Source organism: Massilia luteola (assembly GCF_034420155.1).
In the GTDB taxonomy this organism is placed as follows: domain Bacteria; phylum Pseudomonadota; class Gammaproteobacteria; order Burkholderiales; family Burkholderiaceae_D; genus Telluria; species Telluria luteola.
In genome coordinates this window covers 57,672-171,124 of sequence record NZ_JAXOFN010000009.1, presented here as the reverse complement: position 1 = coordinate 171,124, position 113,453 = coordinate 57,672, and the positions used below count along the sequence as shown (strand labels likewise).

Here is a 113,453-nt window from a genome sequence, read left to right as displayed (position 1 = left end):
GACGTTCGCTTTCCTGAACATCGCTTCGATGCCGTCCATGTACGTCGCGTTGTTGTTCAGGCCTTCCTCGACTTCGTTCACGTACGGGCCGATCAGCGCCTTGTTCGCCAGGCGTTCCTCGCCGCGGGCGCGCACGAGCGTCGCGATCGGCGTATATCCCGCTTCCTTGCCGGCGTAACGCTTCAGGCGGACCAATGCCAGCTTCTGGCGCTCGGGCTTGTTGCGCGGGTCGAGCAGGGCGCGCAGGCCGCCGTACACCAGTTCGCCCACGTTCGTGTAGTCGAGCAGGTACTGGTGCTCCAGCTTCATGGTGGCGACGACCTTTTCGCGCGAGTCGATCAGGATGTCGAGGTCCTGGCGCACCTTGACGTCGTTCTCTTGCGCGCGCTCGCGGCGGAGTATGGCCAGGCGTTTTTCGGTGTCGTCCAGCGCACGCTCGTAGACATGCGGCCTGAAGTCGGCGACCTGGGTGTCGACGCTTTCGTCGCCCAGCGCGGTGGAGTCCTCCGGCTGGTATTTACCGGTGTCCTTCAATACCGGCTGCGTGTAGGCGTCGCTGCGCGCGACCCAGGCGGGTGCGGCGGGTGCGGCTTGCGCTGCGGCGCCGAAAGCGAACAGCAGGGCGAGACCGAGTGGTGTGCGGCCGATGCGGGGCATGGTGAACCTTTCCTGGTTGGCGAAGCAAGGATTCTAAATCGGCTTGGCCACCATGAACCAGAAAATGAAGACGAATGCGATGAAGGCGGGCACGCCCAGTGCGGCCCAGGTGAAGAAGTAGCGCCAATACAGCGGCGGCAGGTCGGTGCCTTCGCGCATGGCGGCCGCCGCGAGGTCGCGCAGGCGCATCTGCAGCCACACCACCGGCAGCCAGCATGCGCCCGCCAGCACGTACAGCGTGACGGACCACACGATCCACCGGCTGTGCAGCGGATAGCCGGCCAGGTGGGCCATATAAAAACCCGTGGCGGGCTGGATGACGGCCGTCGTGGCCGTGAACAGCCAGTCGGCGATCACGACGTATTTGCTGACGATGGCGATCGCGCGCACGTCGCGGCTCACGTTCGCGAACAGCATGTACCAGGCCGACCCGATGCCCGTGCCGAACAAGAAGGTCGACGACAGGATATGCAGCCATTTCACGACGAGGTAATCCATCAGGTGTCCTCTTTTTCGAGTTCGTGGAGCAGCCAGATCGCGGCCAGCATCGGCAGGTTCTTCGTCAGCGGGCCGTATGGGTGGACGAGGAATTCGGGCAGCCGCAACGCGATCACGATCGTATAAAAGCCGATCAGCGCGAGCTGCGTCCGCCACAGCCAGCGGCGCCGGCGCAGGAACAGTGTACCGAGTCCGAGCAGCAGGTCGAACAGCGCCGCGCCGTACAACATCAGCGGCCGCAGGTGCGCGGGGATGCCGGTGCGGGCCAGCAGGTCATCGCTGTCGGCGGCCGGATAAATAAACGCCGAGACGATCGCCGTGGCGATCCACACGGCCGCGATGGCCAGCCGCAGCACGGGCAGCAGCCAGTCCAGTTTTGCGCGCGCGCGCTCGGCGCCGGGATCGACGATGAACGAGGATATCGGCCGCGGCGGGCGCCCCAGCAGGCGCGCCGTCGGGCCGGGATCGGCCGTGCTGCCGCGATCGAGCATGCGCAGCGCATCCTGGTCGAGCAGGGCGCCGGGCAGCCAGCCGCCCACGCGCGCGAGCACCCGCGCGACGCCGCCCGGCAGCGGCAGCACGCGCAGCCTGGTCATCCCCAGCGCGCGGCGCAAGGCGGCCAGGTAGTCGATGAACGGCAGCGCCTGCGGCCCGACGAGGGCGACGCGGCGCACGGTGGCGCCGCCGACCCTGTCCAGATACAGCCGCTGGCGCAGCAGGGTCACGATGGCGGCCACGGCGTCGTCGACGTGGATCGGCTGCACCAGCTGCGGCGCATCGCCCAGGCGCGCCGCGAACGGCAGCGACGCCATCGCCTTGAACACGCGCGCGCTGGCGCCGTCGGTCCCGTACACGAGCGAGGGCTGCACGATCACGGCGCGCAGCGGCAGCGTGGCCAGATAGTCGTCGGCGGCCTTCTTGGACAGGTGGTACGCGGTGTCGGCCTGGTCGTCGGCGCCCAGCGCGGACAGTTGCACGACCATGTGCACGTCGTCCGATTCGGCGCACGCCGCGAACAGGGCGCGCGGGGTGCGCGTGTGCAGGTTGGCGAACGTTTGCGTGCCGCGCTCGCGGAAGATGCCGACCGTGTTGACCACGGCTTCCACGCCGCTAAGGCGCGCCAGCCAGGCGGATTTGTCGGTATCGTGGGCGAAGTCGGCGTGGATCGCGGTCAGGCGCGGATGCCCGCCCGGCACGGCCTGGCGTTCCGGGTGCCGCACCGCGCACACGACGTCGTGGCCTTCCGCCAGCAGCGCGTGCAGCAGGTGCCGTCCAATGAATCCACCGGCGCCCGTGAGCAGGATGCGCATTGTGTCCCTTTCTTCAATGACAGCTTCGTATCCGGGAGGATCGCATGGAATCGTGGAACACGGCATTCAGGCGCGGCTTCGTCGGCGGCGCCGTCTCCAGCCTGCTGTCGACCGCGGCGCTGGCCCTGCTCGGCCGGCGCGCGACCGGCAGCCCGTACGCGGCCACCAACGCCATCAGCCACTGGATCTGGGGCGACGAGGCGCTGCGCGCGAACGCGCCGACCTTGCGCCATACGGTCCCCGGCTATGTGATCCACCACGGCAGCGCGATGTTCTGGTCGGTGCTGTTCGAGCGCGTATGCGGCCGCCTGCTCGACCGCAATGCGCCCGTCCTGACGCTGGGCGCGGCGAGCGCCGCATCGGTCGTGGCCTGTTTCGTCGATTACCGGCTCACGCCCGCGCGCCTGCAGCCCGGCTTCGAACACCATTTGTCGCGGCCGTCGCTGGCCGTCGTCTATGGCGCGTTCGGGGTCGGGCTGGCGCTCGGGGCCGTGTTGAGCCGCCGTCAAGGCGGCGTCAGGGATGGGGCGCGTTGACGGCCAGTTGCGCCTCGAACGCGCGCTGGTAGGCGGGCCGCGCTTCGCCGCGCGCGACGTAGGCCGCCAGGACCGGGAACTCGTCCAGGATGCCGGACGGCCGCAGCCGGAGGAGCACCGACACCATCATGAGGTCGCCCGCGCTGAATTCGCCGTCGAGCCAGTCGGCATCGCCCAGGCGCGCCGACAGCCGTTTCATGCGGTCGCGGACACGCTCCTCGACGAGCGGGAGGCGTTCCTTGGTCCAGGGCTTGTCGCCCTCGAAGATCCGGGCCGTGACGAGTTCCAGGATGGGCGGTTCCACCGTGTTGACGGCGGCGAACATCCACGTGATCGCGCGCGCCCGGGCGTGGCCGTCGGCCGGCAGCAGGTGGCCGTGGTGCTGGGCGATATGAAAGACGATCGCGCCCGTCTCGAACAGCGCGAGCCCGTCTTCTTCATAGGTCGGGATCTGGCCGAACGGGTGCAGGGCGAGGTGCGCGGGTTCCTTCATCGCGCGGAACGACACGAGGCGGACGTCGTACGGCAGGCCCGCTTCTTCCAGCGCCCAGCGCACGCGCGTGTCGCGCGCGAGGCCCTTGCCGCCGTCCGGTGAACGTTCGAATGCGGTGATCGTGATGGTCATGGCGTCCCCAAAAGAAAACGGCGTACCGCGAAGTGTCGCGATACGCCGTCGTTCAGTCAAGCTGAATTAAAAGCTGTAGTTCGCACGCGCATACACGTAGCGGCCGTTGTTGCCGAACGGCGTGTAGTTCGAGAACGGCGTGTTGCTGGTCGTGTTCAGCGCCGGCGGCAGCGTTTCCGAGTACTGGTCGAACAGGTTGTCCGCGCCCAGCGCGAGACTCATCTGGCGAGTCAGGGCGTAGCGGGCTTCCAGGTCGACGATCGTCCTGGCCTTCAGCGTGTAGTCGAAGGCGGCCGTCGTGCCCGGCGCCAGCACGTCGCCGTAGCGGGTGGCGCGCGCCGTCACGCCCCACTGGTTCAGCTTCCAGTTGGCGCTCGCCGTGATCTTGTTCTTCGGCTGGCCCTTTTCCAGGGTCAGCACGTTCACGCGGTCGAACAGCACGGGCGCCGGATTCAGCGCGGCCAGCTGGGCGGTGGTCGGGACCTTGGTCACGTGCGTATGGTTGACGTTGCCGGCCAGGGTGAAGTCGAAGTGGCCGGCGGCGCCCGCGTTGTAGGGCAGGCTGGCCACGACGTCGACACCTTGGGTGTTGGTGTTGACGCCGTTGATGAAGAAGCGGCCGCCGCCGACGCCCGAGAAGCCCTGCGACACGATGTAGTTGCGCACCGCGGTCGACGTCAGGTTTTCCGACAGCACGATGCGGTCGCGTACGTTGATGCGGTAGGCGTCCACCGTCAGGCTGATGGGGGCGAGGCGCATCACGGCACCGAGCGAGAAGCTGGTCGACTTCTCGGCCTTCAGGGGCTTGGCGCCCAGCGCGACGGCGACCGGGTCGTTCGGCGTGAACGTCGTGATCTCGTACGGGATGCCGTTGATGAAGTTGGTCGACGTCGACGTGAAGCGCTGCTGCTGCAGCGACGGTGCGCGGAAGCCGTTCTGCACCGAACCGCGCAGCGCGAAACTCTTCGTGAAGTCGAAGCGGCCCGCCAGCTTGCCCGAGACGTTGTTGCCGAAGTCGTTGTAGTGCTCTTCGCGGATGGCGGCGGACGCGAGCAGCTTGTCGGTGACGTTCGCCTCGACGTCGACGAACACGCCGACCGCGGTGCGCGACGTGTGCGACGCGTTGGCCGGACGGAAGCCCGGGAACACCTGCGCGCCCGAGGCGGCCGGGACGCCGCCCGGCAGGATCACGCCGCCGTTGCGCCAGGAATCCGGCTCGCCGGCGTGCATCTCGTAGCCTTCGCGGCGCGCCTCGGTGCCGACCGCCACGTTCAGCGGCGACGCGAGGCCGGCCACGTCGTACTTGCGCACGCCGGTGAGGTTGTACACGAGCTGGTTGTACGAGAAGCCGCCCGCGTCGAACACCGTCTTGCTGGTCGGGCCGATCGATGCGTTCAGCGTGTTCTGGATGTCGTAGTTCATGCCGTTCTGGCCGTACACGAGCGACGTGTCCAGGTCCCATTCGCCCATGGTCCAGCTCATGCCGACGGCGGCGCTGAAGTCTTCGACGGTCGGGGCGATGATCGGCAGGAAGCCGTTCGGGTAGATCGATTGCACGTTGCGCGAGTCCTGCGGCATGCGGAAGTAGCCGGCCGAGCGCGCGTCGCGCAGCTGGTAGCTGCTCCAGCCGTAGACTTTCACCTCGGGGGTCAGGTTGTCGCCGACGTTGACGAACACGGTCTTCTGCTGCATCTCCGGATCGCCGTACCAGGCGTCGAAGCGGTTGATGGTCAGCTCGCGCGGATCATAGGCGCCGTTCACTTTCGAGTACAGCTGGCGCATGTCGTAGCCGCTGCGCTCCGTGTGTTCCTGGTTCTTGTATTCGGCCGCGATGGTGATGAAGCCCGAGTCGCCCAGCGGCAGGCCTTTCCAAGCGCTGACGGTGGTCGTCTGGCCGTCGGTGCGCTTGCGCGAGTTCGGGCCGGTCCAGGTGGCGCCGGCCGGGGCCACGTCGTTCAGCAGGTCGTATTCGGTGACGTGGGCGCCGTAGGTGATCGTGCCTTCGCCGCCGCTGCGGTCGGTGCGCAGGCGGACGTTGACGACGCCCGAGATCGCGTCCGAGCCGTATTGCGCGGCCGCGCCGTCGCGCAGCACCTCGATGTTCTTCACGATCGCCGACGGGATCGTGTTCAGGTCGACGGCGGCCGAGCCGCGGCCGATCGAGCCGTTCAGGTTCACCAGCGCCGACGTGTGGCGGCGCTTGGAGTTCACGAGCACGAGGCTCTGGTCCGGCGCCATGCCGCGCAGGGTGGCCGGGCGGATCGTGTCGGTGCCGTCCGTCAGCGCGGGACGCGGGAAGTTCAGCGACGGCAGCGCCACCGACAGGGCCTGGTTCAGTTCCGTCGAACCGGTGGTCTTGAGCGTGTCGGCCGAGATGATGTCGACGGGGGACGCGGTGTCGAGCGCCGTGCGGTTGGCGACACGGGTACCGGTCACGACGACGGTGGCGGTGGCGCCGTCGGTCGACGTGTCCTGGGCCTGGGCCAGGGCAGGGCCGGCGAACAGCGCGGCGATGGAAAGGGCGAGTACGGTTTTTTCCGGCACAAATCGATGTTGCATTCTCTTTATCCTTATTCTTGGTCCACGGCCCGCGTGGCGGGTTGAGAGATACCGCAATCCTGTCGGGCTTGATTGACGACAAGCCCGTATTGATAGTGGGGCGTGCTTGTTATCGTTGTCAATTCAATCAGGTCGCATAGATGTACGGACGCAACAGTTGTACATGCGCGGTGCATGGGCGCACCACGGCGGATCGTTCAGTTCGTCTTGCCGCGCAGCTTCCGCACCAGCGTGACCCCCACCAGCACGGCCGCGCCGACGAGCACGCCGGCCACGGCATCGACCACGCTCGGCGCGACGGCCGCCAGCACGCGGCCCGCGACCGGCACGCCGGCCACGAACGCGGCGGCGCTCGTGGCCAGGTGGTGCAGCGGTGCGAACGCGTGGCCGATGATGCCGCCGCCGACCATGAACATGGCCACCGTGCCGATCACGGACAGCGCCTTCATCAGGCGCGGCGCCGCCGCCAGCAGCAGGTTCCCGACCGCGCGCGCGGCCGCGCTGGCGCGGCGGCTCAGGTACAGGCCGAGGTCGTCGATCTTGACGATGCCCGCCACGATGCCGTAGACGCCGATCGTCATGGCGACCGCCACCGCGACGAGGGCCGCCACCTGCGCGCCGAACGACGCGCCCCGTTCGTTGACGACGCCCAGCGCGATCACGATGATCTCCGCCGACAAGATGAAATCGGTGCGGATCGCGCCCTTGATCTTGTCTTTCTCGACCGTGAGCATGTCGGCGTCGGTCGCCAGCGCAGTGGCCAGTTCTTCTTCGTGCGCGGCATCCTCGGCGGCGCTGTGCAGCAGTTTATGCGCGACCTTTTCGAAACCCTCGAAGCATAGATAGGCGCCGCCCACCATCAGCATGGGCGTGATCGCCTGCGGCACGAACGCGGAAATCGCGAGCGCGGCCGGCACGAGGATCGCCTTGTTGCGCAGCGAGCCCAGCGCCACCGCCCACACGACGGGCAGTTCGCGGTCGGCATGCACGCCCGTCACCTGCTGGGCGTTGAGGGCGAGGTCGTCGCCCAGCACGCCGGCCGTCTTCTTGGCCGCGACCTTGCTCATCAGGGCCACGTCATCGAGCACGCTGGCAATGTCGTCGATGAGAGCCAACAAACTTCCTGCAGCCATGGACCGCTCCTCAGTATCAATGTCGCCACATCTTAACCGAGCCGGCCATCTGTTCAGGATCGCGGTTCAGGCGCGTTTTCTGCATTTCAAACCCGAAAATCTGCATCTCGTCGCTTTCCCATGCAGACGGCACCGGACGATACGTATAGTGACAACATTGGCTGCGGTGCAGCAGCCTTTCCGACCTGAAGGAGATGCCCATGAATCCGAACCTCGATCTGCCGACCGTTCCGCGTCGCCGTGCCCGTCCCCCCAAGCGCAAGACCCGCATCACCATCTATCTCGACGACGAAGTCCTGGACGAATTCCGCTCGCGCGCGGAGCGTACCGGCACCGGTTACCAGACGCTGATCAACGCCGCGCTGCGGCTGCGCCTGGCCAACGGCGACGCGAATCCGGCCGCGGCTTGAGCGATTAAATCGCATAAACCCCGCCAATACAGGGTTTATGGGGTGTAAGAAGATTACACAGAGCAATTAATTATGCTAATCTTCCGGCTCTTTCAACCCGGAGGATTTATGAAAAAAGGCGAACTGATCGCTGAATTTGCGAAGCGTACCGAGATGTCGGGCGCCGCTGCGAACGAAGCAGTGAACACCATCATCGACATCATCACCGAGCGTCTGAAAAAAGGCGACACGGTCGGCATCACCGGCTTCGGCACGTTCTCGGTCACCAAGCGCGCAGCCCGCAAGGGTCGCAACCCGGCAACCGGCGAAGTCATCAAGATCGCCGCATCGAAGACCCCGCGCTTCGCTGCCGGTGCGACCCTGAAGGCCGCCGTCAACCCGAAGAAGAAGTAAGCAGTACCCCGCGGCTGGCCGCGGCCGTCCGGCAATCGCCGGCGCCGTGCGCCATGCCCGCGTTCCTTTCCCGCCTCTCCCGAATTCCCCATGAGCTTCATCACCTGGATCGGCTTCGTCGTCGCCGCCACCCTGATCGCCATCTCGCCCGGCTCCGGCGCCATCCTGTCGATGTCGCACGGCCTCGCATACGGGCTCAAAAAGGCCAGCGCCACCGTGCTGGGCCTGCAATTGGGTCTTGTGCTCGTCCTGGTGATCGCCGGCGCCGGCGTCGGTTCGCTGCTGATCGCGTCGGCGCTCGCATTCACCGTCGTCAAGGTCGTCGGCGCGCTGTACCTGATCTGGCTCGGCATCGGCCAGTGGCGTTCGAAAGCCGCGGCGAGCGGCGTGCCGACGGCGGGCCTGGCCGCGCATCCGGCGTTCGGCCGCCGCGTGCTGACCGGTTTTCTCACCAATGCGACGAACCCGAAAGGGATCCTCTTCATGGTCGCCGTGCTGCCGCAATTCATCTCGCAGAACGCGCCGGTGCTGCCGCAGCTGGCGATCCTCGGCGCGACGATGGTCGCCATCGACACCACCGTGATGCACGGCTATGCCCTGCTGGCGTCGACCATGCAGCGCTGGTTCCGCGATCCGCGCGCCGTCAGGATGCAGAACCGTTTCTTCGGCGGCGTGCTGGTCGCCGTCGGTGCCCTGCTGTTCTTCGTCAAGCCCGGTCACGGCTGACGTTCGTATCCGGCAGATACATTTCGCAACCATTTGTAATTCGTGTCGCCGTGTACGATGTCCGTGCGTTGTAATGCAGTAGACGCGGTGTGCCTGCGCCCATAACAAAAAATACCTTATCCCCTGGAGACATCATGCCGAACCGCGTCGTGAAAACAGCCGTCCTCCTCGCATTCTCTACCCTGACGGCGCTGGCCGCGGCGGCCGATCCGCCCGCGCGCGTGGGCCGCGTCGCGCTGGCCCAGGGCCAGGTCACCATCGGCAGCGACATCGGCGCCGAGATGATGGCGGCGCAGGTCAACTGGCCGGTCACGTCCGGCAACACGATCACGACGGCGGACGGGGCGCGCACCGAGCTGCGCATCGGTTCGACGTCGATCCGCCTGGACGGCGATTCCGCGCTGGAAGTGCAGCAGCTGGACGACGACGCGCTGCACCTGCGCCTGCACTACGGCAGCGCCAGCGTGCGCGTGGTCAACGCCGATGTGCTGGCCGGCTTCGAGCTCGAGACCCCGCAGGCGCGCATCCGCCTGCAGCAGCCGGGCCGCGTGCGCATCGACGCCGAGCGCGTGCGCGACACCAGTGCCGTCACCGTGTTCGACGGCGTGGCGCTCGTCGAGGACGGCGATTCGCAGCTGACCCTGCGCGCCGGCCGGCGCGCCGAGGTGGGCGACGACGACGTGCGCACCTCGGCCGCCGTGCGCGACGCCTTCGACGAGTGGGCCCTCGCGCGCGACCGCTACGACGACAATGCTGTATCGAGCCGTTACGTGACGAGCGAGATGACCGGCTACGAAGACCTCGACCGCTATGGCAGCTGGCGCGAGGACGCCGACTACGGCCCGCTGTGGATCCCGACCGTGGCATCCACGTGGGTGCCGTACCGCGACGGCAGCTGGACGTGGCTCGACCCGTGGGGCTGGACCTGGGTCGACAACGCGCCGTGGGGCTATGCGCCGTTCCACTACGGCCGCTGGGTGCACGTGCACAACCGCTGGGCCTGGGCACCCGGCCGCCGCCACGAGCACCTGGTCTGGGCACCGGCGCTCGTCGGCTGGGTCGGCGGGAACGGCTGGAACCTCACGTTCCGCGACCGTCATCATCCGCTGCCCGCCACCGGCTGGTATCCGCTGACGCCGCACGACCGCTACGTCCCGACCTGGCACGCGCCGGACAATCACCTGCGCTGGCTGAACGAGCACGTGCGCGACAATCCGCACCGGCCGCGCGACTACCGTCCGCAGGGCCTGACTGTCGTGCCGCAGGACCGTTTCGGCCGGCCGGGCCGGGTGAACGTGCCGCGCACGCCGATCACGACGGTGTCGCCCCTGCTCGTGCGCAACGCCCCGACGGGCGCGCCGCCCGCCGCGCCGGCGCGGCCGAACTGGCCGAACCGCGACCGCGACCGCGACCGTGATCGCGACCACGACCACGACCACGACGCCAACCGCGGCCCGGTCGGCATCGCCCGCATGGATGGCCGCCACGTGGATCCGGGCCGCGAACGCCGCATCGGGACCGAGCGCGGCGAGCGCGACGGCTTCGTGCGCCAGCGTGCGCCGGGACAGGTGCTGACGGTGCCGCAGGCGGCGCCGGCGCAGGGGCTGCTGGTCACGAGCCCGACGCCGCATCTGCCGCCGCAGCCCCTGAGCACGGTGACGAGCCCGACGCCGCACCTGCCGTCGCAACCCTTGAGCACCGTGACGAGCCCGACGCCGCATCAAGCGCCGCAGCCGCTGTCGACGGTCAGCCCGACGATCCAGCAACCGCAGGCAATGCCGCCCGCGGGCGTGCCCGGCGGCTGGCGCCGCGAACGCGACGAGCGCCGTGAACAGCTGGAAGAAATGCGCCGCAACCGGCAGCCGATGCAATCGGCCCAGCCGCAGCCGCAGCCGCAGCCGCAGCCGGTGATGGCGCCGGCCGCACCGGCGCCGCAGCCGCGCGTCGAACGTCCGCAGCCGCGCTTCGAGCGTCCGCAGCCGCGCTTCGAGCGTCCGCAGCCGCGCTTCGAACGGCCGGAGCCGAGGATCGAACGCACGGAGGCACGCGTCGAACGGCCGGCACCGCCGCCCGTGCAGATGGCCCCGCGCCCGGCGCCCGTCGCGGCACCGGCGCCGCCACCGCCGCCACCACCCGTGCAGATGGCCCCGCGCCCGGCACCCGCGCCGGCTCCCGCGCCGGCAAAGGCCGAGGCGCACCACCAGCACGTCGACGAGCGTGGGCGGAACCAGAGGGAGCGCTGATCCGGCGGAGTCGGACCGGTTTGGCTACAATGCTGTTTTAGAATAGGAGTGGCCATGGACCCGAAAGATTCCCTCATCGAATACCCGAGCGATTTCCCGATCAAGGTCATGGGCCCGACGCACGACGATTTCGCCACCGCCATCGTCGAAGTGGTCACCATCCACGATCCGACTTTCCATGTTGGCAAGATGGAAGTGCGGCCGTCGGCCAAGGGCGCCTATACGGGCCTGACCGTGATCGTGCGCGCCACCAGCCGCGAGATGCTCGACAACCTGTACCGCGAGCTGTCGGCGCACCCGATGGTGAAGATCGTCCTGTAAAACCTGTTGCTTCCGGCCCCGCCTTCGGGCGGGGTTTGCAGCGCCCGCCATCAGGCTGGCTTATAATGACGGGGTATCCCTTCAAAGATCCTATCCATGCAAGCGAACCGTCCGGTCGTTCGCGACCCGGTCATCCGTGAGCTTGGCCGCGCCGACTACGAACCCGTCTTTGCCGCGATGCGCGCCTTCACGGATGCGCGCACGCCCGACACGCCCGACGAGTTGTGGATCGTCGAGCATCCGCCCGTGTTCACGCTCGGGCTGGGCGCCGACCGCGGCCACCTCCTGAGCACCCTGGAGCACGACGTCCCCGTGGTGCAGACGGACCGCGGCGGCGAAGTCACGTACCACGGCCCCGGCCAGGTCGTGATCTACCTGCTGATGGACCTGCGCCGCAACAAACCGGGCGGCAAGCTGTATGCGCGCCAGTTCGTCAACAAGATCGAGCAGGCGGTCATCGATGTGCTGGCGGCGTATAATCTGGCGGGTGAGCGCGTCGAAGGCGCGCCCGGCATCTATATCGCCGACGGTCCGCGCCGCGGCGCCAAGATCGCCGCGCTGGGCCTGAAGGTGCGCGGCAACGGCTGCACCTACCACGGCGTGTCGCTGAACGTGGCGATGGATCTGGCGCCGTTCACCTGGATCAATCCGTGCGGCTATTCCGGCCTCGCCACGGTGGACATGAAGACGATGGGCATCGACGCGCCGCTGGCCGACGTGCAGCAGGCCCTCGCCAGCGCCCTCGTGCAGCATCTGTCCACGGCACCCTCTTCAACCGCAGCGGTCGCGCAGGCCGCCACGATCAACTGAAAGCCCGACCAGGGTTATTACGCACATGACTTCCGAAATCGACAACGGCACCGCAGCAGCAGCTTCCTACAACGCCAGCGAAAAACAGAAAGGCGCGAGCAAGACGTCGCGCATCCCGATCAAGATCGTGCCGCTCGAACAACACGAGCGCCTGAAAAAGCCGGACTGGATCCGCGTGAAGGCGGCCAGCCCGTCGACGCGCTTCTACGAGATCAAGGACATCCTGCGCGCCAACAACCTCGTCACCGTGTGCGAGGAAGCCAGCTGCCCGAACATCGGCGAATGCTTCGGCAAGGGCACCGCGACCTTCATGATCATGGGCGACAAGTGCACGCGCCGCTGCCCGTTCTGCGACGTCGGCCACGGCCGCCCGGACCCGCTCGACGTCAACGAGCCGGGTAACCTCGCCAAGACCATCGCCGACCTGCGCCTGTCGTACGTCGTGATCACCTCCGTCGACCGCGACGACCTGCGCGACGGCGGCGCCGGCCACTTCGTCGAGTGCATCCAGAAGACGCGCGCGCTGTCGCCGAACACCAAGATCGAAGTGCTCGTGCCGGACTTCCGCGGCCGTCTCGAAAAAGCGCTGGACATCTTCGCCGACGGCCTGCCGGACGTGATGAACCACAACCTGGAAACCGTGCCGCGCCTGTACAAGGAAGCGCGTCCGGGCGCCGACTACCAGCACTCGCTGGTGCTGCTGCGCGACTTCAAGGCCAAGTACCCGAGCGCCGTGACGAAATCCGGCCTGATGGTGGGCCTGGGCGAGACCGACGAGGAAATCCTGGACGTGATGCGCGACATGCGCGCGCACGACATCGACATGCTGACCATCGGCCAGTACCTCGCCCCGTCGAACTCGCACCTGCCGGTGCGCCGCTACGTGCATCCGGACACCTTCAAAATGTTCGAGGAGAAGGCGTACGAGATGGGCTTCGTGCACGCGGCCGTGGGCGCGATGGTGCGTTCGTCGTATCACGCCGACCAGCAGGCGCACGAAGCGGGCGTCGCCGCGTAAGCCGCAACCAGCACCCCCCCCGTCGCCCCCGCGCCGGGGGGGCCCCTAGTTGCGCGCGTATCGTCAGCGCTGGCAAAATTGGGTCCCCCGCCTGCGCGGGGACGACGCTTTTACGCTACCGATTTTTTCATTGCGCGTGGCTTGCCGAACGGTGCCCCCGCGTCACCGACGTTATATTGATCCCATCGATCAGCCCGTGCATCCAAGAACATGAGCGAACACCACCCCCATTTTTCCCCCGCCGACGACACCCAGGACGACGATGCCGTCCTCGAACGTGAACTGAACCTGGCCGCGCGCGGCGTCGAACTGGTCAAGATGGAAGGCCGCGTCTTCCTGCGCTTTGCCGGCGCCGTGCGCGTGGACGGGCTGCACGTCGACTACCGCCTCGTGCCGGCCCGCGGCGTGCTGGCCAAGCCGAGCAAGTGGCGCAAGATGGAGGTGACGGCGCGGCGCGCACTCGTCGAGGAACGCGCCACGCGCGACGCCGTCGACGACCTGAACCAGGAGGTCGAGGAATTCGTGCGCGAGATCGCCGACCAGGCCGACGAATTCGGCGTCGACCCGATGCTGTTCCTGCACGTGCTGGAAGAGCTGGAGACGTCCGAGCCGGCCGAATTCGTGTTCGACCGCATCCGCCAGCGCCTGCTGCACGCCATCGAGCGCGAGCAGGAAGAACGCCACGCCGCGCGCACCAAGGAAAGCATCAACCTGGCCGAATATCCGGCGTCGTTCGACGTGGCCGGCAAGATGGCGCGCCGTTTCATCGCGTTGCTCGGACCGACCAATTCCGGCAAGACGCACCGCGCGATGGAACATCTGGCGCAGGCCGAAAGCGGCGTCTACCTGGCCCCGCTGCGCCTGCTGGCGCTGGAAAACTACGAACGCCTGCAACACGCGGTGCGCGCCGACGGCGGCAAGGTCAAGGTCAGCCTGATCACGGGCGAGGAGCGCCGCCTGGCCGAAGGTGCGACGCACGTGGCCAGCACCGTCGAGATGCTGGACACGAAGACGCCCGTGCAAGTGGCGGTGATCGACGAGATCCAGATGCTGGCCGACCGCGACCGCGGCGCCGCGTGGACGGCGGCCGTGTGCGGCGCGCCGGCGTCGACCGTGTACCTCGTCGGGGCGCCGGAAGCGCGGCGCGCGATCGAGGCGCTGGCCGAGCGCCTGGAATGCCCGCTCGACGTGCACGTTTTAAAACGCAAGGCGCCGCTGTCGATGGAACCGGGCGCCGTGCGCAAGCTGAGGAATCTGAAGCGCGGCGACGCCGTCATCGCGTTCTCGCGGCGCGAGGTGCTGATGTGGCGCGACATGATCACGGAAATGGGTCTATCGGTCGCCACCGTCTACGGCAATCTGTCGCCGGAAGTGCGGCGCGCCCAGGCCGAGCGGTTCCGCGAGGGGCAGGCCGACATCGTCGTCGGCACGGACGCCCTCGCGATGGGCCTGAACATGCCGATCCAGCGCATCGTCATGACGACGGCCGTCAAGTACAACGGTGTCGAGGAAGAAGAAATCTCGGCCGCGCTCGCCAAGCAGATCGCCGGCCGCGCCGGGCGCTACGGCGTGCACGAGGAAGGTTTCGTTGCCGGCTACGACGACGATACGCACGACGTCATGCGCGCCTTGATGAAGGAAAAGATCCCGCCCGTGCCGGCCACCGGCTTTGCCGTGGCACCGTCGCTGGAGCAATTGCACCGCATCTCGTCGGTGACGGGCGAGACGTCGCTGGTCAAACTATTAAAACGCTTCGTGCACAATATCGACGTGCCGGACGGCTTTTTTTATCCGCGCATCACGGAAGAACAGAACGGGCGCGCGGAATGGCTCGATACGCTCGACCTGAGCGTGGCCGAAAAATTCACGCTGTCGCTCGTGCCGATCTCGACCAAGGTGCCGACCCTGGAAAGCGCGTGGACGCACTGGGCGCAGTCGCTGGCGAAAAGAAAGGTGTGCAAGCTCCAACCCCATCCGCAGGAATTGTTTTGGCAAAACCTGCAGGAAGTCGAGGACACGTGCCGCATGTACTCGGCCTATGCCTGGCTCGGCTACCGCATGCCGGAATTCTTTCCCAGCATCGAGGAAGCGCAGACCCTGGCGCGCGAAGCGTCCGAGCGCGTCGATGCGCTGTTGCAGCAGCAGAACGCGGCGACGCGCAAGCGCCAGTCGAAGAAGGAAAGAGGCCGCTGGTAAGCCGGCGCGGCGGTGTCAGTCGGGTTGGGCTGTTCGCACTGTCCCGACGGCTGCCAGCCACTCGTCCCACAGGGCCGGATCGCTCGTCCGGCCGTCTTCACCCAGCCGGTAGCCGGCCAGCAGGTCGGCCAGGTCGCTGCATTCCGTCAACTCGACTTCGCGCGCGAGGAAGGCCAGCATGGCACGGTAGGCCTGCTCGACCGTCAATGTTTCGGTGCTTGCGTTCATGATCGCCTCCGTGTCGATGGCGTCAGCTTACGCCACTGCGCGCGGCGTCAGCGCATGCGCCGGTCGGGGCGGATCTTCGCGTCGACCTTTAATACGCCCGGGATCGCGCGCAGGCGGTCGAGCAGTGCGGTGAATTCCGATTCGGACATGCGCGAAAAGGCGATGATCACGTCGTCCGTCGGCGCCCCTTCTTCGTTTTGCTGGACGATGAATGTGCCGATGCGGTTGGTCACCGGGCCGAGTTCCTTTTCCAGCACATGCAGCGTGAGCCGGCCATGTTCGGCCGACAGCACCAGCTCGCGTCGTTGCCGGGACGAGAAATAGCGTTGTTCCAGCGGCTTCATGGCGGCCAGGATGAACAGCATGATGGCCGTGCCCGCCGCCGCCGCCACATACATCCCGCCGCCCACTGCCAGGCCGACGGCCGCCACCGACCACAGGCTGGCCGCCGTCGTGAGGCCGCGCACGACGTCGCCGCGCAGCAGGATCGACCCCGCGCCGAGGAAGCCGATGCCGGACACGACCTGGGCCGCCACGCGCGACGGGTCGAGCGAAACGTGGTCGTGGGCCAGCACGTCGTTGAAGCCATAGGCCGAGACGATCATGATCAGGCAGGCACTGACGCAGACGAGCATGTGGGTTCGCAGCCCTGCCGCCCAGGACAGGCGTTCGCGTTCGAATCCGATCGCCCCGCCCAGCAGGGCCGCCAGGCACAGGCGCGCGACAACTTCGGCATCTGGCAGCATGGTGATTGTCTTGATGAGCCCCAAAGGGCCATGTTAGCACCGGGCCCGGCGGGGCGGCGCACCGTCACGGCCGGCAGTGCGCGGCGACGCCTGATCCATGCGGGCCGGCGGAGGTGACGTCGGCGGGCGAATAATCGTTGCCCAGCGCCAGCGTCTGGCCGCCTTCATAGCGCAGGCTCAATTGGTCGCCGGAATAGTCGGGCAGCGCGCGCGGGATGTAGATGGCGAAGCGGTAATCCAGGTGCCCGTAATAGCCGTGCCGGAAGACCTGGCTGGCGGGTCCGCGCTGGATCTCGGCCGCGATCGCGTCGGCGAGCGTCGGCGTGTCGAAGCGGCTGTTGATGTCGGCCGTATCGTCCAGTCGCAGCGTGTATGGCCGCAGCGGTCCGTAGCGGCGGTCGCCGTACTGGACGCGGACGTGGTCGACGTCGAAATAGAAGCTCGGGATGTTGGCGCCGGTGACGTCCAGGGCGCACAGCACGAACACGGCCCAGAAGCCGTGCGAATCCAGCGGCAGCGCGGCCTCCACGGGCGCGCGGTGCGGCAGCGCGACGGGGTTCGTGAAATCGATCCGGTGGACGTTGGCAACATGCTGGTAATGCAACACCACGGTGTTGCGCAGACCGGTATCGACAGTGCTGCAGCCTGCCGCCGTCAGCAGGCCCGGAATGAGGGCGTACGTGATCAGCTTGCGCATGGTTCCTCCTTTGCCGGCGTCAAGCTTGGGCCGAACAGCGGATCGAGGCTTGCGGGAGGTCAGCGGTGTGCGGGGAGCCAGCGTCGTGGGCGGAGGGCCGCCCACCCTACGATTTCAACGATTTCTGCAGCAACGCGTGCAGCGATGCGAAATCGGGCTCACCCAGATACCGCTTGAGAATCTTGCCATCCTTGCCGATGACAAAGGTGGTCGGCGTCATATTGACGTCGCCGAACTGCTTGGCGAGGTCGCCGCCGGAATCGAGGGCCACCTTGAACGGCAGCTTGCGCGTCTCGGTATAGTTCAGGACATAGTCCGGCCGATCGTAGCTCATCGCCACGGCGACGAATTCCAGGCCGTCCTTCTTGAACTCGTTGTACGTCTCGACCATCTGCGGCATTTCCTTCACGCAGGTGGCGCAGGACGTCGCCCAGAAATTGACCATCACGACCTTGCCGCGCAGATCGTGCGAGCTGATCTTCTGGCCGTCGATGGAAATGAAGGTGACGTCGGGCGCCTGCTGCTGCTGGCTGAACGTGGCGAAGCCGATGCCGGCGATCGCCAGCACGGCCGCGCCGATGGCGGCCGGCTTGATCCAGGCGCGTTGTGAAGTGGTCATGGTGTCTTCATCCTGCAATGCCCATCAGGCGACGTCACGATTATAAGCCTGCGCCTTACGACGTGCCGCGGGGCTCGGGTTGCTGCTGTTGCGGCGGTTGCATCGAGCGCAGGTCTTCCTCACTGATGTACTCGAACATTTTTACCACGCGCATGACGCCGGACACGCCCTGGGCCACTTCGGCGGCGATATTGCCTTCGCGCTGAGTCACAAGGCCCATCAGGTAGACGGTGCCGCTCTCGGTCACGACCTGGAACGAGGTGGCCGAGACGGTCTTCTTGTCCGCCAGGCTGAGCTTGACCTTGCTCGTGATGAGGGAATCGCTGGCGCGCGACGTATAGCTCGACGGGCCGGCGATCTGCAGTTCGTTGATCACGGAATCGACATTGGTGATGCCGCGCACTTCGTTCTCGACCGCGCGCTTCATCGCCTCGTCGCGCACCTCGCCGGTCAGCAGCACCTTGCGGTTGTAGCTGTTGACGTTGACGTGGCCGGCGTCGCCGACGATGTCGCCCATGTGGGTCGCGGCCTTCAGTTCGATGCCCTTGTCTTCGGTTTGCGCGCCCAGCGTGCGGCGGTCGGCCGTCGCGACGGCGCCGCTGACGGCGGCACCGGCCACGAGCGCGACGCAGCCTTGCAGGGAAGACAGCAGGGCCACGCACAGCACGGCCTTCGACAGGGGACGCAGCAGGGCGCCGGCATTAATTTGCATCTTCTTCTCCGAACAGGGCGACGTCGAGGCCGTCGCAGATACTGTGGATCGCTACCAGATGCACTTCCTGGATGCGGGCGGTGCGCGCGTGCGGCACGTTGATGTGGACGTCGGCGTCGGTCAGCATCTTCCCCAGCTGGCCGCCATCCTTGCCGGTCATGGCGACGATGCGCATTTCGCGTTCCAGCGCGGCTTCGACGGCCGCCAGCACGTTGGCCGAATTACCGGACGTGGAAATCGCCAGCAGGATGTCGCCGGCCTGGCCGAACGCCTGCACCTGCTTGCTGAAGATTTCCTTGAAACTGTAGTCGTTGCCGACGGCCGTGATGATCGACGTGTCGGTGGTCAGCGCGATGCCCGGCAGCGGGAAGCGCTCGCGCTCGAAGCGGCCGACCAGTTCGGCGGCGAAGTGCTGGGCATCGCCGGCCGAGCCGCCGTTGCCGCAGGCGAGAACCTTGTTGCCGTTGGAAAGCGCATTGAACATCAGCTCAATCGCTTGGGAAATCGGTTGTGCGAGGAGAGCCGCCGACTTCATCTTGAGTTCGGCGCTTTCCTGGAAGTGGGCGAGGATGCGTTGAGTATTCATGGTCGAAGATTATAGTGCAGTGGCAATGCCCGGCGATCAAGGCCAGCAAAAAATGCTTACACTTCCAGGCCTTCAAGAACCGTCGCGAGCGGCAGCGGTGTTGACTGGGAAGCGCAGCTGTACGCACAGTACAGCGAGCATCGCAAGTCAAAAATGCAACGCGCAGCAGGTTTTTAAACGCCTGCTTCAATGGCGTTCCTTATCCATTCGATATCTTCCCCATCGATGGCGACCACATCGATGCGGCACGGCGGCAAGCGGTCGAAACGCTGTAAATAGACCTGGGCGGCGCGGATGATGCGGCGGATCTTCGCCGGACCGATGCTGGCCGCCGCGCTGACCTGGGCGTCGGCGGCGCGCTGGCGCACTTCGACGAACACGAGCGTGGCGCCGTCGCGCAGGATCAGGTCGATTTCCCCGAGTTTGCAGCGGAAATTCGCTTCCACCAGGACGAGACCGTGGCGCCCAAGATACGCGAGCGCCACGTCTTCCCATTGCCGCCCCTGTTCCTGCGTGCGCGACAGGCGGGTCGGCCACATGTCAGCGCTCCCTGTCCACGGGCGCGAACGCGCCGTCGCGGACGATGACGGCCGCCTCGCGCCGCCGCAACTCGAGCTGGCCGCCGGGACCGGGCGCCACGTCGAGCCGGCCCGTGACGCCGTCGATACCGAACGGCGCGCCGCCGCGCAGCGCCAGCTCGCGCGCCACCCGGAAGGCGTCGATGCCGAGCGCGTACAGACGGTCCATGTCGGGCGCCTGTTCCGTATGCAGCGGGCGCGGATAGACCATCACGACCGGGTGATCCGGCAGCACCATCCACGGCAGGTCGAGGATGCGCACGCCGTCGAGGCCGGACAGGCCGGACGAGCCGGACAGGTCTTCTTGCGCCGACCGCCCCGGATTGGCCGCGCCGCCGCCGTAGCAGGGGATCGCGGCGCCGGCCAGGGCGCGCACGGGACGCAGCCCGGCGCCGTCGAGCGCCGCGAACAGCAGGTCGGGCGGGTCGATCTCCAGTTTTTGCCGGAGTTCGTCGATGGCGGCCTTGCCGCCTTCCCCGGACGGCACGGCGAAGCGCTGGTCCGTGTGCCCCAGCCGGGTCCAGCGCGCCTCGAACGCGCCGGCCGCGCGCTGCGCCCAGGCCGCGCCGCCCGTCAGGATCAGGGCGCGGCCGTGCGGGTGCTCGCGCGCGGCCCATTCCGCCACCTGGCGCGCCTCGTCCTCGATCGACAGGCCGGCCACGAGCATCAGCCGCGGCAGCGCCGGCCGCCCTTCCGGCACGCTCAGCACGACGGTCGGCCGCGTGACGGCATCGCTGTCGGCCAGCGCGGCGACGGCGGCGCGCGCGAGCGGCCCGACGATGATGTCGCTGGCCACCGCCGCGCGTGCATAGGCGTCGAGCACGTCGCGCGGCGCGTCGCCCGTCGGGACGACCTCGGCCTTGAAGCCGGTACCGTCGCGTTCCATGCCGGCCATGAAGCCGGCGCGCACGGCCTCCGCGGCTGGCGCGAGGGTGCTGGATCGCAGCGGCAGCAGCAGGGCGATGCGGATGGGCGTGTCGGATGGCGGGGGCGGTGGGGACGGCTCGTTCGCTTGCGGTTTGATCGGCCGCGGCTGGATGGCGGGATCGTCCAGCATGGCGAGCGTGACGGCGTGCGCACTTGTGTTTGTGTCCACGGACGCGCACAATCGCTGCGGCCCGGCGCATGGCGCGCCGGCCATGGCATGGCCGCCCATGCTCATCGCGACGAGCAGCCAGGCCAGCCCGGCACGGCGCGCCTCGAGAATGTTCATCCGCATCCGATTCCCCAACATGACAGAAACCCAGTCCAGCCAGATCGCCCAACTGCCCGTCATGGGCGAGGCCGCCCAGCAGTCCTATCCTAGCGCAACGCTTTACGTGGTGGCCACACCCATCGGCAACGTCACCGACATCACGCTGCGCGCGCTGCACCTGCTGCTGCTGGCCGACGTCGTCGCCTGCGAGGACACGCGCAAGACCGGCGCCCTGCTGACGCGCTTCGGCCTGAACAAACCGATGATCGCCGCGCACCAGCACAACGAACGCGAGGTCGCCGAAAAACTCGTCACGCGCCTGCGCGCGGGCGAGCGCGTGGCGCTCGTGTCGGACGCCGGCACGCCGGCCGTGTCCGACCCGGGCGCGCGCATCGTCGATGCCGTGCGCGCCGCCGGTCTGAACGTCGTGCCGGTGCCCGGTTCATCGGCGGCCGTCGCGGCGCTGTCGGCGAGCGGCCTGGTGAACGACCGCTTCTATTTTGTCGGCTTCCTGCCCGCGAAGGCGAAGCAGCGCGAAGCGGAACTGGCCGCGCTCAAGTCCGTGCCGGCGACGCTCGTGTTGTATGAGGCGCCGCATCGCATCACGGACTGTGTGGAATCTCTCGCGGCCGCATTCGAGCCCACGCGCCAGGTGGTGTTTGCGCGCGAACTCACGAAATTGTTCGAGGAAATCCACCGCTGCCCGCTGGCCGACGCGCTCGCGTGGGTCAAGGCCGACGCCAACCGCGAGCGCGGCGAATTCGTCGTGCTGGTCGAGGGCGCGCGCGCGGACGACGACGAGGGCGACGTGGAGGCCGAGCGCGTGCTGCGTATCCTGCTGGAAGAATGTTCGGTGAAGCAGGCGGCGGCGCTGGCGGCGCAGATCACGGGGAAGAAAAAGAACGCCTTGTATGAAAGGGCGTTGCAGATCAAGGGCGAGGAATAACTCGCAGCGGAAAACACCGTCGTTCCCGCGCAGGCGGGAACCTAATTTACGCTAGCGTACCGCAACCTACTTGGATTCCCGCCTGCGCGGGAACGACGTGGTTGGATGTTCGGGTGCGCTTGCCATATTGGCGCCGGCCGCTACCACTTGCACCCGCTGTCCTTCTTGTCCAGCGCCAGGAAGATCGGCGCCAGCAAGCCCCCGGGCACGCCATCCTTGCAATCCGGACGCTTGGCCGACTTGATCGCCCGTTCGAACTTGTTCTCCGTTTGCAGCGCCGGCTTGGGCAGGCGTTCGAGCGCCGTGCCCACCTTGTCCGGATCGGGTTCGTTGGCCAGCTTCGTCGCCATGCCGCGCGCCATGCTGCGGGCGGCGTCGAGGTCGAAGTGCCGGGTCGTCGTCGCGGGAGCGGACGGCGGCGCGGGCGTTGCCGGTGCCGGCGCGACGGCATAGGTCTCCCCGGTCGACTGGCGTTTTTCGGGGGCCACGGCGATCACGGGCCGGTTTTTTTTGGCGGGACGCCGCGCACGCGGGACCGGCGGCGCCGCGGCCGGCTTCACTTCTGCGGGCGGCGGCGCGGCCTGCAGGCGGATCGTCAGGGGTTCCGGCGGCGATGAAGGCAGCGTCGTCGCGGGCTGGCGGTAGACCGCGAGCAGCAGCGCGTGGGCGGCCAGCGACAGCGCGATGCCGGCCGCGATGCGGGTCGATTGCCTGCGGTCGGGAAGGGCGGACCGCAAGCCGCCATGGTCGAAAGAGTCGAGTGCAAACGTCACGTCTTCACCTGCTGGCCTGTGAGAAAACCACGGACACCCGCGCTTTCCTTGACCGGAAGGGCCTCAAGACGGTATGATGGCTGTCTTCGGAGTGTAGCGCAGCCCGGTAGCGCATCTGGTTTGGGACCAGAGGGTCCAAGGTTCGAATCCTTGTACTCCGACCAGTATATCAAGAAGGCCGACGAGACATCGTCGGCCTTTTTCATTGCCGCCCACCAAGCGCACGCGGTTCGCAAACGTTGTGGCGGGCACGTTTCATTTGAGGCCCCCGGCCTCACATGCCCACCTGCGCGTCAATGTGTCCGTTTGGCCAATAATGCGTTGCCGGCCCGGCTCGCGCCCTTGCGTCCCAGCTGCTGCGAGATGAACTGCCCCGCATCCACGACCAGGTCCAGGTCGATGCCCGTCGCTATCCCCAGGCCATTCAACATGTAGACCACGTCCTCGGTCGCCACATTGCCCGTCGCACCCTTCGCATACGGACAGCCGCCCAGGCCCGACACGGACGAGTGGAAGATCGCGACGCCCAGTTCCAGGCTGGCGTAGATGTTGGCGAGCGCCTGTCCGTAGGTGTCGTGGAAGTGGCCCGAGATGCGCTCCAGTGCGAAGGCGCGCGCCGCCGTTTCCATCACGGCCTGCGTCTTGCGCGGGGTCGATACGCCGATCGTGTCGGCGATGTCGATCTCGTCGCAACCCAGGTCGCGCATGCGGCCCACGACGTCGGCGACGGCATCCAGCGGCACGTCGCCCTGGTATGGGCAGCCGAACGCGCAACTGACGCTGCCGCGCAGGCGCAGGCCGTGCGCCTTGGCCGCCTGCGCGACGGATTCGAAGCGTGCGATCGATTCCGCGATCGAGCAGTTGATGTTCCGTTGCGAGAACGCTTCCGACGCGGAGCCGAAGATCACGACTTCGTCGGCCTTGGCCGCGAGCGCGGCCTCGAAGCCCTGCATGTTCGGCGTCAGCGCGGAATACAGCGTGCCGGGACGGCGTTCGATGCCGGCCATGACCTCGCCGCTGGTCGCCATCTGCGGTACCCATTTCGGCGACACGAACGACGCCGCCTCGATGTTGCGGAAGCCTGCGCGCGACAGGCGGTCGACCAGTTCGATCTTGACGCTTGCTGCCACCGCTTCCTTTTCATTTTGCAGCCCGTCGCGCGGGCCGACTTCGACGATCTTGACTTGTTGCGGCAGTTGTTTGTGCATGATGGTTTCCTAGTAGCCGAGGGCGCGGTCGACGATGTCGTCGATGGCCTCGCCCCGTTCCAGCAGTGCGATCTTGGCCGCGATCTGGCGCACCGCTTCCTCGCGCAGGGTGAGGGCCGAGATGTGCGGCGTGATGGTGATGCGCGGTTCGTTCCAGAACGGATGCGGGGCCGGCAGCGGTTCGTTGCGGAACACGTCCAGCGTGGCGCCCGCGATGTGGCCCGAGCGGATCAGCGCCATCAGGTCCGGCTCGGCCACCTGGGCGCCGCGCGCCACGTTGATCAGGTAAGCGCCTTGCGGCAGTTGCGACAGGCGCGCGCGGTCGAGCAGGTTCGTCGTCTCGGGCGTGAGCGGCAGCGTGCAGACGAGGACTTGCGTGCCGGACAGGAAGTCCTCGAGCGACGTCATGCCCGCGTAGCACGCGACGCCGGGCAGGTCGCGCTCCGAGCGGCTCCAGCCGCGCACGGGAAACCCGAGCTGGCGCATCGTGCGCAGCACGGGCGTCCCGAGCCTGCCGAGGCCCAGCACGCCGACCGTGAAATCGGCCTTGCGGCGGCGTGTTTCGAGCGGGTTCCAGATGCCCTGGCGCGCCTGCTGCTCATAGTCGTCGAAGCGGCGGAAGTAGCGCAGGGTCGCATACGCCACGTACTCCGCCATCTGCTCGGCCATGCCCGCATCGCCCAGGCGGACGATGGGGACCGGCGGCAGCGCGTCGCCGAATTTCAGCAGCGCGTCGACGCCGGCGCCCATCAGGAAGATGGCCTTCACGTGGGCAAGCTGGTCGAGCAGGCGCGGCGTCGGCGCCCACACCACGGCGTAATCGCAAGGCGCCTGCGACGCCAGCGACATGTTCTCGCGCCACACGACGATGTCGGCGTGTGGCAATGCATCTGAAAAATCACGGACCCACGGCTCGATGACGCCGTCGCCCCGGTACAGCAGTATCCGCATTTTGTGTCTCCTGATATTTTTTATGAATGTTTGCGTTTGCTGTCTCGTCGATTGTTTGATGCCGCGGGTTCGGTCACGTGTGGTGGGCGGAGGCCGCCCACCACACGGCATCACGCCGGGCCCGCGAATGCCACAACACCACGTAGGGTGGGCACCCCGTGCCCACCATCACGCCGCGGCCTTGAACGCCAGCAGCGGCGCCCCATCCGCGACCTGGTCGCCGACCTGGTACAAGACTTCCTCGACCAGCCCGTCGCTCGGCGCGGCAATCGTGTGTTCCATCTTCATCGCTTCCATGATCACGAGCGGCTCGCCCTTCCTGACGTGCTGTCCGCTCGCCACGATCACCGCCACCACCTTGCCCGGCATCGGCGCCGTCAGGCGGCCGTCCGCCGTTTCGTGCTCGCCCGCATGCGCGAGCGGGTCGTTCCAGGCAAGCACGTGGTGCAGGCCGCCCGTGAAGACGTGCAGCGCTTCTCCGTCGCGCCGCACCGTGCCCTGGATGGCCTGGCCGTCCAGGCGGATGGCGTAGCGCCCGTCGTGCCGCGCCACGAGCGCCAGCGGATGCGACTTGCCGTCCGCGTCGAGCGTCCACCCGTGCGGATGATAGGCCATGTCGATTGCATAGACCTTGGCCTGGGTCGTGGCCGCGTACTCGTCGCCGAACGCGAGCCGGCGGCGGTAGGTGCCATTCATGCGCCAGCCGTGGGCGCTCGTCCACGGGTCGGCCGGATTGACGCCCGCCGACGTTTCCGCACCGACGAGGGCGACGGCCGCCAGCGCCAGCGCGGCCAGGGGCGCCGGGCCTGCCGGCGGGAACAGGGTCGCCGTGTTCCGCTCGATCAGGCCCGTGTCCAGGTCCGCGTGCGCAAAGGCGTCGCCCTCGACCAGGCGTTTCAGGAACGCGATATTGGTCGCGAGGCCGACGATGTGGAATTCGGACAGGGCGTTCGCCATGCGCGCCAGCGCCTGCGCGCGGTCCGCGCCCCACACGATCAGCTTGGCGATCATCGGATCGTAGAACGGCGAAATCGCATCGCCCGCGCGCACGCCGGAATCGATGCGCACGCCGGCAGGGTCGCCACCGCTGGCGCCCAGTTCGAACGCGACGTGGGCCGGCGTATCCATGCAGCGCAGGGTGCCGATCGACGGCAGGAAACCCTTCTCCGGATTCTCCGCATAGACGCGCGCTTCGATGGCGTGGCCGTGGATCGCGAGTTCGTGCTGCTGCTGCGGCAGCGGCAGGCCGGCCGCCACCCGCAGCTGCCACTCGACGAGGTCCGTACCGGTGATCATCTCGGTGACCGGGTGTTCCACCTGCAGCCGCGTATTCATCTCCATGAAGTAGAACGTGCCGTCCTGGTTGGCGATGAATTCGACGGTGCCGGCGCCCACGTAACCGACGGCGCGCGCGGCCGCCACGGCCGCTTCGCCCATCGCGGCGCGGCGCTCGGGCGGCATGCCCGGCGCCGGCGCTTCTTCCAGCACCTTTTGATGGCGGCGCTGCACGGAGCAGTCGCGCTCGTGCAGGTAGACGCAGTTGCCGAGCGAGTCCGCGAACACCTGGATCTCGATGTGGCGCGGCCGCGTGAGGTATTTTTCGACGAGCACCTTGTCGTCGCCGAAGGATGACATGGCTTCACGCTTGCACGACGCGAGCGCCGCCTGGAAATCCTCGGAGCGCTCGACGACGCGCATGCCCTTGCCGCCGCCGCCGGCGCTGGCCTTCAACAGCACCGGATAGCCGATGCGGTTCGCTTCGGCCTGCAGCAGCTCGGGGTCTTGCGCATCGCCGTGGTAGCCCGGCACGAGCGGCACGCCGGCGCCTTCCATCAGCTGCTTGGCGGCGGACTTCGATCCCATCGCGCGCATCGACGATCCCGGCGGACCGATGAACACGAGGCCCGCGGCTGCGCAGGCTTCGGCGAATTCCGCGTTCTCGGACAGGAAGCCGTAGCCCGGGTGGATCGCCTGCGCGCCGGTGGCTTTCGCGGCGGCGATGATCTTGTCGCCGCGCAGATAGCTGTCCTTGGCGGCGGCGGGGCCGAGCAGGATCGCCTCATCGCAGACCGCCACGTGCTTGGCGCCGGCGTCGGCTTCCGAATAGACGGCAACGGTCTTGATGCCCAGGCGGCGCGCGGTGGCGGCGACCCGGCAGGCGATTTCGCCACGGTTGGCGATGAGGATCTTGGTGAACATGGTGTCTCGTCTGTTTTAGGTTTTGTGAACGTTAGCTTCAATCCGTCGTCCCCGCGGAGGCGGGGATCCAATTTTGCTGGCTGATCGGCTGCTTTTTACTTGGGCCTCCGCCTTCGCGGGGGCGACGTTGTTATGCGTGACGATATTGGTTTAGCGGCGTAGGGTGGGCATTTGAGGCCGGGGGCCTCAAATGAAACGTGCCCACGCGTGACGTATGCGGTCCGTCGACGTTACGCTTAGCAGCCGCAGCTTTCCTTCTGCACCGATTCCAGCATGGCCGAGCGGGTCTTCAGGCCCAGCTTTTCCAGCAGCTTGCGATCGTCGTCCGCTTCCGGATTGTCGGTCGTGAGCAGCTTGTCGCCGTAGAAGATCGAGTTGGCGCCGGCCATGAAGCACATCGCCTGCACGGCCTCGCCCAGCTCGCGCCGGCCGGCCGACAAACGCACGCGCGCCTTCGGCATCGTGAGGCGGGCGACGGCGATCGTGCGCACGAATTCGATCGGGTCCAGCGGCGGCAGGCCGTGCATCGGCGTGCCCTCGACCTGCACCAGGTGGTTGATGGGCACCGATTCAGGATACGGATTCATGTTCGCCAGCTGCGCGATCAGGCCTGCGCGCTGCTCGCGCGTCTCGCCCATGCCGACGATGCCGCCGCAGCAGATTTTCAAGCCGGCCGTGCGCACGCGGCCCAGCGTGTCCAGGCGGTCGCGGTATTCGCGCGTGGAGATCACGTCGCCGTAGAAATCGGGCGACGTGTCGATGTTGTGGTTGTAGTAGTCCAGGCCCGCCTGTTTCAGTTGCTCGGCCTGGCCTTCTTCCAGCATGCCGAGCGTGGCGCAGGTTTCCATGCCCAGCGCCTTCACGCCGCGCACCATGGCTTCCACTTTTTCCATGTCGCGCTCTTTCGGGCTGCGCCACGCGGCGCCCATGCAGAAGCGCGTCGCGCCCTTGGCCTTCGCTTCGCGCGCGGCGTCCAGCACGGTGTCGAGGTCGAGGATTTTCTTGGCCTCGACGCCGGTGTCGTAGCGCGCCGCCTGCGGGCAGTAGCCGCAGTCTTCCTCGCAGCCGCCGGTCTTGATCGACAGGAGGGTCGCGAGTTCGACGTCGCCGTCGGGGAAGTTGGCGCGCTGCGCCTGCTGGGCGCGGAACATCAGCTCCGGCAGCGGCAGCTCGAACAGCGCCAGCACGTCGGCCAGCGGCCAGGTGGCGTCTTGCGGCAGGGCGGCCGGCGTGACCGGCGGGTGAAGGGTGACGACTTGGGTCATTTCGGATTCCTTGTTTTGGTGAGGCGTGTATTCGCTTTAATTCTTCATGGCCGGCCATCCAGGCAGGCCAGCGAGTTCGATGTGGGCGGCAGCGGCAGCGGCCGACGGTTCGGCAAGACGCGGCACGCGGCCGAGCAGCGGCGCGGGCAGGCGGCGTTCGAGCTCGGCGACGTTTTCGTCCGCGAAGCGCATGTCCGGGTCGACCTGGTTGGCGACCCAGCCCGCCAGCACGAGGCCGCGCGTGACGATGGCCTCCGCCGTGAGCAGTGCGTGATTGATGCAGCCCAGGCGCATGCCGACGACGAGGACGACGGGCAGCCCGAATTGTACGGCCAGATCGGCGCTGTCGAAATCGTCGGAGAACGGCACGCAGAAACCGCCCACGCCTTCGACGACGGTCGCGTCGGAGGCGCCCAGGATCTCGGCATACGCCGCCAGGATCGGCACGGGTTCGATGGTCACGCCTTCCAGCGCGGCCGCGACGTGCGGAGCGCATGGTTCGCGCAGCATGTACGGCGTCGTGATCCGCTGCGGCAGCTGCACGTTGCCGGCCGCGCGCAGCATGGCCGCGTCGTCGTTGTGCAGCTCGCCGTCGCGTTCCTCGGCGCCGGCCGCGATGGGCTTCATGCCGCAGGCGCGCACGCCCTGCCGCACGAGTTTATGGAGGATGGCGCTGGAGACCAGCGTCTTGCCGATTTCCGTGTCCGTGCCCGTCACGAAGCAGGCGAAGCGGGTCGGCACGCCTTCCGCGGCCAGGGGCGCGGGAACGGCCGCCGGCGCGACCTGCACGGCCGGCGCGGGTATCGCGGTGCCGATGGATGCGCCGCCTAATTGTTCGGGCTCGTTAAGAGTCATGCCCACGTCCTTTCCAGCTGGTTGAGCGCAGCCGTCAGCTGCGCGACGTCTTGTTCGGTATGCGCGGCGGACAAGGTCACGCGCAGGCGCGCCGTGCCCACCGCCACGGTCGGCGGACGGATCGCCGGCACCCACAGGCCCTGCCCGTGCAGGCGCGCCGCCGCCGCCATCGCCTCGTCGTTGGCGCCGATGATGATGGGCTGGATCGCCGTCGTCGACGCCGGGCGTTGCCAGCGCTCCAGCCGCAAGCCGTCGTCCAGCTGCGCGATCAGCGCGCGCAGATGGGCGCGGCGCTGCCTGCCCTCGTCGCCGTCGATGATGTCGACACTGGCCAGCAGCGCATGCGCGAGCGCGGGCGCGGCGGCCGTCGTGTAGATGTAGGGCCGCGCGCGCTGGATCATCAGTTCGATCACGTCCGCGTGGGCGGCGATGAATGCGCCGCCCACGCCGGCCGCCTTGCCCAGCGTGCCGATGTAGACCAGGTTCGGGGAACGCAGACCGAAATGTTCCAGCGCGCCGCGTCCCTGGTCTCCCAGCACGCCGAAGCCGTGCGCATCGTCGACGACGAGCCAGGCGCCATGCCGTTCGCACAGCGCGAGCAGGGCGGGCAGCGGGGCGAGGTCGCCGTCCATGCTGAACACGCTGTCCGTGGCGACGATTTTTACCGGCGCGGCGCTCGCGGCCAGCTGCGCGTCCAGCGCGGCCACGTCCCCGTGCGGGTACACGGTCACGCCCGCGCGCGCGAGGCGGGCGCCGTCGATCAGGGATGCGTGGTTCAGCGCTTCCGAAAAAATCATCGCATCCGGCGCGCTGCCCAGTCCCGTCAGCACGGCGAGGTTCGCCATATAGCCGGTGCAGAAGTACAGCGCACGGGCGGATTCGAGATGCGGCGCTTCGAACGCGGCCAGTCTCTCTTCCAGCTGCGCGTGGGCGCGGCTGTGGCCCGACACGAGGTGCGCCGCGCCGCTGCCGGCGCCGTACAACGTGGCGCCTTCCCGCAGCGCCTCGACGACGCGCGGATGCGCCGCGAGGCCCAGATAGTCGTTGCTGCAGAACGCGAGCAGGTCGCGGCCGTCGACGACCTGGCGCGGCGCGCAGGGCGTGTCCGCCGTGCGCCGGTGGCGGGTCAGGCTGCGGCTTTCCAGTTCGCCCAGCTGGGTGCGGACCTTGTCGATTAAATCCATGTTCACTCCGCGATCACCGTTTCGAACACCTTGCGCGTGCGCGCGGCCAGGCCCACGAGCTCTTCCTCGTCCAGCACGTACGGCGGCATCAGGTACACGGTGCGGCCGATGGGGCGCAGCAGCAGCTCGTTTTCCACCGCGCTGGTGAAGAAGCGCCGCGCGAACGTCGACGCGCGCGACGCATCGGGTTCCACCGCGTCGAACGCGAGGATCATGCCGCGCTGGCGGAAGTTCGTCACGCGCCGGTGGTCCAGCAGCGGGGCCAGTTCCGTCATCAGGCGCGTGGCCGTCTCGCGGTTCTTGTTCAACACGTCGTCCTCCCGGAAGATCTGCAAGGTGGCGAGCGCCGCGCGGCAGGCCAGCGCATTGCCCGTGTACGAGTGCGAGTGCAAAAAGCCGCGCGTGATGTCTTCGCTGTAGAACGCCTCGTAGACCTTGTCGGTGGTGAGCACCAGCGACAGCGGCAGGTAGCCGCCGCTGATGCCTTTCGACAGGCACATGAAGTCCGGCCAGATGGCAGCCTGTTCGCACGCGAAGAACGTCCCGGTGCGCCCGCATCCGACCGCGATCTCGTCGGCGATCAGGTGCACGTGATACTTGTCGCACAGCTCGCGCAGGCGCTGCAGGTACAGCGGGTCGTGCATCGCCATGCCCGTCGCGCACTGCACGAGCGGCTCGACGATGATGGCGGCGATCTTGTCGCCGCGCTCGGCGAACAGCGCCTCGACATCGTGCGCCGCACGCAGCGCGACGTCCTGTGCGGACTCGCCGTCGACGGCGTTGCGCGCATCCGGCGACGTGACGGTGCGCGCGGCGCGCAGCAGCGGGCCGTAGGCATCCTTGAACAGCGCGACGTCGGTGACGCCCAGGGCGCCGACGGTCTCGCCGTGGTAGGAACCCTGCAGGCAGACGAATTCCTGCTTGTCCGCGAAGCCCGCGTTGCGCCAGTAATGGAAACTCATCTTCAGCGCGATCTCGACGGCCGATGCGCCGTCGGATGCGTAGAACGCGTGGCCCAGCTGCTGGCCCGTCAGCGCGGCCAGCTGCTCGGACAACTCGATCACCGGTTCATGCGTAAAACCGGCGAGCATCGCGTGTTCGAGCTTGTCCAGCTGGTCCTTCAATGCCGCGTTGATGCGCGGGTTGGCGTGGCCGAACAGATTCACCCACCACGAGCTGATGCCGTCCATGTAGCGCCGGCCTTCATGGTCGTACAACCACGGCCCCTTGGCGTGGCTGACGGCGATCAGCGGCACCTCTTCGTGGTGCTGCATTTGCGTGCATGGATGCCAGACGCTGCGCAGGCTGCGTGCGATCCAGTCGTTGGAAGTGGTCTGCTTCAATGTCGATTCCTATCGGGTCGTGCTATTCCAGCCATGACGGCCGGCGTTTTTCGAGGAAGGACGCAACCCCTTCGCGTCCTTCGAGCGATGCGCGGATGCCGGCGATGCGATTCGCCGTGTCTTCCAGCAGCGCTTCGGTCACGGGCTGGCCGACGATCTCGCGCACGAGTTGTTTTGCTTCGCACACCGCGTTCGGGCTGTTGTTGGCCAGCGCCTGCACGATGGCCGCGACCGTCGTGTCCAGTTCTTCGGCCGGCACGGTCTCGTGCACGAAGCCGATGCGATGGGCTTCGTTCGCATCGAAGCGTTCGGCCGTGAGAAAGTAGCGGCGCGCGGCCTGTTCTCCCATCGCCTTGATCACGTACGGCGAGATCGTCGCGGGGATCAGGCCCAGCTTCGCTTCGGACAGGCAGAAGTTCGCCGTGTCGACGGCCACGACGACGTCGCACGCGGCCACGAGGCCCATGCCGCCGGCGTAGCAATCGCCCTGCACCTTCGCCACGACCGGTTTCGGACAGGTATAAATCGTGCGCAGCATGTCGGCGAGGCGCATGGCGTCGGCGCGGTTTTCGCTGTCCGAATAACCCGCCATCTTTTTCATCCAGTTCAGGTCCGCGCCGGCGCAAAATGCCGGGCCGTTCGCGGCCAGCACGATGGCGCGTACGAGTTCGTTGCGTCCCAGTTCGTCGAAGGCGAGTGCCAGTTCGGCGATGCTCGACTCGTTGAATGCGTTGCGCACGTCCGGGCGGTCGAGTGTGACCTGGCCGATGCGGTCCGTGATCGTGACGGTGAGAGTCTGATAGTCCATATTCATTCTCCTCACATGCGGAACACGCCGAACGTCGTGTCCTCGATCGGCGCGTTCAGCGCGGCCGAGAGTCCCAGGCCCAGCACCATGCGCGTGTCGGCCGGATCGATCACGCCGTCGTCCCACAGGCGCGCCGTCGCGTAGTAGGGGTGGCCCTGGTGTTCGTACTGGTCCTTGATCGGCTGTTTAAAGGCGGCTTCTTCGTCCGCGCTCCACTGGCCACCGCGGGCTTCGATGCCGTCGCGCTTGACGGTCGCCAGCACCGACGCCGCCTGGTCGCCGCCCATCACGGAGATGCGGGCATTCGGCCACATCCACAGGAAGCGCGGCGAAAACGCGCGGCCGCACATGCCGTAGTTGCCGGCGCCGAAGCTGCCGCCGATGATCACGGTGAACTTCGGGACCGACGCCGTCGCGACCGCGGTGACCATCTTGGCGCCGTTGCGGGCGATGCCTTCGTTTTCGTACTTGCGGCCGACCATGAAGCCGGTGATGTTCTGCAGGAAGACGAGCGGGATCTTGCGTTGGCAGCACAGCTCGATGAAGTGCGTGCCCTTCAGCGCCGATTCCGAGAACAGGATGCCGTTGTTGGCGATGATCCCGACCTTCATGCCGTAGATGTGGGCGAAGCCGCAGACGAGCGTCGTGCCGTACCTGGCCTTGAATTCGTCGAAGACGCTGTCGTCGACGATGCGGGCGATGACCTCGCGCACGTCGAACGGTTTGCGGGTGTCGACGGGGATGACGCCGTACAGCTCTTCGGCTGCATATTTCGGTTCTTGCGATTCGCGCAACGCGCCCTGTTGCGGCTTGGTGCGGTTCAGGTTCGACACGATCGTGCGCGCCAGCGCCAGCGCGTGCGTGTCGTCCTGCGCCAGGTGGTCGGCGACGCCGGACAATCGCGTGTGCACGTCGCCGCCGCCCAGATCTTCCGCCGTGACGACTTCGCCCGTCGCCGCCTTCACGAGCGGCGGACCGCCCAGGAAGATCGTGCCTTGCTCCTTGACGATGATGGATTCGTCGCTCATCGCCGGCACGTACGCGCCGCCCGCGGTGCAGGAACCCATCACGACGGCGATCTGCGGAATGCCCTTGCTCGACAAATTCGCCTGGTTATAAAAGATGCGGCCGAAGTGGTCGCGGTCGGGGAACACGTCGTCCTGGTTCGGCAGGTTGGCGCCGCCCGAATCGACGAGGTAGATGCAGGGCAGGTTGTTCTGTTCGGCGATCTCCTGCGCGCGCAGGTGTTTTTTCACCGTCATCGGGTAGTACGTGCCGCCCTTGACGGTGGCGTCGTTACAGACGATCACGCACTCCTGGCCCGCCACGCGGCCGATGCCCGTGATGATGCCGGCGCTTGGGGCCGCATCGTCATACATCGCATAGGCGGCCATCTGGGAGAATTCGAGGAACGGGGTGCCTGGATCGAGCAGCATCTGCACGCGCTCGCGCGGCAGCAGCTTGCCGCGCGCGACGTGCTTGGCGCACGCGGCCTCGCCCCCGCCCTTGGCGACCTGCGCCACCTTGGCGCGCAAGTCGTCGACGAGGGTTTGCATGGCGGCGGCGTTGGCTTTGAAATCTTCGCTGCGCGGGTTGAGTTTCGTGTCGATCTGAGGCATCGGGTCCTGTCTCCTGCTGGTCGCGGCTCGTGGCGCGGTTTTATTCAGGGAAACTGCCGTCCACATAGAACCATCGCATCTTGCCGCCCACGGCCGGGTCCGGCTCGCGCACGAACCGGCTGACTTCATGCAACCGGTGGGCGCGGCCGTGGACCTTGAAACGGGCGACGAATTCGACGGTGTCCTCGTTGGGATTGTCCGGCAGGTCTGCTTTACGTTGACGTAAACGTAAAGCAGATTTTATCTCAAGTCCGAGCCACTGAACCTTCTGATTTGGGTCGATGATGGGTTCTGTCGGCAGGGTGCTCGAGTGCCAGGTGGCGCGCAGGTAAGCCTCGTCCCGCATCACGAAGGCCGTGTAGCGGGATCGCATCAGTACTTCGGCCGTCGGCGGCAGTTCCGCGCCGGCGATGAAGGGGCCGCAGCAGCGCATGATCGACGGGCCGCCGCAAGGACAGGGAAGAGGCTTCGCAGGAGTAGACATGGCGGCAATTATCCGCCATTTCCAGCGCCAGGGTGAGCGGGACTGCAATGCGGGATAACGGAAGATGCATGACAATTAATGCATCTGTGCAGATCTTTTGCCGAAAATAAATGAACTGCCCATTAAATGGGCGGAGAAATTTTTTGTATCGTCGTGCTTGGGATGGCTGTTCTACAACTTTTCCGTGTTCTTGCGCCGGAAACTGATGCAAGAATGGCACAAACCGGTTATTTATTATATAAAATACAATATATCGATCGCTGAAGGAGCTCGCCATGACCACATGCCGCAGGATTGTCCTCGTCGCCGCGCTGTTGAGCGCGGCAGTCACGGCCGTAGCGGCCGAAGTCACGGTCGAGAAAGACCCGCCCGAGCACGCGCAGCCGCGCTTTTTCGAGCGCGTGCAGGCGGGAGATTTGGCCGACGCCATCGCGCGGCGCGGTCAGCCGGTGGATGTCAAGCCGGGCCAATACCACTTGCGCGTGCCTTGCGACAGCATGAAGCCGGGCAGTTTTGTCGATATCACGGTCACTGTTGACGAGCACAGCAGGACGCGGCTGCGGTTGGAGGAGTGCGGGGTGCAGGTGGATAGCCGATAACGTTTGGGTGCTAAAGGAATTAAGCCGAAGTAGTAGAACACCCGGGTGAATTTTCGGTCGGTGCGAACAGATGCAGGCATATGGCAAAGAGATGAAGTTGCGACATTGCCTCCTTAAACACAACTGTGCTCGGAGCCGGCTGCAATCAACTTAGTGGTCAACTCATGCTTGGGCAGGAGCGAACCGATTGGGCACATGTGTCCATGTGAATCGCTCACGCGCAACCGTTAGCGGCTCGGGGGCAACCGGGTTCCTGATCACTTCGAGCGCCCTGCCGTTCTGGATCGCTACGATCCGTTCCGCAGCATTGATTGTCTCCGGTCTGTGCGCAACCATAATCCGGGTCAGCGGCAGCATACCAAGCGCCGCGTTGACCTTCTGCTCGTTAGCGACGTCCAGATGGCTGGTCGCCTCGTCAAGCGCGAGAATCCGTGGCCGCTTGTACAGCGCACGCGCCAGCAGTACGCGCTGCTTTTGACCTCCGGACAGGTTGCCACCCATCTCGCCTACTAAGGTCTGGTACCCCATGGGCATAGCCAGGATCTCGTCATGCACCGCTGTCAGGCGCGCGCATTGCTCAGCGAGCTCAATATCAGTCTGGGCATCAAAAAAAGTGATATTTTCCAGGATCGAACCAGCCAATAATGTGTCATCTTGCATCACAGTGCCGACTACCTGGCGGTAGGCACGGTATCCGATCCGTGTAACAGGTACGCCGCCCAGCAGTACTTCGCCTTCGTCAGGCGCGAGCAGCCCAAGGATGATTTTGCACAGTGTGCTCTTGCCGCAGCCGGACGGCCCGATCAGGGCCAGGCTTTGGCCAGCCGGAATGCTTAGGTCGATGCCGTTCAGCACCCACGGCTCACCATCGCCGTAACGGAACTTTACGCCGCGCAGTGTGATTTCCGCATCGAGCCGGGTACAATCAATCTCGGTCTCGACTTCGGGCTCTGCTTCTTCCATTACGATGTCCGCGAGACGTCCCGTGTGCATGCCCAGGAGTCGGATGCTGAAAACCACATCGATCAGGTTGAAAATGCGTCCCGAAAATGTGGCTGCGTAACTGCTAAATGCTGTCAGCATGCCTACCGTTAGCGCATTGCTCATGACTAAGCCAGCCCCCACATAAAAGATCGCCAAGCCTTGTGCAGAGAACAGCGCGGTATTGGTTACCTTGAAGAGGATTCCCAGCTTTTGGGTCTTGATCGCACGGTTGATGACATCCTGTTTCAAATTCAACCAGCGCGTCCGGCGTTCGGCGTCTCGGCCGAATAGCTTTATCGGCGAAACTGCACGGATTGTTTCAAAGAAATGGCTGCTTTCCTTAGCCCCCAAGATCAACTGCTCTTGCGATGCCTCTCGGAACGGCTGATAGAACAGCCAGCGCAGCAGCGCGTACGCCGCAACGCCGGCAATGACGATGATGCTCAGGTAGCTGCTGTAGGCGAACATGATTCCCAGCGCCAGCAGCGCCATGATGCCGTCGAGTACGCTCCCGACACATACGCTGGTTAGTGTGTTCTGGATATCTGCAATACTACCGAAGCGTGAAACGATGTCGCCTAACCGGCGTTTTTCGAAAAACGCGACTGGTAGGCGTGTCATATGGGTAAACACGCGGCTCGCCCATTGGAACCCGATGTCAATACTCCAGTGCATCAGGAACCAACTGCGGACGAGTTCGATCGCGGTCTGCGTAACGGTTAATAATGCGAAGCCCGCAGTTAGGACGATGAGTAATTCACGGTCACCAGCGACGATGACGTCGTCGATTACGTATTGGTTAAATAACGGTGCCGCAATCGCAAACAATTCGAGTACCGCGGCAAGGCAAAAGACGTGTACCAGCGCGGTGCGCAAACCAAGAATTTTTCCTGTCAGCTGACTTACCGATATCTGCTTGGTTTCGTCGGCAGGTTTAAAGTGCTGGTTCGGTGACAGTTCCAGCGCAACGCCAGTAAAGTGCTTTGACATCGTCTCAAGCGTCATCCGGCGCTCACCCACGGCAGGGTCGATCAACGTGACACTGATGTCGCCCTTTAGGCTCTTGTGGACCTTCTTCAATACCACAAAGTGCTTCAGGTCCCAGTGCAGGATACAGGGTAGCTGTAGATCAGGTATTTCCTTAAGTTCCAGACTCAGCGGCCGCCCAGCCAATTCCAGCACGGCGGCATAGCGCACAAGCTGTGTCATCGTCGCGCCCTTGAGGCTGACCGCAAAGCGCCGCCTCAGGTTGCCTAGTTCGCAGCCGTAGCCGAAGTGATCGGCCACCATGGCAAGGCAGGCCAAGCCGCACTCGCTCACTTCGGTCTGTAATATGGTCTTCATAAGCTACCTAGCGCGGCGCGCACGCGGTCGAACCAGGAAGGCGACAGGAACGTCGCGCTGATGTCACCTGCCCCGTCGATGCGGGTGACCGAAAAGCCCTGCTGGCGCAGCAGGCTGATCAAACCTGGCTCGACCCGTTTGCCAACTCGCAGGTCAGGAAGGTGCAGCGCACCGACGATGACGAAGCTCCTGCGGTGTTCTGAAACGGTTTTGGCGATGAGCGGAACCCAGGCACGGGTGCGTTGTTTGATCATGATCTCAAAAGTGCCCGAGCTATAGTGCATCGCCCATCCCTTGTCCTGCAAGATCTGCTCCTCAGGAGAAACTTGATCAATGGCACAGGGCACCGCCTGGTCGACACAGCGGATCGTTTCATTGATAGCCTCCCCGGCGACGCCTGCCAGATTGCCGAGGGAGGTAAACGACGGGTCCGATTGCTTCAGGCGCAGCAGGCGCGAAACCTGCAGGGCTTTATCGGCAACGAAATCCGTCCTGTCGGCGGCACTCGCGTTGCAGAAGTGCGTTCGCCGGTCGACGAGCTTATCGAGGCCAATCGTTTTTTTCGATACTGTGCCCTTGCCGCGCAGGCGGAAGGAAACGCCTGTTGCGAAGGCGATGCCGTATGCGGGCCCGAGGGACTCTGTCGTAAAAGTGTCCAACAAGGTCGAAGCCAGGTATTGCGGAAAAATTTCCCAACCTTCGAGCCAGTTCGGTACGTCAACATGGCTATCCCGTGTCGTCCTGATCAGGGCGTCAAGGGCAAGATGCAAGCGCTGCGTGTGCAAACCCTTCGGATCGTCAAAGCAGGGCGCGCCGAGCGCGAACGATCCGTTCTGGAGCTGGTCCGGGCCGAAATAGGTCTCCATGACGGCGACCTCAGCCACCGCGTAACCCGGTTTGACGACGGTCTCAAAGTAACGGTCGTTCTCGACTGGCGTACTGACGTGAGACTCACCGACCAGCACAGCCTGTGCATTGCCTTTGCTGACTAGCCATGCACGCGGCGTAGTGGCAGCAGCCGCGGCGGCGGCAGTTGAGAGTAACGTGGCGAACACGGCGACACACACCGAATAGCGTCGAATGCAAAAGATCATCATGGTTTCGGACTCGGTGAAATGTTGGCCCCGGAGAAGACCAGGGCCAACTGGCGACAAAGGCCGGCATTGATTACGGGAGATTACTCACCAAACTACTGACGCCGGCTAGTGGGCCCGGTGCACCGTCCGCCTATGCAGGTGATCGTAGTCACCGTATGCCCACCGTTGTAGCTTCCCGAGAAGGCGCCGGGACCATAGCTACCAGAGGCGGTAAAGCCGGGATTTGGTGTCGTGGTGGTCTGGCTGAAATATCCAGGACCTGTGGTAGTCACGGTTGACACGCCACCGGCTCCGCAGGTTTGGGTCGTCGTGCCACTCCCCGAGCTACTGCTACTTGGCACGCAAGAGTTACTACTGGGTGCCGAGCCGCCGCCAAAAAGGCCAGAGATAAAGTTGCCGATTGACCCCAAAAATCCGCCGTCGTCCGCTTTTTTTGCGACTGCATGATGAGTGTCATCGTTTTCACCACCAGAGACCAAGTCCAACTCTTCGCTTGAAATGACTCGCATAATATGTCATCCTTAAAAGACGGTTTGTAAAATGCATTCTTGTCAGAATGCGACGTGATTCGTACGACGTGCTGCAATCACGACGTACGACTCGGCGGCACGGGCACGTCTTGGCCTCCCGTGCCAACGATTCCTGCGCGGCGTCCCGTGTTTACCGGTACGCGACCGCTAGCAGCGGCTCAGCAATCCACTCCCAGATCTTCCTGCGATCCTGAATTACGTCGGCTTCCAGTGTCATGCCCGGCCTTAGGAGGTGTTCTTTTCCGTAGGTCATGATTGTCTGTCGCGCCAACTTCACCTTGATGCGGTACAGCGCTTCGTTGTTGTTGAATCCGTTGATATTCTCCTGCGCGTTACTGAGGATCGTGCTTGCCAAGCTGGGCGGCAGCTCGCCTGGGGCAAACGGCGTGGTGCTGACATCGCTCACAATGCCGCGTTGCAAGCCAAATTTTTGATATGGGAATGCCTGATAACGGATCAGTACTTCCTGCCCCGGCGCGACGAATCCTGCTGCACGGCTGGGGGCATATAGCTGTACCTCCAGTTTCCCTATCCTGGCCTCACTCCTGGAGGATGGTTGTGGGGCCGGAATCATTGCGGCAAGCACTTGACCGATGCTGATCGCTTGGCCAACCTGATAAGTAATCGTCGTGAGGATCCCCGACTCCCGTGCGGTGATCATGAACGATTTGCGCGAACTGTTTTCGGCCATTTCACGGGCCAAGCTAGATTTGGCACGCGACAACTGGGACAGATCACTTGCCATAGTTGTGTCGAGCCCGCTCAACTCGGCTTCAACGTCGCGCCGGCTCGATTGCAGTTGAACAACGTTACGGCCAACATCGCTGACACGCGCTGCTAGGTCGAGCAGGTCTTCCTGCTTTTGCTGTACCTGCGCCGATGACATATAACCGCTTACCTGCAGCGATTCGTACTGTTTAAGACTGCGCTCTGCCAACTGATAGCGCCTTTGCGCCAACGCGAGCTCCTCATTCACATGCTTGGTTTCAGCCGCCAGGCTTTCAAGATGTTGTTGCAAGGCCTGGCGCCGCTCTCGATTTTGGGCGATGCGCAAGCGTTGTTCGTTATCCAGACTACGCTCTTCGGTAGCAAGCTGCCGCGATATGATCTCCGACACTTCTCCAGTGCGAACCTGTCGCTCGGTCGACAATTCGAACAATACTTGGCCGGCATGCACGTATTCCCCTTCGTGAAACATGCTCCTTACCAGTATGCCCGACGAGGGAGCAACTATGCTCAGGCTACCTCCCGTCGGCACAGTGATTCCCACGACGCGCGCCTTCCTAGTGACGCTGCCCTCGATGATAAAGACAACAAACGCCCCGCCGATCAACAGCGCTCCTACCGTAATCCAAAGTGCAGAAATTGGCCGTGCCAGGTGAATGCTTCCGAGATCACCTCTGTTTCTTGCCGAAGATATTTCGGTTCGAAATAACGGCGTTGCGGGCCTTGTGGGTTTCGAATCAGAGTTCAAAATATGTCTCCGTTATTACTTACGTATTAGGTTCTACGAGGCGCTGGCTGTTCGCTCCAAAAGCAGGGTCGCCGAGAAGACATCGGAACCTTCGCATAATCGCTCCAGAAATCTGGTTAAGGGATTATGTGATCTAGTGTAGGGCGCGCGATTATGTCTGCATTGATCGATGGCAATTTAAATTGCCGTTCAGATAGGCTATTCGGTCACTGCTTGGCTGGTCGGGCCGTGTTCGAATGAAAAAAAGAGAGTGTTACTCGCGTGCTCTATAAACCGCCCCGCATTGTTTGTGGATAAGTCGACAAGCCACCCAACACAGTATGAGAATGAACGGTCTCTTTGTGTATTCGGCATGGTCTTCAGTGCGTGCCGCGACGTGTTTGCGGAAATGCCTCCGGCTGCGCCATTTGTTGCAATGACGTGCAACGCTCAAGCGACAGCTAACCCTATCCGACGGTAGTCGGCGAAGAACACCTTTTGTTCATTTCCAGGGATGGCCAACAATTATGGGTGAACGCTTGCGTGAATTCTTCGCCCGATGCCGGAACGCGAAAAACTGGTGGCGCAAATCCGGGCGCAACTGCAAGGGCAAAATGAAGTTGCCAACCACTAGGCCAGCGTCAACCCATCCAACCCAAACGGCAACGCCTTCCCCCGCATCAGATCCGCCAGCAGGCTCGCCGTCCCGCAAGCAAACGTGAACCCCAGCGGCCCATGCCCCACGTTCAGCCAAAGATTGGAATACGGCGTCGCCCCGATGATCGGTGCGCTGTTCGGCGTCGCCGGACGCAGCCCGGCCCACGGCGTGATCTGCGTGTAGTCCGCAGCACGCGGCATCGTCTCACGAACCTGGCGCGTCAAGCTGTCCAGGCGCGTCGGGTTCAGGCTCAGGTCTTCGCCGACCATGTCGACCATCGCCGCCACGCGCAGCTTGTCGCCGATGCGCGCATATAGCACCTTGCGTTCGAAGTCGGTGACGCTGATCTCGGGCGCGACGTCGTCCTGGCGGATCGGCGCCGTCAGGCTGTAGCCTTTCAATGGATAGATCGGCAGGGCGATGCCGGCCGTTTCTCCCAGCGCGCGGCTCTGCATGCCGGCGGCCAGCACGTAGGCGTCGGCGCCGAGCATGCCGGCCGACGTTTGTACGCCCGTCACCCTGCCGCCCGTCGTGACGAAGCGCTGTGCCTCGCCGTGGATAAAAGCGTCGAAGCGCGGATGCGCGGCGAGGCGTTCGGCCAGCGCCACGCAGAAGGCGTAGCAATCGGCCACGGCTTCGCCGCCGTTGTAGATGCCGCCCGCGAGTTTATTCTCCATCGCCGCCAGCGCCGGTTCGCGCGCGACGCATTGAGCTGCGTTCCACACCGCGCCCGCATCCGACTTCGCGGTGGCCGCATCGAAGGCGGCGCGGGTGCGGTAGACGACGAGCTTGCCCGCATCGCGCCATGCGAATGCCTCCAGCGGCACGACGGGCTCCAGAGCGGCCATCGCGCGGCGCGACAGTTCGCCCAGTTCCAGCAGTTTATTCGTCGTCTTGCGGTTCAGGTCGGCGCGGCAGTTGGCGAGGAAGGCGGCCAGCCAGCGCCACTGGTGGGCGTCGAACTGGGGACGGAAGCGCAGCGGGCCGTGTTCCTGGAACAGCCATTTCAAGGCCTTCAGCGGCACGCCCGCGTCCGCCAGCGGCGACACGTAGCGATAGCTCAGCTGCCCGCCGTTGCGGTAGCTCGTCCCGGTGCCCACGTCCGGTGCTCGTTCGACCAGCATGACCCGGTAGCCGGCCTCGACCAGCCACCAGGCCGATGTCAGCCCGACCACGCCGCCGCCGATGACGATTACTTGTTGCATCCGTGCACGCTATTGAACATTGACATGCGAAGAAGCTTAGGGGCTGGCCCCGAGCTCGGCCAATGAATGTAGAGCGGGCGGGCATAACCGGGGTTCATGTTATGGCGCCCCGGTACAGCGCCGTCAGGATGCGTTCCTGGAACCGCGCCAGCGATGAATACCGACCCTTGTTCGCGGGCGCGAACGGATCCGTCGACGTCCCGCCCACCAGCACGATCATCCCGTTGCGACGGGCCGGATCGAACACGAACACGGACATCAGCCCATACGCATCGCCCAGGTGCCCGACGGCCGGGAAGCCGCCGCCGTCGACGACGCGCGTGCCTGGCGCGTCCGGAAATTGCTCGTTGCCGAGGCCCCAGCAATGGAACAGGCCGTCCGCCGTGTCGCCGTTGCGGCCGTCGTATGTCCACTGGCGGCTGAACATCAGGTCCAGCGTTTCTGGTTTCAACAGGCGCGGGCCACGTCCCATCAGCATGCGCATCACGATCCCGAGGTCGCGCGCGCTGATGCGCAGGCCGCCCGTCGGGCTGAACGGCGTGGCGTTCGTGCCGATCACGTAACGGTCGATGGCGGGCGGCGGTTTGACGCTGTAGTCGTCGGCCTGGGCGATCCACGGGCCGTCCGGGTCCCAGACTTCCGTGTCGACCGTGCGCTTGCGGTACAGCGTGGCCAGATTGTCCAGTGCCGCGGGCGGCAGCTCCGCCGGAAGGTAGCCGGCCCGCAGGCCGAGCGGATCGATCAGCAGGCGCCGCATCAGGCGGTCGAAGCGTTCGCCGCTGATTCTCTCCATCACGGTGCCGATGATGCCCCAGCCAAGGTTGCAGTACGTAAAATATGCGCCCGGGCCGGCGTTCGTCGCGAACATCCGGCCGTCGCCGGGCACGAGCACGTCCTTCAGCGCGACCTCCGCACCCCAGGAATAGCCGGCCTCGTCGCGCAGCGAGGACGTGTGCGTGAGCAGGTGGCGCAGGGTGATGGCCTGGCCGGGATAATGCGGATTGCGCAGCGTGAAGCCGAGATAGCCGGAGACGTCGGCGTCGAGGTTGACCTTGCCGTCTTCGTACAAGCGCATCAGCCCGAGCGTCGTCATCATCTTGGAAATCGACGCGATGCGGAACAGCGTGTCGGGCCCGACCGGCTTATCGGGCAAGCCATCGTGGCCGATGAAGCGCCGGCCGCACTGGTAGCGGTAGCCGACCTCGCCGGCGCGGAACGCCAGCACGGACAGGCTCGCCAGCTCGCAGGCCGGATCCGCGGCGATGGCGGCGAGTTCCGCGTCCAGTGCGGCAGTACGGCGCCGCGACGGCGCGGCCAGCAGCGGTCCGGTGGCGCCCAGCAACGCCACGCCCAGCAGATTGCGTCGAACCCTGTTCATCGTCATCCCCGTATCGTCGATATGCAGGCGAGAATACGGACTCGGCCCGCGCCCGGCAAATGCATCGATGTCAATCCCGCATAACTTTTCGGAATGACAACGGCCGATCCTTTCATGACAGACCCGGCGTCATCGGTATTACACTGGTCATGTCCACACATCCGGCCGCACCCCACACAGCGATGCTGAACACCGAAACCCCCGCTCCACAACACGCGTCCCTAGATCAATATCCCACCGCCGAGCTAGTGAACGTGCTCGTCGACGACCAGTTCAAGGCCGTCGACGCCGTGCGGGCCGCCGCGCCGCGCATCGCCGCGGCCGTCACCGCCGCGCTGCCGCGGATGAAGCAGGGCGGACGGCTCGTGTACGTGGGCGCCGGGACCTCGGGCCGGCTGGGCGTGCTGGACAGCGTCGAGCTGTATCCGACGTTTTCCTGGCCGCACGAGCGCGCCGTGGCGCTGCTGGCGGGCGGGATGGAGGCGATGTTCGTCGCCGTCGAAGGCGCCGAGGACAACGTGGAACAAGGCGCGGCCGACGTCGCGGGAGTGAACGTGGGGCCGGACGACGTCGTGCTGGCCATCGCCGCCTCGGGCGCGACGCCGTACGTGCTGGGCGCCCTGCGCGCCGCGCGCGCGGCCGGGGCGCTGACGATCGGCTTCGCCAACAATCCGGGCGCGCCCGTCGCGGACGAGGCCGAGATCGGCATCACGCTGGACACCGGCCCGGAAGCCATCTCCGGCAGTACGAGGCTGAAAGCGGGCACGTCGCAGAAAATCGCGCTGAACACGTTTTCGAGCGCACTGATGGTGCGTTTGAACAAGGTTTATGGCAACCTGATGGTAGACTTGAAGGCGACCAACGCCAAGCTGGTCCGCCGCGCCATCCGCCTGACGTCGTTCGCGACCGGCGCCGGCGAAGATGCGGCCGAGGCGGTGCTGGCGCAGTGCGACTTCCACGTCAAGGTCGCGATCGTGGCCTTGTCCAAGAACATCCCTGTCGAGCAGGCGCGCGCCCTGCTGGAGAGCGCGCGCGGCAGCGTGCGCGCCGCCCTGGCCGGCTGACGCGGCGCGGGCCCTCCGGCAGCGTCGCCTGGCCCGACGACGAAAGAATATGCAGACTACGCAATCCAAGAACCCGTGGCTGTGGGTGCCCTCGTTGTATTTCGGCCAGGCCATTCCCTACATCGTCGCCAACAGCCTGTCCGTCATCATGTACAAGGACATGGGGCTGTCCAACAGCGACATCGCTTTCTACACGAGCCTGTTGTATCTACCGTGGGTGATCAAGCCGCTGTGGTCGCCGGTGGTCGACCTGTTCGGCACCAAGCGCGGCTGGACGGTCTCGCTGCAGCTGGTGCTGGCCGCCGCGCTCGGCGCCGTCGGTGCGACCTTGCACTTGCCGTCATTCTTCATGATCAGCCTGGGCGTCATGTGGATCATGGCGTTCGCCTCCGCCACGCACGACATTTCCGCCGACGGCTTTTATATGCTGGGCCTGCGCCAGCAACAGCAGGCCGCGTTCGTCGGCGTGCGCTCGACCTTCTATCGGCTGGCGACCCTGGCCGCGCAGGGGCCGCTCGTGATCCTGGCCGGCCACCTGTCCCGCTCGCTGGGCGACGTGCACCAGGCTTGGGCCATCGTGTTCTTCGTGCTGTGCGGGATGTTCTTTGCCTTCTGCGCGTGGCACCAGGCCGTGCTGCCGCGGCCGGACGCCGACCACAAGGCCGCGGAGGGGACCAATCCGCTGGCCAGCTTCTTCGCCACCTTCGCCAGCTTCTTCCGCAAGCGCGACATCTGGCTGATCCTCGGTTTTATCCTGACGTTCCGCCTGGGCGAGGCGCAGTTGCTGAAACTCGTCGCGCCGTTCTTGAAAGACCCCGTCGGCGCGGGCGGCCTGGGCCTCACGACCGAGCAGTACGGCACGGCCTACGGCACCATCGGCATCGTCGCCCTGACCATCGGCGGCCTGTTCGGCGGCTGGCTGATCTCGCGCCTCGGATTGAAGCGCTGCCTGTGGCTGATGGTCGTCGCCGTGCACTTGCCCGACCTCGTGTTCGTGTACCTGTCGTCGGTGCAACCGCAGCATCTCGGCGTCATTGCCGGCTTCCTCGCGATCGAGCAGTTCGGCTACGGCTTCGGCTTCACGGCCATGATGATGTACATGATCATGGTGTCGGACGGCCCGTACAAGACGGCGCATTACGCGATTTGCACGGGCCTGATGGCGCTGGGGATGATGGTGCCGGGCATGTGGAGCGGCAAGCTGCAGGAGATGATCGGCTACCAGCATTTCTTCGTCTGGACGTGCCTGGCGACCATCCCCGCGTTCGCGATGGCGGCGCTGGTCAAGATCGATCCGGAATTCGGGAAAAAATGAGCGACGCGCAGAAATTGGGCCCCGCCTGCGCGGGGGCGACGGTTAGAGCTAACGAATAAAAAGAGACCACATGCCCGCTACCTCCAGCCGTCTTGTTTCGCTCGACGCCTTCCGCGGCTTCACGATCGCCGCGATGGTGCTGGTGAATAATCCGGGCGACTGGCATCATTTGTACGGGCCGCTGGAACACGCGACGTGGAACGGCTGGACCTTCACCGACTGCATCTTTCCGTTCTTCCTGTTCATCGGCGGCGTGGCGATGGCCTTGTCGCTGGGCCGCCTGGCCGCGGCCGGCGCCGACCGGCCGCGCCTGCTCGCCAAGCTGGCGAAGCGCGCGCTGCTGATCTTCCTGATCGGTTTCCTGCTGAACTTCATGCCGTATTTTCATGTCGACAAAGTGCGTATTCCCGGCGTGCTGCAGCGGATCGCGCTGTGCACGCTGCTGGCCGCGCCCATCGTCGTGTATTGCGGCTGGCGGCTGCAGCTGGCCGCCATCGCCGGCCTGCTCGCGTTGTACAGCGTGCTGATGCTGTATGTGCCCGTGCCGGGCATCGGCGCCGGCGTCCTGGCCCCCGGGCAGGACTTCGGGGCGTGGGTCGACCGCACGCTGTTGGGCAAACATCTGTGGGTGCAATCGAAGACGTGGGACCCGGAAGGCCTCGTCTCGACCTTGCCCGCGCTGTGCAGCCAGCTGTTCGGCGTGCTGGCCGGACGCTGGCTCGCATCCGGCGTGGAGCGCCGCCGGCAGGTCGCGGGACTGGTCGGCGCGGGCATCGCGTGCGTCGCGATCGGCACGATTCTCGATATCATCCTCATGCCGATCAACAAAAGCCTGTGGACGCCGTCGTACTGCCTGTTGATGACGGGCCTGGCCTGTCTCGCGTACGCCGCGTTCTACTGGCTGCTCGACGTCAGCCCGTCCGCGCGCGTACGTACGTTTGCGGCGCGCTGGACACGTCCGTTCGTTATCTACGGCATGAACGCACTGTCCATCTTTGCGTTTTCCGGATTTATCGCGAAAATGCTGGGCTATGTAAAATTCGCGCAGCCGGACGGCAGCCTGCGCACGCTGGGCCAGGCGCTGTATGCGCCGATCGCCGCGTTGCCCATCGGCGCCGTCAATACGTCATTGCTGCACGCCGTGCTGTTCGACGCGTGCATGTTCCTGATCGCGTGGGGCATGTGGCGCAAACGGTGGTTCGTAAAAGTCTAGGAGTTGGTTTGCAACCTGATCAGAAACGACGCGCATTCGCGTTCGCGGGAGTCGCCGGTGCGCTGGCGGTGGGTGGCCTCATGGCGGGCTGCAGTACGACGACGCCCGTGCCGGCGGACGTGCCCGTGGGGGACCAGCCGCCGCCGGCCCCGCGCGAATTCCGCGCCGCGTGGGTCTCGACCGTCGCCAACATCGACTGGCCTAGCAAGCCGAACCTCTCCGCGGAAAAACAGCAGGCCGAAGCCATCGCGATCCTCGACCGCGCCAAGGCGCTGAACCTGAACGCCATCGTGCTGCAGGTGCGCCCGGCCGCGGACGCCATCTACCCGTCGAAGCTGGAACCGTGGTCGGAATACCTGACGGGCGTGCAGGGCCAGCCGCCGCAGCCGTGGTACGACCCGCTGAAATTCTGGGTCACGCAGGCGCACGCGCGCGGGATCGAGCTGCACGCCTGGTTCAATCCCTACCGCGCGCGCCACAACGGCGCTCGTTCTCCGGCCGCCGCGAACCACATCACGCGCACCAATCCGGCGGCCGTCAAGGCCTACGGCAAATACCTGTGGATGGACCCGGGCGAGGACGCCGCCGTCAAGCAGACGCTGGACGTCGTGCTCGACGTCGTGCGCCGCTACGACATCGACGGCGTCCACATCGACGATTATTTTTATCCTTACCCGATCGAAGCGCCGGTGATGACCGGCGCGGAAGGCGCGGCGCTGGAAGGCCGGACCGCGAAGGCCGAGCTGGACTTTCCGGATGAACCCTCGTGGCAGCGCTATGTGGCCGGCGGTGGGAAGCTCGATCGCGCGTCGTGGCGGCGCCAGAACGTCAACCGCCTGATCGAGGCGCTGTACGACGGCATCCACCGCGAAAAGAGCTGGGTGCGCTTCGGCATCAGCCCGTTCGGCCTGGGCCGCCCGGACCGCCGGCCGCCCGGCATCGTCGGCTTCTCGCAGTACGACAAGCTGTACGCGGACGCCGAGACGTGGCTGCAAAACGGCTGGCTCGACTATTTTTCGCCGCAGCTGTACTGGGCCATCCACCAGCCGGGCCAGGCCTACGACGTGCTGCTCGATTACTGGATCGGCCAGAACACGAAGGGCCGCCACGTCTGGCCGGGCCTGTTCACGAGCCGCATCGGCGCGCCCACCAAACAGTATCCGCCGCAGGAAATCGTCGACCAGATCGACCTCACGCGCACGCGCCCGCGCGCGGGCGGCCACGTCCATTTCAGCATGGCCCCGCTGATGGAAAACCGCAAGGGCATCAGCGACCAGCTGCGCACCGCCGCCTATACCGCGCCCGCACTCGTGCCTGCCACGCCGTGGCTCGGCAACGAAGGTCCCGGCGCGCCGTCCGTCGCCGCCGTGCGCAAGGGGCCGTCCGTCTACCTGAAGCTGGCGGCGGGCAAGGCGAACGCGATGTACGCGATCTGGTCGCGCTTCGGCAACCAGTGGCGCTTCGCCGTGGCGCCGGCGTCGCGCGTGGACTGGGCCGTACCGGACGATGCGAAGCTGGGCGTGGCGGACGCCATCGTCGTCAGCGCGGTCGACCGCCTGGGCAACGAGAGCGCCCGCGTCGAAGCCTGGCGCAAGGCGTGAGGGGAGCCTCGTAAACCTACTGCGCGTTGCAGATTTGCCCTGCGATGCTCGCTGTACCGTAAGTACAGCTGCGCTTCTCGGCCAGCGTGGCCCGGCCAAATCTGCGGCCGCTCGCTACGGTTTCCGAGGCCCCGGTGCGCTAACAATATTCATGATGGAATTACCGGAGTGAGCGCCATAACATTTAGGTATGCAGTTACTTTCAGCATTCATTCGCATCAGGCCGGCCTGACGGCGTACACTGGCGGATGATCATGATCGATTCGCAACCCGAACCTACACTGCCGAGTCCGGCATCCGGCCTCGGACTCGGCATCGACGCCGGCGGCACCGAGACACGCTGGGCGCTCGCCGCGCCCGGCGGCGCCATCGTCGCCGAAGGCCGCGTCGCCGGCCTGTCCGCCCTGCAGATGGGCACGCCGCAAGGACGCGACGCCGTCCGCGCCACGTTCGCGCAACTGGCGGCCGACGCGCTCGTGCATGGCGTGCCGAGCCGCGTCGAGGCCGGCCTGACGGGCTTCGGCGGCGACAGCGAACTGCTGCAGCGCTGGCTCGCCGAAGAACTGCACCTCGATCCGCAAGCCATCCACTTTTGCAGCGACATGGAGATCGCCTACCGCGCCAGCTTCGCACCGGGCGAAGGCTATCTCGTGTACGCGGGCACCGGCTCCATGGGCGCGTTCGTCGATGCGGACGGCCAGTTTCATCGCGCGGGCGGACGCGGCGTCGTGCTGGACGATGGCGGCGGCGGCTTCTGGATCGCCAAGGAGGCGTTGCGCCACATCTGGCGCCAGGAAGACGAGCGGCCCGGCCGCTGGACTCAATCGCCGCTGGCGCAGGCCGTGTTCGACTACGTCGGCGGCGCCGACTGGGCCTGTTCGCGCCAGTTCATCTATGGCCAGGAACGGGGCGCCGTCGGCAAGCTCGCGCTCGCGGTGGCCGCGTGCGCCGGGCGCGATCCGGTTGCCGCCGAGATCCTGCGCGCGGCCGGCCGCGAACTCGCGCGCCTGGCGCTGGCGCTGACGGGGCGCTTCGGGCCGCGTCCCGTGGCCGTGTCCGGACGCGCGGCCGAGCTGCATCCGCTCATCGTCGACACGATGCGGGCAAGCCTGCCCGGCATCGCCCTGACGCAGGCGCCCGGCCACGCCCATCACGCGGCGGCGCGCATGGCGCTCGCATCCGACCCACTCAATCCAATGACACCGCCATGAAGATTCTCGTCGCAACCCTGCTCCTCGCCCTGCTGGCCGGCTGCGCCACGCCGCCCCCGGCCGGACCGCAATACGACCACACGTACACGGCGCGGGGCCAGAGCAGCCGCGCGCGCTTCCTGGTGCTGCACTACACCGTCAGCAACCGCGCGGATTCGATCAAGATCCTGACCCAGCAGGAAGTCAGCGCGCACTACCTCGTCACGGACGACCCCGTCCCCATTATCTACAACCTCGTCGACGAGAAGAACGCGGCCTGGCATGCCGGCAATTCGAGCTGGAAGAATTTCACGCAATTGAACAACAGCTCGATCGGCATCGAGATCGTCAACCCGGGCTGGAAGGACACGCCCAATGGCCGCGTCTACGCGCCGTTCCCGCAGTCGCAGATCGACGCGCTGATCCCGCTCGTGCGCGACATCGTCACGCGCCACCACATCGCGCCGGAAAACGTGCTGGGCCATTCCGACATCGCGCCGCTGCGCAAGCAGGACCCGGGCCCGATGTTCCCGTGGCGCCAGCTGGCAGCCGCCGGCCTCGTCGCGTGGCCGGATGCGAATCGCGTCGCCATGCTCGTGCCGATCTTCCAGGTCCAGCTGCCGGACATCGCGTGGTACCAGAAGAAGCTGGCGGCGTGGGGCTATGGCCTGGTCCAGTCCGGCAACCTGGATGAGCAGACGCGCACCGTGCTGTCCGCGTTCCAGATGAAATATCGGCCGGCGAACATCGACGGCGTGCCGGACGTCGAGACGGCCGCCCTGCTCGAAGCGCTGACGAACCCGACCGGCCCGCTGCCGCAGCCGCTGCCGGCGCCCGTGACGACGTCGCCCGTCATCATTCCCGGCGTGACGCCGATGCCGATGCCGCCGGTGCCGGCGCAGCCACCAGTGCCGCCGAGCGAGCCCCTGCCGCCGACCGAGCCCGTACCGCCCGCGTCGCCCGTGCTGCCCGTGCCGCCGGAGGCCCCGGTTCCACCGGTCCCGCCCGCTTCGGATGTCGTTCCCGCAACACCGCCGCTGCCTGTCCAGCAGTGATGCTACGCCGCGGCGCCGGTTTTCCGATATCCTTGATGGCTCCGCGCCCATGAGGCGCGGAAGTCATTTACACGCCGGGAATTGAAGATGCGTCTGCGCCATATCGAAGTGTTCCACGCCATCATGCAGGTCGGCACCATCAGCGGCGCCGCCCAGGTCCTGCACATCTCGCAGCCGGCCGTGACGAAAGTCCTGCAGCATGCCGAGCTCCAGCTGGGCATGCCGTTGTTCGAGCGCGTGCGCGGCAAGCTGTATCCGAAGCCGGAAGCGCACCGCCTGTTCGCGGAGACGGAAAAACTGAACCGCGACCTGCAGGGCATCCGCCGCCTCGCCGCCAGCCTCAAGAATCGCGCCGAAGAAACCGTGCGGCTGGTCTCCACGCCCACCATCGCCGTCTCCGTCCTGCCCGCCGCACTGACCATGTGGCGGCGCGACTTCGCCCAGACGCGCTGCGAGCTCGCCACCTTCCACACGAGCGAGATCGTGAACGCGCTGCGCCTCGGCGAGGCCGATCTCGCCTTGTCGCTGCAGGACCCGCGCCATCCCGGCATCGAAGCGGAGGCGATCGCCCAGGGCGCGCTGACCGTGATGGCGCCGGCCGGCACGTGGTCCGAGCAGGCGTGCCGGCAACCGATCACGCCGGCCGGCCTCAGCGGAGAATTGATCGGCCTGGCCGACCGCGACCCGCTCGGCGAAATGGTCGTGGCCGCGTGCGAAGCGCAGGACGTGCATCCGGTCTTCCACACCGTCGTGCAGACGTACCAGATCGCCAGGTCGCTGGTCGAGGCGGGCGCCGGCACGGCCGTGCTCGACCCGTTCACGGCCGCGTCCGCCGCGCCGGGCAAGGTGCAGTGCCGCCCGTGGGCGCCGGCGATCCCCGTCCAGCTGTACCTGCTGACGGCCAGCCACGCGCCGCTGTCGCACGGGGCGCGCGAACTGGCCAATTGCATCGGCGCCACTGCGCGCAGTCTTTTAGACAAGGGATGTTCATGAATACCATCGCCAGCGAGGACATCGCCGGCCACCCCGAGTTCCGTCACCTCTCCACGATCGCCGGCATCGCCGTCGACCTGCGCTACGCGACTCCGGCCAATTTTATTGGCCGCGACCTGTATTCCCCGTACGACTGCGCCTGGCTGCACCGCGACGCGGCTGGCGCGCTGGAGCGCGTCGTCGCCTGGCTGCACGAACGACGTCCCGGCTGCACGCCGCTCGTGCTGGATGCCTTGCGCCCGCAGCGCGTGCAGCAGCAACTGTGGGACGCGCTGGCCGGCACCGGTCTGCAGATGTACCTCGCGAATCCAGAGCGCGGTTCGATCCACTCGTTCGGGATGGCGCTGGACATCACGATCCTGGACGAACAGGGCCGCGAACTCGACATGGGCACGGGCTTCGACGACATGACGGCGTTGTCGCATCCCGCGCTGGAAGAGCGTTTCGTCGCGAGCGGCGAACTCACGGCCGTCCAGATCGCCAACCGCCAACTGCTGCGCGGCGCCATGTTCCAGGCCGGCTTCGTCGGCATCAACACCGAGTGGTGGCACTTCGATTGCGGCGACCGCAACGTCGTGCGCGCGACTTTCCGCCGCGTGCTCTGAGCCCGTCGCACGGCGCTGTCGCGCCACGCTGACGGCCCCCGTGCACGCTTGAGCAAGCTCATTCTCCAGTATTCGCCGGCCGGGACAATCGGTCCACTGAACCCCGCCCAAGCGAAGGAGATAGGAGATGAAGAGCTCGTTGCTGTCCTGTTTTGCACTACTGCTGATGACCGTGCTGGCCGGCTGCAGCACCGATAGCGGCAGCCGGTTCGCGTCGCGCGACACCACGGTCGAGTACTACCGCGTATTCGACATCAAGACCGACGCCCCGGCCCCGGCCGTGGCCCGCGCCGCCACCGACGGCATCGGCCGCAACGTGAAGGAGGCCGCCATCGCGACGCCGGCCGTCGAGGTGACCGACCTGCCCGGCCACTTCCGGATGGCCGATCCCGCGAGCGCCGCGCCGGGCACCGCCGTCGACAAGAGCCCCAGCTGCGAAGGCGCCGCCTGGACCGCCAAGGCCGCCCCGCACGTGCGCGGCGGCGACAACATGAACATGGTCGCCTGCCTGTTCCCGTACAAGAACGGCTACCACCTCGACATGTACGCCGTCTTCACGAAACCGGACGGCGGCTGGCTGTCCTGGCCGCGCCGGGTGGGCGGGATGATGTTCGGCACGCCGGAAAAATTTACGGAAAACACGATGCTGGACATCGTGCGCGCGATCCGCACGACGACCCGGGCGCAGGTGTCGCTCGTGGAAGCGAAGCCGAACCTGCCGGGCACGCCGTGGATGGAAGGGGGCGAGGTACCGCTTGCCGCGCGGCCGTAGGGTGGACAGCTACATACGCTGCGGTGGACCTGTCGTGACGTCAGCGCCGTCCACGCGGCGATACGCGACGGCGGTGTCGTTACGGTGTGGCGGACACCGCCGACGGCGTACCATCCAGGCGCGCCACCCAATCGACGAGCGCATCGAGCACGGCCCGCCCACGCCCGTTGCTGACCCGGTCACTGTTGACGTAGGCGACGAGCACGCATTGCCTGCCATCCGCATCCTGCACATAGCCGGCCAGCGCCACGACGTTGGACAGCGTGCCCGTCTTGAGGCGGGCGTGGCTGGCGGCCGGGCTGTCATGCAGGCGGCGGCGCATCGTGCCGTCCACGCCCGCGATCGGGATGCTGGCCAGGAATTCCGGCGCCCAGTTGCTGCGCAGGCCGGCTTGCAGGAGGGCCGCCATCTGGATGGGCGTGACGCGCTCGGTGCGCGACAGGCCCGCGCCGTTTTCCAGCACGAGGCCCGTGTCGTCGATGCCGTGCGCACGCATCCAGGCGCGGACCGTCGCCTCGCTGCGCGCGAGCGTCGGCACCGTCGCGGCGTCGCCCGGTTGCGGACGGCTGCCCAGCACGGGGTCCGGCTCGAGCGCGCCCAGGCTCAGGAAGAGCAGGCGCGCCAGCGTGTTGTCGGAAGGTTTATTGGTGTCGCGGATGATCTCCGGCAGCGCGCGCGAGACGTGCTCGGCCAGCAGGCGCGCATCGGGCGGCGTGGCGCCTTCGACGGCCGTGCCGGCGAGGGTGCCGCCCAGCGTCTTCCAGACGCGGCGCACGAGGCGGGCGACGTATTCCTGGCGGTCGATCACGTTGATCGACTCGCTGGCCACGCAGTTTTTCGGAAAGGTCCCGTGCAGCACGACCTTGATGCCGCCGCCCGCGCGCGGCACCGCTTCCGGCGTCTGCCAGCCGTCTTCCCAGGCCTGGCAGGCACCGTCGACGAGCTTCAGGTCCGATTCGACGGTCACGCCGTCGAGTTCGGGTTGCATCGCCACGCGCACGCGCGTCGCGGCCCGGCCGTCGGTGCGCGGCGTCGAGCGCAGGTCCAGTTGCAGCATGTTGCGGTTGACGAAGACGGCGTCCGGCGCGACGTTGTAATACGCTTCCGGCGATTCGTCGAACGGCGGCACGCCGAGGTCGAGGCGGGCCGGATTGAACAGCTGGCGGTCGATGACGAGGTTGCCGGCGATGGTGCGGATGCCCTGGTAGCGCAGGCTGCGCAGCATGGTCGTCAACGCGTCGGTGGTGAGGTCGGCATCGGCGCCGCCGCGCAGCACGAGGTCGCCTTTCAGCACGCCGCCCTTGAGTTCGCCCGTCGTGCGCATCTCCGTGCGGCCGCGGAACGCGGGGCCCAGCTGCTCGAGGCTGACCAGCGTCGTGACGAGTTTGATGGTCGACGCCGGCTGCATGGGACGGTCGGCCAGGTGGGCCAGCACCGTCTTGTCGCCGCGCAGGACGAGCACGCTCACGGCGTCTTCGGGAATCGCGGCCGTGCGCAGCGCGTCCATGACGGGCAGCGGCAACGGTGTCGTCATCGACGACGGCGGCGACGGTGACGGCGATGGCTGCGACTGGGCCGCGGCCGGATTGCCGATGGCCAGCAGCGCGGCGGAAAGGAGAGAAAGCGCGTGACGACGAAGCATGCCTGTCCTTGAAATAAACGTTAGCCGAAGAACACGTAGGCCACCGCGATCGCCGCGACGATGCCGGCCACGTCGGCGATCAGCCCGCAGGAAATCGCATAGCGGGTCTTGCGCACGCCGACCGAGCCGAAGTACAGCGCGACGATGTAGAACGTGGTGTCGGCCGAGCCCTGGAAGATGCAGGCCAGCCGGCCGACGAACGAATCCACGCCATAGGTCTTCATGGCGTCGATCATCAGCGCGCGCGATCCGCTGCCGGACAGCGGCTTCATCAGCGCGGTGGGCAGGGCGGGCGTGAACGCGGTGTCGAGGCCGGCCAGCCGGATGAGCCATTCGAGGCCCTGCACGATGTAGCCGAGCACGCCGGAATTGCGGATCACGGAAATGGCGACGAGCATGCCGACGAGGTAGGGGATGATCGTGAGGGAGGTCTGGATGCCGCCCTTGGCGCCTTCGATGAAGGCCTCGTACACATTGACGCCCTTGCGCAGGGCGGCGACGATGAACACGACGATGATGCAAAACAGGATCAGGTTGCTCGCGACCTTGGACACCGTTTCGATTTCCGGTTTCGTAAGGTAGTGCGTGAAGTACCAGATCAGCGCGGCGATCGCGGCCGTCATGCCGCCCAGCCAGCCCAGCACGACGCCGTGCAGCAGGTTGATGCGCTGGCGGATGGACACGGCGATGATGCCGGCGACCGTGGCCACATAGGTCGCGATCATGCACGGAATAAAAATATCGGACGGGTCCTTTGCGCCGAGGATGGCGCGCTGGGCCATGATCGCGAGCGGGATCAACGTCAGGCCCGACGTGTGCAGCACGAGGAACATGATCTGGGCGTTGCTGGCCGTGTCCTTGTTCGGATTCAGCGTCTGCAGGCTCTCCATCGCCTTCAGGCCGAATGGCGTCGCGGCATTGTCCAGGCCCAGCAGATTGGCGGAAAAGTTCATCACCATGTGGCCGGTGGCGGGGTGGTCCTTGGGCACGTCCGGGAAGATGCGCGAAAAAAACGGGGAAATGAGCTTCGCCAGCCAGCCGACGACGCCGGCCTTTTCGCCGATGTTCATGATGCCCAGCCACAAGGTCATCACGCCCGCCAGCGGCAGGGCGATGTCCATCACGCCCATCTTGGCGGCGTCGAAGGTGCCGTCGATGATGCGCTTGAAAATCTCGGTATCCCCGAGAAAGATCCATTGGGCCAAGGCCGCAACGAAGCCGACGAGGAAGAAGCCGGTCCAGATGTAATTTAAAGCCATGATGTCGTTGGTTCAGGCCGGCCGGGTCCGGCCTCGGGCCTGAGCTCGATTGTGCAGCGGAGAGTATAGGCGCAGAGCAAGCTGCGCTGATGAAAGAATGCCGTGCGGCTATGTAAAAAAGTTATGTATGGAGGCGCCGGCCGCTCTGCCGCCGGCGCCTCCGCATGTGGCACGGCCGCCCGCGCGTATTGCCTGCGTCTAACGCCTGAGCCTATGATACGCAACGCTTCCAGGACCCCCGCCATGCCGACACGCCGTTCCCTCCTTGCTTCCCTGCTGCTCGCCGCTCTCGTCCCGTTCGCCGTCGCCGCCGCCCAGGGCGCTGCCACGGAACCCAAGGTCCTGCACATGTTCCTGTCGACGAGCGAGACCGGCCTCGACCCGGCCGTCGCCTCTGACATCGCGACCTTGTCCCTGCTGGAAAACCTGTTCGATCCGCTGTTGCGCTACGACTATCTCGCGCGGCCCGTGAAACTGCAGGGCGATGGCGCGCAGGCTCTGCCGGAGGTATCCGCCGACGGCCTCACGTACACGTTCCACATCCGCCGCGGCATGCATTTCACGCCCGATCCGGCGTTCAAGGGACCACCGCGCGAGGTGACGGCGGCAGACTACGTCTACAGCATCAAGCGCCTGTACGACCCGAGCCTGAAGTCGCCGTGGTCGTTCATGTTCGAAGACAAACTGCTGGGCGACGCGGCGCTGAAAACCGCATTCAGCTACGCGACCGACATCCCCGGCCTGCAAGCCATCGATCAATACACGCTGCGCATCCGCCTCGCCGCGCCGGACAACAATTTCCTGTTTTATCTCGCCACGCCGGCCACGGGCGTCGTCGCGCGCGAGGTGATCGAGGCGTATCCGGGCCAGGCCGGCAACCACCCCGTCGGCACGGGGCCGTTCATGCTGGGGGACTGGAAGCGCAGCGACCGCATCGTCCTCGTCGCCAATCCGGCCTCGACGTCCGTGTTCCACTCCAGCGTGACGGCGGACACGGCTACCGATCCGGCCGACCGCGCCATCGCCCGCGCGCTCGAGGGACAGAAGCTGCCGCGCGTGGACCGCGTCGAGGTCAAGATCGCGGAAGAATTCCAGGGCCGCATGCTGGGCTTCCTGAACGGCGAATACGATTACCTGGAGCAGGTGCCGGAGTCGATGACGGATATGGTCATTACGCACGGCAAGCTGAGACCGGACCTCGCCGCGCGCGGCATGCAGTTGTATCGCTTCCCCGTGCTGCAGACCTATTACATGTGGATGAACATGGACGATCCGGTGCTGGGCGGCTATTCGAAACAGAAGGTGGCGCTGCGTCGGGCCATCTCGCTCAGCTACAACAGCGCCGAGGACATCGCCCTGCTGAAACAGGGATTCGCGATCAAGGCCGAGTCGCCGCTGCCGCCGGGCGTGCTCGGCTACGACCCGAATTACCGCAGCCCCGTTCCCTACGACCCGGCCCTCGCGAATGCGTTATTGGACCGCTTCGGCTACGGCAAGCGCGACCCGGATGGGTTTCGCCGCATGCCGATGCTGGGCGGTGGCACGGTACCGTTGACCTTGCAGATGAGCAGCGAAGCGACCGTCGGCGGCCGCCTGCGCGACGAGTTGTGGCGCAAATGCCTGAACGCCGTCGGCCTGCGCGTCGTGTTCAAGTCCGATAAAAAGACGGAAATCATCAAGGCGTCGCGCCTCGGCAAGGTGCAAATGTTCGAGAGCAACTGGATCGCCGACTTCCCCGACGGCGACAATTTTTATCAGCTGCTGTACGGCCCGAACGCGGGCCGCGCCAACTATGCGCGCTTCAACCTCCCGGCCTATAACGAGCGTTACGAGCAGGCGCACAAACTCAAGGATGGTCCCGAGCGACAGAAGCTGTATGTCGAGATGAACCAGCTGATCCACGCCTACAACCCGTGGGTGCCGTTGACGCATGTGTTGTCGGCCGATATCCGCCAACCGTGGCTCAAAAACTACAAACGCCACCCCGTCGAATTCACGCAATGGCGCTATCTGGACGTCGATGTTGCGGAAAGAGCACGTGCCGCAAGAGGGAAGTGATAGTTTTTGCTAGATTAACTTAGTGAAACATTCCCTGTAGTTATACTCAACTCCGGAATTTTCATTGGCTGGGCGCGCGCCAGTGCGCTTACCTTTGAAGACGACATAACGTAATGCAAAGACATTACGCATCGACATAGCGCACCAAGGAGAGGCACGTGAGATTAAAAAAGTTAGCGTACATGATCGCCCTGATCGGCGCCGCCGCACCGGCTGTCGCGCAGCAGGTGCAGTCCGATAAACCGATCGCACGTGTCGAAATCACGGGCTCCAGCATCAAGCGCATCGCCACCGAAGGCGCGTTGCCGGTGCAGACGATCACGCTGGACCAGCTGGACAAGCAGGGCGTCACGAACGCCGAACAGCTGATGCGCCTGATCTCGGCGAACGGCACGGGCGCCGACAATATGACTTCAGGTAATAACGTGTTCGGTGCGGATGCCGACCGCGTCAGCGGCGGCGGGTCGTTCGCGTCGCTGCGCGGCCTCGGTCCGTCGGGCACGCTGGTGCTGATCAACGGCCGCCGTATTTCCGGCTACGGCCTGTCCGGCAAGGCGGTCGACCTGAACACGGTCCCGCTGGCGGCCGTCGCGCGCGTCGAGATCCTCAAGGATGGCGCGTCCGCGATCTACGGCACCGACGCCGTCGGCGGCGTGATCAACTTTATCCTGAAAACCGACTTCGAAGGCGTGCAGGCGAATGCCAGCGGCAACTGGACCCAGCACGGCGGCGGCGCCACGCGCCGCCTGCAGATCGTGGCCGGCCACGGCAACCTGGACACCGACCGCTTCAACATCATGGCCGCCATCGGCTACGACCGCGACAACGAACTCGATTCGCACCAGCGTTCCTTCGCCAACGGCTTCCAGCCGGCGCGCGGCCTGTCGCCGGACACCACCGGCACCCCGGTCGCCAACCAGCTTGCGGGCGCCGGCACGGCGCTGGGCGCGAACTACCAGTTGCCGGGCGATCCGAACAAATACCTGCAGGCGGGCTTGCTGAGCCTGCAAGGCAAGTGCGACAGCGTGCCGGGCATGATGCAGTACGCGACGGCGCTGTGGAAAGACGTGACGTCGCCGCTGCGCTCGACGCATTCCTGCGCCTACGACTACGGCGGCGACTACGTGATGCAATTGCCGACGGAGCGCACCAACGGCGTCGCCCGCGCCACGTTCCAGATCGACCCGAACCACCGCGTGTTCGCCGAAGCCGTCGGCGCGCACACGACGTCGCTGGCGATCCTGACGCCGACGCAGATCTCCACCTCGCTCGCGAACGGCAACGCGTATCCGGCCGGCGGCCCGTACTACCAGGACCTGTCGCCGTACATCGCTTCGTTCGACAAGACGAAACCGATCATCTACAAATGGCGCGCGTGGCCGCTGGGTAACCGCACCCAGAACTACACGACGGATACGGTGCGCCTGATGACGGGCGCCGAGGGCACCTTCGCCGGCAAGTGGGATTACAAGATCGACCTGTCGCACAGCGAGAGCCACACCAAGACCGACCTCGTCGACGGCTACGCCTACACGAGCGCCCTGTACCAGGTGCTGGGCAGCGGCGTCGTGAACCCGTTCGCCGCGCCGTCGCAAGGCCAGAGCGCGGCCGCGATGCAGGCGCTGGAAGCGACCAAGTTCTACGGCCGCCTGCAGCACGGCAAGACGACGCTGACGCAGTTCAACGCGTCGGTCTCGGGCGAGATCTGGCAGCTGCCGGCCGGCCCGCTGCAGGGCGCGATCGGCACCGACCTGCGGCGCGAGGGCTACGGCTTCGCGCAGGACGTCGACGCCACCAAGATCCTGCTGGCGCCGGGCAATGCGAACCAGGACACGGTCAACCGCAACATCAAGGCGATCTACACCGAGCTCGTGGTCCCGGTCATGAAGAACCTGGAACTGCAGCTGGCGCTGCGCCGCGACGATTACAGCCTGATCGGCGCCACGACGAACCCGAAGATCGCGTTCAGCTACCGCCCGACGAACTGGTTGATGCTGCGCGGCTCCGCGAATAAGGGCTTCCTGGCGCCGAGCTTCGCCCAGCTGTATTCGGGCCGCCTGAGCCAGGAATTGCCGAACGGCGTGAACGACCCCGTCGGCTGCGCGACCCACCCGGGCGATCCGCGCTTCTGCGCGATCGAGCGCCTGTCGTATTTCAGCGGCGGCAATCCGGGCCTGCGTCCGGAGACCTCGAAGCAGGGCACGCTGGGCTTCATCGTCGAGCCGAGCAAGAACTTCTCGGCGTCGGTCGACTACTGGGCGATCAACATCAAGGACCGCATCCTGAACCGTACGCCGCAAGTCGTGCTGGCCAACGAGGCGTCGCTGCCCCAGTACATCCACCGCAACGCCGACGGCACCATCGCCTACGTCGACGCCGGCTGGATCAACGCGTCCGGCCTCAAGACGCGCGGCGCCGACGTCGGCCTGCGCGGCCGCGGCGACCTGCCGGACGGCTGGCGCTGGAACGCCACGCTGGACGGCACCTGGACCCAGAGCTATCAATTCGCCGAGTTCGAGGGCCAGCCGTACGTCGAATACGTGGGCAATTTTTATACGCGCGACCTGTACCTGCGCTGGAAGCACAACGCCACGTTCAGCGTGAACAAGGGCCCGTGGGGCTTCCTGTTGAGTAACCTGTACCGCGACGGCTACGCGGACGAGCTGCCGAACGGCGGCAAGGGCACGCCGCCGGCCGGCTTCAACCCCCACGTGGCCAGCTACACGACGTGGGGCCTGTCGACGACGTACACCGGCATCAAGAACACGACGGTCACCGTCGGCATCCAGAACCTGTTCGACCGCGAGCCGCCGTTCACGGCGCACAACGTGGACGAAGTCGTGGGCGCCGGCTGGGATCCGCGCGTGGCCGATCCGCGCGGCCGCTCGCTGAGCTTCGACGTCAAGTACCGCTTCTTCTAACCGTCATCCGGATTGCCAGTATCCTTGGCGTACCGGCGGCCCGCGTCCATGGAAGCCACAAGCTTCCGCGGCGCGGGCCGTTTAACTTTGAACCACATCCCATGAACGGCAGGCGCAGATTCAACGCGACGATGGCGGCGGCGCTGTTGTTACCCTTCGCGTCCGCGCGGTCCGCATCCACCATGACACCACTGATCAAACCTCCTCGCCTCGCCCGCGGCGACGTCGTCGGCCTCGTCGCGCCGGGCGGCTACACGAGCGACGCCGCCATCGAGAAGGCGGTGCGGCACATCGAGTCGCTGGGCTTTCGCGCCAGGCCGGGCACCTATTTGCGCGACGTCTGGGGCAATTACGGCGGCACGGTCGCCGCGCGCATCGCCGACCTGCACGCGATGTTCCGCGATCCTGAAGTGAAAGCCATTTGGGCGATCCGCGGCGGCTCCGGCTGCATTTCCCTGCTGCGCCATCTGGACTACCGCCTGATCCGCATGCATCCGAAAATCCTGCTGGGCTATTCGGACATCACGGCGCTGCATCTCGCCATTCACCGCCACGCGGGCCTCGTGACCTTCCACGGCCCGGTCGCATCGAGCACGCCGTCCGATTATGCGACCGAGCACCTGCTGGCCGTGCTGACGGCGCCGCGGGCGTCGTACACGATCCCGATGTCGGCGGATAACGACCGGCGCGCGCTGGACGCGCCGTGGTACGCCACGCGCACCGTGCACGAGGGCGTCGCCGAGGGGCCGCTCATCGGCGGCAACCTGTCGCTCGTAAGTGCGCTGGCCGGCACACCGTATGCGGCCGATTTCACGGGCAGCCTGCTGTTCCTCGAGGAAGTGAACGAGGAACCGTACCGCATCGACCGCTGGATGACGCAGCTCGATCTGGCGGTCGGTTTCGACAAGGCGGCCGGTGTCATGGTCGGCATCTGCGAGAACTGCGGACCGCAGGGCGACGGGCCGTCGCTGACCCTGGACGAGACCCTCGACGTGCATTTGCAGCCGTTGCGGGTGCCGGCGGTGACCGGGTATTCGTTCGGGCATATCCGCAACCAGTTCACGATTCCGGTCGGCGTGCGGGGCAGGCTGGACACGGAATCGCGGACGGTAACCTTGCTGGAGCCCGGCGTCAGTTGAAATACCGTCGCCCCCGCGCAGGCGGGGGCCCAATGTTGCATGCGTGACCGCACTGCCGGCAACTTGGGTTCCCGCCTGCGCGGGAACGACGGTGACGGTAACGGTCTCGGTGACGGTATCGGTGACGGTGACGGTGACGTTGCCGGAAGCAGCCGTCAGCTGAGAGACCGTCGCCCCCGCGTAGGCGGGGGCCCAATATTGCATGCGTGACCGCACTGCCGGCAACTTGGGTTCCCGCCTGCGCGGAACGACCGTCCAGGGGCGCGGTCGTGTTTTACCAGTGCCACGCCTCCTGCAATTTCTCCTTCAGATACCCCACGAACAAGCGCACCCGCGGCGCGAGATTCCGCTGATGCGGATACACCGCGTGCAGCGGCGCCGCCGCCATCGCGTGGTTCGGCAGCACGCGCAGCAGGCGGCCCGCCGCGAGGTCGTCGCCCACGTCCCAGATCGATTTCAATGCGATGCCGCTGCCGGCCAGCGCCAGTTGCTGCGCGGCGCCGCCGTCGTTCGTGAGGAACGCGGCGTCCACGCGCACGGGCGCGGTGTCGCCGCCGTCGAATTTCCAGTCGGTGCGGCGCTGGTCGCCGATCACGATGAGGCGGTGGCCTGCCAGTTCGGCCGGGGTGCGCGGTTCGCCGTGGCGCTCCAGGTAGGCGGGCGACGCGCACAGCACGCGGTAGTTCGGCGCCAGTTCGCGCGCGACGAGAGATGAGTCGGCCAGCGCGCCGTAGCGGATCGCGAGGTCGTGGCCGCTGTCCAGCAGGTCGACGACGGCGTCGCCCAGTTCCAGCTGGATCGTCACTTGCGGATGCAGGTCGTGGAACGCGGCCGCGATGGGCGCCAGCCAGCGCCGCCCGAACTCGCCCGGCGCGGTGATGCGCAACAGGCCGTGCACGCCGTCGCGGCGCTGCGCGAGCAGGGCTTCGGCCTGTTCGACTTCATCGAGGATGCGCAGCACGCGCGCGTGGAACAGCCGGCCTTCATCCGTGAGCGTCTGGCGCCGCGTCGTGCGCTGCAGGAGGCGCGTGCCCAGGCTCGCTTCCAGCAGGGATAAACGCTTGCTGACGACGGACACGGGCACGTCGAGCTCGCGCGCGGCGGCCGACAGGCTGCCGGCGGAGACGATCCGCGCGAACGCGACGAGGGCAGGGAAGTTGTTGGCGAGCGTGTTCATCTTGCGCTTTTTGGAAACAATGATTTCGTATTCTGCCGCTATTTTTCGCCAGGCGTGAAATCTATGATGGCTCCATCGATCAACGCACGATGGAGCGATCATGAAAACAACCCACATCCTTGCCTGCGCAACCCTGTTGCCGGCGCTGTCGGCGCTGCCGGCCTTCGCGGACGACGGCCTCGTACGACCCGATGAACTCATCGCCGACGCGTCGCTGGCGCCGGCGCAACGGGACGCCGAACTGCTGGCGGCGCGCCGTTACGCGACGTTCTGGCACACTGGCGATGAACGCTATGCCCGCGCCGCGCTGGCCCCCGGGTTCACGGACCGCACCCTGCCGCCCGGCCGCGCGCAAGGCGTGCCGGGGCCGCTCGCGGCATCGCGATTCGTGCGCACGGCGATCCCCGACCTGCAGGCGGACCTGCAACAGATGATCGTCGCCGGCGACCGCGTCACGATGCACTACCGCTTCCACGGCCATTTCACGGGACGGTGGGCGGCTACGCAGGGCCGGGGGCAGGCGGTGGATTTCATCGCCACCGACATTTATCGGATCGCGGACGGCAAGATCGCCGACAACTGGCATATCGAAGACAACCTCACGCTGATGCAACAACTGGGCCTCGTCGCCCGCTGAAAGGAATCACCATGCACATCGATTTGACCGGCAAGACCGCCCTCGTCTCGGCATCGACGGCCGGCATCGGCCTGGCGACGGCCATCGGCCTGGCCCGCGCCGGCGCCACCGTCATCCTGAATGGCCGCGGCAGCGACACCATCGACAGCGCCCGCGCGGCCGTGCTGGCCCAGGTGCCGCATGCACAGCTGCGCGGCGTCGCCGCCGATCTCGCCACTGCCGACGGCGCGGCCGCGTTGATCGCCGCCGAGCCGCATGTCGACATCCTCGTCAACAACGCGGGCACGTACGGGCCGCAGGATTTCTTCGAGATCGACGACGCCACCTGGGAGCATTTTTTTCAACTGAACGTGATGTCGGGCGTGCGCCTGACGCGCCATTATCTGAAAGGGATGCTGGCGCGCGACTGGGGACGGGTCGTGTTCGTGTCGTCGGAATCGGGGCTGAACATCCCGGCCGACATGATCCACTACGGCATGACGAAGACGGCCGAGCTGGCGATTTCGCGCGGACTGGCGAAACTGGCGGCCGGCAGCGGCGTCACCGTCAACGCGGTGCTGCCGGGGCCGACGCTGTCGGAAGGCGTGCGCGCCATGCTGCAAGGCGCGGCCCAGGAGGCGAATACCTCGGTCGAGCAGGCCGCGACGGCGTTCGTGCGCGCGCAGCGTCCCAGCTCGATCCTGCGGCGCGCTGCGAGCACGGAGGAAGTCGCGAACATGATCGTCTACGTGTGCTCGCCGCAGGCGTCGGCCACGACGGGCGCGGCGCTGCGGGTGGATGGCGGCGTCGTGGACACCATCGCGTGAGCCCTCATGCCACGACGTCGTCGATCTGCGTCGTCACTTCCTCGAACGCGGCGCTGACGCGGTCCGGGCCCATGCTCACGCCCTCGGCGTAGATGAACTCGACGTCCGTCATGCCCAGGAGGCCCAGCACGCCCTTCAGGTACGGCACCTGCGAGTCGAGCGGGGTGTCGCGGAAGACGCCGCCGCGGGCCAGGCCCACATAGACTTTCTTGCCGGTGACGAGGCCTTCCGGACCGTTGGCCGTGTAGCGGAAGGTGTGGCCGGCGCGGGCGACGGCGTCGATCCACGACTTGATCTGCACCGACACGCTGAAGTTATACATCGGCACGCCCAGCACGATGACGTCTGCGCGTTTCAGTTGCGCGATCAGGGCGTCGTCCAGCGCGACGCGCGCGCTTTGCTCCGGCGTGCGCTGGTCGGCCGGCGTGAACAGGGCGGACAGCGCGGCTTCGTCCAGCACCGGATGCGGGTCGCGCGCCAGGTCGCGCAGCTCGACCGTCGCTTCCGGATGGCGCGCTGTCAGGCGCGCCGTGATGGCGTCGGCGACGCGGGTGGAATTCGAACCGCTGGCACGGGCGCTACCGTTGATCTGCAGGATGTTCATCGTTGTTCTCCAGAAGGATGGGGTCGATGGAGAACATTGTATTGGTTGTTTCTGGCGGGATTAAGCCGGTTTTTCGGATATCATTGTTCCGCTGATGGGATGAATATCATCGATCGCTTGACTCGTGTGCATACGCACCTATGATGGGCCCATGACCGCATCCGAACGACTCCTGGCCTGCAACTGCTTCGCTTCGCGCAAGGCGGCGCGCCTGATCACGAAGATGTACGAAGACCATCTGGCAGGCGTGGGCCTGACGAGCACGCAGTTCTCGATCCTGGTCTACGTCGAGGAGGTCGAGGCGGCGTCGATGAAAGACCTCGCCGTCACGCTGGCGATGGAGCGCACGAGCGTGATCCGCGCCCTGCAGCCGCTGGCGCGCGACGGCCTCGTGGCCATCGGCCCGCATGAGGAAGACGCGCGCCGCAACGTCGTGCGCCTCGCCGACGCGGGGCGCGCCAGGCTGGCGCGGGCCGTGCCGGTGTGGCAGGCGGCGCAGGCCGAGTTCGAGCGCCGCTTCGGCACCGCGCTGGCCGGGCAACTGCGCGGGGTGGGGTGAGCGATTCAGCGCGCCTCGAACACGAGGCACGTCGTGGTCGCATGCGCATACAACCGTCCCTGCGCGTCGACGATCTTCCCTTCCGCCGTGGCGAGCTGGCGCCCGCAATGGAGCACCGTCCCGATCGCGCGCAGCGGCCCGCCGTCCAGTCGCGCGCCGCGCACGAGGTTCACGCTCAGCTCCGCCGTCGTGTAGGCGTAGCCCGGCTCCAGCGCGGTCTGCACGGCGCAGCCCACGGCCGAGTCGAGCAACGTCGCATACCAGCCGCCGTGCACGGTGCCCATCGGGTTCAGGTGCATGGCCTGCGGCGTGCCCTGGAACGTGGCCGAGCCCTTATCGACTTCGACGAGGAAGAAGTCGAGCGTCTCGGCGATGTGCGCGTACGGAAAGCGGCCGTCGAGCAGCGCCTGCATCACCGCCAGTCCCGTCATCCCGCGCGCTTCCTGCGCCGGCACCACGCCCGGGCGTCCGCCGCCTTGCTCCACCCGCGCGCGCACCGCGCGCAGCTGCGCCTCCCATTGTTCCGCCACCGTCTGCTGCGTGTCCATGCAACTCTCCTCGTCCGTTATTGAGTGTATATGCAGCTATTCGATGCCGATTATGCCCAGGTTTCGGCATACCCGGGGTTATACTCGCTAGAGGGAGGGTACTAACGCCGTCCCGGCAAGGAACACCGGACATGACATCGCGCCCGCAATCGAACGACCCCCTGTGCAACTGCCTCGCCCTGCGCCAGGCGTCGCGTTACATCACCGGCGTGTACGACCAGGTGCTGAGCGAGGCCGGCCTGCGCGTCACCCAGTTTTCGATCCTGTATAAACTGCTGGGGCTGGGGCCGATGACGGTCAACCAGATGTCCGCCGAACTGGTCATGGACCGCACGACCCTCACCCGCAACCTGAAACCCCTCGAGCGCGACGCGCTCGTGACGACCGGTCCCAGTGAACACGACAAGCGCGAGCGCGTCATCGGCCTGACGCCCGCCGGCAAGGCCAAGGTCAAGGCCGTGCTGCCGCTATGGCGCCGCGCCCAGCAGACCTTCGAGCAGAACTTCGGCAGCGAACGCGCGCTCGAACTGCGCATGCTGCTGCGCGCCGTCGTCGAGACGGGCATCCACGACCCCGACGTCAAATAATCCTGATCTCCGGCCGGCCGTGCGCCATGCGGTTTTCAAAATACGTGTATATACTCCTATTTGCGTGATCCCGCCATCCAACCCGAAAGGAGTCATCATGTCTGCCCGCGACATTGTCCTGTGTGCCCCCGTGCGTACCGCCATCGGTACGTTCAACGGTTCCCTGAAATCCATCCCCGCCGTCGAACTGGGCGCGGCCGCCGTGCGCGCCGCCGTCGCGCGCGCGGGCATTGCTCCCGACGCCATCGATGCGGTCCTGATGGGCAACGTGATCCAGGCCGGCAACCGCATGAATCCGGCGCGCCAGGCGGCCATTCACGGCGGCATTCCCGTGAGCGTGCCCGCGATGACGCTGAACCGCGTGTGCGGCTCGGGCGCCCAGGCCATCGCGTCGGCCGCGCACGAGATCCTGGCCGGCGAAGCGAACGTCGTGCTGGCCGGCGGCATGGAGAACATGGACCAGGCGCCGTACCTGATGCCGCAGGCCCGCTGGGGCGCGCGCATGGGCCATGCGCAGATCTACGACAGCCTGCTGCACGACGGCCTGAACGACGCGTTCTCGGCCCAGCATTCGGGCTGGCACACGGAGGATCTGGTGAAGGACGTCGACATCGGCCGGTCCGCGCAGGACCGCTGGGCCGAGCGCTCGCAGCGCCGCTTTGCGGACGCCCAGGCGGCCGGCGCCTTCAAGGATGAAATCGTGGCGATCGAGATCGCGGGCAAGCGCGGCGTGCAACTGTTCGACACGGACGAAGCGAACCGCCCGGACACCACGCTGGAGACACTGGCGAAACTGAAACCCGCGTTCCGCCCGGACGGCACGATCACGGCCGGCAACGCGCCGGGCCTGAACAGCGGCGCGGCCGCCGTCATCGTCGCCGACCGCGCGACGGCCGAGCGCCTCGGCCTGCAGCCGATCGCGCGCCTCGTCGCGTCCGGCGTGGCGGCCGTGGCGCCGGGCATGTTCGGCCTCGGACCCGTACCGGCCGTGCAGAAGGCCCTCGCGCGCGCCGGCTGGAACGTCGCCGACGTCGACCGCTACGAAATCAACGAAGCGTTCGCCGCCGTGCCGCTCGCGGTGGCGCGCAAGTTGTCTCTGGCGGAAGACGTCATCAACGTCGAAGGCGGCGCGGTGGCGCACGGCCACCCGATCGGCGCGACGGGAGCCGTGCTGACGGTGCGCCTGCTGCATGCGATGCGCCGCGGTCTCGCGCGGCGCGGCATCGTCACGCTGTGCATCGGCGGCGGGCAGGGGATCGCGCTGGCGCTGGAACGGATCTGATAAACGGCAGGTTTAATAAACACGCGGCCTTGAAACCGTCACCCGCGCGCAGGCGGCGGCCCGAGTGCTGCGCGCTCCAACGCTGGAACGGATCTGATAAACGGCAGGTTTAATAAGCACGCGGCCTTGAAACCGTCGCCCCCGCGCAGGCGGGGGCCCAAGTACTGGGCGCTCCAACGCTGCGCATGCAAACTGGGTTCCCGCCTGCGCGGGAACGACGAGATGGTGGGTCATTCCGCTACCGCCTCCCGCATTCTCTCCACCAGAAACTCCCGGAGCACCCTGACGGCCGGCGACACCTGCCGCCGGCTCGCCAGCACCATGTACAGCGGCTGGCTGTTGCCCTGCCAGTCCGCGCACACGACGCGCAGCGCGCCGCGCGCGAGGTCGGCCTGCACGTCGATGCGCGAGCGGTAGCACAGGCCCAGGCCGTCCAGCGCCCAGCGCCGCACGATCTCGGAATCGTCGGCCACGCGGTCGCCGCGCACCGTCACCTCGATGTCTTCCCCATCCTTGCTGAAGCGCCAGCGGTCGTTGACCGTCTCGTCCAGCATGAAGCACAGGCAGTTGTGCCCCGCGAGGTCATGCGGCGACGCCGGCACGCCATGGCGCGCCAGATAGGCCGGCGACGCGCACAGCACGCGGTGGTTCTCTTCCAGCAGCGGCAGCGCCACCATGCCGGATGCGCGCGGCTTCCCGAAGCGCAGCGCGATGTCGACCGGTTCCCGATAAATGTCGGCCAGGCGGTCCGTCAACTGCAGGCGCAGCCGCACGCCCGGATGGCGTTCCTGGAATGCGTTCAGCCACGGCAGCACGACGTGGCGGCCGAGGTCGGACGGCATCGAGATGTGCAAAGGGCCTTCGATCGCATTCCCGCCCGCGCGCAGTTCGTCCTCGGCGTCGCGCAGGCCGTCCAGCAGCGGACGGCAGCGCGCCAGCAGGCGTTCGCCGGCCACCGTCAGGCGCATGCTGCGCGTCGTGCGCACGAACAGCGCCGTGCCGAGGTCCGCTTCCAGGCGCTTCAGGCGCGCGCTGGCGACGGCCGGAGAAATCTCCAGCAGCCGCGCGGCCGCCGACAGGCCGCCCTGCTCCGCCGTCGTCACGAAGAGTTCGAGGTCGCGCAGGTTCATGGCTTTATTTTCAAATAAAAATTGAAATTGATTTCGCAATTGCCCAGTTTATCAAAAAGGCCGGCGCGGCCAGAATGGCATGCATCGATCACCCAGGGAGCCCACATGAAAGCCATCGCCTACCAGAACAACCTGCCCATCGCGCACGCCGACGCCCTCGTCGACGTCACCCTGCCGGACCCGGTCGCGACGGGCCACGACCTGCTCGTCGAGGTGCGGGCCGTGTCGGTGAATCCGGTCGACGTGAAGGTGCGCGCCAGCGCAAAGCCGGCCGACGGCGAGTGGAAAGTGCTCGGCTGGGATGCGGCCGGCATCGTGAAGGCCGTCGGGCCGGACGTCACGCTGTTCCGTCCGGGCGATCGCGTCTGGTACGCCGGCTCCATCGCCCGCGCGGGCAGCAACAGTGAGTTGCAGCTGGTCGACGAGCGCATCGCCGGCACGATGCCGCAAACGCTGGATTTCGGCGCCGCCGCCGCACTGCCGCTGACGAGCCTCACCGCGTGGGAACTGCTGTTCGACCGCCTCGACGTCCCGCTCGACGAACGCGGCGAAGGCAAGTCGTTGCTCGTGATCGGCGCGGCCGGCGGCGTCGGCTCGATCCTCGTGCAACTGGCGCGCAGGCTCACGCGGCTGACGGTCGTCGGCACCGCGTCGCGGCCGGAAACGCGCGACTGGGTCCTTCAAAATGGCGCGCACCACGTGATCGACCACAGCCGGCCGCTCGCCGGCGAGATCCAGCGTGCCAGCTTGAACGCGCCGGATTACGTGATCAGCCTCACGCACACGGACCAGCACTTCGACCAGATCGTCGAGGCCATCGCGCCGCAGGGCAAATTCGGCCTGATCGACGACCCCGCGCCGATCGACGTCCGCCAACTCAAGCGCAAGGCCGTCTCGCTGCACTGGGAACTGATGTTCACGCGGTCGCTGTTTTCGACGCCGGACATGATCCGCCAGCACGAGATCCTGAACCGCGTGGCGGACCTGATCGACGCGGGCACGCTCCGTTCGACGGCCAACGAGAACTTCGGGCGTATCGATACGGCGAATCTCAAGCGCGCGCACGCGCTGATCGAGTCGAACCGGGCGCAGGGCAAGATCGTGCTGGCCGGGTTCTGAGCGTTACTGCAAGCGGTGCGTGATTTCCATCGCGAACGGGAACAGCATCTCGCACGGCTGCCCGTGGCAGACCGCGGGTTTATAACGCAGGGCCATGGCGGCACTGGCGACGTAGCGGATCACGTCGTCGTCGAAGCTGCCCACCTTGCGCACTTCCTTCGGCTTGCCGTCGACCCCGACCAGCACGTGCAGGCGCAGCAGGCCGCGCGCGTTGTACTTGCCGGCGGCGGCCAGCGTGACCCGGTTGAATTCGACGGTGCCTTTCAACGGGTAGGGCGGCTCGTCGCCCGGCTCCAGCGCCGGGTAGCGGCTGCGCACGATGTCCTGCTGATCCGGCGTGAGGCCATCCCAGCCCACGTTGGTCGGCAGCGCCGACGTCACCTCGGTCTTCGCCAGCAGCGTGCCCGTGTCCGGGTCGGCCTGGTGCTGCTTGAACTTGTTTTCCGGCTTGGCGGCCGGCGTCTTGCGCGCGCCGGGATCGAACGTGCCGGTGCGGCCGCTGCCGGCATACGTGATGCGGTCGCCGTCGACCGGACGGCCGTCGCGGAATTCGCCTTCGATCATGCCGCCGAGGGCAAAGGTGAGGCGGCCCTGGCCGTTCGGGCGGTCGGCGCGGAATTCGCCCTGGTAGGCGTCGCCGTTCGAATAGATCTGCACGCCCTTGCCTTCGCGCCGCATCATTTTGAGGCTGCCTTCGTAGCGCAACGCATTGGCGAAGTGGAGATAACCCTCGCCGTCCGGCATGCCGTCGGTCATCGAGCCGACGTACGTGAACTTGTCGCCCGCCTTCAGCTTGCCCTCGCCGCTGACCGCGCCGCGCGCGAACTTGCCTTCGATGCGCCGCGTGCCGCCGTCCTGCGTCGTCCATTCGAGTACGCCGGTGCCGTCCGCAAAGCCGTCCTTGCACGGGCCGTTCCAGTGCACGGATAGTTCGGCGGGGACCGGCAGCAGCTTGCCGACCTGGCAGTCCGGCGCGCCGTAGTGGACAGGAAGGTCGTCCGCGAAGGCGGTTGACGCGATGCAGGATGCGAGCAGCAGGGGCAGGATGGTTTTCATCCTGGAACTCTAGCATGCGGGTCCGGCCCGGATGCTCACCGATTCTCACCCCTGGCGCAGCCCGAACGTCATGTAGCTCAGGTCGTGGCTGGCATCCGCGATGCGGAGCATGTCGGCCACGCGCGCGACCGTCGTGAAGCCGGCGCGCACGTACAGTTCGCACGCGGGCAGGTTGTCCGACAGGACTTCGAGATCGATCCAGCCGATGTCGGTGTCGTCGCGCGCCCAGCCGGCCGCCGTTGCGAGCAGGCGCCGTCCAAGCCCGCGCCGCCGCCACACGCGGTGCACGCCCATGCCGAGCATGGCGCGGTGCGTGGCGGCCGGTTCGGGACGGCCGCGCAGGTCGACGTGGCCGGCGATGTCGCCGCCCGGTGCGATGGCCAGCCACAGGCGGCGCCAGCCCGGCGCGCCGACGGCGATGTCGATCCCCTTGATGAACGCGATGCGCAGCCCGGCCGGCAGGCGTGGCTGGCCGGGCGCCACCGGCTGGAACAGCGGCGTGCCGTCGGCGCCGTTGTCGCGCAGGTGGTCGTCCAGGTAGGCGAAGAACGGCGCCAGGTCGGCGGTGCCGGCCGGGCGGATCGTCAGCCTGTCCGCGCGGTCCATCGATGCGTTCATCGTCGGGTCAAAGCGCGCGCGCGATCAGGATCTTCTGGATGTCGCTCGTGCCTTCGTAGATCTGGCACACGCGCACGTCGCGATAGATGCGCTCGATGGGGAAGTCGGCCACGTAGCCGTAGCCGCCGAACACCTGCATCGCGGACGACACGACGCGCTCGGCCATCTCGGACGCGAACAGCTTGGCCATCGCGGCTTCCTTGAGGCAGGGCAGGCCGGCGTCCTTCATCGACGCGGCGTGCAGGATCAGCTGGCGCGCGGCCTCGATCTGCATCGCCATCTCGGCCAGGCGGAATTGGACCGCCTGGTGGTCGAAGATCGGCGTGCCGAAGCTCTCGCGTTCCTTGGCATACGCCAGGGCGGCCTCGAACGCGGCGCGCGCCATGCCGACCGATTGCGACGCGATGCCGATGCGTCCGCCCTCCAGGCCGGACAGCGCGATCTTGTAGCCTTGCCCTTCCGCGCCGATCAGGTTTTCCACCGGGACGCGGCACTGGTCGAACACGATCTGCGCCGTGTCCGACGAATGCTGGCCCATCTTGTGCTCGATGCCGGCGACGATGTAGCCGGGCGTATCCGTCGGCACCCAGAACGCGCTGATGCCCTTCTTGCCGGCCGCCTTGTCCGTGACCGCCACGACGATCGCGACGTCGCCGTGCTTGCCGCTCGTGATGAACTGTTTGGTGCCGTTCAGGACGTAGTGGTCGCCGTCGCGCACGGCCGTCGTGCGCAGGGCGGCGGCGTCGCTGCCCGTGTGCGGTTCGGTCAGCGCGAAGGCGCCCAGCAGGTCGCCCTGCGCGAGCGGGCGCAGCCAGCGTTCCTTCTGCGCGGGGTTCGCGTACGTCATCGCGATCGAGCACACGGGGCAGTTGTTGACCGAAATGATGGTCGACGTGCCGCCGTCGCCGGCCGCGATCTCTTCCAGCACGAGCGCCAGCGCCACGTAATCGAGGCCGGCGCCGCCGTACTGCTCGGGCACCGCCACGCCGAACGCGCCCAGCCGGGCCAGTTCCTTCAGCTCGTCCCTGGGAAAATGGTGCTCGCGGTCCCAGCGCGCGGCGTTGGGCGCGAGGCGCTCCTGCGCGAAGGCGCGCAGGGCGTCGCGGATCATCTGGTGTTCTTCGGTCAAAATCATTTGTCTCGTCTATCGTTATCGTCGACGGCTCACCACGGGATGGGCGTGCCGTCGTAATTGAGGAAGGCGCCGTTCTGCGCGGGCGTGGCGGCGGCCAGCGTGGCGCGCAGCCCGGTCGCGCTCTGCTGCACGGTGAGCGAGGCGCCCGGGCCGCCCATATCGGTCTGCACCCAGCCCGGGTGGAACGTGACGCAGGTGGCGCCTTGCGGGCCCCACGTCAGCGCGGCGTCGGCCAGCACGGAATTCAGCGCGGCCTTGCTGGCGCGGTACAGCGACGCCTCGTTGCCCTTGCGCGTGCCGATGGACCCCATGCGCGACGAAATCACGGCCAGCTTGCCGCGCGTGGCGGCGACCAGCGGCGCGACGATCGGCAGGATGCGCATCGCGGCCAGCACGTTCGTGTGCATGACGTCGTCGAACTCCTGCGCCGTCGGGAAGCCGGCGTGATCCGGACCGTACACGCCGGCGACGAGCCAGGCGGCGTCGATCTTTTCGTCGTCCAGCTTCCAGCCCAGGCCACCGATCGATTCGGCATTGGTGACGTCGACCTGGTGCGCCTGCGCGCCCAGTGCGCGCAGCGCGTCGCAATCCGCGGCCTTGCGCGCGGTGGCGATGACGCGCCAGCCGTCGGCGCGGTATTGACGGGCCAGTTCGTGGCCGATGCCGCGCGAGGCGCCGATGATGAGGACGGTGGACATGGGAAGATCCTTCACGATATGGATGACGGTCCGTCACCTTACCGTGTTTTGAAAACACGCGCGTGACGGGTAGGGTGGACGGCTCGGCCGTCCACGCGTTCAACCAACGCTGAAATGAACGCTGAAATGAACGCTGTCGTATCCATTCATGCGTGTTTTGAACGCGTGGACGGGATCCGTCCACCCTACCGGAACAAGGCCGTTTGCGCTCACACCATCTCGATCGCCATCGCGGTCGCCTCGCCGCCGCCGATGCACAGCGACGCCACGCCGCGCTTGCCGCCCGTCTTCTTCAGCGCGCCCAGCAAGGTGACGATGATGCGCGCGCCCGAGGCGCCGATCGGGTGGCCCAGCGCGCAGGCGCCGCCGTGGATGTTGATTTTATCGTGCGGGATGTCCAGCTCGTGCATCGCGGCCATCGGCACGGCGGCGAAGGCTTCGTTGATCTCGAAGAGGTCGACGTCCTTCGCCGACCAGCCGGTCTTCTTGAACAGCTTGTGCAGCGCGCCGATCGGCGCCGTCGTGAACTGGTCCGGTTCCTGCGCGTGCGTCGTGTGGCCGACGATGCGGGCGATCGGCGCGAGGCCCAGTTCCTTGGCCGTCGATTCGCGCATCATGACCAGGGCCGCGGCGCCGTCGTTGATCGACGACGACGACGCCGCCGTGATGACGCCGTCCTTCTTGAAGGCCGGGCGCAGGGTCGGGATCTTGTCGACCTTGGCCTTGACCGGGCCTTCGTCCTTCTCGATGATGGCCTCGCCCAGGCGGTTCGCCACGGTCACCGGTGCGATCTCCCACTGGAAATCGCCGGACTCGGTGGCGTTCTGCGCGCGCCTGACGGATTCGATCGCGAACGCGTCCAGCTGCTCGCGCGAGAAGCAGTATTTCGCCACGCACTCCTCGGCGAACGTGCCCATCGAGCGGCCTTCTCCCGTTTTCTCGTTGCGCGAATAGGCGTCTTCCAGGCCGTCCATCATCATGTGGTCGAACATGACGCCGTGGCCGATGCGGTAGCCGCCGCGCGCCTTCGGGATCAGGTACGGCGCATTGGTCATCGATTCCATGCCGCCCGCGACGACGACGTCCGCGCTGCCGGCCTTGAGCACGTCGTGCGCGAAGATCGCGGCCTGCATCGCCGAGCCGCACATCTTCGACAGGGTGACGGCACCGGTCGACAGCGGCAGGCCCGCCTTGATCAGCGCCTGGCGCGCCGGGGCCTGGCCCTGGCCGGCCATCAGGCAGTTGCCGAAATAGACGTGCTCGACGAGGCTCGCGTCGACGCCGGCGCGCTCGACGGCCGCCTTGATCGCCACGGCGCCCAGGTCGCTCGCGGATTTCGAGGAAAAGTCGCCCTGGAAGGCGCCCATCGGGGTACGGGCGGCGCCGACGATAACGATTGGATCATTCATTGTGTAAGGTCTCCAGGTAATGGGGTTGCGGCGAGGGTAGCGCCGGGTTCGATTGGTCCGCGTGATGGAACCGGATGTGCTGCGGATACGGGAAAACGTCCTCGACTTCGCCCGCCAGGATGCGGTCCTTGTGCGACTGCCACCAGACGCGCGTCAATAGTGCGGCGTGGTGTTTCATGAACGCCGCGCGTATCGTTGGATTCGCGAGCAGGAAGCGCGCGAACTGTTCGGGGAAGACGTCGTGCTTGCCGATCGGATACCACGGCTCGGCCGCCATTTCGTCTTCCTCGTTACGCGGCTGCGGGATTTCGCGGAAGTTGCAGTCGGTGAGGTACTCGATCTCGTCGTAGTCGTAGAACACGACGCGGCCTTGTCGGGTGACGCCGAAATTTTTGTACAACATATCGCCCGGAAAAATGTTCGCGGCGACGAGGTCGCGGATCGCATTGCCGTATTCGAACACGGCATGTTCGATGCGGTCGTCGTTGCCGCTGCGGCGGGCATCGTCCAGGAAGATATTCAGCGGCACCATGCGCCGCTCGATGTACAGGTGCTTGATGATGATGTGGTCGCCTTCGATCTCGACGAGCGACGGCGCGAACCGGCGCAGCTCGGCCAGCAGTTCCTCGTCGAAGCGTGACAGCGGAAAGGCCACGTCCGAGTACTCCAGCGTGTCGGCCATGCGGCCCACGCGGTCGTGGTGTTTCACCAGCAGGTATTTTTCCTTGATGCGGGCCCGCGTCGTCTCCTTCGGCGGCGGATAGAAATCCTTGATCACCTTGAACACGTACGGGAAGGAGGGCAGTTCGAACACGAGCATCACGAGACCGCGGATACCGGGTGCGCTGCGAAAGGCGTCGGAGCTGTGCTTCAGGTGCTGCAGGAAGTCGCGGAAGAACAGCGTCTTGCCCTGTTTTTGCAGGCCGAGCACCGTATAGATTTCGCTGCGCGGCTTCTTCGGCATGAGGCTGCGCAGGAATTGCACGAAGGCCGACGGCACTTCCATGTCGACCATGAAATAGGCGCGTGTAAACGAGAACAGCAGGATCACCTGTTCCGGGTCGGTCAGCACCGTGTCGAGGACCAGCCGGCCGGCCCGATCGTGCAGGATGGGCACGATGAACGGATGCTCGCGGGCGCCGTTGATGGCGCGGCCGACGATGTAGGCGGCCTTGTTGCGGAAGAACAGGCTCGACAGCACGTGCAGTTGCTGGTTCGGTTCACGCTCGTGCAGGCCGAACTGCTCGGCCATGCGCGCCTCGACGAGGGCGATGTCGCGGTCGAGGTTGGCGAACGGGCAGTCGAGCTGGAAATTCGTGACCATGCGCCGCAACGCGAAGCGCAGGCCGTCCGCCGCGGGATAGTAGACGCGGTAGGTGGGCGCCGGTTCGTCCGTCTCGATGTATTCGGTCGACACGGCGGGACGCACGAAGATGAAATCGTTGCGGTAGTAGCTGCGGTGCAGGAGGTGGCAGCAGACGGAATTGAAGAAGCTCTCGGCCAGTTCCGGGCGTTTATGGCCCGTCTGCAGGCCGCTCAGCAGGCCGATGTAATGCAGCTTCGTTTCGCGCCACGTGTCGTCGGTCAGGTCTTCCGGCGCGTAGTCGTCTTCCAGCGCATGCACGCATTCCTGCACGCGCTTGTCGTAGAAATCGATGCGCTTGCGCGCGGCCTGCTGGGCCGTGGTCCAGTCGGCGCGTTCGAAATGGGTCTTGGCCGTCTTGCTGGCCTGGCGGAACAGCGAATAATGGCGGTCGAAGCCGTCCAGGATGGTGCGCGCGATATCGAAGGCGATCTGGGACGACAGCAGCTTGGGGAAGGTGGCCTGGGTCATCGGGCGTCTCGCGCGGTGGACGGGGCAGCGGTCATTGTAGTCCGCGAACGACGTCGGACCGGCGTTTCAGAAAAAATCGCGACTCTAAGAACCGTCACTCCCGGCAATACCGCAAACGACTTTCCCGCGCAGGTGGAAACAGCGCCCCCCGGCACGATTCCCTCCATGCCGAGCTTGCGACAACGCGGCAGTTGCGTATGTCCGAGACTCACCATGGATTCCTGTTTTCGCGGGAAGTCATTGTCGGCAATGCCGGGAATGACGTTCCTGTTTTTCGGGCGGCGTGGAGTGTTATTGTTGTGCCGGCTCCTGCCGATCTTCTTGTCCGCCCGGTCTCCTCTCTCCACAAACTTACATCGTCTCGCCGAACAGCTCGCGCCCGATCAGCATGCGGCGGATCTCGCTCGTGCCCGCGCCGATCTCGTACAGCTTGGCGTCGCGCCACAGACGGCCCACCGGATATTCATTGATATAGCCATTGCCGCCCAGCGTCTGGATCGCCTCGCCGGCCATCCACGTCGCCTTTTCCGCGCTGTACAGGATGGCGCCGGCCGCGTCCTTGCGCAGGGCGCGCACCTGCTCCGGGTTCGCCGCGCGGTCGCAGGCCTGGCCGACCGCGTAGACATAGGCGCGGCACGCCATCATCGTCGAATACATGTCGGCAATCTTGCCCTGCATCAGTTGGAACTCACCAATTGCCTGGCCGAACTGCTTGCGCTCATGGATGTACGGCACGACGACGTCCATGCACGCGGCCATGATGCCCAGCGGTCCGCCGGACAGCACGGTGCGCTCGAAATCGAGGCCGGACATCAGCACGTTGACGCCCTTGCCCACGCCACCCAGCACGTTTTCCACCGGGACTTCGCAATCCTGGAACACCAGCTCGCCCGTGTGCGAGCCGCGCATGCCGAGCTTGTCCAGCTTTTGCGCGATCGAGAACCCTTTATAGCCCTTTTCGATGAGGAAGGCGGTCATGCCGCGCGGCCCGGCGGCGATGTCGGTCTTGGCGTAGACGACGAGCGTGTCGGCGTCCGGACCGTTCGTGATCCACATCTTCGTGCCGTTCAGGACGTAGCGGTCGCCCTTCAATTCGGCGCGCAGCTTCATGCTGACGACGTCGGAGCCGGCGTTCGGCTCGGACATGGCGAGGGCGCCGACGTGCTCGCCCGAGATCAGCTTGGGCAGGTAGGTGCGCTTCTGCGCTTCGGTGCCGTTGCGCTTGATCTGGTTGACGCACAGGTTCGAGTGGGCGCCGTACGACAGGCCGACCGAGGCCGAGGCGCGCGAGATTTCTTCCATGGCGACGATGTGCGCCAGGTATCCCATGCCGGCGCCGCCGTATTCCTCGCCGACGGTGATGCCCAGCAGGCCCAGTTCGCCCATCTTTTTCCACAGGTCCATCGGGAACTGGTCGGTGCGGTCGATCTCGCCCGCGCGGGGCGCGATTTCGCTCGCGGCGAACTGTTGTACAGCTTCGCGCAGGGCGGCGATGTCGTCGCCGTGGTCAAAGGTCAAGCCAGGGAGATGCAGCATGTCGTCCTCGTTCTCGTCTAGGTTATGGCTGGTGGCCAGGCTAGATGATAGCGCGGAGTGACGTTAACGTAAACGTCAAGTGGAGGTCCGCGGCCGATTACGCCGCATCCGTCTCCCCGTCCACCAGTTCCCCATCCACCAACTCCCCGGCCGCGCCGGACTCGGCCAGCAGCCGCCGGCATTCTTCTTCATGTACAGAAATTTCCGCCAGCGACATCTCGATATCCGCGCGCTGTTGTTCCAACGTCTCGCGCTGATGCGACAGCACGCCGAGGAAGCGGTTGATCTGGGCCACCGTGTCCTTGGGCGTCTCGTACATGTCGATGATGCTTTTGATCTCCGACAAAGTGAGGCCCAGGCGCTTGCCGCGCAGCGTCAGTTTCAGCCGGGTGCGGTCGCGCGGGGTGTAGACACGGTTGCGTCCGCCCTGGCCTTCGCGTTTCGGGCTGAGCAGCCCCTGGTCTTCATAGAAGCGGATCGCTCGGGCGGTAATGTCGAATTCGCGTGCCAGTTCGGCGATGGTGTAGGTCGTGGCCATGGTGTCCTGCGTGTCTCAAGTGGCGCGGTGCGGAATCGCTTAGAATCATATTCCGCGCCTTCCGTTTACGTTTACGTCAAAGCGTTTGCGGCATTGTAACGCGCTCCGCCCCGCATCAACACGAAAGTCGACCGCATGAATCCACTCGAATCCCAGCTCAGCTATCCGTTCGGCGACGTCATCCCGCCGCCCGGCACGGTGACGGATGTGGCGCCCGGCCTGTCCTGGCTGCGCATGCCGCTGCCGTTCGCCCTCGACCATATCAATCTGTGGCTGCTGGACGATACCGCGGAGAAGCGCCACGGCTGGTCCCTCGTCGACTGCGGCGCCGGGACGGACGCGACCCGGGCGGCATGGGAGCGCCTGTTCGTGGACGCGCTGGGCAACCGGCCGCTGCTGCGTGTGTTCGCGACCCACTGCCATCCCGACCACGTCGGCCTGTCCGGCTGGCTGTGCGAACGCTTCCAGGCGCCGTTCTGGACCAGCACGGGCGAATTCGGGTTCGCGCGCATGATGGCCGCGGCGCTGCCCGGCGTCGACGGCCCCTCGGCCATCCCGCATTTCCAGCGCCACGGCCTCGTCGACGCGGGCATGCTCGAGCAGATGCAGAGCCGCAAGAATTACTATCCGTCGCTCGTGCCGGCCGTGCCGGCCGCGTACACGCGTCTGCAGGACGGGCAGCGCGTCGCGGTCGGCGCGCGCGAATGGCGCGTGATCACCGGGTTCGGCCATTCGCCGGAACACGTGTCGCTGTACGACGACAAGGACCGGATCCTGATCTCCGGCGACATGGTGTTGCCGCGCATTTCGACGAACATTTCCGTGTTCGCCGTCGAGCCGGAAGGCAATCCCTTGCAGCTGTACCTGGATTCGCTGGACAAGTTCGCGGATTTGCCCGACGACACCCTCGTCCTGCCCGCACACGGCAAGCCGTTCCGCGGCTTGCACACCCGTATCGCGCAACTGCGCGCGCACCACGCCGAGCGCCTGGAGGAAGTCCGCGCCGCGTGTGCAGAGCCGAGGTCGGCAGTTGACATTGTGCCGCTGATGTTCAAACGGCAACTCGACGCCCACCAGCTCAGTTTCGCGATCGGCGAGGCATTGGCCCATCTTCATTATCTTTGGTACAACGGTATCTTGACCCGTGTAACCGGCGACGACGGCATCATCCGTTTTAAGTTGACGTAAAACAACATATTTGGGCGCCATGCTTGTCGCAAAAATTACGACAAGCTAGCCGCATTTCGCCTGATTTTGTTGACTCTTGGCATCATTTTGCGTGCCAAGAGGAACAATTGTTCCCTTTCTTCACCTGAATTTGGACGAGCAAACGTTTTTCTTTTCCTGTAGGATATTTTTCACACATCGCTCACGATGCGCTGGAAAGGCGGGGAATTGCTGGACAGCACTGTGAGAATTGGTCAATACTCACCTATTTGTTACCTATAGTCTTTCCTGCCGTCACAGACGGTCTGGTCAACGGAGCGACCTATGACGGCCTTGCATGAACCCTTAGTGCCACCCATGAATTCGACAAACGAGCGGGAGAGCTTCAGCGAGCGCCTGCAGCAAGCCCTGAAAAATGCCCATTATTCTCCGGACAGCCCCACCCGGCTGGCGCGGGAATTTAACATTCGCTTCGAGGGCCGTCCGATTACGGTCCACGCGGCGCGTAAATGGCTGGTCGGCGAGGCGATCCCGACCCAGGAAAAATTGCGCATGATCGCGCAATGGCTGGGCGTACCGGCCGACTGGCTGCGCTTTGGCGGATCGGAAAACGCCGCCGCCAGCGGCGACGGCGCCGACGGCAGCGCCCGTTTCGAATCGGCCGACGTCAAGCTGATCGCCGACCTGCAGCGCCTGGACGAGCATCACAAGCAGCTGGCACGCGAATTCATCCGCATGCTGGTGCGCATGAATCACCAGCAGCAGAAATAATCCTGTCGTTCGTCATCGAGTCCCGCGACGGCCGCCGCCAGGGCGGCCGTGTCTCACGGCGCGCCCGCGCCTTCCATACTGCAATTTATTTCTGCGACAGTCCGCACAAACGGCCGAGTCTCGCGCATAATCGATAACGCTAACGGAATGTCGAGAACGGTCGAGTTCGCGTTCCTGCCTGGCGCTCCGCCAGTGGCACCTCGAAAAACCGCCGCGAGCGGTCGCAATGCTGTGGGAAAAGCGCAGCAGTGCAACGCGCAGCAGGTTTGTCGACGTGCCTTAGTGTTATCGGTCAATAAGGATGCAATCGCCTCATGATTAATAACTACAGCAACACCGCGCAGTTGAAGGACCTCATGACCGCACCGCCCATGTCGGCGGCCCAGCACGCAGAAATCATGCGCAAACGTAACGAGCAGCGCAGAAAAATCGAAGACGCAAGGGAACAGAGACAGGCCGAGAAGGACATGTACGGCGAAGGCGCCTGAGCGCCGCTTCAGACGACGCCGTCGTCTTTCATGCCGCCCCAGCGCGGGGCGAGCGCATTCGTCACGCCCAGCAGGTCCATGACGCGTGCGGTCGTGTGGTCGACCATCTCGTCGATCGTGGCGGGACGGTGATAAAAGCTCGGCAGCGGCGGGAAGACGATGCCGCCCATTTCCGTAACCGCCGTCATGTTGCGCAGATGCGCCAGGTTGAACGGCGTCTCGCGCACCATCAGGATCAGGCGGCGGCGTTCTTTCAACACGACGTCGGCAGCGCGCGCGATCAGGTTGTCCGACAAACCATGTGCGACGGCGGCCAACGTCTTCATCGAACAGGGTGCGATCACCATGCCGTCCGTCTGGAACGAGCCGCTGGCGATCGATGCCCCGATCTCGCGGTTGCGGTGCACCACGTGGGCGAGCGCTTCCACGTCGCGCCGTTGCAGGCCGACTTCCTGATGCAGGGTGAGGGAGGCGGCGTCGGAAATGACGAGGTGCGTCTCGACGCCGGGTGCGGCGGACAGCCGTTGCAACAGCCGCACGCCGTAGATTGCGCCGGTCGCGCCCGTGATGGCGACGATGATCCGGCGGCGCGGGCCGCCGGGTTCGCCGTCCGGGCGCGGGCCGGGATCAGCCATTCTTGTTGATCAGCGCCTGCAGTTCGCCGGACTCGTACATTTCCGTCATGATGTCGGAACCGCCGATGAATTCGCCGTTCACGTACAGCTGCGGGACGGTCGGCCAGTTCGAGTATTCCTTGATGCCCTGGCGGACTTCCGCGTCTTCCAGGACGTTCACGGTGGCGATGTTATCGACGCCGCAAGCCTTCAGGATTTGAATCGCGCGGCCGGAAAAACCGCATTGCGGGAACTGGGCCGTGCCCTTCATGAACAGCACGACGGGCGTGTTGGTCACGGTCTCTTTGATCCAGGATTGTACGTCGCTCATTTGGTTCTGCCTTTGGTGAGAATTGGAGTGGATGACGGCATTTTATAAGAAAACGGGGACGCCGGCATAAGGCGTTCCGCCTGTCCCCGTGGGTGGGCACGCCGTGCCCACGCGTGACGTTTGCGGTTCGCCGGCGTTTGCGTGGGCGGAGCGTGCACGCCGCGCAAACGTCCGCGTGGGCGGAGGCCGCCCACCCTACGATTACCGCTTGAGTTTGGCGAATGCGGCCGCCATCGCGCCGCCCGCCTGTGGTGCTGGGCGCTCCTGCTTCTGATGCTGGCCCATGCGCTTGCGATCCTCGCGATCGCCGCGCTGCTGCGGTTGCGATCCCGCCTGCGGCGCGCTGTCCGACAAGCGCATCGTGAGCGCGATGCGCTTGCGCTTGACGTCCACTTCCAGCACCTTCACTTTGACGACCTGGCCCGCCTTCACGACCGTGTGCGGATCCTTCACGAACGTGTTCGACAGCGCCGAGATGTGCACGAGGCCATCCTGGTGCACGCCGATGTCGACGAACGCGCCGAATGCCGCCACGTTGGTCACGACGCCTTCCAGGATCATGTCCGGACGCAGGTCGGCGATCGCCTCGACGCCTTCCTTGAACGTCGCCGTCGTGAATTCCGGACGCGGATCGCGGCCCGGTTTTTCCAGCTCTTTCAAGATGTCGGTCACGGTCGGCACGCCGAATTTATCGTCCGCATATTTTGCCGGATTCAGGCGCTTGACCAGGGTGCTGTCGCCGATCACCGACTTGATGTCCTTCTGGATGTCGGCCAGGATTTTTTCGACGACGGGATACGATTCCGGGTGCACGGCCGACGCGTCGAGCGGATTGTCACCGTTCACGATGCGCAGGAAACCGGCCGCGAGCTCAAAGGTTTTATCGCCCAGGCGCGGCACCTTCTTCAGCGCCGCGCGCGAGGCGAACGCGCCTTGCTGGTCGCGGTAGTTGACGATGCTTTGCGCGACGCTGGACGACAGGCCCGACACGCGCGCGAGCAGCGGCGCCGACGCCGTGTTGACGTCCACGCCGACCGCGTTCACGCAATCCTCGACGACGGCGTCGAGCTGGCGCGCGAGCTGCGTCTGCGACACGTCGTGCTGGTATTGGCCCACGCCGATCGATTTCGGATCGATCTTGACCAGTTCCGCCAGCGGGTCCTGCAGGCGGCGCGCGATGGAGACGGCGCCGCGCAGCGACACGTCCAGCTCCGGCAGTTCGCGCGACGCGAATTCCGACGCCGAGTACACCGACGCGCCGGCTTCCGACACGACGATCTTCGTGAGCTTGAGGTCCGGCTGCTGCTTGATCAGGTCCTGCGCGAGCTTATCGGTCTCGCGCGACGCGGTGCCGTTGCCGATCGAGATCAGCGACACGTTGTGCTTCGCGGCCAGCTTGGCCAAGGTGTGCAGCGAACCGTCCCAGTCGTTGCGCGGCGCGTGCGGGTAGATGGTCGAGGTGTCGACCACCTTGCCGGTCGCGTCGACGACGGCCACCTTGACGCCCGTGCGCAGGCCCGGGTCGAGGCCCATCGTCGCGCGCGGGCCCGCGGGCGCGGCGAGCAGCAGGTCTTTCAGGTTACGCGCGAACACGTGGATCGCATCGCTCTCGGCCTTTTCGCGGAGAAGCCCCATCAGCTCCGTCTCGATGTACATGAAGCTTTTCACGCGCCATGTCCAGCGTGCCGTGTCGAGCAGCCATTTGTCGGCCGGGTGGCCCGCGCCCTTGATGCCGAAGCGCGCCGCGATGCGGTTTTCGCACGGGTTGTGCGGCGCGTCCCACTTCGGCTTTTCCGGCTCGGAATCGAGGCGCAGGGTCACGTCCAATATACCCTCGCGGCGGCCGCGCAGCAGCGCCAGCGCGCGGTGCGACGGGACGGTGGCGAGCGTCTCCGAATAAGCGAAGTAGTCGGCGAATTTTTCGCCTTCTTCCTGCTTGCCGTCGACGACCTTCGATTCGACGACGCCGTGCTCCTGCACGTATTCGCGCAGCGATTGCAGCAATTGCGCGTCTTCCGCGAAGCGCTCCATCAGGATCTGGCGCGCGCCGTCCAGCGCGGCCTTGGTGTCCGCCACGCCGGGATTCGCGACGCCGTCCGCATTGGTAAAGGCGTCGCGCAGATACTTGGCCGCCTCGCTTTCCGGATCGTGCGCCGGATCGTCGAGCAGGCGCTCCGCCAGCGGTGCCAGGCCGGCCTCGATCGCGATCTGCGCCTTGGTGCGGCGCTTCTGCTTGTACGGCAGGTACAGGTCTTCCAGGCGGGTCTTGTCTTCCGCGAGCGAGATGGCCTGCAGCAGTTCCGGCGTCATCTTGTTCTGCTCCGTGATGGAGGCGATGACGGCGGCGCGGCGGTCTTCCAGCTCGCGCAGGTAGCGCAGGCGTTCTTCCAGCAGGCGCAGCTGGATGTCGTCGAGGCCGCCCGTGGCTTCCTTGCGGTAGCGGGCGATGAAGGGCACGGTCGCGCCTTCGTCGAGCAGGGCGATGGCGGCGGCCACCTGTGCCGGTTTGGCGGACAGTTCTTGAGCGAGGCGTTGTTCGATCGAAGGCAGCATGGATGGGTTGCAGTGGGTCGGTGAATCGAACGGGCAATGATACGCAAACCGGGACGATGCGCCAGTCTTGACAGTGTGCCCATTCTGGTGTGCTGGCGCGCACCGGCACGGCATCGACGGAAGCCAGCTGTTGCATTTTTACAATGCCGGCTTGTTTCTTTGCTTGCCTGCCCTGCATATCGGTAACGGGCCAGATGCCGTAACATGTCGGGTTCGATAGCGTGTCCATTCATCCGCCCGCAACAAGCAAAGCTCAATTTCTCGGGAGAATACAAGCAAAAAAATGCGCGGTGGGGGCTGGCAAAGCACGGCGGCAGAGTGTAACTTCTACTCCTTTCGGCTCGTAAAGTTTTGCCCACTACGTGCGATTCCGAACAAAACTGTACGGAACGCATGAGGGATAATAGGAATTGTTGTTTTTTCAAATATAGACTCGTGAGACCCATGCACACAGTTGATTTTCATCGCGACGACACCAGCGACGCACCTCCGGCCCGAGCACCCGCACGCGCTCCCGCCCTGCCCGCACCGGTGTTGAGCTGGCTGCAAAGGGTCGAGGCGGCAGCACATCCCCAGCCGAAGCTGACCGCGGAAGTCACTGACCCCAAGGCCGTCCAGTACAAATTCGTTTATGTCATGGCCCCGACCAGCGGCGGCCGCCACGTCGCGATCTGCCTGTGCAAGGCGCGCCTGCGCCCGAACGGCGACGTGGCCGCGGCCAGCCCGGTGAGCGAGGTGTTCTCGCTGCTGTCGGCACCCCCGGCCTACCTCGAAGGCGACGACGAGGACCTGGTGCGCTTCTTCATCGCCATGCGCAGCGGCTCCAACCAGAGCACGAGCGCGACCGAACCCAAGGGCAAGGTCGGCGCCATCCTGCTGCAGCAATTGCTCGACCAGGGAAAACTGCTGTGGGCAAACTCATGGTCCGACATGACCAACGGCCTGCTGTATCCGCTGCAGGCCGGTCCCGTGCGCAAGGCCGATCTCACGTGGCGCGACGAAGGCCGCGCGGCCAAGCTGGGGTGGTCGGTGGAGCCGTCCAAGGGCGCGACGCATGCCGGCGCCGACCTCGTCGACTACATGCTGCCGACCGACCCGCCGTGGTACATCGACAACCTGTCGTGCGGGCCGCTGGACCTGAACCGCGGCGGCATCGACATCTCGCTGGCCGATTTGCAGGCCCTCGTGTCGCAGGCGCCGCCGCTGGCCGGCAACGATAAAAAGCGCGTGTCGCAACTGTTGCTGGCGCATGGCCTGCAGCAGCTGATGCCGCTGCCGCAGCCGCTCACGCAGCGCATCCGCACCGACGTCAAGCCGCAGCCGCACGTGCTGCTCGACGCCATCCCGCAAGCCGAAGGCCACGGCCAGCGCTGGCAGGACTTCGCCGTGCTGTCGTTCGACTACGACGGCCAGCGCATCTCGTTCGACCCGGCCCAGCGCGTCGTGCGCCAGATCGGCGACGTCACCGAGATCATCCAGCGCGACGACGCGCTGGAGGCCGCCGCGCTGGACGCGCTGCACAAGCTGGGCTTCCGCAAGCCGGCCACGGCGCCGCTGTCCGCGCTGTCCGGCGCGCAGGTGCTCGATAGCCAGGCGCACTGGCTGCGCTTTGCCGAGAATGACCTCGACGCGCTGTCCGACCTCGGCTGGCACGTGCAGAAATCGCCGAAATACCGCTACGACGTCGTGCCGGTCGAGGACTGGTATGCCGAGATCGACGAGCCGCCCGAGGCCGGCAACGCGTGGTTCGAGCTGGAACTGGGCATCGTCGTCAACCGCAAGCGCGTGCCGCTGCTGCCCGTGCTGGTGCAGCTCATCCGCACGGCGCCGCTCGACTTCAATCCGGACGTGCTGGCCGCGCATGCCGAGGCCGACCAGATGCTGGCGACCTTGCCCGACGGCCTGCGCGTGGCGCTGCCGTGGGGCCGTGTAAAACCGATCCTGTCGACCCTGGGCGAGCTGTATTTCAACGACAAGATCAAGAACAAGGTCCGCCTGTCGACCCTGGACGCGGCGCGCCTGGAAGAACTCGCGAAAGGCACCGAGCTGAACTGGTCGGGCGGCGAGCGCCTGCGCGAAACGGGCCGCAAGCTGAGCCAGTTCGGCAAAGTGAAAAAAGTCGACGCGCCGAAGGGCCTGCAAGCCACCTTGCGCGACTACCAGCTCGACGGCCTCGCCTGGATGCAATTCCTGCGCGAATACGACTTCGGCGGCATCCTCGCCGACGACATGGGTCTCGGCAAGACCGTGCAGACGATCGCCCACATCCTGACGGAAAAGGAAGCGGGCCGCCTGACGAATCCGGCGCTCGTGATCGCGCCGACGAGCCTCATGACGAACTGGATGGAAGAAGCCGCGCGCTTCGCGCCGGACCTGAAGGTGCTCCTGCTGCAGGGCAAGGAGCGCATGGACCTGTTCGACCGGATCGACGGCGCCGACATCGTGCTGACGACGTACGCCCTGCTGCCGCGCGACGAGGAAAAGCTGCGCGAGCACCAGTACCACCTCGTGATCCTGGACGAATCGCACTACATCAAGAACACGCGCTCGAAGGCGGCGCAGACGGCCGGCTCGCTGAACGCGCGCCACCGCCTGTGCCTGTCCGGCACGCCGCTGGAAAACCACCTGGGCGAGTTGTGGTCGCAATTCCACTTCCTGCTGCCGGGCCTGCTGGGCGACGAAAAGACGTTCAACACCCAGTTCCGCCACCCGATCGAGCGCCAGGACGACCCGGTGCGCCGCATGCTGCTGAACCGCCGCATCAAGCCGTTCCTGCTGCGCCGCACGAAGGACAATGTGGCGAAGGAATTGCCGGAAAAGACGGAGATGATCCGCCGCATCGAGATCAGCGGGCCGCAGCGCGACCTGTACGAGACCGTGCGCCTGGCGATGGACAAGAAGGTGCGCGAGGAGATCGACCGCAAGGGCGTGGCGCGCAGCCAGATCGTCATCCTGGAAGCGCTGCTGAAGCTGCGCCAGGTCTGCTGCGACCCGCGCCTGGTGAAGGCCATGCCGGGCAAGAAGAACACGGCGGCCGTGTCGGCCAAGCTGATCGACCTGATGCAGATGGTGGACGACCTGCTGGGCGAAGGCCGCAAGATCCTCGTGTTTTCGCAGTTCACCAGCATGCTGGCCCTCATCGAGGAAGAACTGGACGCGCGCAAGATCCCGTACGCCATCCTGACGGGCGAAACGCGCGACCGTTCCGCACAGGTGGCGGCGTTCCAGCAGGGCGCCGTGCCGATCTTCCTGATCAGCCTCAAGGCTGGCGGCGTGGGCCTGAACCTGACGGCGGCCGACACCGTGATCCACTACGACCCGTGGTGGAACCCGGCGGCCGAGAACCAGGCCACCGACCGCGCCTGGCGCATCGGGCAGGACAAGCCGGTGTTCGTCTATAAACTCATCGCGAAGGGCACGCTGGAAGAAAAGATCCAGCTGCTGCAGCAAAAGAAATCCGAGCTGGCCGCGTCGATCCTGGCCGAAGGCGAGTCGCAGAAGATGGCGCTCACGCAGGAAGACCTGCAGGCGATCTTCGCGCCGCTGGACGAATAAGCGGTCGTCGTGCACCACATGAGGGCAAGCCGGCCGGCTTGCCCTTTTTATTTGCACATGCATATATCGAATATGCGTGATTCGTGCAACGGCGGGCCTCCGGTCGTCTATGCAAAGTATTGCTTCGGACACTATACTTATCTGCTGCATAACCTCGGGAAAGTTTTATGACGGACATCGCCACGGTAGATGCCTTTCGCACGATTGCCGAACTGGGCGGCGACCTGGCCTTCGTTCTCGATTGCGCCACCCGGCGGCCGGCGTACGTCAGCCCGGGTGTCGACGAGATGCTCGGCTATTCCACCGCCGACATCCGCGCGCAGCTGGAGAATGGCGGCGACGGTCCGCTGGCGGCCCTGTGCGCCGGCTTGCCCGAGCGCCTGGCCCGCTTTGCCGCCGGCGACGGTTCGCGCCTGCGCGTGATGCGCGAGTTCGAGCTGCGCCGGCCGGACGGGAGCGAGGTGGCCGTCGAGGTGATCTCGACCCTGGCGCTGGACGACGACGGTCAGCCGCGGGCCCTGCTGGGCCTCGTGCGCGACGTGTCCGCGCGGCGCGAGCGGGAGCGCGAGCGCAAGCGTTTCGCCAGCATGCTGAACCACGAATTCCGCACGCCGCTGTCGACCATCGACGGCGCCATCCAGCGCTTGGAGTCGCTGGGCACGAAGGCCGACGAGGCGACGCGCCAGCGCTACCGCAAGATCGCCGCGGCGACGGATCGCCTGATCGCGATGCTGGACGATTACCTGTCGCCCGAGCGCATGGCCGCGCTCGGCAGCCAGCGGCGCGAGAACGCGGTGGGGCCGCGCCTGTTGCTGGAAGAACTGGTGGCGCAGGCACGCGTGGCCGGGCGTCCCGTGACGCTGGCTGTCGGCGAGCTGCCGGCAACGCTGCGCGGCGAACCGTCCGGCCTGCGGCTGGCGCTCAAGGTTTTATTGGACAATGCCTTGCGCTACACGCCGGCCGGAACGACGCTGCACGCGACGGGACGGCGGGTCGACGGCGGCATCGAACTGGCGTTGCGCGACGAGGGCGCCGCCGTGCCGCCGGGCGACGTCGGCCGCATCTTCGACAAAGGCTATCGGGGCGCGAACGCGGCGGGCATCGCGGGCAGCGGTCTCGGGCTGTACATGGCCCGCTCCGTTGTCGAAGTGCATGGCGGCAGCTTGACATATGCATGTCATCCAGAGGGCGGCGCCGAATTCACGCTATGGCTGCCGGTACAGGCAAGCGGGGCAAAAGCTCTTGCTTCCGGATTGACCAGCAGTGATAATCGGAATGGCGACCGGGGTTAGCCGCCCGACAACGGAAGGCACAAGACCTGCCCGAGGCCGGGAAATACGAAACAAGGAAACATGGCAAAACCCATGACGCAAATACTGATTGTTGAAGACAATGGCGAATACGCAGGCGATATGGCCGATTTCCTCACGGAACTCGGGCATGAGGTCACGATCGCGACCACCGCCAGCGACATGTGGGCGGCGCTGACGCGCACCCCGGCGGCCGTGGTGGTGCTCGACCTGGGCCTGCCCGACGAGGATGGATTCAATGTGATCCCGCGGATGCGCCAGCTGTACCCCGAGATCGGACTGCTGGTGCTGACGGGGCGCGTCGCGTTCGACAACCGCATCCTCGGCCTGCGCCTCGGCGCCGACCATTATTTGACCAAGCCGATCAAGTTCCCGGAACTGGCCGCCCACATCGAGGCGCTGGACCGCCGCGTGCGTCCGTCCGAGCCGGCGCCCACGCCGAGCAAGTGGACCTTGCGCGTCTCCGCCCGCCAGCTGGAACTGATGGGCAAGGTGATCGACCTGACGGAAAAAGAGTGCAATTTCCTGCACCTGCTGACCATCAACACCCGGCCCGTACCGCGCCAGGTGATCGTGGCCGGCATGGGCGGCGACGATCCGGACGCCAGCCGCCGCGTCGACATGCTCGTCTACCGCCTGCGCAAGAAAGCCCGCACCGGCCTTGGCCAGGATCTGCCGCTGCGCAGCGCGTACGGCGAAGGCTACAGCCTGTCGGCCGGATTCACCTTGGCCTGATATCGGGGACCGGGTCGTCCGGCGCAATTCGCTGCTCGTAAATAAATGGGGACAATACACGTCCCCATTTTAACGTCCGCGAAATTAATCGGGGACAGAGTAGGGTGGCTGGGCTAGAATCGTCTTTTCGACGCTTTGCACGATGCCATGGCCCGCCAACCCCGCCTGATCCTGCCGAACCAGCCGCATTTGATCGTCCAGCGCGGCAACGACAACCAGCTGATCTTCCGCGACGACGACGACCACGAGCGCTTCCTCGGCTGGCTGAAGGAATGCGCCCGTTTCTACAAGGTGGCCGTGCACGCCTACGTGTTGATGCCGGACCACGCCATCCTCCTGGCCACGCCCGCCGACGAGACCGGGCTGGCCCTCATGATGCAAAAGGTCGGCCGCTACTACGTTCCCTGGTTCAACAGCCGGCATGGCCGGACGGGCACGCTGTTCCAGGGCCGTTTCCGCACCTCCCTCATCGATGCCGCCGCCTACTTGCTGGCCTGCACCCGCTACCTCGAACTCGCACCGGTGCAGGCCGGACTGGCGTCGGCGCCGGACGAGTACCGCTGGTCCAGCTATGCCCACCACGCGGGCATCCGGCCGGATCCGCTCGTCACCGAACACATGCTGTACTGGGGCCTCGGCAACACGCCGTTCCAGCGCGAAGCGGCCTATATCGAATTCGTGCAGCAGGGCTATGGCAGCGACGAAGGGACGCTGATCGCGACGGCGTTGGGCAAGGGCTGGCCGGTCGGCTCGCACGCGTTCAAGGCCGAGCTGGAGGTCAGGACGCAACGGCAGATCCTGCCCGCCAAGCGGGGGCGGCCGTTCAAGGTCAAGGACGCCGCCGCGGCCGATTGAATCCGCCGTTCGTCGCGCCTGGCCGGCCGATCGTCATTAATTTCGGTCTTATCACTATGTCCCCAATTGTTTTTCGCCGTTAAAAAAGCTGATTTAATTCGACTCCGACCCTAATTGTTGTCATTGATGTTTACTGAAGTCTGCTTTATTCTCGGCCTTCAATATCTTCAAAATGCAGCGGAGCCCCCATGATTGCCCAAGGTTTGTACGATCCCGCCAATGAACACGACGCCTGCGGCGTCGGTTTTGTCGCCCATATCAAGGGCAACAAGAGTCATTCCATTGTTGAACAGGGTCTGTTGATCCTGAAGAACCTGGACCACCGGGGCGCCGTCGGCGCCGATGCCCTGATGGGCGACGGCGCGGGTATCCTGATCCAGGTCCCCGACCAGTTCTACCGTGACGAGATGGCCAAGCAGGGCATCGAACTGCCGCCGCCGGGCGAATATGGCGTGGGCATGGTCTTCCTGCCGAAGGAGAACGCGTCGCGCATCGCCTGCGAACAGGAAATCGAGCGCGCCGTGCGCGCCGAAGGCCAGGTCGTGCTGGGCTGGCGCAACGTGCCGGTGGACGACGCCATGCCGATGTCGCCGACCGTCCGCGCCAAGGAGCCGGTCATCCGCCAGATCTTCATCGGCCGCGGCCCGGACGTGATGGTCACCGACGCGCTCGAGCGCAAGCTGTACGTGATCCGCAAATCGTCGGGCCACGCGATCCAGGCGCTCAAGCTGAACCACGGCAAGGAATTCTTCGTGCCGTCGATGTCGGCGCGCACCGTCGTCTATAAAGGCCTGCTGCTGGCGGACCAGGTCGGCGTGTACTACAAGGACCTGCAGGACCCGCGCTGCGTGTCGGCCCTGGCCCTCGTGCACCAGCGCTTCTCGACCAACACCTTCCCGGAGTGGCCGCTGGCCCACCCGTACCGCCTGCTCGCGCACAACGGCGAGATCAACACCGTCAAGGGCAACTTCAACTGGACCCGCGCGCGCGAAGGCGTCATGAAGTCGGCCGTGCTGGGCGACGACCTGAACAAACTGTTCCCGCTGATCTATGAAGGCCAGTCGGACACCGCCTGCTTCGACAACGCGCTCGAACTGCTGGTCATGGCCGGTTACCCCATCGCCCAGGCGATGATGATGATGATCCCGGAAGCCTGGGAAAACCACGCGACGATGGACGAGAACCGCCGCGCGTTCTACGAATACCACGCCGCGATGATGGAACCGTGGGACGGCCCCGCCGCCATGGCCTTCACCGACGGCCGCCACATCGGCGGTACGCTGGACCGCAACGGCCTGCGTCCGGCCCGTTACATCGTCACGGACGACGACCTGGTCGTGATGGCGTCGGAATCGGGCACCTTGCCGATTCCCGAATCGCGCATCGTCAAGAAATGGCGCCTGCAGCCGGGCAAGATGTTCCTCATCGACCTGGAAGCCGGCCGCATCATCGACGACAAGGAACTGAAGGACACCTACTCGAACGCCAAGCCCTATAAAGCATGGATCAAGTCGGTGCGCATCAAGCTCAACGAAATCAAGCTGTCGGAAAGCCAGCTGTCGCAGAACCGCGCCAAGGACGCGCAGGGCGAGAAGGCGGCGATCTCGCTGCTGGACCGCCAGCAGGCGTTCGGCTACACCCAGGAAGACCTGAAATTCCTGATGGCCCCGATGGCCGTGCTGGGCGAGGAAGCCACCGGCTCGATGGGTAACGACTCGCCGCTGGCGGTCATGTCGAACAAGCTGAAGCCGCTGTACTCGTACTTCAAGCAGCTGTTCGCCCAGGTCACGAACCCGCCGATCGACCCGATCCGCGAAGCGATGGTGATGTCGCTCGTGTCGTTCATCGGACCGAAGCCGAACCTGCTGGACACGAACAACGTGAACCCGCCGATGCGCCTCGAAGTGTCGCAGCCGATCATCGGCTTCGACGACATGGCACGCCTGCGCAACATCAGCCTGCACACCGGCGGCAAGTTCAAGTCGTATGAACTGAACATCAGCTACCCGGTCAGCTGGGGCAAGGAAGGCATCGAAGCGTCGCTGGCCTCGCTGTGCGCGGAAGCCGTCGACGCGGTGAAATCTGGCCACAACATCCTGATCGTCTCGGACCGCAACCTGAACGCCGACCAGGTCCCGATTCCCGCGCTGCTGGCGACGTCCGCGATCCACCAGCACCTCGTGCAGCGCGGCCTGCGCGCATCGACGGGCCTCGTCGTGGAAACCGGTTCGGCGCGCGAGACGCACCACTTCGCGCTGCTGGCCGGCTACGGCGCGGAAGCCGTGCACCCGTACCTGGCGCTGGAAACGCTGGTCGACCTGGCGCACACGCTGCCGCACGAGATGGCCGCCGACAAGGCCATCTACAACTACACGAAGGCGGTGGGCAAGGGCCTCATGAAGGTGATGTCGAAGATGGGCATCTCGACCTACATGTCGTACTGCGGCGCCCAGATCTTCGAAGCCATCGGGCTGAACAAGTCGCTGGTCGACAAATACTTCCGCGGCACCTCGTCGACGGTGGAAGGCATCGGCCTGTTCGAAGTGGCCGAGGAAGCGCTGCGCCTGCACGCGCTGGCCTTCGGCAAGGACCCGGTCCTGGCGCACTCGCTGGACGTCGGCGGCGAATACGCCTTCCGCGTGCGCGGCGAAGACCACCTGTGGACCCCGGACGCCATCGCCAAGCTGCAGCACTCCACCCGTGCCAACAACTACAGCACGTATAAAGAGTACGCGCAGCTCATCAACGACCAGACGAAGCGCCACCTGACCCTGCGCGGCCTGATGGAGTTCAAGATCGATCCGGCCAAGGCGATCCCGCTGGACGAAGTCGAACCGGCCAAGGAAATCGTCAAGCGCTTCGCCACCGGCGCGATGTCGCTGGGCTCGATCTCGACCGAGGCGCACGCCACGCTGGCCATCGCCATGAACCGCATCGGCGGCAAGAGCAACACCGGCGAAGGCGGCGAAGATCCGGCGCGCTACATGGGCGAGTTCAAGGGCATCAAGATCGCCAAGGGCGAGTCGCTGGCGTCGATCCTGGGCTCGGACCGCGTCGTCGCCGACATCCCGCTGCTGGAAGGCGATTCGCTGCGTTCGAAGATCAAGCAGGTGGCATCGGGCCGTTTCGGCGTGACCGCCGAATACCTGGCATCCGCCGACCAGATCCAGATCAAGATGGCGCAGGGCGCCAAGCCGGGCGAAGGCGGCCAGCTGCCGGGCCACAAGGTGTCCGAGTACATCGCATCGCTGCGCTTCTCGGTGCCGGGCGTGGGCCTGATCTCGCCGCCGCCGCACCACGACATCTACTCGATCGAAGACCTGGCGCAGCTGATCCACGACCTCAAGAACGCGAACCCGCACGCATCGATCTCGGTGAAGCTGGTGTCGGAAGTGGGTATCGGTACGGTCGCCGCCGGCGTCTCGAAGGCGAAGGCCGACCACGTCGTCGTCGCCGGCCATGACGGCGGCACCGGCGCATCGCCGCTGTCGTCGGTGAAGCATGCCGGCACGCCGTGGGAACTGGGCCTCGCCGAGACCCAGCAGACCCTCGTGCTGAACGGCCTGCGCAGCCGCATCCGCGTCCAGGCCGACGGCCAGATGCGTACCGGCCGCGACGTCGTCATCGCCGCCCTGCTGGGCGCGGACGAAATCGGCTTCGCGACGGCACCGCTGGTCGTCGAAGGCTGCATCATGATGCGTAAGTGCCACCTGAACACCTGCCCGGTGGGCGTGGCGACCCAGGACCCGGAACTGCGCGCCAAGTTCTCGGGCAAGCCGGAACACGTCGTGAACTACTTCTTCTTCGTCGCCGAAGAAGCGCGCCAGATCATGGCCCAGCTGGGCATCCGCACGTTCGACGAACTGATCGGCCGCGCCGACCTGCTCGACAAATCGAAGGCCGTCGGCCACTGGAAAGCGCAAGGCCTGGACTTCAGCAACATCTTCTACCAGCCGAAGGTGGACGACAAACGCCAGCTGCTGCACACGGAAGTCCAGGACCACGGCCTGGACAAGGCCCTGGACCACAAGCTGATCGCGCAGGCGAAAGCGGCGCTGGAGAAGGGCGAGCGCGTCTCGTTCATCTCGCCGGTGAAGAACGTCAACCGCACGGTCGGCACGATGCTGTCGGGCGAAGTCGCCAAGCGCTATGGCCACGCCGGCCTGCCGGACGACACGATCCACATCCAGCTGCAAGGCACCGCGGGCCAGTCGGCCGGCGCGTTCCTGGCGGCGGGCATCACGCTGGACCTGGTGGGCGAAGGCAACGACTACGTGGGTAAAGGCCTGTCGGGCGGCCGCATCATCGTGCGGCCGAACACGGAGTTCCGCGGCTGGGCCGTCGACAACATCATCGTCGGCAACACGGTGCTGTACGGCGCGATCGCCGGCGAAGCCTTCCTGAACGGCGTGGCCGGCGAGCGTTTCGCGGTGCGTAACTCGGGTGCGACGGCGATCGTCGAAGGCGTGGGCGACCACGGCTGCGAATACATGACCGGCGGTACCGTCGTCGTGCTGGGCGACACCGGACGCAACTTCGCGGCGGGCATGTCGGGCGGCGTGGCGTACGTCTACGATCCGAAGGGCGAGTTCGAGCAGAAGTGCAATACCGCGATGGTGGCACTGGAGAGCGTGCAGTCGACCAAGGAACAGAGCGACAAGGCCAGCTGGCACAGCCAGACCCGCAACGGCGAGCGCGAGTCGGACGAAGCGATCCTCAAGCGCCTGATCGAGCGTCACTTCAAGCACACCGGATCGACCCGCGCGCGCAACCTGCTGGACGACTGGGCCAACAGCCGCAGCAAGTTCGTCAAGGTCTTCCCGACCGAGTACAAGCGCGCGCTGGAAGAGATGCACAACAGCAGCATGGAAGAAGCCAACGACAAGATCGAACTGGCTGCCTGATGCTGTAACGGCTGCGTGCCTGCTGAACTTGGGCCCCCGCCTGTGCGGGGCGACGGAACAAACGTAGCGTTCATTATCACCGTTAGCGTTTGAACGTCGTTCCCGCGAAGGTGGGAACCCAAGTTGAGTGACCGAAGCCACGCGCTTCGCATCTCTTTAGACCGAACCGAAAACGATAGGAATACAAATGGGTAAGATCACCGGCTTCATGGAATTTCAGCGCCAGGAAGAAGACCACCTGGAACCCGCTGCCCGTCTCAAGAACTACAAAGAATTCTCGATCACCCTGACCGACGCGCAAGCGAAGGTACAAGGTGCGCGCTGCATGGATTGCGGCATCCCGTTCTGCAACACCGGCTGCCCCGTCAACAACCAGATCCCCGACTGGAACGACCTGGTCTACCACGGCAATTACCGCTACGCCGTCGACAACCTGCACTCGACGAACAATTTCCCGGAATTCACGGGCCGCATCTGCCCGGCACCGTGCGAATCCGCCTGCACGCTCGGCATCAACAACGAGCCGGTCGGCATCAAGTCGATCGAGCGCAAGATCGCCGACGCCGGCTGGGAACACGGCTGGATCGTCCCGCAACCGGCTGCCGCTAAAACCGGCAAGAAGGTCGCCATCGTCGGTTCCGGCCCCGCGGGCCTGGCCGCCGCCCAGCAGCTGGCGCGCGCCGGCCACGACGCGACGGTGTTCGAGAAGAGCGACCGCATCGGTGGCCTGCTGCGCTACGGCATCCCCGACTTCAAGATGGAGAAGGGCCTGATCGACCGCCGCGTCGAGCAGATGAAGGCCGAGGGCGTGACCTTCCGCACCTCGACCCTGATCGGCAAGGACTTCCCGGCCGCCGTCAGCAACATGGCGCGCGACACCATCTTCCCCGAAGATCTCGCCAAGGATTTCGACGCCGTGATCATGGCCGGCGGCGCCGAGCAGCCGCGCGACCTGCCGGTCCCGGGCCGCGACCTGAAGGGCGTGCACTTCGCGATGGACTTCCTGCCGCAGCAGAACCGCGTCAACGCCGGCGACAAGGTCAAGGATCAAATCAAGGCCACCGGCAAGCACGTGATCGTGATCGGCGGCGGCGACACCGGCTCCGACTGCGTGGGCACGTCGAACCGCCACGGCGCCGCATCGGTCACGCAGTTCGAACTGATGCCGATGCCGCCGGAGCAGGAAAACAAGCCGCTCGTGTGGCCGTACTGGCCGACCAAGCTGCGCACGTCGTCGTCGCACGAAGAGGGCTGCGAGCGCGACTTCGCCGTCGCCACCAAGCGCTTCGAAGGCAAGGGCGGCAAAGTGGAAAAAGTGATCGCCTGCCGCGTCGAATGGAAAGACGGCAAGATGGTCGAAGTGGCCGGTTCGGAATTCGAACTGAAAGCCGACCTCGTGCTGCTGGCGATGGGCTTCGTCTCGCCGGTGCAGCAGGTGCTGGACGCGTTCGGCGTGCAGAAGGATGCCCGCGGCAACGCCCGCGCCACGACGGACGGCGACGTGTGCTACCAGACGTCGGTGCCGAAGGTCTTCACGGCCGGCGACATGCGCCGCGGCCAGTCGCTCGTCGTGTGGGCGATCCGCGAAGGCCGCCAGTGCGCCCGCGCCGTCGATGAATTCCTGATGGGATCGTCGGTACTGCCGCGCTGATCGCCGACCGGCCCGCTCGACCCCGGACACCCTGCAACGCTTCGGCTTGCAGGGTGTTTTTGTTTGGCGGCGGCGGATTTACCGGCACGCAAGCCCGTTGAATTGCCGGAGCTGCTAGCATGCAGATCCCGACAACGACACTAACGGAGAGACGGATGGACATCGGCTACGTGGGCCTGGGCGGCATGGGACATGCCATGGCAAGCAACCTCATCGAGAAGGGCCATACGCTGCGCGTCTGGAACCGCTCGCCGGACAAGGCGGCCGACCTCGTCGCGAAAGGCGCGACGCGCGTGGACCATCCGGGCCAGGCGGTCGCAAGCGACGGCATCGTGTTCACGATGGTGGCGGACGACGCCGCGCTGGAGCAGGTCGTCGGCGGGCCGGACGGCATCGCCGCAAGGCTGGGACCGGGCGGCATCCACGTGTCGATGAGCACCGTGTCGCCCGAGACGACGCAACGCCTCGCCGCCCTGCACGCCGAGCGCGGCGCCGCGTTCATCGCGGCGCCCGTGTTCGGGCGTCCGGTCGCGGCGGCGTCCGCCATGCTGTTCATCCTGTGCGCCGGTGACGACGCCGCGCGCGCACGCGTGCTGCCGCTGCTCGCGACGATGGGCCAGCGCGTGTTCGAGTTGGGCACCGATCCCGTATCCGCCAGCATCGTCAAACTGGGCGGCAATTTCATGATCATGGGCGTCATCGAGGCGATGGCGGAAGCGGCGACCCTGTGCGAAAAATACGGCGTGCCGCGCACGGCCATGATGGACGTGATGACGCAATCCATTTTCGCCACGCCGCTGTACGTCAACTACGGCAAGCTGATCGCGCAGCACGATTACGCCAATCCCGGTTTCAAATTGTCGCTGGGCCTCAAGGATGCGAAGCTCGTGCTGGGCGCCGCCAGCAACGCGCGCGTGCCGATGCCGCTGGCCAGCATGATGCACGACCGTTTTCTCTCCGCGCTGGCGAAGGATCGCGGCGAGCTCGATTGGACCGCGGCCGCGCTCCACGTGTCGGAAGAAGCGGGGCTACGCTCTCCACTGTCGCGGCCATAGTTTCCCGATACGGGCAGCCAGCCTGTTACATCCGCGGGCGTCGATCACATCGGCGCCCGTTTCTTTTTTGCGAGCCATCAAACCCCGTTCAGTTCAATCACGCGACGATACGGTCTTGCGCAAAGTAAATCTTTACGACAAGATTGTTAAAAAAGGAAACATATGGCAATTGTCGGCTTCATCGTCAAGGGGGACAGGACGTCGCATGGCGGTCAGGTGGTCGAATGCACCTCGCGTCGCTCGATCGACGGCCTGCTGGTAGCGCGGGTCGGCGATCTGGTCTGGTGTCCACGCTGCAACCGCATGACAAAGATCGTCACCAGCCGTTTTCCGCAGGTAACGGACAACGGCGTCCCGAGTGCCTTCGACCTGGACACGACGGACTGCGGTGCGGTGCTCTACTCGCGGCACAACAATCATGCGGGCTATGGCTCCAACGACTCCCCCGCAAGCAGTCCGGCAACCGCGAAGGCGGCAGCGCCCGCGCCGCGCCGCACGGAGGAAGCGGCAAGCGTCCAGGAGCATTTCGTCCTTCGCGAAGACGGCACAGGAAAGGAGCTTGCCGGCGTGAAGTACACGCTGCGTACTGCCGACGGGCGGGATATCGAGGGGGAAACCGATGAGCATGGGCGTACCGACGTGGTATGGACCGACAGCCCCGAAGGAATGCAGCTCGTGCTGGGCACGGTGAACGATGCCGGCGACGACCCCTACCATTATTCGGAAACGATCACGGAGACCCTCTGACCATGCCGGACGATCAGACCAAACCCCGGCGGCGCGTCGTCGGACGCTCGACAACACACGCGGGATCGCACGGCAAGACGCTGGTCCTTTCGAATCCGCTGGACCGCGGCTACCTGTGCCAGAAAATGTGCGGGTGCAATGCCGGGACGACGATACTTAACACGCTCGGGCATGAACTGAAGCAGCGCTGCACGACGGCCCGGATCTGGGCGGACGAGGAAATCAACCAGCTGGTCTGGCGTTACAAGGCCGAGGTTGGATTCAGCATGAAGACGAATCCGCCCAAGCCGCTGATGAGCATCGAGCAACCGAACCGGCCGAGCCGCTTCCCGCTCGGGCGTGCGATGGGCGAGGGATTGTTCAAACGCGATCTGGAAGGCCGGCCGCAAAAGGGACTGCTGCGCATACCCGATTGCATCATCCTGAACGCCACTGGCGCGGAACTCGCGGCGATGCGGGCGAGTGGCAAAATCGACTGGGAGCGCTTGATACCGGTGAAGCAGAATATCGAAACCGTTCTTGAAATTAAGTTCGCTGGCGATAAACTTGACCCTCTTCAACAAGAAGCATACGAAGACATTGCCGGTGACGATCGTTTCAGACTGCTTGAAATCAGCGATTGCGATTGCGGCAAAAAGCGCCCGGCACCCGCCACCGCACCGGTGCGCGTCCCTGTCGTAACGCCCATGAAACGTGAATCCGAAGAGGTCTGGCGTTGGTATCAACTTCCGCAGCCCCAACCATCCCCAGCACCGCCGCCGCAGCCACAAATGCCGCAATACGGGCCGACAGCGGCGTCCGGTGAACATCATACCCTTGCCGCGTATCTGAAAGAGCATCCCGGCAAGGCCGGGGTGGTACTGGTGGGTGCGATTCTGCTGCTCATTCCGGCAACGCGCGCGCTCATCGTTGGGGCGGTTGGCGCTACGCTGCTCGTCACGTCAGCAACCGCGAGCGCCGCGCCCAACCAGAAGAAAAAGGAAACGAAATGACATTCAGTACCGAACTCGAAAAAATCGAAGCACTGCGGTCGGATTTCGAGTACATCGATGGCGAAACCGACGGCGTCATCATGACCGTCGGCTTCGTCGGCTCCTTCTATTTCTGGGGTGGCCATACAGTCGCCAAACGCCTTGCCCTGGCCGAGTGCTTCGAAGCCTACGAAGCAACCTATGGCAGCCATCTCAAATGGGGATGGGACCCGGACAGCTGGCGTCCCGTCAACCTGTCGAAAAAGCCGTTCCCGACGCTGCGCGAATACATCAAGCAGCTCGACGAGGATGATGCGATCGCGTGGTATCTTTCATCGGCAATCGATCCGGAGGTAGTCGGCGATTATGTCGCCAGCTGCATGACGGAACGCGGATGGCAGGACGGAAGACCATCGTGCTTCCAATTCCAGCTCCCCCTCGCGCATGCGTTTGACACGGAAAAACTAAGGGCGCTGGAAACATTCTTGACGCAGTGCACTGAAAAACTCGTTCCGTTCCACGGGGTTGCCGGACTCACGGCGACGACAATCGAACAGGGGCTGAGGTGGGAGCCGGAAGCGCTGGATTTGGCGACCCGTTACCGCGCGCTCTACATCGAGAGTATTGTGAGGGACCGTAAGCACTCACCGAATGGTATCAAAGGCGTCAACTGGCTCACCTTCGTTGGCGATCTCCTCACCGAACGCCTTGGCGGACCAAAAGCTTTTGCCGCCTACTGCCAGCGGTTCGACGTCCAGCCGGAGCGCTATGCCAATGGCTTCATCATCCGTGCGGGTGAAACGCCGCAGCTCGGCCCGGTAGACGAACCGCCACCGGAAGCCTACGTCCGTGCCAACGCGGCGATACGTCCGCTCCGCAACGGCAAGTACGGCTCGATGGGCAGCGGCTCCATCGACGGTGAATTGCGATTCAATCGATGCACGTCCGACCTCTGGATACGCCGCTTCGACGGCTCCGGCATCTGGCCTCCGGCATCCTTTGCCGGACTGCCGCGCGGTCCGGTCGGCACCAAGCCAGCGAAGAAAGTACGGATCGAAACCGGAAAACCATGCTTTGTTCATGGCCGCTACCGCAAATACCCGCTCGAGCCGGCGCAACCCGGCGACGGTGACGACGATATTCGCGGCCCGATGGTCGTCCTTCTGCCCGGCGATCTCGCGCCGTTCCACGTCACGCTCGGCCCTCACGGCGAATTCGTGAGCCGTGAAGTCACCACCTGGGAACTGGTCGCGGAGTTGTGACGATGCAAAAGCCAGTGACATTCGCAGAAATCAGGGATGAACTGGCGGCAAGGACCGACCACGTATTTCACTCTTCGTAAAAGAAAAGATACGAAATGACGGTCAATAACGAACTCGAAAAAATCGAATCATTGCGGTCGGATTTCGAGTACATTGATGGCGAAACCGACGGCGTTGTTATGACCGTTGGCTTCGTCGGCTCCTTCTATTACTGGGGCGGCCACACCGCGGCGAAGCGGCTTGCCCTTGTCGAGTGCTTCGAAGCCTACGAGGCAGCCTACGGCAGCCATCTCAAATGGGGATGGAACCCGGACAGTTGGCGCCCCGTCAACCTGACGAAAAAGCCGTTCCCCACTCTGCGCGAATATATAAAACCGCTCGATGAGGACGACACGATCATGTGGTATCTGTCATCGGCACACGATCCGGAAGAAGTGGGCAATTATGTAGCCAGTTGTCTAACAGAACGTGGATGGGAAGAAGATGAACCCTCGTGCTTCCATTTCCAGCTCCCTCTTGAGCATGCGTTCGACACGGAAAAACTAAGGGTGCTGGAATCATTCTTGACGCTATGTGCCGAAAAGCTCATTCCGTTCCACGGCGTTGCCGGACTGGCGGCGATGACAGTCGAACAGGGTCCGAGGTGGGAGCCGGAAGCGCTGGATTTGGCAACCCGTTATCGTGCACTCTACATCGAAGACATAGTCGCCGATCTCCCTCGTGCACCGGACGGACTAAAGGGCGTCAACTGGCTTACTTTCGTCGGCGATTTGCTCACCGAACGCCTTGGCGGCCCGGAGGCATTCGCCGCATATTGCCAACGATTTAACATCCAGCCCGAGCGGTATGCAAATGGCTTCATGATCCGCGCCGGTGCCACGCCGCAGCTCGGCCCGGTAGACGAACCGCCACCGGAAGCCTACGTACGCGCCAACGCGGCGATACGTCCGCTCCGCAACGGCAAGTACGGCTCGATGGGCAGCGGTTCCATCGACGGTGAATTGCGATTCAATCGATGCACGTCCGACCTCTGGATACGCCGCTTCGACGGCCCCGGCATCTGGCCCCCGGCATCCTTTGCCGGACTGCCGCGCGGTCCGGTCGGCACCAAGCCTGCGAAGAAAGTACGGATCGAAACCGGAAAACCATGCGTTGTTCATGGCCGCTACCGCAAATACCCGCTCGAGCCGGCGCAACCCGGCGACGGCGCCGACGATATTCGCGGCCCGATGGTCGTCCTTCTGCCCGGCGATCTCGCCCCGTTCCACGTCACGCTCGGTCCACATGGCGAATTCGTAAGCCGTGAAGTCACCACCTGGGAACTGGTCGCGGAACTGTGATGGTGTAAAACACGGCCGGACTGCCCCGACCGGGTCGAGGTCGGGTGCCTCTCGACGGCAGCCGGGACGGTATCGAACGGTTCTGTCAACGTGTCGGAAGAGGCTGGCCCGCGCAGTTGATCGTGCGCCGATCACGCGTGCGCCGGCGTCGCATCCGGCGCGATGACGGGCAGATTGCCGTCCAGCCGCGCCGTCGTGCCGAGGTCGCGGCACAGGGCCTGCATGCGCGTATCGATCCACGTGCGCTGCGTATGGCCGGCCGGGGCCCGCGCGGCCGTGGCGGATGACTATGGGGTGCAGCACGATGCGGCGCAGCGCGTCGGCGCCCAGTTGCACCTCGAACAGCAGTTGGTGGTCGTTGCGCAGGTCGGGGTCGACGGCGTAGTCGTCGACGAGGTCGCCGGCCGCGTACAAGATCGGCCAGCCCCGGTACAGCTCGATGCCGTGGAAGACGTGGGCGCTGTGGCCGTAGACGATCTTCCAGCCGATGTCGATCGCGGCGTGCGCCAGGCGGCGCAGGTGCGGGCCCGGCGCCGTCACCTTGTTCGGTCCCCAGTGCAGCGACAGGATGGGCCAGCGCACGCCGGCCGCGCGCATCGGCGCGAGCGCGCGTGCGAAGGCGTCGAGGGCGGACGCCTCGTCGTGCAGGTCCAGCCAGGCGATGCCGGGATGGTCGTCCGTGACCGTCGCGCCGCATGACGTCGCGCACGTGGCGGCCCAGCATGGCGTCGCCGCCGAACATGAGACGCAGGTCGGCGGCCATCTCAGCCGCGCGGGAACTGTCCGGCGAACCAGTCGGCGGCCTGCCGCGCCACCTCGTCCAGCGTGCCCGGTTCTTCGAACAGGTGGGTCGCGCCGGGCACGATCACGAGCCGTTTCACGCAGCCCAGCGCCGCATGGGCCTGCTGGTTCAGGGTGATGACGGGCTCGTCGGCACCGCCCACGATCAACAGGGTGGGCGCTTCGACGGTGCGCAACGCGTCGACACCGGCCAGGTCCGGCCGCCCGCCGCGCGAGACCACCGCCGCGACGGGCACCGCCGGATCGGCCGCCAGTTGCAGCGCGGCGGCCGCGCCCGTGCTGGCGCCGAACAGGCCGAGGGGCAGGGCCATCGTCGCCTCCTGCGCGCCCAGCCAGGCGGCGGCCGTGCGCAAGCGGTGCGTGAGCAGGGCAATGTCGAAGCGGTTGTGGTATTGCCGGTCCTCGTCCGGCGTGAGCAGGTCCAGCAGCAGGGTGCCGATGCCGGCGTCGCGCAGCACGTGCGCCACGTGGTTGTTGCGCGGACTGAGCCGGCTGCTGCCGCTGCCGTGCGCGAACAGGACGATACCCGGCGCGTCGTGCGGCAGTTCGAGCATGCCTTCCATCGTCGCCGTGCCGCTGTCGATGTGGACCAGGGATTTCATGATCGTTGGACCGCCATGGCGGTCAAAAATTCGCCGCCCGATTGTTAAACATAGCATACGCGGCGCCGTTTTGAAGGCCGGGATCGTTCCGTTCCCGATGCCACGGACATGCCATCCCGGCGACGTTCGGGAACCCGTCGGCGCGACGCGCCAACGCGGGTTTCCATGTGGAATTTGTTACGATATTTTAATGATGCGAAACAATGGGCGTATGCATAAGTTAGTAAAAACAAGCACTTATGTTCAAAAATATCTGACTCATGATTTATTAATGTTGTAATATCACGTCGATAACATGGCTGGAATTGGGTCGTGTCCTGCAGGCCTTGCCGTTTCTGCACTACAATACGGGATTCTCCAAATACCAATATTCACTGTGTCCAACCTCGTCGAAATCCGCGATCTGCATTTTTCGTATGGCGATCGCCCGATCCTGCAGAACCTGAGCATGGACTTCCCGCGCGGTAAGCTGATTGCCGTGATGGGCGGCTCCGGTTCGGGCAAGACGACGGTGCTGCGTCTGATCGGCGGGCAGATCAAGGCCCAGCGCGGGACCGTCGCGGTGAATGGCGAGATCGTGAACCAGCTCGATACGGACGGTCTGTATCGCCTGCGCCGCAAGATGGGCATGCTGTTCCAGTTCGGCGCCCTGTTCACCGACCTGACCGTGTTCGAGAACGTCGCCTTTCCGCTGCGCGAGCACACGGAGCTGCCGGAGGAGTTGATCCGCGACCTGGTCCTGATGCGCCTGAACGCCGTCGGCCTGCGCAATGCGGCCAACCTCAAGCCGAACGAGATCTCGGGCGGCATGGCGCGCCGCGTGGCGCTCGCGCGCGCCGTCGCGCTCGACCCCGCGCTGATCATGTACGACGAACCGTTCGCCGGCCTCGATCCGATTTCGATGGGCGTGACCGCCAACCTGATCCGCAACCTGAACGATGCGCTCGGCTCGACGGCTATCGTCGTCTCGCACGACGTGAACGAGACCTTCATGATCGCCGACTATGTCTACTTTCTGTCCGCCGGCAGGATCGTCGCCGCAGGCACGCCGGACGAGATGCGCCGCTCGGCCGATCCGTACGTCAAACAGTTCGTGAATGCCGAGCCGGACGGGCCCGTGCCGTTCCACTATCCCGGCAAATCGCTGGCTGAGGACCTGGGCCTCGGAGGCAAGCGATGACCAATTTCCTGGCAGCCATCGGCGGCTTCGTCCTCGATACTTTTGCCCGCGTCGGCTTCGTCACGCGCTCGTTCTTCGGCCTGGCGGCCAAGGCGCCCGGCGCGCTGCGCCGTCCGGCGCTGATCTCGGAACAGGTCCACTTCATCGGCAATTATTCGCTGTTGATCATCACCGTGTCCGGCCTGTTCGTCGGCATGGTGCTGGCCTTGCAGGGGTATTACACGCTGAGCCAGTTCGGCGCCGAGGAAAAGCTGGGCCAGCTCGTGGCGCTGTCGCTGTTGCGCGAACTCGGTCCGGTCGTGACGGCACTGCTGTTCGCCGGCCGCGCCGGCACGTCGCTGACGGCGGAGATCGGCCTCATGAAGGCGGGCGAGCAGTTGACCGCGATGGAAATGATGGCCGTCAACCCGATCCAGCGCGTGCTGGCGCCCCGTTTCTGGGCCGGCCTGATCGCCATGCCCGTGCTGGCCGCCGTGTTCTCCGCCATCGGCGTGATCGGCGGCTACCTGGTCGGCGTGCAACTGATCGGCGTGGACCCGGGCGCGTTCTGGTCGCAGATGCAGGCGAACATCGACGTGCGTCGCGACATCCTGAACGGGGTCATCAAGAGCTTCGTGTTCGGCATCGCCGTGACGTTCACCGCGCTGTTCCAGGGCTATGAAGCGCAGCCGACGCCGGAAGGCGTGTCGCGCGCCACCACGCGGACCGTCGTGATCGCGTCGCTGATGGTGCTGGGGCTGGACTTCATCATGACCGCCTTGATGTTCAACAAGTAATCTGAATAGTTGGGAAAATTTATGCATCGTAAATCCATTGACGTCTGGGTCGGCCTTTTTGTCCTGTTGGGTGCGTTATCGCTCCTTTTCCTGGCGCTCAAAGCCGGTAACATGAGCACGATTTCGTTCAGCAAGACCTATGCGATCACGGGCCGGTTCGACAATATCGGCGGTCTCAAGCCGCAATCGCCGGTCAAGAGCGCGGGTGTGGTCGTGGGCCGCGTGGGCGCCATCGCCTTCGACGACAAGACCTTCCAGGCCCTCGTCCGCCTCGATTTGAATCCTGCTTACAAGTTTCCGAAAGACAGTTCTCTGAAGATCCTGACGTCGGGCTTGCTGGGTGAGCAATACATCGGCATCGAAGCCGGCGGCGACACGAACAATCTCGTCGAAGGCGACCGCATCACCCGCACACAGTCGGCCGCAGTGCTCGAAGACTTGATCAATCAATTTATTTACAGCAAGGCAGCCGAAGGAAAGGACAGTAGCAAATGACGAACCGCAATGACTCCGCCCCGCCGCGCACGCGTACCGGCCTGGCGCTGGCACTCGGTGCAGCCGTACTGCTGAGCGGCTGCGCGACGACCGCCAATCCCAAGGACCCGTTCGAGAAGTTCAACCGCGCCATGTTCAGCTTCAACGACTCGGTCGACCGCGTCGCCCTGAAGCCGGCCGCCACCGCGTACAAGAACGTCACCCCGACCTTCGTGCAAACGGGTGTGAACAATTTCTTCGGTAACTTGACGGACCTGTGGAGTTCGCTGAACAATTTCGCCCAGCTCAAGGGCCAGGACGGCCTGAACGATTTCATGCGTTTTGCCGTCAACTCGACCCTCGGCCTGGTCGGCGTACTCGACATCGCCACCCCGGCCGGCATGCGCAAGCATAACGAAGACTTCGGCCAGACCCTCGGTTTCTGGGGTGTGCCGAGCGGTCCCTACTTGATGTTGCCATTGCTGGGCCCATCTACGGTGCGTGATGCCGGGGCCTTGCCGGCCGACTGGTGGGGGGATCCGTGGACCCACTTGAACGATGTGGACTGGCGTACCGGTGGCATCGTCCTCCGTGCGGTCGACCAGCGCGCCAGCGTGCTGGATGCGTCGAACCTGCTGGAAGACGCCGCCCTCGACCGCTACGAGTTCATCCGTGACGGCTATATGCAGCGCCGCAGCAGCAAGGTGCTCGACACGGACAAGGCGCAGGAGCGTGCCGACAAGGTCCACGAAAAGCTGGAAAAGGTTCAAGAAAAGGTCGAATCGAAGCTGGGCGTGAAGCTGGGCCCGAAACCGGCCCCGGAAGACGGTGCGGACGAGTCCGCAACCGCGCCGGAGCCGGGTTCGGCACCGAATAATCCGCCTGTGCCGGCGCCCGTGTCATCCGAACCGGCCCGGAAATAGTTAACTACGGTACAGCCAGGCCGTCCGCGCAGCACGCGGGACCGCCGGGCCAGACCCAACCCAATAAAGGAAGCGTATGAAGCCCATCGCAAAACTGATCGTGACCGCCGCCGCCGTGGCCATGTCCACCGCCGTTCTCGTGGCGCCGGCCCGTGCCGCCGTCGAAGCGCCGGACGCGCTCGTCAAGCGCGTCAGCACCGACGTCATCGACAGCGTCAAGTCCGACAAGGACATCCAGGCTGGCAATACTCACAAGATCATGGACCTGGTGAACTCCAAGATCCTGCCGTACGTGGATTCGGAAAAGATGACCGCCCAGGCCGCCGGCCGCTTCTGGCGCCAGGCGACGCCGGCGCAGCAGAAGCAGCTGACGGAAGAATTCCGCACGCTGCTCGTGTACACCTATGCCGGCGCGCTGTCGCAGATCAAGAACGAAACCATCGAGTTCAAGCCGTTCCGCGCCGACCCGGCCGACACGGAAGTCGAAGTGAAATCGCAGGTCAACCTGACCCGCGGCGAGCCGATCACCCTGAACTACCGCCTGGCCAAGGGCCCGCAGGGCTGGAAGATCTTCGACCTGAACGTGCTGGGCGCGTGGCTGGTCGAGACCTACAAGAGCACGTTTGCCTCGGAAATCGGCAAGAACGGCATCGATGGCCTGATCAAGAAGCTGCACGACCGCAACGAGCAGCTGGCCAACAAGCCGCTGGCCAAGGCGGCGCAAAAGTAAGCATGGCGGAAGCGAACCCCATGCTCTCGCTCGACGCCCTGACGTTCGGCAACGCGCAAGCGGCGCTGGCGCAGGGTTGCGCGGCCGTGTCCGCCGGCGAAACCGAGTTCGACCTCGGCGGCGTCAAGGCCGCCGATTCCTCGGCCCTGGCCCTGATGCTGGCGTGGCAACGCCGCGCGCAGGAGCAGGGGCGCAGCCTCAAGTTCATCAATGTGCCGGCCAACGTCGATGCGTTGGCAAAGTTGTACGGCGTCGACGGGCTTCTCGGCCGGGCTTGATCACATTCCGATGCCGTGGGCGGCGTGTCCGTTACGCGATCGTTACGCGTGGGCGGAGGCCGCCCACCCTACGGCCCGTGACATCGTAGGGCGGGCTCCCCGAGCCCGCGCGAACGCCGGCATGACGCCGGCGTCCGCAAACATGCCATGTCCGGTTGGATATGGCATTTTCTTCTATAATGGCCCGTTTCCCCCGCACGGTTCCGTCCTTTCGGATCTCCAACGCATGACAGCAGCCATCCAGATCGACAGCGTCGAGAAAAGCTACAAGGGCTTCAAGGCCCTCAAGGGCGTTTCATTGAACATCGAGCAGGGCGAGTTCTTCGGCCTGCTCGGACCGAACGGCGCCGGCAAGACCACCCTGATTTCGACCATCGCCGGCCTGATCCGCCCGGACGTGGGCAGCGTGCGCATCCACGGCCATGACGTCGTCAAGGATTTCCGTGCCGCCCGCATGGCGCTGGGCGTCGTGCCGCAGGAACTCGTGTTCGATCCGTTCTTCACCGTGCGCGAAACCCTGCGCCTGCAGTCCGGCTACTTCGGCCTCAAGAACAACGACAAGTGGATCGACGAGGTCATGGAAAACCTCGACCTGACGCCCAAGGCGGACGTCAACATGCGCGCGCTGTCCGGCGGCATGAAGCGCCGGGTCCTCGTCGCCCAGGCCCTCGTGCATAAGCCGCCCGTGATCGTGCTGGACGAACCGACGGCCGGCGTCGACGTCGAGCTGCGCCAGACTTTATGGAAATTCATCTCGCGCCTGAACCGCGAGGGGCACACGGTCGTCCTGACGACGCACTACCTGGAAGAAGCGCAGGCCATGTGCCAGCGCGTCGCCATGCTCAAGACGGGCAACGTCGTCGCGCTGGACACGATGTCGCAGTTGCTGCGCCGCGTGTCCGGTTCGTCGCTCGTCGTGCACCTCAAGCACGGCACCCTGCCGGACGGCCTGCGCCACCTCGTCGCGCACAACGAACACGACGAGGGCAAGAACAACGGCGGCAACACGTACACGCTGCGCGTCAACGAATACGGCGAAGTGGAAGGCATCCTCGCGCGCCTGCGCGAATCCGGCGCCGACATCGACGAGATGCAGCTGCAGCAGGCCGACCTGGAAGATATTTTTATCCAGATCATGGAAGGCGCATCTCAAGCTGGAGCACCCGTACGATGAATCCGTTTTCCGTGGGCTTCAAGACCCTGTTCTTCAAAGAGATCCTGCGCTTCTGGAAGGTCGCCACGCAGACCATCGCCGCGCCCGTCGTCAGCGCGATGCTGTATCTGCTGATCTTCGGCCACGTGCTGGACGGCCGCGTGCAGATGCTCGACGGCGTGAGCTACACGTCGTTCCTCGTCCCCGGCCTCGTGATGATGAGCGTGCTGCAGAATGCGTTCGCCAACTCGTCGTCCTCGCTGATCCAGTCCAAGATCACCGGCAACCTCGTGTTCATCCTGCTGCCGCCGCTGTCGCACGTGGAGATCCTGTCGGCGTACGTGGTGGCCTCCGTCGTGCGCGGGCTGGCCGTCGGTTTCGGCGTGTTCATCATCACGGCGTGGTTCGCCCACCTGTCGTTCGTGGCGCCGCTGTGGATCATCGTGTTCGCGCTGCTGGGCGCCGGCATCCTGGGCACGCTCGGCGTCATCGCCGGCATCTGGGCGGAAAAATTCGACCAGTTGGCCGCGTTCCAGAACTTTTTGATCACGCCTGCAACATTTTTGGCGGGCGTGTTCTATTCCATTAAGAAACTTCCGCCGTTCTGGCTGGCGGTCTCGCATTTCAACCCGTTCTTTTATATGATTGACGGGTTCCGCTATGGTTTCTTCGGCCAGTCCGACGTGTCGCCCTGGACCAGCCTGGGCATCGTCGCCGTCTTCTTCGTGGCCCTGGCCGCTATCGCAATCAATCTGCTTCGTCGCGGCTACAAACTGCGGCACTGACAAAACATGGTTACTACACCCGAACTCATTCACGGCTACATCCAAAACGGCCTGGCGTGCACCCACCTGGAAGTCGAGGGCGACGGCCAGCATTTCAGCGCCGTCATCGTCTCGCCCGCGTTTGCCGGCAAGAGCCGTATCCAGCGCCACCAGATCGTCTACGCCGCCCTGGGCGACCGCATGCGCGAAGAAATCCATGCGCTGTCGATGAAGACGCTGACCCCGGAAGAGTACCAAGGATAAGCCATGGACAAGCTCCAGATCGTCGGCGGCAAGCGCCTGAACGGTGACATTCCCATCTCGGGCGCCAAGAACGCGGCGCTCCCGATCCTGTGCGCGGGCCTCCTGACGGCCGGCGACCTGCGGCTGTCGAACGTGCCGCGCCTGCACGACGTGCGCACGATGCTGCGCCTGCTCGAACAGACCGGTTTGAAAGTCACGCAGGACGACGAGAACGTCGTGCTGAACGGATCGGCCATCGACACCCTCGTCGCACCGTACGAGCTGGTCAAGACGATGCGCGCATCGATTCTCGTGCTGGGCCCGATGCTGGCGCGCTTCGGCGAAGCCAAGGTGTCGCTGCCGGGCGGCTGCGCGATCGGTTCGCGTCCCGTCGACCAGCACATCAAGGGCCTGCGCCAGATGGGTGCCGAGATCACGATCGAAGGCGGCTATATTTTCGCGAAGGCGGCGCGCCTCAAGGGTGCGCGCATCCACACGGACATGATCACCGTGACCGGCACGGAAAACCTGCTGATGGCCGCCGTCCTGGCCGAGGGCGAGACGATCCTGGAAAACGCGGCGCGCGAGCCGGAAGTGACGGACCTCGCGAACATGCTCGTCGCGATGGGCGCGAAGATCGACGGCATCGGCACCGACCGCCTCGTGATCCAGGGCGTCGACAGCCTGCACGGCACCGAGCATTCGGTGATCTCGGACCGCATCGAGGCGGCTACTTTTCTCTGCGCCGTGGCGGCGACGGGCGGCGACATCCGCATTACCCGCACCCGCACGGACATCTTCGACGCGGGCCTCGACAAGCTGCGCGAGATGGGTGTCGCGCTCACCGTCGAAGGCGACAGCATCCGCGCGCGCATGGACGCACGCCCGCAGCCGGTCTCGTTCCGCACCACGGAATACCCGGGCTTCCCGACCGACATGCAGGCGCAGTTCATGGCCGTGAACACGATCGCGAACGGCCCGAGCCGCGTCACCGAAACCATCTTCGAAAACCGCTTCATGCACGTGCAGGAAATGAACCGCCTGGGCGCGCAGATCTCCACCGAGGGCAACACGGCCTTCATCAAGGGCGTCGACCGCCTCGTCGGCGCGCCCGTGATGGCGACCGACCTGCGCGCCTCGGCCTCGCTGGTGATCGCCGGCCTGGCCGCCGAGGGCACGACCCTCGTCGACCGCATCTATCACCTCGATCGCGGGTATGACCGGATGGAGGCGAAGTTGTCGGCGGTGGGGGCGGACATCGTCCGGATCAAATAAAGACAAGAACAGGGACGACCGCGCTCTCAACCCACGTCGTCCCCGCGCAGGCGGGGACCCAATTTTGCAAGCGCTAACGAAACGCAAACAGCACTTGGGTTCCCGCCTCCGCGGGAACGACGGTGTAGGGCGCGGGTCCAAAACTAACGCAGTCACATGAACGACA

The 113,453-nt window shown here is 65.6% G+C and carries 102 protein-coding genes, 1 tRNA gene and 2 pseudogenes (2 of these 105 cut by a window edge); 55 read left to right on the top strand and 50 right to left on the bottom strand.

Annotated elements, in window-relative coordinates; translation table 11 throughout:
- The 3 genes in view from U9J41_RS12720 to U9J41_RS12710 are tightly spaced (at most 33 nt apart) and all read right to left on the bottom strand, a layout consistent with a single transcriptional unit that may run on beyond the window.
- Positions 1 to 657, bottom strand: the beginning of a protein-coding gene (locus U9J41_RS12720; RefSeq protein ID WP_322402552.1) for a DUF885 domain-containing protein. The gene continues 1,122 nt to the left of window position 1, outside the view; only the first 657 of its 1,779 coding nucleotides appear in the window; its start codon is at positions 655 to 657; its stop codon lies beyond the left edge, outside the window.
- A 33-nt stretch (positions 658 to 690) separates the two neighbouring features.
- Positions 691 to 1,155, bottom strand: a complete 465-nt coding sequence (locus U9J41_RS12715; protein ID WP_322402551.1) for a DUF2269 family protein — start codon at positions 1,153 to 1,155, stop codon at positions 691 to 693.
- Positions 1,155 to 2,465: an SDR family oxidoreductase gene (locus tag U9J41_RS12710; protein ID WP_322402550.1), complete on the bottom strand. Its 1,311-nt coding sequence runs from the start codon at positions 2,463 to 2,465 to the stop codon at positions 1,155 to 1,157. The genes U9J41_RS12715 and U9J41_RS12710 overlap by 1 nt, the downstream gene beginning before the upstream one ends.
- Before the next feature lie 44 nt (positions 2,466 to 2,509).
- Between U9J41_RS12710 and U9J41_RS12705 the strand changes: the two genes are divergently transcribed.
- Positions 2,510 to 3,001 carry a hypothetical protein gene (locus U9J41_RS12705; RefSeq protein WP_322402549.1) on the top strand — a complete coding sequence of 164 codons (492 nt, stop codon included), beginning with the start codon at positions 2,510 to 2,512 and terminating at the stop codon, positions 2,999 to 3,001.
- Here U9J41_RS12705 and U9J41_RS12700 read toward each other — a convergent pair.
- From U9J41_RS12700 to U9J41_RS12685, 4 genes are all read right to left on the bottom strand, one after another.
- Entirely contained in the window at positions 2,982 to 3,626 is a 645-nt protein-coding gene (locus tag U9J41_RS12700; protein WP_322402548.1) for a glutathione S-transferase family protein, read from the bottom strand. The genes U9J41_RS12705 and U9J41_RS12700 overlap by 20 nt on opposite strands.
- A gap of 66 nt (positions 3,627 to 3,692) precedes the next feature.
- Positions 3,693 to 6,185 (bottom strand): TonB-dependent receptor plug domain-containing protein, encoded by a 2,493-nt coding sequence (locus U9J41_RS12695; protein WP_322402547.1) that lies wholly within the window; start codon positions 6,183 to 6,185, stop codon positions 3,693 to 3,695.
- Between the two features lie 197 nt (positions 6,186 to 6,382).
- Positions 6,383 to 7,318 (bottom strand): DUF808 domain-containing protein, encoded by a 936-nt coding sequence (locus U9J41_RS12690; protein WP_322402546.1) that lies wholly within the window; start codon positions 7,316 to 7,318, stop codon positions 6,383 to 6,385.
- A gap of 16 nt (positions 7,319 to 7,334) precedes the next feature.
- On the bottom strand, positions 7,335 to 7,520 hold the full coding sequence (locus U9J41_RS12685) for a hypothetical protein (protein WP_322402545.1): 186 nt from the start codon (positions 7,518 to 7,520) through the stop codon (positions 7,335 to 7,337).
- Here U9J41_RS12685 and U9J41_RS12680 point away from each other — a divergent pair.
- The 8 genes from U9J41_RS12680 (at position 7,519) to U9J41_RS12645 (ending at position 15,435) form a co-directional block, all read left to right on the top strand.
- Positions 7,519 to 7,728, top strand: coding sequence for a BrnA antitoxin family protein (locus tag U9J41_RS12680; protein WP_322402544.1), 210 nt, complete (start codon positions 7,519 to 7,521; stop codon positions 7,726 to 7,728). The two genes, U9J41_RS12685 and U9J41_RS12680, sit on opposite strands and share 2 nt — an antisense overlap.
- Before the next feature lie 108 nt (positions 7,729 to 7,836).
- Positions 7,837 to 8,121 (top strand): HU family DNA-binding protein, encoded by a 285-nt coding sequence (locus tag U9J41_RS12675; RefSeq protein WP_322402589.1) that lies wholly within the window; start codon positions 7,837 to 7,839, stop codon positions 8,119 to 8,121.
- 90 nt (positions 8,122 to 8,211) lie between these two features.
- A complete protein-coding gene (locus tag U9J41_RS12670) occupies positions 8,212 to 8,847 on the top strand; it encodes a LysE family transporter (protein WP_322402543.1) in 636 nt (211 codons plus the stop codon).
- A gap of 134 nt (positions 8,848 to 8,981) precedes the next feature.
- Positions 8,982 to 11,090 carry a DUF6600 domain-containing protein gene (locus U9J41_RS12665; protein WP_322402542.1) on the top strand — a complete coding sequence of 703 codons (2,109 nt, stop codon included), beginning with the start codon at positions 8,982 to 8,984 and terminating at the stop codon, positions 11,088 to 11,090.
- Positions 11,091 to 11,144: 54 nt separating this feature from the next.
- Positions 11,145 to 11,411, top strand: coding sequence for a DUF493 family protein (locus tag U9J41_RS12660; RefSeq protein ID WP_322402541.1), 267 nt, complete (start codon positions 11,145 to 11,147; stop codon positions 11,409 to 11,411).
- A gap of 96 nt (positions 11,412 to 11,507) precedes the next feature.
- Positions 11,508 to 12,221 carry a lipoyl(octanoyl) transferase LipB gene (gene lipB, locus U9J41_RS12655; protein ID WP_322402540.1) on the top strand — a complete coding sequence of 238 codons (714 nt, stop codon included), beginning with the start codon at positions 11,508 to 11,510 and terminating at the stop codon, positions 12,219 to 12,221.
- A gap of 25 nt (positions 12,222 to 12,246) precedes the next feature.
- Complete coding sequence (gene lipA / locus U9J41_RS12650; RefSeq protein WP_322402539.1) at positions 12,247 to 13,239, top strand: lipoyl synthase; 993 nt, start codon at positions 12,247 to 12,249, stop codon at positions 13,237 to 13,239.
- 210 nt (positions 13,240 to 13,449) lie between these two features.
- Positions 13,450 to 15,435, top strand: a complete 1,986-nt coding sequence (locus tag U9J41_RS12645) for a helicase-related protein (RefSeq protein WP_322402538.1) — start codon at positions 13,450 to 13,452, stop codon at positions 15,433 to 15,435.
- A 15-nt stretch (positions 15,436 to 15,450) separates the two neighbouring features.
- Here the strand turns inward: U9J41_RS12645 and U9J41_RS12640 are convergent, their stop codons facing one another.
- The 8 genes from U9J41_RS12640 to U9J41_RS12605 all read right to left on the bottom strand — a co-directional run bounded on the left by U9J41_RS12640 (position 15,451) and on the right by U9J41_RS12605 (position 20,814).
- A complete protein-coding gene (locus tag U9J41_RS12640; RefSeq protein WP_322402537.1) occupies positions 15,451 to 15,663 on the bottom strand; it encodes a hypothetical protein in 213 nt (70 codons plus the stop codon).
- A 47-nt stretch (positions 15,664 to 15,710) separates the two neighbouring features.
- Positions 15,711 to 16,409 carry an MgtC/SapB family protein gene (locus U9J41_RS12635; protein ID WP_322402536.1) on the bottom strand — a complete coding sequence of 233 codons (699 nt, stop codon included), beginning with the start codon at positions 16,407 to 16,409 and terminating at the stop codon, positions 15,711 to 15,713.
- A gap of 64 nt (positions 16,410 to 16,473) precedes the next feature.
- Complete coding sequence (locus tag U9J41_RS12630; protein WP_322402535.1) at positions 16,474 to 17,106, bottom strand: hypothetical protein; 633 nt, start codon at positions 17,104 to 17,106, stop codon at positions 16,474 to 16,476.
- 106 nt (positions 17,107 to 17,212) lie between these two features.
- The gene (locus U9J41_RS12625; protein ID WP_322402534.1) at positions 17,213 to 17,725 is read right to left on the bottom strand and encodes a peroxiredoxin family protein; all 513 of its coding nucleotides are present in this window, start codon (positions 17,723 to 17,725) and stop codon (positions 17,213 to 17,215) included.
- Positions 17,726 to 17,780: 55 nt separating this feature from the next.
- The gene (locus U9J41_RS12620; protein ID WP_322402533.1) at positions 17,781 to 18,437 is read right to left on the bottom strand and encodes a BON domain-containing protein; all 657 of its coding nucleotides are present in this window, start codon (positions 18,435 to 18,437) and stop codon (positions 17,781 to 17,783) included.
- Positions 18,427 to 19,023 carry a phosphoheptose isomerase gene (locus U9J41_RS12615; RefSeq protein WP_322402532.1) on the bottom strand — a complete coding sequence of 199 codons (597 nt, stop codon included), beginning with the start codon at positions 19,021 to 19,023 and terminating at the stop codon, positions 18,427 to 18,429. The genes U9J41_RS12620 and U9J41_RS12615 overlap by 11 nt, the downstream gene beginning before the upstream one ends.
- Before the next feature lie 173 nt (positions 19,024 to 19,196).
- On the bottom strand, positions 19,197 to 19,562 hold the full coding sequence (locus U9J41_RS12610) for a YraN family protein (protein ID WP_322402531.1): 366 nt from the start codon (positions 19,560 to 19,562) through the stop codon (positions 19,197 to 19,199).
- Between the two features lies 1 nt (position 19,563).
- A complete protein-coding gene (locus tag U9J41_RS12605; protein ID WP_322402530.1) occupies positions 19,564 to 20,814 on the bottom strand; it encodes a penicillin-binding protein activator in 1,251 nt (416 codons plus the stop codon).
- A gap of 19 nt (positions 20,815 to 20,833) precedes the next feature.
- Between U9J41_RS12605 and rsmI the strand changes: the two genes are divergently transcribed.
- Positions 20,834 to 21,742: a 16S rRNA (cytidine(1402)-2'-O)-methyltransferase gene (gene rsmI, locus U9J41_RS12600; RefSeq protein WP_322402529.1), complete on the top strand. Its 909-nt coding sequence runs from the start codon at positions 20,834 to 20,836 to the stop codon at positions 21,740 to 21,742.
- Positions 21,743 to 21,882: 140 nt separating this feature from the next.
- On the opposite strand, the gene U9J41_RS12595 is transcribed toward rsmI, so the two are convergent.
- On the bottom strand, positions 21,883 to 22,515 hold the full coding sequence (locus U9J41_RS12595; protein WP_322402528.1) for a hypothetical protein: 633 nt from the start codon (positions 22,513 to 22,515) through the stop codon (positions 21,883 to 21,885).
- Between the two features lie 87 nt (positions 22,516 to 22,602).
- Between U9J41_RS12595 and U9J41_RS12590 the strand changes: the two genes are divergently transcribed.
- A tRNA-Pro gene (locus tag U9J41_RS12590) sits at positions 22,603 to 22,679 on the top strand.
- Positions 22,680 to 22,808: 129 nt separating this feature from the next.
- Here the strand turns inward: U9J41_RS12590 and U9J41_RS12585 are convergent.
- From U9J41_RS12585 to U9J41_RS12540, 10 genes are all read right to left on the bottom strand, one after another.
- Positions 22,809 to 23,723, bottom strand: a complete 915-nt coding sequence (locus U9J41_RS12585) for a hydroxymethylglutaryl-CoA lyase (RefSeq protein WP_322402527.1) — start codon at positions 23,721 to 23,723, stop codon at positions 22,809 to 22,811.
- 9 nt (positions 23,724 to 23,732) lie between these two features.
- Positions 23,733 to 24,674 (bottom strand): 2-hydroxyacid dehydrogenase, encoded by a 942-nt coding sequence (locus U9J41_RS12580; protein WP_322402526.1) that lies wholly within the window; start codon positions 24,672 to 24,674, stop codon positions 23,733 to 23,735.
- A 168-nt stretch (positions 24,675 to 24,842) separates the two neighbouring features.
- Complete coding sequence (locus U9J41_RS12575) at positions 24,843 to 26,873, bottom strand: acetyl/propionyl/methylcrotonyl-CoA carboxylase subunit alpha (protein WP_322402525.1); 2,031 nt, start codon at positions 26,871 to 26,873, stop codon at positions 24,843 to 24,845.
- A 236-nt stretch (positions 26,874 to 27,109) separates the two neighbouring features.
- Positions 27,110 to 28,138 (bottom strand): biotin synthase BioB, encoded by a 1,029-nt coding sequence (gene bioB, locus U9J41_RS12570; RefSeq protein ID WP_322402524.1) that lies wholly within the window; start codon positions 28,136 to 28,138, stop codon positions 27,110 to 27,112.
- Positions 28,139 to 28,174: 36 nt separating this feature from the next.
- Positions 28,175 to 28,993, bottom strand: coding sequence for a dethiobiotin synthase (gene bioD / locus U9J41_RS12565; RefSeq protein ID WP_322402523.1), 819 nt, complete (start codon positions 28,991 to 28,993; stop codon positions 28,175 to 28,177).
- The gene (bioF, locus tag U9J41_RS12560; RefSeq protein WP_322402522.1) at positions 28,990 to 30,177 is read right to left on the bottom strand and encodes an 8-amino-7-oxononanoate synthase; all 1,188 of its coding nucleotides are present in this window, start codon (positions 30,175 to 30,177) and stop codon (positions 28,990 to 28,992) included. Before bioF ends, bioD begins: the two co-directional genes overlap by 4 nt.
- Before the next feature lie 2 nt (positions 30,178 to 30,179).
- Complete coding sequence (bioA, locus tag U9J41_RS12555; RefSeq protein ID WP_322402521.1) at positions 30,180 to 31,520, bottom strand: adenosylmethionine--8-amino-7-oxononanoate transaminase; 1,341 nt, start codon at positions 31,518 to 31,520, stop codon at positions 30,180 to 30,182.
- A 22-nt stretch (positions 31,521 to 31,542) separates the two neighbouring features.
- Positions 31,543 to 32,334, bottom strand: coding sequence for an enoyl-CoA hydratase/isomerase family protein (locus U9J41_RS12550; RefSeq protein ID WP_425260374.1), 792 nt, complete (start codon positions 32,332 to 32,334; stop codon positions 31,543 to 31,545).
- Between the two features lie 5 nt (positions 32,335 to 32,339).
- Positions 32,340 to 33,947, bottom strand: coding sequence for a carboxyl transferase domain-containing protein (locus tag U9J41_RS12545; RefSeq protein WP_322402519.1), 1,608 nt, complete (start codon positions 33,945 to 33,947; stop codon positions 32,340 to 32,342).
- 40 nt (positions 33,948 to 33,987) lie between these two features.
- On the bottom strand, positions 33,988 to 34,431 hold the full coding sequence (locus U9J41_RS12540; RefSeq protein WP_322402518.1) for a YchJ family protein: 444 nt from the start codon (positions 34,429 to 34,431) through the stop codon (positions 33,988 to 33,990).
- 275 nt (positions 34,432 to 34,706) lie between these two features.
- Here U9J41_RS12540 and U9J41_RS12535 point away from each other — a divergent pair, with 275 nt between their 5' ends.
- Positions 34,707 to 35,030: a hypothetical protein gene (locus tag U9J41_RS12535; RefSeq protein WP_322402517.1), complete on the top strand. Its 324-nt coding sequence runs from the start codon at positions 34,707 to 34,709 to the stop codon at positions 35,028 to 35,030.
- A gap of 162 nt (positions 35,031 to 35,192) precedes the next feature.
- Here U9J41_RS12535 and U9J41_RS12530 read toward each other — a convergent pair whose 3' ends face one another.
- From U9J41_RS12530 to U9J41_RS12510, 5 genes are all read right to left on the bottom strand, one after another.
- Positions 35,193 to 37,358, bottom strand: a complete 2,166-nt coding sequence (locus U9J41_RS12530; RefSeq protein WP_322402516.1) for a peptidase domain-containing ABC transporter — start codon at positions 37,356 to 37,358, stop codon at positions 35,193 to 35,195.
- Positions 37,355 to 38,455 (bottom strand): TraB/GumN family protein, encoded by a 1,101-nt coding sequence (locus tag U9J41_RS12525; RefSeq protein ID WP_322402515.1) that lies wholly within the window; start codon positions 38,453 to 38,455, stop codon positions 37,355 to 37,357. Before U9J41_RS12525 ends, U9J41_RS12530 begins: the two co-directional genes overlap by 4 nt.
- A gap of 660 nt (positions 38,456 to 39,115) precedes the next feature.
- Complete coding sequence (locus U9J41_RS12520) at positions 39,116 to 40,183, bottom strand: HlyD family secretion protein (RefSeq protein ID WP_322402514.1); 1,068 nt, start codon at positions 40,181 to 40,183, stop codon at positions 39,116 to 39,118.
- Between the two features lie 885 nt (positions 40,184 to 41,068).
- Positions 41,069 to 42,301, bottom strand: coding sequence for a D-amino acid dehydrogenase (locus tag U9J41_RS12515; protein WP_322402513.1), 1,233 nt, complete (start codon positions 42,299 to 42,301; stop codon positions 41,069 to 41,071).
- Between the two features lie 94 nt (positions 42,302 to 42,395).
- Positions 42,396 to 43,679 carry a serine hydrolase domain-containing protein gene (locus U9J41_RS12510; RefSeq protein ID WP_322402512.1) on the bottom strand — a complete coding sequence of 428 codons (1,284 nt, stop codon included), beginning with the start codon at positions 43,677 to 43,679 and terminating at the stop codon, positions 42,396 to 42,398.
- Between the two features lie 182 nt (positions 43,680 to 43,861).
- Here U9J41_RS12510 and murQ point away from each other — a divergent pair, with 182 nt between their 5' ends.
- The 9 genes and pseudogenes from murQ (at position 43,862) to U9J41_RS12465 (ending at position 53,487) form a co-directional block, all read left to right on the top strand.
- Positions 43,862 to 44,743 carry an N-acetylmuramic acid 6-phosphate etherase gene (murQ, locus tag U9J41_RS12505; RefSeq protein ID WP_322402511.1) on the top strand — a complete coding sequence of 294 codons (882 nt, stop codon included), beginning with the start codon at positions 43,862 to 43,864 and terminating at the stop codon, positions 44,741 to 44,743.
- 49 nt (positions 44,744 to 44,792) lie between these two features.
- Positions 44,793 to 46,058: an MFS transporter gene (locus U9J41_RS12500; protein ID WP_322402510.1), complete on the top strand. Its 1,266-nt coding sequence runs from the start codon at positions 44,793 to 44,795 to the stop codon at positions 46,056 to 46,058.
- Between the two features lie 70 nt (positions 46,059 to 46,128).
- A complete protein-coding gene (locus tag U9J41_RS12495; protein WP_322402509.1) occupies positions 46,129 to 47,271 on the top strand; it encodes an acyltransferase family protein in 1,143 nt (380 codons plus the stop codon).
- An 8-nt stretch (positions 47,272 to 47,279) separates the two neighbouring features.
- Positions 47,280 to 48,872 carry a glycoside hydrolase family 10-like protein gene (locus U9J41_RS12490; RefSeq protein ID WP_322402508.1) on the top strand — a complete coding sequence of 531 codons (1,593 nt, stop codon included), beginning with the start codon at positions 47,280 to 47,282 and terminating at the stop codon, positions 48,870 to 48,872.
- Positions 48,873 to 49,126: 254 nt separating this feature from the next.
- Entirely contained in the window at positions 49,127 to 50,083 is a 957-nt protein-coding gene (locus tag U9J41_RS12485; protein WP_322402507.1) for an N-acetylglucosamine kinase, read from the top strand.
- A pseudogene (locus U9J41_RS12480) lies at positions 50,080 to 50,856 on the top strand (N-acetylmuramoyl-L-alanine amidase); the annotation flags it as partial. The gene U9J41_RS12485 and the pseudogene U9J41_RS12480, both read left to right, overlap by 4 nt.
- 348 nt (positions 50,857 to 51,204) lie before the next feature.
- Entirely contained in the window at positions 51,205 to 52,110 is a 906-nt protein-coding gene (locus U9J41_RS12475) for a LysR family transcriptional regulator (protein ID WP_322402505.1), read from the top strand.
- Entirely contained in the window at positions 52,107 to 52,715 is a 609-nt protein-coding gene (locus U9J41_RS12470) for a M15 family metallopeptidase (RefSeq protein ID WP_322402504.1), read from the top strand. Before U9J41_RS12475 ends, U9J41_RS12470 begins: the two co-directional genes overlap by 4 nt.
- Before the next feature lie 127 nt (positions 52,716 to 52,842).
- The gene (locus tag U9J41_RS12465) at positions 52,843 to 53,487 is read left to right on the top strand and encodes a hypothetical protein (protein WP_322402503.1); all 645 of its coding nucleotides are present in this window, start codon (positions 52,843 to 52,845) and stop codon (positions 53,485 to 53,487) included.
- A gap of 79 nt (positions 53,488 to 53,566) precedes the next feature.
- Here U9J41_RS12465 and dacB read toward each other — a convergent pair whose 3' ends face one another.
- Both dacB and U9J41_RS12455 read right to left on the bottom strand, forming a co-directional pair.
- The gene (gene dacB / locus U9J41_RS12460; protein WP_322402502.1) at positions 53,567 to 55,129 is read right to left on the bottom strand and encodes a D-alanyl-D-alanine carboxypeptidase/D-alanyl-D-alanine endopeptidase; all 1,563 of its coding nucleotides are present in this window, start codon (positions 55,127 to 55,129) and stop codon (positions 53,567 to 53,569) included.
- A gap of 20 nt (positions 55,130 to 55,149) precedes the next feature.
- Positions 55,150 to 56,388, bottom strand: coding sequence for a nucleoside recognition domain-containing protein (locus U9J41_RS12455; protein WP_322402501.1), 1,239 nt, complete (start codon positions 56,386 to 56,388; stop codon positions 55,150 to 55,152).
- Between the two features lie 243 nt (positions 56,389 to 56,631).
- On the opposite strand from U9J41_RS12455, the gene U9J41_RS12450 reads away from it, so the two are divergent.
- The 3 genes from U9J41_RS12450 (at position 56,632) to U9J41_RS12440 (ending at position 62,506) form a co-directional block, all read left to right on the top strand.
- The gene (locus tag U9J41_RS12450; protein ID WP_425260368.1) at positions 56,632 to 58,446 is read left to right on the top strand and encodes an ABC transporter substrate-binding protein; all 1,815 of its coding nucleotides are present in this window, start codon (positions 56,632 to 56,634) and stop codon (positions 58,444 to 58,446) included.
- 182 nt (positions 58,447 to 58,628) lie between these two features.
- Positions 58,629 to 61,367: a TonB-dependent receptor gene (locus tag U9J41_RS12445; RefSeq protein ID WP_322402500.1), complete on the top strand. Its 2,739-nt coding sequence runs from the start codon at positions 58,629 to 58,631 to the stop codon at positions 61,365 to 61,367.
- Between the two features lie 182 nt (positions 61,368 to 61,549).
- Positions 61,550 to 62,506 carry a S66 peptidase family protein gene (locus U9J41_RS12440; RefSeq protein ID WP_322402499.1) on the top strand — a complete coding sequence of 319 codons (957 nt, stop codon included), beginning with the start codon at positions 61,550 to 61,552 and terminating at the stop codon, positions 62,504 to 62,506.
- Between the two features lie 274 nt (positions 62,507 to 62,780).
- On the opposite strand, the gene U9J41_RS12435 is transcribed toward U9J41_RS12440, so the two are convergent.
- On the bottom strand, positions 62,781 to 63,683 hold the full coding sequence (locus tag U9J41_RS12435; RefSeq protein WP_322402498.1) for a LysR family transcriptional regulator: 903 nt from the start codon (positions 63,681 to 63,683) through the stop codon (positions 62,781 to 62,783).
- A 100-nt stretch (positions 63,684 to 63,783) separates the two neighbouring features.
- Here U9J41_RS12435 and U9J41_RS12430 point away from each other — a divergent pair, with 100 nt between their 5' ends.
- Both U9J41_RS12430 and U9J41_RS12425 read left to right on the top strand, forming a co-directional pair.
- A complete protein-coding gene (locus U9J41_RS12430; protein WP_322402497.1) occupies positions 63,784 to 64,320 on the top strand; it encodes an ester cyclase in 537 nt (178 codons plus the stop codon).
- Positions 64,321 to 64,331: 11 nt separating this feature from the next.
- Complete coding sequence (locus U9J41_RS12425) at positions 64,332 to 65,126, top strand: SDR family NAD(P)-dependent oxidoreductase (protein ID WP_322402496.1); 795 nt, start codon at positions 64,332 to 64,334, stop codon at positions 65,124 to 65,126.
- Between the two features lie 4 nt (positions 65,127 to 65,130).
- Here the strand turns inward: U9J41_RS12425 and U9J41_RS12420 are convergent, their stop codons facing one another.
- The gene (locus tag U9J41_RS12420) at positions 65,131 to 65,730 is read right to left on the bottom strand and encodes an FMN-dependent NADH-azoreductase (protein WP_322402495.1); all 600 of its coding nucleotides are present in this window, start codon (positions 65,728 to 65,730) and stop codon (positions 65,131 to 65,133) included.
- A gap of 151 nt (positions 65,731 to 65,881) precedes the next feature.
- Here U9J41_RS12420 and U9J41_RS12415 point away from each other — a divergent pair, with 151 nt between their 5' ends.
- Positions 65,882 to 66,289, top strand: a complete 408-nt coding sequence (locus U9J41_RS12415) for a MarR family winged helix-turn-helix transcriptional regulator (protein WP_322402494.1) — start codon at positions 65,882 to 65,884, stop codon at positions 66,287 to 66,289.
- Positions 66,290 to 66,294: 5 nt separating this feature from the next.
- Here U9J41_RS12415 and U9J41_RS12410 read toward each other — a convergent pair whose 3' ends face one another.
- Positions 66,295 to 66,837 carry a PaaI family thioesterase gene (locus U9J41_RS12410; protein WP_322402493.1) on the bottom strand — a complete coding sequence of 181 codons (543 nt, stop codon included), beginning with the start codon at positions 66,835 to 66,837 and terminating at the stop codon, positions 66,295 to 66,297.
- Positions 66,838 to 66,968: 131 nt separating this feature from the next.
- Between U9J41_RS12410 and U9J41_RS12405 the strand changes: the two genes are divergently transcribed.
- Positions 66,969 to 67,424, top strand: a complete 456-nt coding sequence (locus U9J41_RS12405; RefSeq protein ID WP_322402492.1) for a MarR family winged helix-turn-helix transcriptional regulator — start codon at positions 66,969 to 66,971, stop codon at positions 67,422 to 67,424.
- Between the two features lie 97 nt (positions 67,425 to 67,521).
- Positions 67,522 to 68,706 (top strand): thiolase family protein, encoded by a 1,185-nt coding sequence (locus U9J41_RS12400; protein WP_322402491.1) that lies wholly within the window; start codon positions 67,522 to 67,524, stop codon positions 68,704 to 68,706.
- A gap of 230 nt (positions 68,707 to 68,936) precedes the next feature.
- On the opposite strand, the gene U9J41_RS12395 is transcribed toward U9J41_RS12400, so the two are convergent.
- On the bottom strand, positions 68,937 to 69,836 hold the full coding sequence (locus U9J41_RS12395; RefSeq protein ID WP_322402490.1) for a LysR family transcriptional regulator: 900 nt from the start codon (positions 69,834 to 69,836) through the stop codon (positions 68,937 to 68,939).
- A 105-nt stretch (positions 69,837 to 69,941) separates the two neighbouring features.
- Here U9J41_RS12395 and U9J41_RS12390 point away from each other — a divergent pair, with 105 nt between their 5' ends.
- Positions 69,942 to 70,955 carry a zinc-binding alcohol dehydrogenase family protein gene (locus U9J41_RS12390; RefSeq protein ID WP_322402489.1) on the top strand — a complete coding sequence of 338 codons (1,014 nt, stop codon included), beginning with the start codon at positions 69,942 to 69,944 and terminating at the stop codon, positions 70,953 to 70,955.
- 3 nt (positions 70,956 to 70,958) lie between these two features.
- Here the strand turns inward: U9J41_RS12390 and U9J41_RS12385 are convergent, their stop codons facing one another.
- The 8 genes from U9J41_RS12385 to U9J41_RS12350 all read right to left on the bottom strand — a co-directional run bounded on the left by U9J41_RS12385 (position 70,959) and on the right by U9J41_RS12350 (position 79,779).
- Entirely contained in the window at positions 70,959 to 72,011 is a 1,053-nt protein-coding gene (locus U9J41_RS12385) for a hypothetical protein (RefSeq protein ID WP_322402488.1), read from the bottom strand.
- A 45-nt stretch (positions 72,012 to 72,056) separates the two neighbouring features.
- Positions 72,057 to 72,629 carry a GNAT family N-acetyltransferase gene (locus U9J41_RS12380; protein WP_322402487.1) on the bottom strand — a complete coding sequence of 191 codons (573 nt, stop codon included), beginning with the start codon at positions 72,627 to 72,629 and terminating at the stop codon, positions 72,057 to 72,059.
- Positions 72,630 to 72,636: 7 nt separating this feature from the next.
- On the bottom strand, positions 72,637 to 73,764 hold the full coding sequence (locus tag U9J41_RS12375; protein WP_322402486.1) for an acyl-CoA dehydrogenase family protein: 1,128 nt from the start codon (positions 73,762 to 73,764) through the stop codon (positions 72,637 to 72,639).
- A 29-nt stretch (positions 73,765 to 73,793) separates the two neighbouring features.
- Positions 73,794 to 74,462, bottom strand: a complete 669-nt coding sequence (locus U9J41_RS12370; RefSeq protein WP_322402485.1) for an SDR family oxidoreductase — start codon at positions 74,460 to 74,462, stop codon at positions 73,794 to 73,796.
- Between the two features lie 209 nt (positions 74,463 to 74,671).
- Positions 74,672 to 75,871 (bottom strand): acetyl-CoA C-acyltransferase, encoded by a 1,200-nt coding sequence (locus U9J41_RS12365; RefSeq protein ID WP_322402484.1) that lies wholly within the window; start codon positions 75,869 to 75,871, stop codon positions 74,672 to 74,674.
- A complete protein-coding gene (gene aceK, locus U9J41_RS12360) occupies positions 75,864 to 77,705 on the bottom strand; it encodes a bifunctional isocitrate dehydrogenase kinase/phosphatase (protein ID WP_322402483.1) in 1,842 nt (613 codons plus the stop codon). The genes U9J41_RS12365 and aceK overlap by 8 nt, the downstream gene beginning before the upstream one ends.
- 351 nt (positions 77,706 to 78,056) lie before the next feature.
- The gene (locus U9J41_RS12355) at positions 78,057 to 79,241 is read right to left on the bottom strand and encodes an isovaleryl-CoA dehydrogenase (RefSeq protein ID WP_322402482.1); all 1,185 of its coding nucleotides are present in this window, start codon (positions 79,239 to 79,241) and stop codon (positions 78,057 to 78,059) included.
- Positions 79,242 to 79,338: 97 nt separating this feature from the next.
- On the bottom strand, positions 79,339 to 79,779 hold the full coding sequence (locus U9J41_RS12350) for a MerR family transcriptional regulator (RefSeq protein WP_322402481.1): 441 nt from the start codon (positions 79,777 to 79,779) through the stop codon (positions 79,339 to 79,341).
- Between the two features lie 135 nt (positions 79,780 to 79,914).
- Between U9J41_RS12350 and U9J41_RS12345 the strand changes: the two genes are divergently transcribed.
- From U9J41_RS12345 to U9J41_RS12335, 3 genes are all read left to right on the top strand, one after another.
- Positions 79,915 to 80,967, top strand: coding sequence for an MBL fold metallo-hydrolase (locus U9J41_RS12345; protein ID WP_322402480.1), 1,053 nt, complete (start codon positions 79,915 to 79,917; stop codon positions 80,965 to 80,967).
- Between the two features lie 336 nt (positions 80,968 to 81,303).
- Complete coding sequence (locus tag U9J41_RS12340) at positions 81,304 to 81,717, top strand: hypothetical protein (protein WP_322402479.1); 414 nt, start codon at positions 81,304 to 81,306, stop codon at positions 81,715 to 81,717.
- Positions 81,718 to 82,031: 314 nt separating this feature from the next.
- Positions 82,032 to 82,205 (top strand): hypothetical protein, encoded by a 174-nt coding sequence (locus tag U9J41_RS12335; RefSeq protein WP_322402478.1) that lies wholly within the window; start codon positions 82,032 to 82,034, stop codon positions 82,203 to 82,205.
- Between the two features lie 8 nt (positions 82,206 to 82,213).
- Here U9J41_RS12335 and U9J41_RS12330 read toward each other — a convergent pair whose 3' ends face one another.
- The 3 genes from U9J41_RS12330 to U9J41_RS12320 form a co-directional block, all read right to left on the bottom strand.
- Positions 82,214 to 82,840, bottom strand: a complete 627-nt coding sequence (locus U9J41_RS12330) for a UbiX family flavin prenyltransferase (RefSeq protein ID WP_322402477.1) — start codon at positions 82,838 to 82,840, stop codon at positions 82,214 to 82,216.
- Complete coding sequence (gene grxD, locus U9J41_RS12325) at positions 82,833 to 83,150, bottom strand: Grx4 family monothiol glutaredoxin (RefSeq protein WP_322402476.1); 318 nt, start codon at positions 83,148 to 83,150, stop codon at positions 82,833 to 82,835. Before grxD ends, U9J41_RS12330 begins: the two co-directional genes overlap by 8 nt.
- 201 nt (positions 83,151 to 83,351) lie before the next feature.
- The gene (locus U9J41_RS12320) at positions 83,352 to 85,703 is read right to left on the bottom strand and encodes a Tex family protein (protein ID WP_322402475.1); all 2,352 of its coding nucleotides are present in this window, start codon (positions 85,701 to 85,703) and stop codon (positions 83,352 to 83,354) included.
- Positions 85,704 to 86,147: 444 nt separating this feature from the next.
- On the opposite strand from U9J41_RS12320, the gene U9J41_RS12315 reads away from it, so the two are divergent.
- The 11 genes from U9J41_RS12315 to U9J41_RS12265 all read left to right on the top strand — a co-directional run bounded on the left by U9J41_RS12315 (position 86,148) and on the right by U9J41_RS12265 (position 104,088).
- Positions 86,148 to 89,258, top strand: coding sequence for a DEAD/DEAH box helicase (locus U9J41_RS12315; RefSeq protein WP_322402474.1), 3,111 nt, complete (start codon positions 86,148 to 86,150; stop codon positions 89,256 to 89,258).
- Between the two features lie 167 nt (positions 89,259 to 89,425).
- Positions 89,426 to 90,550 carry a PAS domain-containing sensor histidine kinase gene (locus tag U9J41_RS12310; protein ID WP_322402473.1) on the top strand — a complete coding sequence of 375 codons (1,125 nt, stop codon included), beginning with the start codon at positions 89,426 to 89,428 and terminating at the stop codon, positions 90,548 to 90,550.
- Positions 90,551 to 90,622: 72 nt separating this feature from the next.
- Positions 90,623 to 91,303, top strand: coding sequence for a response regulator transcription factor (locus U9J41_RS12305; protein ID WP_322402472.1), 681 nt, complete (start codon positions 90,623 to 90,625; stop codon positions 91,301 to 91,303).
- 147 nt (positions 91,304 to 91,450) lie between these two features.
- Positions 91,451 to 92,158 (top strand): transposase, encoded by a 708-nt coding sequence (locus U9J41_RS12300; RefSeq protein ID WP_322402471.1) that lies wholly within the window; start codon positions 91,451 to 91,453, stop codon positions 92,156 to 92,158.
- A 188-nt stretch (positions 92,159 to 92,346) separates the two neighbouring features.
- Positions 92,347 to 97,062, top strand: a complete 4,716-nt coding sequence (locus tag U9J41_RS12295) for a glutamate synthase-related protein (protein ID WP_322402470.1) — start codon at positions 92,347 to 92,349, stop codon at positions 97,060 to 97,062.
- A 187-nt stretch (positions 97,063 to 97,249) separates the two neighbouring features.
- Positions 97,250 to 98,713: a glutamate synthase subunit beta gene (locus tag U9J41_RS12290; RefSeq protein ID WP_322402469.1), complete on the top strand. Its 1,464-nt coding sequence runs from the start codon at positions 97,250 to 97,252 to the stop codon at positions 98,711 to 98,713.
- Positions 98,714 to 98,868: 155 nt separating this feature from the next.
- Entirely contained in the window at positions 98,869 to 99,768 is a 900-nt protein-coding gene (locus U9J41_RS12285) for an NAD(P)-dependent oxidoreductase (protein ID WP_322402468.1), read from the top strand.
- A 162-nt stretch (positions 99,769 to 99,930) separates the two neighbouring features.
- A complete protein-coding gene (locus U9J41_RS12280) occupies positions 99,931 to 100,515 on the top strand; it encodes a PAAR domain-containing protein (protein ID WP_322402467.1) in 585 nt (194 codons plus the stop codon).
- A 2-nt stretch (positions 100,516 to 100,517) separates the two neighbouring features.
- Positions 100,518 to 101,507: a VRR-NUC domain-containing protein gene (locus U9J41_RS12275; RefSeq protein WP_322402466.1), complete on the top strand. Its 990-nt coding sequence runs from the start codon at positions 100,518 to 100,520 to the stop codon at positions 101,505 to 101,507.
- A complete protein-coding gene (locus U9J41_RS12270) occupies positions 101,504 to 102,748 on the top strand; it encodes a type VI immunity family protein (RefSeq protein ID WP_322402465.1) in 1,245 nt (414 codons plus the stop codon). Before U9J41_RS12275 ends, U9J41_RS12270 begins: the two co-directional genes overlap by 4 nt.
- 95 nt (positions 102,749 to 102,843) lie before the next feature.
- Positions 102,844 to 104,088, top strand: coding sequence for a type VI immunity family protein (locus tag U9J41_RS12265; RefSeq protein ID WP_322402464.1), 1,245 nt, complete (start codon positions 102,844 to 102,846; stop codon positions 104,086 to 104,088).
- A 441-nt stretch (positions 104,089 to 104,529) separates the two neighbouring features.
- Here U9J41_RS12265 and U9J41_RS12260 read toward each other — a convergent pair.
- Both U9J41_RS12260 and U9J41_RS12255 read right to left on the bottom strand, forming a co-directional pair.
- Positions 104,530 to 104,736, bottom strand: a pseudogene (locus U9J41_RS12260) (CapA family protein); the annotation flags it as partial.
- Between the two features lie 116 nt (positions 104,737 to 104,852).
- Positions 104,853 to 105,491, bottom strand: coding sequence for a dienelactone hydrolase family protein (locus U9J41_RS12255; RefSeq protein WP_322402463.1), 639 nt, complete (start codon positions 105,489 to 105,491; stop codon positions 104,853 to 104,855).
- A gap of 376 nt (positions 105,492 to 105,867) precedes the next feature.
- Between U9J41_RS12255 and U9J41_RS12250 the strand changes: the two genes are divergently transcribed.
- The 11 genes from U9J41_RS12250 to hisG form a co-directional block, all read left to right on the top strand.
- Positions 105,868 to 106,671 carry an ABC transporter ATP-binding protein gene (locus U9J41_RS12250; RefSeq protein WP_322402462.1) on the top strand — a complete coding sequence of 268 codons (804 nt, stop codon included), beginning with the start codon at positions 105,868 to 105,870 and terminating at the stop codon, positions 106,669 to 106,671.
- Positions 106,668 to 107,447, top strand: a complete 780-nt coding sequence (gene mlaE / locus U9J41_RS12245; protein WP_322402461.1) for a lipid asymmetry maintenance ABC transporter permease subunit MlaE — start codon at positions 106,668 to 106,670, stop codon at positions 107,445 to 107,447. Before U9J41_RS12250 ends, mlaE begins: the two co-directional genes overlap by 4 nt.
- 21 nt (positions 107,448 to 107,468) lie before the next feature.
- Positions 107,469 to 107,942, top strand: a complete 474-nt coding sequence (mlaD, locus tag U9J41_RS12240; RefSeq protein ID WP_322402460.1) for an outer membrane lipid asymmetry maintenance protein MlaD — start codon at positions 107,469 to 107,471, stop codon at positions 107,940 to 107,942.
- Entirely contained in the window at positions 107,939 to 108,844 is a 906-nt protein-coding gene (locus tag U9J41_RS12235; RefSeq protein WP_322402459.1) for an MlaA family lipoprotein, read from the top strand. The genes mlaD and U9J41_RS12235 overlap by 4 nt, the downstream gene beginning before the upstream one ends.
- Before the next feature lie 76 nt (positions 108,845 to 108,920).
- On the top strand, positions 108,921 to 109,574 hold the full coding sequence (locus U9J41_RS12230; RefSeq protein WP_322402458.1) for an MlaC/ttg2D family ABC transporter substrate-binding protein: 654 nt from the start codon (positions 108,921 to 108,923) through the stop codon (positions 109,572 to 109,574).
- Positions 109,575 to 109,576: 2 nt separating this feature from the next.
- A complete protein-coding gene (locus U9J41_RS12225; RefSeq protein WP_322402457.1) occupies positions 109,577 to 109,852 on the top strand; it encodes an STAS domain-containing protein in 276 nt (91 codons plus the stop codon).
- 226 nt (positions 109,853 to 110,078) lie between these two features.
- Entirely contained in the window at positions 110,079 to 111,026 is a 948-nt protein-coding gene (locus U9J41_RS12220; protein ID WP_322402456.1) for an ABC transporter ATP-binding protein, read from the top strand.
- On the top strand, positions 111,023 to 111,790 hold the full coding sequence (locus U9J41_RS12215) for an ABC transporter permease (RefSeq protein WP_322402455.1): 768 nt from the start codon (positions 111,023 to 111,025) through the stop codon (positions 111,788 to 111,790). The genes U9J41_RS12220 and U9J41_RS12215 overlap by 4 nt, the downstream gene beginning before the upstream one ends.
- Positions 111,791 to 111,796: 6 nt before the next feature.
- Positions 111,797 to 112,033 (top strand): BolA family protein, encoded by a 237-nt coding sequence (locus tag U9J41_RS12210; protein ID WP_056437702.1) that lies wholly within the window; start codon positions 111,797 to 111,799, stop codon positions 112,031 to 112,033.
- 3 nt (positions 112,034 to 112,036) lie between these two features.
- Positions 112,037 to 113,287, top strand: coding sequence for a UDP-N-acetylglucosamine 1-carboxyvinyltransferase (murA, locus tag U9J41_RS12205; protein ID WP_322402454.1), 1,251 nt, complete (start codon positions 112,037 to 112,039; stop codon positions 113,285 to 113,287).
- 156 nt (positions 113,288 to 113,443) lie between these two features.
- On the top strand, positions 113,444 to 113,453 hold the 5' end (the start) of the coding sequence (hisG, locus tag U9J41_RS12200; RefSeq protein ID WP_322402453.1) for an ATP phosphoribosyltransferase. It continues 662 nt past the right edge of the window; 10 of the gene's 672 nt are visible here — the first part of the coding sequence; its start codon is at positions 113,444 to 113,446; the stop codon falls past the right edge of the window.

Excerpts from the sequence above, each read along its gene's own strand:
- U9J41_RS12715 (WP_322402551.1), bottom strand. The coding sequence starts at position 1,155 with ATGGATTACCTCGTCGTGAAATGGCTGCATATCCTGTCGTCGACCTTC.
- U9J41_RS12710 (WP_322402550.1), bottom strand. The coding sequence starts at position 2,465 with ATGCGCATCCTGCTCACGGGCGCCGGTGGATTCATTGGACGGCACCTG.
- U9J41_RS12705 (WP_322402549.1), top strand. The coding sequence starts at position 2,510 with ATGGAATCGTGGAACACGGCATTCAGGCGCGGCTTCGTCGGCGGCGCC.
- U9J41_RS12700 (WP_322402548.1), bottom strand. The coding sequence starts at position 3,626 with ATGACCATCACGATCACCGCATTCGAACGTTCACCGGACGGCGGCAAG.
- U9J41_RS12695 (WP_322402547.1), bottom strand. The coding sequence starts at position 6,185 with ATGCAACATCGATTTGTGCCGGAAAAAACCGTACTCGCCCTTTCCATC.
- U9J41_RS12690 (WP_322402546.1), bottom strand. The coding sequence starts at position 7,318 with ATGGCTGCAGGAAGTTTGTTGGCTCTCATCGACGACATTGCCAGCGTG.
- U9J41_RS12680 (WP_322402544.1), top strand. The coding sequence starts at position 7,519 with ATGAATCCGAACCTCGATCTGCCGACCGTTCCGCGTCGCCGTGCCCGT.
- U9J41_RS12685 (WP_322402545.1), bottom strand. The coding sequence starts at position 7,520 with ATGGGCATCTCCTTCAGGTCGGAAAGGCTGCTGCACCGCAGCCAATGT.
- U9J41_RS12675 (WP_322402589.1), top strand. The coding sequence starts at position 7,837 with ATGAAAAAAGGCGAACTGATCGCTGAATTTGCGAAGCGTACCGAGATG.
- U9J41_RS12670 (WP_322402543.1), top strand. The coding sequence starts at position 8,212 with ATGAGCTTCATCACCTGGATCGGCTTCGTCGTCGCCGCCACCCTGATC.
- U9J41_RS12665 (WP_322402542.1), top strand. The coding sequence starts at position 8,982 with ATGCCGAACCGCGTCGTGAAAACAGCCGTCCTCCTCGCATTCTCTACC.
- U9J41_RS12660 (WP_322402541.1), top strand. The coding sequence starts at position 11,145 with ATGGACCCGAAAGATTCCCTCATCGAATACCCGAGCGATTTCCCGATC.
- lipB (WP_322402540.1), top strand. The coding sequence starts at position 11,508 with ATGCAAGCGAACCGTCCGGTCGTTCGCGACCCGGTCATCCGTGAGCTT.
- lipA (WP_322402539.1), top strand. The coding sequence starts at position 12,247 with ATGACTTCCGAAATCGACAACGGCACCGCAGCAGCAGCTTCCTACAAC.
- U9J41_RS12645 (WP_322402538.1), top strand. The coding sequence starts at position 13,450 with ATGAGCGAACACCACCCCCATTTTTCCCCCGCCGACGACACCCAGGAC.
- U9J41_RS12640 (WP_322402537.1), bottom strand. The coding sequence starts at position 15,663 with ATGAACGCAAGCACCGAAACATTGACGGTCGAGCAGGCCTACCGTGCC.
- U9J41_RS12635 (WP_322402536.1), bottom strand. The coding sequence starts at position 16,409 with ATGCTGCCAGATGCCGAAGTTGTCGCGCGCCTGTGCCTGGCGGCCCTG.
- U9J41_RS12630 (WP_322402535.1), bottom strand. The coding sequence starts at position 17,106 with ATGCGCAAGCTGATCACGTACGCCCTCATTCCGGGCCTGCTGACGGCG.
- U9J41_RS12625 (WP_322402534.1), bottom strand. The coding sequence starts at position 17,725 with ATGACCACTTCACAACGCGCCTGGATCAAGCCGGCCGCCATCGGCGCG.
- U9J41_RS12620 (WP_322402533.1), bottom strand. The coding sequence starts at position 18,437 with ATGCAAATTAATGCCGGCGCCCTGCTGCGTCCCCTGTCGAAGGCCGTG.
- U9J41_RS12615 (WP_322402532.1), bottom strand. The coding sequence starts at position 19,023 with ATGAATACTCAACGCATCCTCGCCCACTTCCAGGAAAGCGCCGAACTC.
- U9J41_RS12610 (WP_322402531.1), bottom strand. The coding sequence starts at position 19,562 with ATGTGGCCGACCCGCCTGTCGCGCACGCAGGAACAGGGGCGGCAATGG.
- U9J41_RS12605 (WP_322402530.1), bottom strand. The coding sequence starts at position 20,814 with ATGAACATTCTCGAGGCGCGCCGTGCCGGGCTGGCCTGGCTGCTCGTC.
- rsmI (WP_322402529.1), top strand. The coding sequence starts at position 20,834 with ATGACAGAAACCCAGTCCAGCCAGATCGCCCAACTGCCCGTCATGGGC.
- U9J41_RS12585 (WP_322402527.1), bottom strand. The coding sequence starts at position 23,723 with ATGCACAAACAACTGCCGCAACAAGTCAAGATCGTCGAAGTCGGCCCG.
- U9J41_RS12580 (WP_322402526.1), bottom strand. The coding sequence starts at position 24,674 with ATGCGGATACTGCTGTACCGGGGCGACGGCGTCATCGAGCCGTGGGTC.
- U9J41_RS12575 (WP_322402525.1), bottom strand. The coding sequence starts at position 26,873 with ATGTTCACCAAGATCCTCATCGCCAACCGTGGCGAAATCGCCTGCCGG.
- bioB (WP_322402524.1), bottom strand. The coding sequence starts at position 28,138 with ATGACCCAAGTCGTCACCCTTCACCCGCCGGTCACGCCGGCCGCCCTG.
- bioD (WP_322402523.1), bottom strand. The coding sequence starts at position 28,993 with ATGACTCTTAACGAGCCCGAACAATTAGGCGGCGCATCCATCGGCACC.
- bioF (WP_322402522.1), bottom strand. The coding sequence starts at position 30,177 with ATGGATTTAATCGACAAGGTCCGCACCCAGCTGGGCGAACTGGAAAGC.
- U9J41_RS12550 (WP_425260374.1), bottom strand. The coding sequence starts at position 32,334 with ATGAATATGGACTATCAGACTCTCACCGTCACGATCACGGACCGCATC.
- U9J41_RS12545 (WP_322402519.1), bottom strand. The coding sequence starts at position 33,947 with ATGCCTCAGATCGACACGAAACTCAACCCGCGCAGCGAAGATTTCAAA.
- U9J41_RS12540 (WP_322402518.1), bottom strand. The coding sequence starts at position 34,431 with ATGTCTACTCCTGCGAAGCCTCTTCCCTGTCCTTGCGGCGGCCCGTCG.
- U9J41_RS12535 (WP_322402517.1), top strand. The coding sequence starts at position 34,707 with ATGACCACATGCCGCAGGATTGTCCTCGTCGCCGCGCTGTTGAGCGCG.
- U9J41_RS12530 (WP_322402516.1), bottom strand. The coding sequence starts at position 37,358 with ATGAAGACCATATTACAGACCGAAGTGAGCGAGTGCGGCTTGGCCTGC.
- U9J41_RS12525 (WP_322402515.1), bottom strand. The coding sequence starts at position 38,455 with ATGATGATCTTTTGCATTCGACGCTATTCGGTGTGTGTCGCCGTGTTC.
- U9J41_RS12520 (WP_322402514.1), bottom strand. The coding sequence starts at position 40,183 with ATGTTTCACGAAGGGGAATACGTGCATGCCGGCCAAGTATTGTTCGAA.
- U9J41_RS12515 (WP_322402513.1), bottom strand. The coding sequence starts at position 42,301 with ATGCAACAAGTAATCGTCATCGGCGGCGGCGTGGTCGGGCTGACATCG.
- U9J41_RS12510 (WP_322402512.1), bottom strand. The coding sequence starts at position 43,679 with ATGAACAGGGTTCGACGCAATCTGCTGGGCGTGGCGTTGCTGGGCGCC.
- murQ (WP_322402511.1), top strand. The coding sequence starts at position 43,862 with ATGCTGAACACCGAAACCCCCGCTCCACAACACGCGTCCCTAGATCAA.
- U9J41_RS12500 (WP_322402510.1), top strand. The coding sequence starts at position 44,793 with ATGCAGACTACGCAATCCAAGAACCCGTGGCTGTGGGTGCCCTCGTTG.
- U9J41_RS12495 (WP_322402509.1), top strand. The coding sequence starts at position 46,129 with ATGCCCGCTACCTCCAGCCGTCTTGTTTCGCTCGACGCCTTCCGCGGC.
- U9J41_RS12485 (WP_322402507.1), top strand. The coding sequence starts at position 49,127 with ATGATCGATTCGCAACCCGAACCTACACTGCCGAGTCCGGCATCCGGC.
- U9J41_RS12475 (WP_322402505.1), top strand. The coding sequence starts at position 51,205 with ATGCGTCTGCGCCATATCGAAGTGTTCCACGCCATCATGCAGGTCGGC.
- U9J41_RS12470 (WP_322402504.1), top strand. The coding sequence starts at position 52,107 with ATGAATACCATCGCCAGCGAGGACATCGCCGGCCACCCCGAGTTCCGT.
- U9J41_RS12465 (WP_322402503.1), top strand. The coding sequence starts at position 52,843 with ATGAAGAGCTCGTTGCTGTCCTGTTTTGCACTACTGCTGATGACCGTG.
- dacB (WP_322402502.1), bottom strand. The coding sequence starts at position 55,129 with ATGCTTCGTCGTCACGCGCTTTCTCTCCTTTCCGCCGCGCTGCTGGCC.
- U9J41_RS12455 (WP_322402501.1), bottom strand. The coding sequence starts at position 56,388 with ATGGCTTTAAATTACATCTGGACCGGCTTCTTCCTCGTCGGCTTCGTT.
- U9J41_RS12450 (WP_425260368.1), top strand. The coding sequence starts at position 56,632 with ATGCCGACACGCCGTTCCCTCCTTGCTTCCCTGCTGCTCGCCGCTCTC.
- U9J41_RS12445 (WP_322402500.1), top strand. The coding sequence starts at position 58,629 with ATGATCGCCCTGATCGGCGCCGCCGCACCGGCTGTCGCGCAGCAGGTG.
- U9J41_RS12440 (WP_322402499.1), top strand. The coding sequence starts at position 61,550 with ATGACACCACTGATCAAACCTCCTCGCCTCGCCCGCGGCGACGTCGTC.
- U9J41_RS12435 (WP_322402498.1), bottom strand. The coding sequence starts at position 63,683 with ATGAACACGCTCGCCAACAACTTCCCTGCCCTCGTCGCGTTCGCGCGG.
- U9J41_RS12430 (WP_322402497.1), top strand. The coding sequence starts at position 63,784 with ATGAAAACAACCCACATCCTTGCCTGCGCAACCCTGTTGCCGGCGCTG.
- U9J41_RS12425 (WP_322402496.1), top strand. The coding sequence starts at position 64,332 with ATGCACATCGATTTGACCGGCAAGACCGCCCTCGTCTCGGCATCGACG.
- U9J41_RS12420 (WP_322402495.1), bottom strand. The coding sequence starts at position 65,730 with ATGAACATCCTGCAGATCAACGGTAGCGCCCGTGCCAGCGGTTCGAAT.
- U9J41_RS12415 (WP_322402494.1), top strand. The coding sequence starts at position 65,882 with ATGACCGCATCCGAACGACTCCTGGCCTGCAACTGCTTCGCTTCGCGC.
- U9J41_RS12410 (WP_322402493.1), bottom strand. The coding sequence starts at position 66,837 with ATGGACACGCAGCAGACGGTGGCGGAACAATGGGAGGCGCAGCTGCGC.
- U9J41_RS12405 (WP_322402492.1), top strand. The coding sequence starts at position 66,969 with ATGACATCGCGCCCGCAATCGAACGACCCCCTGTGCAACTGCCTCGCC.
- U9J41_RS12400 (WP_322402491.1), top strand. The coding sequence starts at position 67,522 with ATGTCTGCCCGCGACATTGTCCTGTGTGCCCCCGTGCGTACCGCCATC.
- U9J41_RS12395 (WP_322402490.1), bottom strand. The coding sequence starts at position 69,836 with ATGAACCTGCGCGACCTCGAACTCTTCGTGACGACGGCGGAGCAGGGC.
- U9J41_RS12390 (WP_322402489.1), top strand. The coding sequence starts at position 69,942 with ATGAAAGCCATCGCCTACCAGAACAACCTGCCCATCGCGCACGCCGAC.
- U9J41_RS12385 (WP_322402488.1), bottom strand. The coding sequence starts at position 72,011 with ATGAAAACCATCCTGCCCCTGCTGCTCGCATCCTGCATCGCGTCAACC.
- U9J41_RS12380 (WP_322402487.1), bottom strand. The coding sequence starts at position 72,629 with ATGAACGCATCGATGGACCGCGCGGACAGGCTGACGATCCGCCCGGCC.
- U9J41_RS12375 (WP_322402486.1), bottom strand. The coding sequence starts at position 73,764 with ATGATTTTGACCGAAGAACACCAGATGATCCGCGACGCCCTGCGCGCC.
- U9J41_RS12370 (WP_322402485.1), bottom strand. The coding sequence starts at position 74,462 with ATGTCCACCGTCCTCATCATCGGCGCCTCGCGCGGCATCGGCCACGAA.
- U9J41_RS12365 (WP_322402484.1), bottom strand. The coding sequence starts at position 75,871 with ATGAATGATCCAATCGTTATCGTCGGCGCCGCCCGTACCCCGATGGGC.
- aceK (WP_322402483.1), bottom strand. The coding sequence starts at position 77,705 with ATGACCCAGGCCACCTTCCCCAAGCTGCTGTCGTCCCAGATCGCCTTC.
- U9J41_RS12355 (WP_322402482.1), bottom strand. The coding sequence starts at position 79,241 with ATGCTGCATCTCCCTGGCTTGACCTTTGACCACGGCGACGACATCGCC.
- U9J41_RS12350 (WP_322402481.1), bottom strand. The coding sequence starts at position 79,779 with ATGGCCACGACCTACACCATCGCCGAACTGGCACGCGAATTCGACATT.
- U9J41_RS12345 (WP_322402480.1), top strand. The coding sequence starts at position 79,915 with ATGAATCCACTCGAATCCCAGCTCAGCTATCCGTTCGGCGACGTCATC.
- U9J41_RS12340 (WP_322402479.1), top strand. The coding sequence starts at position 81,304 with ATGAATTCGACAAACGAGCGGGAGAGCTTCAGCGAGCGCCTGCAGCAA.
- U9J41_RS12335 (WP_322402478.1), top strand. The coding sequence starts at position 82,032 with ATGATTAATAACTACAGCAACACCGCGCAGTTGAAGGACCTCATGACC.
- U9J41_RS12330 (WP_322402477.1), bottom strand. The coding sequence starts at position 82,840 with ATGGCTGATCCCGGCCCGCGCCCGGACGGCGAACCCGGCGGCCCGCGC.
- grxD (WP_322402476.1), bottom strand. The coding sequence starts at position 83,150 with ATGAGCGACGTACAATCCTGGATCAAAGAGACCGTGACCAACACGCCC.
- U9J41_RS12320 (WP_322402475.1), bottom strand. The coding sequence starts at position 85,703 with ATGCTGCCTTCGATCGAACAACGCCTCGCTCAAGAACTGTCCGCCAAA.
- U9J41_RS12315 (WP_322402474.1), top strand. The coding sequence starts at position 86,148 with ATGCACACAGTTGATTTTCATCGCGACGACACCAGCGACGCACCTCCG.
- U9J41_RS12310 (WP_322402473.1), top strand. The coding sequence starts at position 89,426 with ATGACGGACATCGCCACGGTAGATGCCTTTCGCACGATTGCCGAACTG.
- U9J41_RS12305 (WP_322402472.1), top strand. The coding sequence starts at position 90,623 with ATGACGCAAATACTGATTGTTGAAGACAATGGCGAATACGCAGGCGAT.
- U9J41_RS12300 (WP_322402471.1), top strand. The coding sequence starts at position 91,451 with ATGGCCCGCCAACCCCGCCTGATCCTGCCGAACCAGCCGCATTTGATC.
- U9J41_RS12295 (WP_322402470.1), top strand. The coding sequence starts at position 92,347 with ATGATTGCCCAAGGTTTGTACGATCCCGCCAATGAACACGACGCCTGC.
- U9J41_RS12290 (WP_322402469.1), top strand. The coding sequence starts at position 97,250 with ATGGGTAAGATCACCGGCTTCATGGAATTTCAGCGCCAGGAAGAAGAC.
- U9J41_RS12285 (WP_322402468.1), top strand. The coding sequence starts at position 98,869 with ATGGACATCGGCTACGTGGGCCTGGGCGGCATGGGACATGCCATGGCA.
- U9J41_RS12280 (WP_322402467.1), top strand. The coding sequence starts at position 99,931 with ATGGCAATTGTCGGCTTCATCGTCAAGGGGGACAGGACGTCGCATGGC.
- U9J41_RS12275 (WP_322402466.1), top strand. The coding sequence starts at position 100,518 with ATGCCGGACGATCAGACCAAACCCCGGCGGCGCGTCGTCGGACGCTCG.
- U9J41_RS12270 (WP_322402465.1), top strand. The coding sequence starts at position 101,504 with ATGACATTCAGTACCGAACTCGAAAAAATCGAAGCACTGCGGTCGGAT.
- U9J41_RS12265 (WP_322402464.1), top strand. The coding sequence starts at position 102,844 with ATGACGGTCAATAACGAACTCGAAAAAATCGAATCATTGCGGTCGGAT.
- U9J41_RS12255 (WP_322402463.1), bottom strand. The coding sequence starts at position 105,491 with ATGAAATCCCTGGTCCACATCGACAGCGGCACGGCGACGATGGAAGGC.
- mlaE (WP_322402461.1), top strand. The coding sequence starts at position 106,668 with ATGACCAATTTCCTGGCAGCCATCGGCGGCTTCGTCCTCGATACTTTT.
- mlaD (WP_322402460.1), top strand. The coding sequence starts at position 107,469 with ATGCATCGTAAATCCATTGACGTCTGGGTCGGCCTTTTTGTCCTGTTG.
- U9J41_RS12235 (WP_322402459.1), top strand. The coding sequence starts at position 107,939 with ATGACGAACCGCAATGACTCCGCCCCGCCGCGCACGCGTACCGGCCTG.
- U9J41_RS12230 (WP_322402458.1), top strand. The coding sequence starts at position 108,921 with ATGAAGCCCATCGCAAAACTGATCGTGACCGCCGCCGCCGTGGCCATG.
- U9J41_RS12225 (WP_322402457.1), top strand. The coding sequence starts at position 109,577 with ATGGCGGAAGCGAACCCCATGCTCTCGCTCGACGCCCTGACGTTCGGC.
- U9J41_RS12220 (WP_322402456.1), top strand. The coding sequence starts at position 110,079 with ATGACAGCAGCCATCCAGATCGACAGCGTCGAGAAAAGCTACAAGGGC.
- U9J41_RS12215 (WP_322402455.1), top strand. The coding sequence starts at position 111,023 with ATGAATCCGTTTTCCGTGGGCTTCAAGACCCTGTTCTTCAAAGAGATC.
- U9J41_RS12210 (WP_056437702.1), top strand. The coding sequence starts at position 111,797 with ATGGTTACTACACCCGAACTCATTCACGGCTACATCCAAAACGGCCTG.
- murA (WP_322402454.1), top strand. The coding sequence starts at position 112,037 with ATGGACAAGCTCCAGATCGTCGGCGGCAAGCGCCTGAACGGTGACATT.